Genomic DNA, 115,343 nt, shown 5'->3' on the forward strand with positions numbered 1-115,343 from the left:
GGAGACATTAAATTTTGGGGATATGTAGAAGTTACGATAACTGGAGGTTGGAGTTATCAAAATAATGTTGGAAAATACACCAAAAGATATGAAATCGGTAAAAACCCTGGGAATTTATTATACAGATCTACAAGTGAGGTACCTTCTTCTTTTGGTTTAATATCTTATCAATGGAAATTAGGAGAAGCTTTTTTAGACACTAACAATCATTTAAAAATTCCTATTTACCATTTAGTATCTACAGGTAATGGATTAACTATTAACATTACAGGTCTTTCCAGAGTAGATTTTGACGAATCATTAATTACCATTACTGCACCAACTGTAATTGCTAATAATGAAACAAGAGATTATGTAACTTACAAATCTCAAGTTAACATTATGGATAAAGTAGGTATAGGAACATTAACTACAGGTCCTCATAAGTTAGCTGTAGAAGGTTCTATTGGCGCTAGAGAGATAAAAGTTTTAGCAGCTCCTAACTGGGCTGACTTTGTTTTTGAAAATAATTATAATTTACCAACGCTTTTTGAAGTTGAAAATCACATAAAAGAAAAAGGACATTTAAAAGATATTCCTAGCGCTAAAGATGTTAAAAACAATGGTTTCTTTTTAGCTGAAATGGACGCTAAATTACTTCAAAAAATAGAAGAACTAACATTATACACCATTGCTCAAGAAAAACAATTAAAAATTCAAAGAGAAAAAATCAAAACATTAGAAGCTCAAACTAAAGAAATTAAAGAACTGAAAGAATTAGTAAAAAAACTTTTAGAAAATAAATAAAGAAAAAACTTCATAAAAAAAGCAGTATTGAAACTTCAATACTGCTTTTTTTTATCACCTCTAAAAGTTTATTATTTCTTAAACTCAGAAATTGTTTTCTTTATAATAGAAATACAATCACGTAATTGTTCTTCATTCATTACTAATGGTGGTGCAAAACGGATAATGTTTCCGTGAGTTGGTTTAGCTAATAAACCATTGTCACGTAATTTAATACAAATATCCCAAGCTGTTGAGCTTTCTTCAGTATCGTTAATTAAAATTGCATTTAACAATCCTTTACCTCTTACTGAATTTACTAAATCTGTTTGCTCAGTAAAAGCTCCTATTTCCTCTCTAAAAATCTTTCCTAAACGCTCAGCATTTTCAGCTAAACTTTCTTCTTTAACAACTTCTAAAGCTGCAATAGCAACTGCTGCTGCAACTGGATTTCCTCCAAAAGTAGAACCGTGGTTACCTGGTTTAATAACATTCATAATATTATCATTTGCTAATACTCCAGAAACCGGATAAGCTCCACCACTTAATGCTTTACCTAAGATTAAAATGTCTGGTTTTACATTTTCATGATCTACCGCTAACATTTTTCCTGTACGTGCAATACCAGTTTGAACTTCATCAGCTATAAATAATACATTATGCTTTTCACATAATGCCTTAGCTGCTGCTAAATATCCTTCAGATGGCACATATACTCCAGCTTCTCCTTGAATAGGCTCAACTAAGAAACCAGCTATATTTTTATCACTTTCTAAAGCCTCTTCTAAAGCTTTTAAGTTATTATACTCTATTTTAATAAACCCATTTGTATAAGGCCCAAAGTTCTTACGAGCAACAGGATCATTAGAAAATGAAATAATTGTAGTTGTACGTCCGTGGAAATTATTTTCACAAACTACAATCTGTGCATCATTTTCATTAATTCCTTTTACTTCATAAGCCCATTTTCTACATAACTTTAAAGCAGTTTCAACAGCTTCAGCACCAGTATTCATTGGTAATAATTTGTCAAAACCAAAAAGTTCAGTTGCAAATTTTTCATACCTTCCTAACATGTCATTGTAAAATGCACGAGAAGTTAATGTTAATGTTTGCGCTTGATTCACCATTGCTCCAACAATTTTTGGATGACAATGCCCTTGGTTTACTGCAGAATAAGCAGATAAAAAGTCATAATACTTCTTACCTTCAACATCCCATACGTACACTCCTTCACCTTTACTTAAAACCACTGGTAATGGGTGATAGTTATGTGCTCCGTGTTTGTTTTCTAAATCGATCGCTTGTTGCGAAGTTAATTGGTCTAAAACAGCCATTTTTAATAATTTTAAATTTATAAAATAACCATTCCTTATCTACCTTTATCCTTTCGAAGAAGTTTCGAAAATTCAGCGTGGGAAAGAAATCATCCCTAAAAAGTTCTGCAATTTACTAAATATTCAGGGCATTTAAAATCTTATTCCGATATTTTTCCAGCCAATGAAGAAACCTGCAACTCCAATCTTTTAATCTCTCTTAATAATGCATTTTTATCCATTTGCATCCAAGCAAATATTTTTAACATACTTACTCCTAATAAAAAAATCATAGTCCCTACCCCCCATTTTATTAAATCTTTAGTTGCTTCCGAATTAAAAAACTGAACAATACAGTAAATAAAAAGCCCGAAGAAAACTAAGGTCATTATATTCATTAAAACCATAATCCATTTATTTTTCCCTTGAAATAACCCACCAATCATTTGAAAAACATTCTGTTCATCTAATTCCTCATAAAATCTTGCCTCTTCTTCGGTTAAGGTTTCCTTTATTAATTTGTCAATATCTTCTGATTTCTCCATAATTTTATGTTTTTATTATTTTCTTTAATTTTTCTCTTGCATGAAACAACCTTGATTTTGCTGTTCCAACCGATATATCTAAAAGTTTACTTATTTCTTTAAGTGAATACGATTCAGTATAAAATAACTTAACAACCATCTGTTGTTCTATTGATAATTTCTGAATTGCTTTTAACAAACTACTTTTCAATTTTTCTTCTTCACTAACCTCAATTGAAATAACTTCTTTTCTATGCTCATTGTAATATTTTTGGTACTTATCTAGTACTCTTTTATCTGCTCTTAACCAATCAATCGCCTTTCTATTTACAATACTAATTGCCCAACTTTTAAATCGATCTGGATTTTCAAGTTCTTCTAACTTTCTTATAATTACCTGCCAACTTTCTTGAGCTACATCTTTAGCTATATCACGGTCTTTCACATACCAAAAAGCAAGCTTACAAAATTGAACATGCCATTTTTTCACTAAGGCTGTAAGCGCTTTTTGATCTCCTTCTTTATAGGCTAAAATCAAATCTTTATCAGTAATATTATTCAATTTTTTCATTATCGATTACATCTCATAGACGTATGGAAAGTTAAAAGGTTCAATTTTCTTTTTAAAAATAGAAATTTAAGTTTGAGTTAAAAGTATTTGAAACCATATCTTTTCCTAATTTTGCAAACCATAAATTATAGTTTACAATGCCACGTAGAGAACGAAATAAGTTTGTTAAAAGAAACGAAACAATAGAGATTTTAATTGAAGATTATGCCTTTGGAGGAAAAGGAATTGGAAGAATTCGCTCAGAAGAAGGAGTTTTTGTTGTTTTTGTTCCCAACACTTTACCAGGACAGTTAGTAAAAGCTCGTGTAGTTAAATCAAAAAAGAAATATGCTGAATGTAAACTAGTAGAGGTTATAAAACATTCAGAAGACGAAATAGAAGTTCCATATCAAGATATCCCAGGCGCTCCATATATTCAGTTACCTATTGATCTTCAACATCAATACAAAAAAGAAAGTACACTTTCTTTATTTAAAAGAATTGGTAAGGTTGAAGATATAGAAGATTTATTTGATGAATTTGTTACTTCTCCTAATGTATTTCATTACCGAAACAAAATGGAATATGGATTTTCAGCTATTGGTTACGATAGAATTAATAAGAAAGATGATGATTTTTTTACCCTAGGTTTTAAACGCCGTGGTGTTTGGTGGATGGGAGATAATTTAGATAAAGACTCTGGATTATTTGATGCTCAAGTTGAAGATAACTTAAAAGTAATTAGAGAATACTGTGAAAAAACTGGTTTAGCTCCTTGGCACGGACCAAAAAAAGAAGGATTCTTCAGATATTTTGTTGTTAGAAAGTCTTATAAAACAAATGAGCTATTATTTAATTTGGTAACAACTTCTTATGATTTACCTAAATTTGACTTACAAGCTTTCGCTAATTTATTAAAAGACATTTTTGGAGATTGTTTAGCAGGATTATTACATACTATTAATGATGAAATTGGAGATAGAACTATTGCTACTTCTGGAAGTATTAGTCTTGTTACTGGAAAAGATAAAATTGTAGAAGAATTATTAGGTCTAAATTTCGAAATAAGCATGAAAAGCTTTTTTCAAACCAACCCAAAATCTGCAGAAAAATTATATACCAAAGTTGTTGATTATGCGTTAGAAAACAAAGATGCAATAGACAATACCGTTGTTATGGATTTGTTTTGTGGAACAGGAACTATAGGTCAAATAATTGCTTCAAAAGCCAATAACACCAAAATTGTAGGTGTAGATATTGTAGCCTCAGCCATTGAAGATGCTAAGAAAAACGCTGAGAGAAATAATATAAAAGGTTTAGAGTTTTATGCAGCCGATGTTGGTAAATTCTTAAATGAACATCCACAATTTAAAAACAAAATAAGAACTATTATTTTAGATCCTGCACGTGCTGGTATTGCTCCAAAAACACTTAAAAAAATCATAAATCTAAATGCAGATAGAATGGTTTATGTATCTTGTAACCCAGCAACTCAAGCTAGAGATACAGAAGAGTTAATTAAAAACGGCTATCAACTAAAAAAGATTAGCTTAGTAGATCAATTTCCGCACACAGCGCATATTGAAACAGTAGTATTATTTGAAAAATAATTTTTAATGAAAAAGTATATTTTATTTTTTGTCTTAATAGCAGGATTACTTTCTTGTGAGAGAGATGATTTTTGTGTACAAAGTCCAGTAACACCAAATTTAGTTATACGTTTTTATGACAGAGAGGACGTTAACGAACTTAAAGCAGTGGGACGTTTATCTATCATAGCACAAGGAAAAACAGATAGTTTATTTACAAATCGAACAACTGATAGTATTGCTATCCCATTGAACTCATTGAAATCATTAAACTCATTGACCACAGAGACAGTGTATACACTTAAGATGAATAATGTTGATAATACTATAGCCAACAACCAAATAGCTACACTTACAATAAAATATGTTCCAGAAGAGGATTATGTTTCTCGTTCATGTGGATATAGAGTTATCTACAAAGATGTTAATTTAACACATACTGGTTGGATTGATAATTTATCTACTACATTAATCACTAATATTGACAATCAAGCAAAAGCCCATGTACAAGTATATCATTAGTCTTTGTCTTACACTTAGTTTTTTACAAGGATACGCTCAAAAAACAAAGAATTCTGAAGCAAAAAAAGATACGATAACTTATAAGACAGGTTATGGACTTCGTTTAGGAGTTGATATTAGTAAACCTGGATTATCCATATTTGACAAAAGTTATAGTGGATTGGAAATTGTGGGAGATTATCGTGTTTCAAAAAAATGGTATGTAGCTACAGAATTAGGATACGAAAAAGAAACAACCTTTGAAGATTTTACTACTTCAACTTCTAAAGGAAGTTATATTAGATTAGGAGCTAATTATAATGCATATCAAAACTGGTTAGACATGAATAATGAAATTTATGTTGGAATGCGTTATGGATTTGCTCTTTTTGACCAAACTTTAGATAGTTACAAACCTAATGTTGGAAATATTTATTTTCCTTCAAATACAATTACAACTCCTGTAACAGAAACTGGATTAACCGCACATTGGACTGAATTTCAATTAGGTATAAAAGTTGAGACTTTAAAAAACCTTTTTGTTAGTGCTGGTTTTTCTTACAAAATAATGATCAGTGTAGATGATCAAACAAACTTTAAAACATTATATGCACCAGGATTTAATAGAGTTTTTGAAAGTAATACAGGGTTTGGATTTAACTACACTATATCATACCTAATACCTTTTGTTAATAAGTAATTTTAAATATTACCCTTGTTTTTAATACCTTTACAGTCATTTTTATAAAAGTTATTAACAATGAGTAAAGTCCCAAGCGTAAATTTAGCTGACTTTTTATCGGGTGATGAAAGCAGAAAACAAAAGTTTATAAACGAAATAGGTAATGCTTATGAAACTATTGGTTTTGTTGCATTAAAAGGTCATTTTTTAGACGATGAATTAGTAGACAATCTATATAAAGAAATTAAAAACTTTTTCGACTTACCAACTGAGGTAAAAGAGAAATATGAAATTCCAGGTATTGGAGGACAAAGAGGATATGTTTCTTTCGGAAAAGAATCTGCAAAAGGAAAAAAAGAAGGAGATTTGAAAGAGTTTTGGCATTTTGGTCAGTATGTAGATGCTGATTCTAAATATGCAAAAGAATATCCAGCTAATGTAGAAGTTGAAGAACTTCCAGAATTCAATAGAATAGGAAAACAAACATATCAAATGTTAGAAAAAACAGCTAAATATGTTTTACGTTCATTAGCATTACACTTAGGATTAAAAGAAACTTATTTTGATAATTATATCAAAAACGGAAATAGTATTTTACGCCCAATACACTACCCTCCTATTGAAACTGAACCAAAAGGAGCTGTAAGAGCTGCTGCTCATGGAGACATTAACTTAATTACATTGTTAATGGGAGCTCAAGGAAAGGGATTACAAGTACAAGATCATGATGGAGTTTGGCATGACGCAATTGCTCAACCAGATGAATTAATGATTAACGTTGGTGATATGTTATCTCGTCACAGTAATAATAAATTAAAATCAACTATTCATAGAGTAACAAATCCTCCTAAAGAATTATGGGGAACTTCTCGTTATTCTATTCCATTTTTCATGCACCCAGTTTCAGACATGAAATTAGATGTTTTAGAAAACTGTATTGATGACAATAATCCAAAGCAATTCGAGGATATTACAGCTGGTGAATTCTTAGATGAGCGTTTACGCGAGTTAGGATTGAAAAAGTAATTTAATGGATTTACAAGATCAATTAAAAAACTTATTTCCAGATCATCAATTTGAAGAAAAACCAATTGAAGAAAAATCTGATATTTGGCTTCAAGATGATCCTATTCTTTGCAAATATGAAAAACGCAAAGGAAAACCTGTTACTATTTTAGACGGGTACAATGGTGCTACTCAAGATTTTAAAAAGCTTGCCAAAGAGATTAAAACCAAACTTAGTGTTGGTGGCAGCTTTAAAGACGATACCATTATTATTCAAGGTGATTACCGTAATCAAATAATGGAAATATTGAAAGACAAAGGCTTTAAAGTAAAACGCGTTGGAGGCTAATATTATCAAAGTGTCAAGAATAATATTTCTTGGCACTTTTCCTAAAAAAAACTTTTAAAGTGTTAAAATACAGGTAATTAATAATAACGTAGAAAAATTAACGTTTATTATATACCAATAGAAGAAATCAAAAAAGAATTCCTCAATATTATGACATCCTCATTATTACACATTACCAACGGAGACACTACAACTCTACAGTTAAAAAACTTAAATTTTAAAGGAGATATTATTACATGGAGAGAAATGTTGTGCGAAGGAAAAACATCTGTTGATGTAGGAAGTGAAAACTTTTGGAAAACCCGTTTTGATTTTCTTAAATCGTCATATAAAGTTACAAAAAGGAAGTTTATTGATTACACTTTAAAAGAGTACAGAAACCTTTGTAATCAAAAAAAACAAGACGAAATTGTTCTTTGGTTTGAATATGATTTATTTTGCCAAATAAACATGCTGGCTGTTATTAGCTGGCTTAAACGTTATAGAAAAAATCAAAAAATCTCGTTAGTTTGTAGTGGTAAAATAGCAAACAGTGAAAAATTGTTAGGTCTAGGTGAACTATCTCCCACTCAATTAAAAGAACATTTTAAAAACAGGGCAATACTTACCCAAGACGATATTGAGTATGCTGATTATATATGGCAACTTTATTGCTCAGATAGTCCTTTGCAACTTGAAAATGCTTCAAAATTAAATCCTAAATCACCATTTGTATATTTAGAAGAAGCTATAAAAGCGCATTTACTTCGTTTTCCATCTATAGAAAATGGATTAAATCATATTGAAAACAATATTTTAAAAGCCGCTAAGAGCAATAAATTTGAAACAAAAAATAAGTTTATTGGTCACTTATTATCAAATCAAGAGGTTTATGGATATGGTGATATTCAATATGTTAACAAAACAAATCAATTAAAAAGTTTATTTTCTTCATTTAACCCAGTTAAATTAAATAAAATAGGTAAAAAAGTACTGCATAATCAAACAAACTATTATGCAAAAATGCGTTCCGATTTTTCGTATCTTGGAGGCGCAAAAAAATACAGCTATTTATATGTAAACTCTACAAACAAGCTGTTAAAAATTACATCATAAATGAACATACAACATTCTGAACTCATCTTAAATCCTGATGGAAGTATTTATCATCTAAATTTAAGACCTGAGCATATAGCTACCGATATTATTTTCGTTGGAGATCAATATCGTGTTGATAAAGTAACACAACATTTTGATTCTATTGAATTTACAACTCAAAAAAGAGAATTTAAAACTACTACAGGAACTTATAAAGGAAAAAGATTAACTGTAATTTCTACAGGAATTGGTCCTGATAATATTGATATAGTTTTAAACGAACTTGATGCTTTAGTTAACATTGATTTAGAAACACGTCAAGTAAAAGAAACTCACACACAGTTAAATATTACTAGAATTGGTACTTCTGGTTCTTTACAAGCCGACATTCCAGTAAACAGCTTTTTATTAAGCTCTCATGGATTGGATTTAAACGGTATGCTACAGTCTTATCAAGTAGAAGAAATTGCTAATCCAGAATTAGAACAAGCTTTTATTAAACATACAGATTGGAGTTCTAAAAAATCGTATCCTTTAGTAGTAGCGAACGGAAAAGCATTAGAAGAAAAATTACTTTCAGACAAGGTACATAAAGGTATTACAGCTACTGCAGGCGGTTTCTATGGGCCTCAAGGACGTGTTTTACGTTTAGGACTGCAAGACGCTCAATTAAACGCTAAAATTGATAGTTTTAACCACAATGGTAATAAAATTACAAATTTAGAAATGGAAACTTCTGCTATTTATGGTTTATCAAAATTACTAGGTCATAATGCTGCTTCAATGAATGCTTTAATTGCTAATAGAGCTAATGGAACATTTAGCGAAAATCCTGGTAAAGTTGTTGCTGATTTAATTCAATATACCTTAGACAAATTAGTTGAATAGATGCTAAATTTAAAAGTAGGTGGTGTACCAGAGCACTTTAACTATCCATGGTACATTACCTTAAAAAATAAAGAATACACCAACAACAACATAAATTTACGTTGGCAAGACTTCCCTGGAGGTACTGGTGCTATGTGCAAAGCATTACGTTCAGGAGAAATCGACATTGCAATTGTACTTACTGAAGGAATTATCAAAGATATAATCAATGGAAATCCTTCAAAAATTACACAAACTTTTGTAAAAAGTCCTTTAATTTGGGGAATACATGTTGGAGCTAAATCTTCTTTCAAAAAAATTGAAGATTTAGAACATGCAACTGTAGCTATTAGTCGATTTGGCTCTGGATCTCATTTAATGGCTATTGTAAACGCACATAATAATGGTTGGGATGTTGAGAAACTAAAATTTAAAGTTGTTGGCAATTTACAGGGAGGAATTGATGCCTTAACCAATGGTGAAGCTGACTACTTTATGTGGGAACATTTTACCACCAAACCTTTAGTTGACAACAATACATTTAGACGTTTAGGGGATTGTCCTACACCTTGGCCTTGTTTTGTAGTAGCAGTTCGAAATGAAGTTTTAGAAAATAATTTTGATGAAGTTAAAAAAGTTTTAGACATAATCAATAATTGTACTTCTGACTTTAAGGAAATCAAAAATATCGATAAAACACTAGCTATCAGATACGAACAACAATTAAATGATATTCAAGAATGGCTATCTATTACAGAATGGAATGATGGAGAGCCAGTAACTGAAAATTTAATCACTAGCATACAAAATAAAATGATTGAGTTTAACGTTATTGATGAGAAGAAAGATTCTGGTGAGTTAATCAGAAATATGTATATTTGATTTTTTAAAACCCAAAAAATGAAAAAAATAGTATTTATTGCAATTTGTGTAGTTAGTTTAGTAGGTTTTTCTTCTTGCGGAAGCACAAGCCCATGCGGTTTAGCAAAAACTAATCAAACCAAACAAAACCAACATCAACAAGAAATCATAGTAGCAGATGCTACTGAGATAGCTGAATAAGTTGATGTTTCTTTTATTCAAATTCAATAAATCCGCTTTTTTAGGCGGATTTTTTAGTTCTTCTTTTTTAACATTGGAACAAATTTGAAATCTCCCAATTCATGTTTTTCAAATTCCTTAGGTGATTTTCGAAGAAACAGAGTCATAACTTGCTCTTTATCTCCTACTGGAATTAATAACCTTCCTCCTATTTTTAACTGCCCTAATAAAGCTTTTGGCACATATGGAGCACCTGCTGTTACTATAATTTTATCAAACGGAGCCTCTTCAGGTAAACCTTTGTAACCATCACCAAAAATAAAACGTTTAGGTCTATACCCTAACTTAGGTAAAAACATTGATGTTTTTTTAAATAATTCATGCTGACGCTCTATTGAGTACACCTCAGCATTTAACTCTAACAAAACAGCTGTTTGATATCCAGAACCAGTACCGATTTCTAAAACTTTTTCTCCTGGTTTAACTTCTAATACTTGCGATTGAAATGCGACAGTAAAGGGATGTGAAATTGTTTGATCTGCAGCAATAGGAAATGCCTTATCTTGGTAAGCATGTGATTCAAAACTACTATCAATAAACAAGTGCCTTGGAATTTTTCGTACAGCATTTAACACTTTTATATCATATATCCCTTTAGCTTCTAAAACCTTTGCTAATTGATTTCTAAGCCCTTGATGTTTGGTAGTATCTCTCACAAATAGTAAAATTTCGACGGGCTAAAAGTAGTAATAAATCTCTACAAAAGTGTATCTTTGTTAGCGTTGATTTTTTGTATAAATCATTTCTTTTTATATAAATATTCAAATAACTAATAATCTTTCACTTATGCTAAAAGCCGGAGTTTTAGGCGCAGGACATTTAGGTAAAATACACTTGCGTTTGTTACAACAATCAGAAAAATATGAATTAGTAGGATTTTATGATCCTTTTACCGAAAATGCACAAAAAGTAGCTAAAGAGTTTGGTTACAAATTATTTAACTCTATAGAAGAACTTATAGATGCTGTTGATGTAGTTGATATTGTTACACCAACCTTATCTCATTTTGATTGCGCTAAACAAGCCATTGAAAAAGGAAAACATATTTTTATAGAAAAACCAATTACTAATACTTTGCAAGAAGCGGAAGGTATCAGAACACTTGCAAGCCAAAATCACGTTAGAGGTCAAGTTGGGCATGTTGAACGTTTTAACCCAGCATTTACAGCTGTAAAAGATGTTATTGACACTCCAATGTTTATTGAAACTCATAGATTAGCAGAATTTAACCCTAGAGGAACTGATGTTCCTGTAGTATTAGATTTAATGATTCATGATATTGACATTATTCTATCGGTAGTAAAATCGAAAGTAAAAAATGTTCATGCTAGTGGTGTTTCTGTTATTTCTGAAACTCCTGATATTGCCAACGCTCGTATTGAATTTGAAAATGGATGTGTTGCTAACTTAACATCTAGCAGAATTTCAATGAAAAACATGCGTAAAAGTCGTTTTTTCCAGAAAGATGCATATATCTCTGTAGATTTCTTAGAGAAAAAATCGGAAGTAGTAAAAATGAAAGATGTTCCTGAAAATCCAGATGAATTTGCTATGATTTTGCAAAATGCTGAAGGTGTAAAAAAGCAAATTTATTTTGACAATCCAGAAGTAACACCTAACAATGCAATTCTAGATGAGTTAGAATCTTTTGCTAATGCAATTAATACTGACACAACTCCTGTTGTTTCTTTAACTCAAGGAACAGAAGCTTTAAGAGTTGCACATATGATTATTGATTGTTTCTAATCAAACTTTAAATAAAAAATAAAACTATACATACAACATGGAAAATATCGCAGTAATTGGAGCTGGAACTATGGGTAATGGAATCGCTCATACATTTGCTCAATTTGGATATAACGTTCAACTTATTGATATATCACAAGATGCTTTAGATAGAGGTATTGCAACCATTACTAAGAACTTAGACAGAATGGTAGCTAAAGAAAAAATTAGTTCTGAAAATAAAGACAATACTTTAAATAACATTACCACTTTTACCTCTATAAAAGAAGGTGTACAACAAGCTAGCTTAGTAGTAGAAGCTGCTACAGAAAATGTTGACTTAAAATTAAAGATCTTTAAAGATTTAGATGAAGTTTGCCCTGAAGAAACAATTCTAGCAACTAATACTTCTTCTATTTCAATAACTCAAATTGCTGCGGCAACTAAAAGACCTGAGAAAGTAATTGGAATGCACTTTATGAATCCAGTGCCAATTATGAAGTTAGTTGAAATTATTAGAGGATACAACACTTCTGATGATGTAATGGACTTTACAGTTGATTTAACGAAGAAAATAAACAAAGTTCCTGTAGAGGTTAACGACTACCCTGGTTTTGTTGCAAATCGTATCTTAATGCCTATGATTAATGAATCTATAGAGACATTATACAATGGAGTTGCTGGTGTTGCAGAAATTGACACTGTAATGAAATTAGGTATGGCACATCCAATGGGACCTTTACAATTAGCCGACTTTATTGGTTTAGATGTTTGTTTATCTATTTTAAATGTAATGTATGATGGATTTAAAAACCCTAAGTATGCTCCATGTCCATTATTAGTTAATATGGTTATGGCTGGTAAATTAGGGGTTAAATCTGGCGAAGGTTTTTACGACTATAGCGAAAGTAGAAAAGCCGAAAAAGTGGCTAAAATGTTCTCTTAATCGCTTTATAAGCTTAACAACAATAAAAAAGGAAGTTTCTGATTTGAAACTTCCTTTTTTATTTTAAAATAACGAACCTATAATTTCTTTTATAGTAATTCCTTCTGCTTCCGCTTTATAATTTTTAACAACCCTATGCGATAAAATAGGGATAGCTACAGCTTGAACATCTTCAATATCTGGCGAATATTTTCCTTTAACAGCTGCATGCGCTTTAGCTGCTAATATTAAATTTTGTGAAGCTCTTGGTCCAGCTCCCCAGTCAATGTATTTTTTAACAAAATTAGTAGCTCTATCTGACTTAGGTCTTGTTTTACCAACTAAACCTACTGCATACTCTATCACATTATCTGCTACTGGAATTTTTCTTATTAATTTTTGCACCTCTATAATTTCTTGAGCAGAAAATATTGATTTTACATTTTGATTAATTATTGAAGTCGTATTTTTTACCACTTGCACCTCTTCTTCAAAAGATGGATATTCTAAGTTAATAGAGAACATAAACCTATCTAATTGCGCTTCCGGTAAAGGATAAGTTCCTTCTTGCTCTATTGGGTTTTGAGTTGCTAATACAAAAAATGGTAAATCTAACTTATACTGGTGTCCTGCCACTGTTACAGATTTTTCTTGCATTGCTTCTAACAAAGCAGCTTGTGTTTTAGGAGGTGTACGGTTAATCTCATCGGCCAAAATTATGTTAGAAAATATTGGTCCTTTAATGAACTTAAAATTTCTATTTTCGTCTAATATTTCACTTCCCAAGATATCAGAAGGCATTAAATCTGGAGTAAACTGTATACGGCTAAATTGTAAACCTAATACGTTAGAAATTGTATTTACTAATAATGTTTTTGCTAAACCAGGAACTCCTACTAAAAGAGAATGTCCTCCACATAAAATAGACAATAAAGTATAATCAACGGCTTCTTGTTGTCCTATTATTACTTTTCCTATTTCTTGTTGCAATTGAGAATATTTTTGAACTAAATTGTTTACCGCAGTTACATCAGACATAAATTATCTTTTATTTTAATACAATATTTTTTTGTTACAAACTTTTATAAAATGAGATTCCCGCTTTCGCGGGAATGACAATATAAGTATAATAAAATTATTATTTTTTATTTATTTTCTTTTTTCCAATCTTTTTCAAAAGTACAAGATTTATAATCGTTTCCTAATTTTATATAAGTCTCTTGAATTTTATCTTTAGACCATTTAACAATCTCTTCTTCTTTTTTCTTAGCTAAAGCAAATTGTTGCATTCTCACATAATCTTTTACTAAATCAGCTTTATGTGTTTCTGTTTTATTTTTCAAGAAAATTATTTTATACATTTTCTCTCCTTGACGGGTTTCATCATAAAAAATATCTGATAATTCTCCTTTTTTAAGCTCACTAATTCTACCAAATAAATCTGGTGGCATTCTTGTTAGCTCAAAAGTAGTTTCATTTGTGTAAGGATTTATTATAGCACCTCCATTATTCTTTGTGTCTTCATCTTCAGAATATTTCTTAACTGCTTCTTCAAAAGTTATTTTTCCTTCTTTTAAATCTGCTTTTATTTTTTCTATTTCTTCTTTAGTTTCTTTTAATTTTTCATCAGAAACTTCTGGTTGCATTAATATGTGAGAAACGCCTCTTCCTTTACCTTTAATATTGTTTAACAAAATTATATGATATCCAAAAGGAGACTTAAATGGCTCAGAAATTTCTCCTTCTTCCAATGAAAAAGCAACTTCTTTAAATACTTTTACAAAATTTGTTTCTTTTGTAATAATCCCCATATTACCTCCATTTTGTGCCACAGTAGGATCATCTGAATTAATAATTGCTTTTAATTTAAAACTTGCTCCACCTTCTACCTGCTTTTTTATTTCATTAAGCTTCTTTATAATACGCTCAGATTCTTCTTTAGTTGGCTCTGCTTTTAATACTAATTGAGCTATTTCAACTTCTGATGGAATCTCAGGTAATTCGTTTTTATCTTGTAATCCTTTATAATAAACACGAACTTCCTCAGGAGTAACGTCTATTTTTTCTGTAATTTTCTTCTGTTCTTTTTCTATTAGTAGATTTTCTTTTTCTACTCTACCTAACTCTTTCTTTAAATCTTCAAGATCATTAAACCCATAAGCCTTAACCATCTTTTCTTCACTCCCATACTCATTAATAAAGTATGCTATATTTCTTTGAACCCTAGAATCAACATCAGATTGAGAAACTACAACACTATCAATTACAGCATGGTGTGCTAATAATTTTTGTTGCATTAATTCTTCCAACATTTCGCAATCAGAAATTTTTACTTTTCCTTCACTCCTTAATTCAATCTCTTGTTTAAATTTATCAATGTCAGAATCTAAAACAATATTTTTACCTATTACTACAGCTACTCCATCAATTTTTTTGGTTTGTTGAGCGTTTACAACTCCTAAACTAGCCAAGAAAAAGGTGAATAAAATACTAGTATTCTTTAAAGTTTTTGTTTTGAATTGCATCATTTATCAGCGTTTTTTCTATCTCTCTTATTAATTCTAATTTTCGTTTGTGTAAAATAATTTGCTTAATCCTTGAACTAACAAATGTTAAAGGTGCCGTAGCATTTTTTGGTAACATATTTTTTACAGCGACCAAATATACTCCTAAACTATCTTCTTTTTGTATGAATTTGGATATTTTTAACAAATTTTCCCTCGTTTCTGTCTGAAAAGGTGCGATACTTTTCTTTAGATAATCAATTGTTACCCAAGTTGTGTCTTGCAATCGGTATGATTTAAAGTTTAATAAATAGCTCTCTAAATCTTCTTTATCTTCTTCTTTAGATGATTTAAATTTTTTTATAGTTTCATCCTTATCTAAGAAATCTTTACCAAAATGAATGTATTCAAATTGCAATAATTCTTCATTCAATTTAAAATTTTCTTTATTTTTCTGATAATATGAATCTATTTCTTCTTCAGAAACAATGGTATCTAATTGCTGTTTTATTAAACGTTCTTTATAACCGTTTATATACAAGCTTTTTTTATAATCGTTTACTAAGCTTTCAATTTTTTCGCTATTTACTTCCGATATATTTTCTTCAGCTTTTACTAATAACAATTGTTGTTTTGCCCAAGAATTTATTAATCCTTTAACAATAACCAAACTATCTTTAGCTGTTATTCCTTTTGGCAATAAGTCTTCTATATCTTTTTTGTATAAATTTTTATTATAAACTGTAGCAATAGGTTTGTCTTCCCTAAACTTTTCAGTTTTTAAACTAATTAAGTCACAAGAAACTATAAGTAGTAATACTATAAAAAAGAATCCCCTCTTCATTTTTTATTGATTAAATATTTTTTTAAACTTCTTTAATTCTCTTTCTTTTACTATAACTTTATTATTTTCTCTTAGACTTTTAACCCATTCTTTTTCTAGCTTTTTTTGATAGTCATTCATAATATGACCTCTTACTTCTTCAAATTTTTTGTTTTTATATTTTTCTTTATTCAATTCATACATCTTTTTCAACTCTAAAGTATCTTTTGATGCTCTATTCCAAATCTTTTTTTGCATTAAGTCAAACAACAACAACCCTTCTTTATACTCTAACAGTACATTTCTGTATGCTGGTTCTTTATGAACTAAATCATCTTTAAAATAGGTTATAATTTCGGCTTCTTTAAATTTTTCATACAAATCATTTACATTATGACTATGTCTATGACCAATAAAATTCATAAAATCTTTTTGTAAAATCTTTTTATCCTTATTTATTGTAAATAAAACCTCTTTTAAATCTTGAGTTTCTAACACATGAGTATTAGTATTAACAAAAACTTTTAAAGCATTTTTATTCTCTTTTATTTTATACTCTCTTTTTAACTTATTTAATACAGCTTGTTTTGATAAACCTGCTCTATTAGATTTTTTCATTTTTCTGGTCAATTCACTTTTAATCTCTTCAAATGAACCAACTGGATACTTTTTCAATAATTTTACAATATGCCATCCATATCTAGTTTTGAATGGTTTACTATAACTTCCTTCTTCTTTTAATTTTCTAACCGCTTCTTCAAAACTTTCTACCATCTTTCCTGTACCGAATTTTGGTAATTTTCCTCCCAAAGCTGCTGTTCCTTTATCTTCTGAATACTTTTCTGCTAGCTTCTCAAAAGACTCTCCTGACTTTAATTCTTTATAAATTGAGTTAATTTTCTCCTTGTTTCCTTCAGAAGCTTTTATCAAAATATGAGCAACTTCAAATTCTCCTTTAGACTCTCTCTTCCCTGTAGTTTTTAGAATATGATATCCAAACCTTGTTTTAAACGGTTTAGAAACTTCTCCTACTTTTGTTTTGTACGCAGCTTCTTCAAAAGGATATACCATAGTAAAAGCTTTAAAATATCCCAAATCTCCACCATTAATTTTGGCAGAAGGGTCTTCAGATACTTCCTTTGCTACTTTTTCAAAAGATTCACCAGACAAAATTCTATTTCTTATATCTGATATCTTCTTGTAAAGTACCAGTGAATCCTTTTCTTGCATTTTTTTAGGATACTTAATTAAGATATGACTAGCTCTTACTTCATTCTTAGTTCTATCGTAAGCTTCTTTTATTAATTTTTTTAAATAATCATTATCCTGCAAATAAGGAGCTATTAACTGGTTTTTGTAACCTTCTAATTCTCTTTTATAAGTCTTTAAAGTATCTAATTTTAATTTATAAGCTTCTTTTACTTTTAATTTATAGTTAATATACAGTTCAAGATAGTTATCAATATCTTTTGATGCATCATCTTCTAAAACAGCTAAATTTTTCTCATATACTTGTTTAAATTCCGAAACCATGATTGGTTCATTATTTATTCTAAATAGCTCTTTATCTTTTTGAGCTAAAGACATTGAACTTACAAAACATACAAAAAAATATAAAAACTGTTTTCTCATCTTATAACGATATTATTCCTTTAATAGCTTCGGCTTTTTTATAGTACGATATTACTTCATCAGCTCCTTTTACTTTAATATGTATAGAAACACTAACATACTTTCCTGTTCTTGATTTTTTGGTATCAATAACAGCTCCTCCTGCATCAAATAACTCTTTTACTTCCTCAACTTGGTTGCCATCTGTTGGCACTATAAATTTATATAAATATTTGGCTGGAAACTTAGTAGTATCCTCTAATTGTGCTTTTAACTTAATATAAAACGCTTCTCTATCTGACATATTTTTATTCTTTTAAAAATTTTCCATCATAAATTGTCCTAAAAAATGATGGAGAACAAAATTACACTATTTATTACATTTATAAATTGAAACTTTTATTTTTGCAAAATGCAACAAAAAATAGTAATTATAGGAGGTCCAGGTACTGGAAAGTCTTCAATTTTAAGAGAGCTTATAAAACGTGGTTACGAATGTATGCCAGAAATATCAAGAGAAGTAACCCTAAAAGCTCAAAAAGAAGGTATAGATCAATTATTCTTAGAACAACCTTTATTATTTAGTCAACTATTATTAGAAGGAAGAGAACAACAATATTTAGACGCTCAAAAAAGTGATAGTTCAATTATCTTTTTTGATAGAGGAATTCCTGATGTTCATGCGTATATGAATTACTTAGGTAACGACTACCCTCCTATTTATAAAGAAAAAAGTAATAAATACTTATATAATAAAGTATATATGTGCGCTCCTTGGGAAGCCATATACAAATCTGACAATGAACGCTACGAAACCTACGAGCAATCTGTAAAAATTGATACCTTTTTAAAGGAAGCTTACGAAGAAATAGGTTACGAAATTATCAACGTTCCTTTTGGAACTGTAAATGAACGATGCGATTTTATTTTACACTCGTTAAAAAACGATGTATGATGAAGCTTTAAAAATATTAAAACATTATTGGGGATATTCTTCTTTTAGAACTCCCCAACAAGAAATAATTTCTTCTGTTTTAGAAGGCAAAGATACTATTGCTTTATTACCTACTGGTGGTGGTAAATCTATTTGTTTCCAAGTACCAGCTTTATTAAAAGAAGGTGTTTGTATAGTTATTTCTCCATTGGTTGCTTTAATGCAAGATCAGGTAAGCAACTTAAATGATAAAGGTATAAAAGCTACCATTATTCCTTCTGGAAGTTTACAAGATGATATTATTACTTTGTTTGATAATATTAAATTTGGAAGAACCAAGTTTTTATACCTATCGCCTGAAAGACTTCAATCCCGTTTTATCCAAGAAAAAATTAAGCAACTTCATGTTAACTTAATTGCAATAGATGAAGCTCATTGTATTTCTGAATGGGGACATGATTTTCGGCCTTCATATCAAAACATTAAAATACTAAAAGAACTACAGCCTAAAACTAACATTATAGCCTTAACAGCTACTGCTACCAATAAGGTTATTAACGATATTATAGCTTCTCTAGCAATAGAATCTTCTCAAGTATTTAAAAAATCTTTTTATCGAGAAAATTTAGCATATCAAATTTTTAAAACTGATGATAAGCTTGGAAAGCTTCGTAAAATTTTTACTAAAACAAAAGCACCAGCTATTGTTTATGTAAATTCAAGAGCAAAAACTAAAGAGATTAGTGCTTATTTAAATGCAAATAACTTTAAAAGCTCTTTTTATCATGGAGGTTTAACAGCTCTAGAGAAAAAGATAGCTTTTGATAATTGGATGAGTGAAAAAACTCCAATTATTGTAGCTACAAATGCCTTTGGAATGGGAATAGACAAACCAAATGTACGCGTAGTTATACATTTGAATTTACCTTCTTCTATAGAAAATTATATTCAGGAAGCTGGACGTGGTGGAAGAAACGGAAACAAAGCTTTTTCTGTAGTATTAACTAATGAAAGTGATATAAAACTTAGTAAAGAGTTATTAAAAAAATCTTTACCAACTATAGATGATATTAAAATCGTTCATCAAAAACTATATCAACACTTTCAAATAGCTAAAGGAGAACTTATAGAAACTAGTTTCAACTTTAATCTTTTAGAGTTTTCTAATAAATATAAATTAGCCCCTAACAAAACATACAATGCATTACAAATCCTAAATAGTAATGGGATTATTGAATTAAACAATAATTTTAATCAAAAATCTACTGTTCAATTTATTGTTTCAAGTAACCAAGTATTATTGCATTATAAACAAAACTCTAATTCAAAAAACTTTATACAAACTTTATTGCGATTGTATGGCGGTATTTTTGAAACTCAAATAAAAATTGATGAGTTTTATATTTCTAAAAAAACAGGGGTTACTTCTTGGTTTGTTATTCAAGAATTAGAACGTATGGCTGAGAATGGTTTTATTGAATACAATAAAGCTACCAACGATTCCGAATTATTTTTTCTCCATCCTAGAGAAGATGACAGAACAATTAATAATGTATCAAAAAGCATTAAGGTTTATTTAGCTCAGAAAGAACAAAAAATTAAAGACTTAATTTTCTTTATCAAAAACAATACTATTTGTAGAAGTCAACAATTACTATCTTATTTTGATGAAGACTTTAGTACAGAATGTGGTATTTGTGATGTTTGTTTAAACAAAAACAATAAAATTTCTATAACAGCAAATGAAATTATTTCTTTATTAAAGGAAAGAAAAGAAGCTACAGTTGAAGAAATGAGTGTATTGTTAAATCAAAAAGAAGCAAACATTTTAATACTTTTGCGCGAATTGTTATCGGAAGAAAAAATTAGTAGTTCAAACAATAAATATTTTTTAATATAAAATGAAAGATTTACGCATCGTTTTTATGGGTACGCCAGAGTTTGCTGTTACCATATTAAAGCACTTAGTTGAAAATGATTATAATGTAGTTGGAGTAATTACTGCGGTTGATAAACCAGCTGGTAGAGGTCGTAAACTAAATCAATCGGCAGTAAAAAAGTATGCTCTTTCACAAAACCTACCTATTCTTCAACCTAAAAACCTGAAAAGTGAAGAATTCCAAGAAGAATTAAAAAAGTGGAATGCTAATTTACAAGTTGTAGTAGCTTTTAGAATGCTTCCTAAAGCTGTATGGGCTATGCCAACTTATGGTACGTTTAATTTACATGCTTCATTACTTCCTGAATACCGTGGTGCTGCACCGATTAATTGGGCTATTATGAATGGAGAAACTAAAACAGGTGTTACAACTTTCTTTATAGATGATAAAATAGATACTGGAGAAATCATCTTACAAAAAGAAGTTTCAATTGAAAGTGATGAAATTTTAGGTCAATTACACGATAAACTAATGCATTTAGGAGCTGGTTTGGTAGCAGAAACTGTTGATTTAATTGCTAAAGGTGATGTAAACACCACAAAACAACCAGAATTGGAAGAAAAATCAGCACCAAAACTTTACCCTCATAATTGTAAAATTGATTGGTCTAAATCTTTAGATGAAATATACAATCATATACGTGGATTAAATCCGTATCCTGCTGCTTGGACAACTATATTAAATGGAGAGGATGAAATTTCGGCTAAAATATATGGTGTTTCTAAAGAAGTTGTTGCTCATAAATTAGAATATGGTACAATTGTTACTTCAAAAAAAGAGCTAAAAGTAGCCACGAAAGGTGGTTACCTTATTATAGATCAAATAAAAATTTCAGGTAAAAAATTAATGGATTCTAAGAGTTTATTAAACGGTTTTCAGTTTGAAGAAAATTCAAAAGCGCTGTAGCCCTTTATTTATAGGCTTTTAGCTTTTTCGGTAAAAAACAACTGGGGTTATTAACAATTACCCCCTATTTATTAACAAAACTTTGTTTTTTCGGTATGATTTCTTGCACAATCCCGCATTCCGTCTATATTTGTTGAGCTATTAAGCAATAAAACATTAATTAATTTTTTAAAACTTATTAAAATTATGAACAAATCAGATTTAATCGATGCTATGGCTGCTGACGCAGGAATTTCAAAAGCTGCTGCTAAAGCTGCATTAGATTCTTTAACTTCTAACGTAACTAAGTCTTTAAAGGAAGGAAACAAAGTTGCTTTAGTAGGATGGGGAACTTGGTCTGTTTCTGAGAGAGCTGCTAGAACTGGTAGAAACCCTCAAACTGGAAAAGAAATTCAAATCGCTGCTAAAAATGTAGTTAAGTTTAAAGCTGGAGCTGGTTTAGCTGACTCTGTAAACTAAGACTTATTTCTAAACATATTAAAAACAGCATTTAGGCAACTAAATGCTGTTTTTCTATATAAAAGTGTCACAAAATAGTTTTGTCTCTAGTCTATTAGGTATAAACATAAAAAAACTCTTAAAATGAAAAATATAATTACGTTAATCGCTTTTTTATTTTGCTTAACTACATTTGCTCAAACCAAAGTAAGTGCTTCTGATATTATTAGAGATGTAAAAAACGGTAAAGCAGTTAATATTTCAAGTGCAACTATTACTGGTGTTTTAGACTTTACTTTTATGAATGAAGCGTTACCTAAATTACCTAAAAGAAAACGTTGGTGGAATAACGGTGGTTCTAACACTATTGAAAAACAAATTACTAATAAGATTTCTTTTGTTAACTGTACTTTTACTGATGATGTATTGGCATATATTCCTCACGAAAAAAGCGGATATACTTTTATTGCAAACTTTGAAGATGTTGTTACTTTTAGAGATTGTGTTTTTGAACAAAAAGCAATGTTTAAATATTCTGACTTTGAAAGTAATACTGATTTTTCTAATACAAAATTCAATAACGACTCTACTTTTAAATATGCGAAATTTGATAGAGACATAACTTTCGAAAACACTTTTTTTGACGAACCAGCTACTTTCAAATATGCAGAATTTAAGCAATTTGTGAGCTTTGCTAACTCTACTTTTAATGAAAGTGCTACTTTTAAATACTCTGAATTTAATGATGGTGTTTCTTTTAGAAATGTAAAGTTTCAAGAAGATTTAAATATTAAATATACCAAGGTTCGTGGTCAATTCGATATAACCAATATGGAAGTTGCCTATGAAATTGACTCTAAATACACTAAAATAAATGGAAGAAGCTTTAGTAAGCATCTGTTAAAAAGTAAGAATTAATTAAGAAAACATAAATTAAAAACTCGCAATAATTATTGCGAGTTTTTTTATGATATATTCGTCGTTATTAATTCCATTAACTTGCTCACTAATTCTTTATCTTAAGTTAAAAATGAATACTATAAAAACAATAGTTTTTGATTTATATAATACATTAATTGAAATCAAGAAACCGAATCATTTCTTTTTGAATTTATTTAAAATTTCTAAAAATGGTTTTGGTATAGATCTTTCATCATATCTTAAACTTGTAATGACTAAGGATGTTAATCAATTAAAAAGTGTCTTACCAATAGAATTCAATCAATTATATAATAAAAACATAGCTAGTTTAGAAGAGGAATTAAATTCTGTTATTGTATATGAAGAAGTTTTTGATGTACTTGAAAGTTTAAAACAAAATTTTCGAATTTTCTTAATTTCAAACTTAGCTTCACCATACAAACGTCCTTTTTACGAATATAATTTAGACTCTTATCTTGAAGAAATGTTTTTTTCTTGTGATGTAGGCTATTTAAAACCTAATCGTTTTATCTTTAATGAAATAGAAAAATTAACAAATAATACTCCTAATGAGATATTAATGATTGGAGATTCTTTTAAATCAGATATTCTCGGTGCCAAAAAAATGAATTGGAATTATTTAAAGGTTAATCGTCATAGCTCTAGTTTAAAGGATTATGAAATAGCTAATTTGAAAGAAATAGAACAATACATAAAAATATAAAACATACAAAAAAAGCCGTTGATATGTTCAACGGCTTTTTTTTATTCTTCAATTTGAAATTGTTTTTTCATTTTTTTACTTCCTTCATACAACTCGTATTTTACAAAACGACAATCTAAATCGGCATTTTTAATAGGAATTCTTTTTGAAGTACGTAGTCCAACATGCTTTAATGCTTGAATATCTGAAGTAATTAACCACGCTGTAGAATTAGAATAACTATGCTTTAGAGTATCCCCTATTTTTCTATAAAACTCTTCTACATTAATATTTAAACGCTCTCCATAAGGTGGATTAAACAAAATTGTTGTTTTTCCAAATACTTCTTTTTTAGAGTTAAAGAAATTCACATGGTGAACCCCTATGAATTCTTCTAAATTGGCGTTAACAATATTTTGTTTTGCTTTATTTACCGCCGAAGGAGCCTTATCAAATCCCATTATTTTAAAATGAGAACTTGTAATCTTTTTCAATAAGGAATCTTGAATTACAAAATATAAATCTTCATCATAATCTCTCCAGTTTTCAAAAGCGAAATGCTTACGATTTATATTTGCTGGAATCTTATTAGCTATCATGGCAGCTTCTATTAATATAGTTCCAGAACCACACATAGGATCAATAAAGTTTTCTTCTCCTTTATATCCTGACAATAATACTAAACCTGCAGCTAAAACTTCGTTAATTGGTGCAATATTCGTAGCACTTCTATATCCTCTTTTATGTAACGAGTCTCCTGAAGAATCTAGAGAAATAGTTAACCACTCCTTATGAATGTGAATATGAACCTTAACATCAGGATATTTTAAATCTACATTCGGACGCTTATTATATTTATGCATAAAATAATCTGCAATAGCATCTTTAGATTTTAAACTGATATAGTGTGAATTTGTTGTGAAATTTCTAGAATTAACAACAGCTCCAATAGCGAAAGTTCCTTCTACATCTAAAAAACGTTCCCACTTTACACGTTGAATTGCTTCATATAAATCTTCTTCATCAAAAATTTTACTTCTTTTAATTGGCTTCAAAATACGAATTGCTGTACGCAAAGCAATATTTGCCTTATACATAAACCCTTTATCGCCTCTAAAAGAAACACTACGTATTCCTTCTTTAACATCTTGAGCTCCAAGCTGTCTTAATTCATCTGCTAATACTTCTTCTAAACCAGCCATCGTTATGGCAGTCATTTTAAAATCGTTCTCCATCTAAATGTAAAATTTCACTGCAAAAATACAGTTAATTTTCTCTTAGCGAGAATCTTTTTTTTTTCATCATAAAAAACGTAAGATTTATGTATTTTTGCAGACCTTATAGTTATGAATACAACAGACTGGTTTACTTCTTGGTTCGACACACCATACTATCATATATTATATAAGCATAGAAATGATGCCGATGCTCAATTCTTTATGCGAAATATTACCTCTTTTTTAAACTTACCTAAATCAAGTCATATAGCTGATTTACCTTGTGGAAAAGGACGTCATTCAGTTTATTTAAATTCTTTAGGATATAAAGTTACTGGTGGTGATTTAAGTAGTAATAGTATAAAACACGCCAAGCAATTTGAAAACGACACTCTTCATTTTGAGGTTTGGGATATGCGTACTCCTTTAGAAAACAAGTACGATGCTGTTTTTAACCTATTTACAAGCTTTGGTTATTTTGATGATGATAAAGAAGACATCACTATTTTAAAAAGTTTAAAAAATGGTTTAAAAGAAAATGGTGTAGTAGTTCTTGATTTTTTAAATGTTGAAAAAGTAAAAAATTCTTTAATAAAAGAAGAAACTAAATCTATAGATGGTATTGATTTCAATATAAAGAAAGAAATAAAAGATGGTTTTATATTAAAACATATTTCTTTTTTTGCCGATGACAAACAGCACTCTTATACTGAACAGGTAAAATTTTTAACTTTAGATAAAATGCAATCGTATTTTGAAAATGCTGGATTAAAAATAAAACATGTATTTGGTGATTATAGTTTAAATAAGTTTAACCCTACCACTTCTGATAGATTAATTTTAGTTGCTGAATGAATTCATTTATTCTAATAATATCTGTATTAATAGGAGCTTTAATTGTATTGTATTTAAAGCCAAACACAAAATTTGTTCGTTTACTACTAGCCTTTAGTGGTGCTTATCTATTATCAGTTACAATACTTCATTTAATACCCGAAGTGTATGTAGAAACTTCGGATTCAAAAAAAATTGGAATCCTTATAATAATGGGAATCCTTATACAGTCTATTTTAGAATCTTTTTCTAAAGGAGCAGAACATGGACATGTACATATTCATTCTGAAAAAAATCAATTTCCTTGGCTACTTTTTGTTAGTTTGAGTATTCATGCTTTTACAGAAGGTTTACCAATTCATGATCATGGTGATCATCAACACAATCTTTTATGGGCTATTTTTATACATAAAATCCCCATTGCTATTGTACTTACAACCTTTTTAATTAAAGCTAGATATGATAAGAAAACGGTAGTATTATTTTTAGCTTTTTTCGCTTTGATGAGTCCTTTAGGAATGTATGTTTCAGAAAAGGTTAATTTTTTGCATAAATATCATGCTGAAATTATTGCCGTAACTATTGGTATTTTTCTTCATATCTCTACTATCATACTTTTTGAAAGTTCTGAGAACCATAAATTTAATTTACAAAAGTTTATCGCTATTCTTTTAGGGGTTTTATTAACTGTTTTTACTTTGTAATTGTTTTACCTATATTTAGGTAGTTTAAAATACCTATTTGTAGGTAGTTAGTCTTATACATTTTTTCTGAGATTTGTAACACACTAATCATTAAAATTTTGACAATGTACTTAAAAAAATACTTCTACTTGCTAACTATATGTTTTTATGGAATAATTTTTTCTCAAAATCACCACACAAATGATGAGCCTAAATTAATAGGTAATATTGATTTAGCTAATGATAAAAAAAATGAATATCAAGCTATATATGCAAGTCAAACTAAAGGTGTTTTTTACATGATTTATGCCAAATTTGTATTAGATGACAGTAAGCAATATATTAAAGAAATAGAGTTGTTTGCTAAAAATTATTCTAAGGTTTGGACTCATGTCTTTTCAAAGCAAAACATTGGTTTCTTTTCAAAAAAAATTGATCCTTCTCTTTTTACTTTTGATTCTAGCCAAAAAAAATTAACATTTAAGCTTCCTATAAAAAAAAGGAAAGGCTTTAAAAAAGCTAAAGTAACCTTTACAAATTTAAAATTTAAAGTTAAAGATTTAGAAAGGTTTCATATTCTAAGAAAATATGTTAATCAAAAATCTGATATTAGCAATCTAATACTTTCAAATTCAGACAAACTCATTCAACAAGAAAGTGATGTATGCAACAAAGCATTTGGTACTAATTGTGTAGAGTCAAGTCTTTATTTTATAAAATAAATTTCTATCCTTTTAAAATTAATAGCTACTAATTAATTATTTAAGACAATATTACCGTATTGAATTTTAAAATAACATATTATATTTTATTATCCTTAACAATTCAAGTTTCTTACTCTCAAACCAGTGAGAAACTTGTTATTTATGATAATTTTTTTCATGCAATAAAAACTTTAGATTTCAAAAAATCAGATTTTGAAATTTCTAAAAAACCTTTGAGTAATAATAGGAATTTAAATCTATTTTACAAATTATTTAAAGATAATGGTCAAACCCAATTAAAAAAACTTCATATAAAAATTAATTCAAATGAATCTATAGATAAAACTTTTTATAATTTAACAAAAGCTTATTTTCTTTTACTTTATCAGAATGAAAGAATAAAATCTTACACTTATTTTCAAGAAGCATTTGATCAAGCTATCAAAACCCAATATCCTCCTTTAATAAAACTCTGTTTGCGTTCCATTTTAAAATTTGAATTAAAAAAGAATTTACAAAGTAATAATAGTTTTAAAAAAATTTTAGCTGAGTATAAAGATTATTGCATAGATAAGGAGGATTTTTTCTACTATTTTATGTACTCTTATAAATTTGCTGGTCAAACAGAAATTTATGATGAAAAAAAAGCCCATAATTCCATCTTATATAATAAAATATTTAATTCTTACGATTCTCTAATTAATAAATATGAATTTAAAAACTTATTAATGTATTATCATATAGATAAAGGAAATCAACAAATAAGAACAAATCCTAATTATGCCAAGAAAGAATATTTAAAAAGTCTAAAACTAATTGATTCTTCATCATTTTATAAACCTTATAAATATATTATACTCTCAAATTTATCTAGAGTTTCATCTCTGTTAGAACAACATAGAAATGGTATAAATTATCTAGATCTAGCTAAAAGATATATTAATAAAAACGATTCCATTAAAGATCAATTAGCTTTAGCTATATATAGAGCCAATCATTTTAATAAACTAAACAAATATGATTCTGCTTATTATTTAAGTGAAAAGATACGAAAGTTAGGGTATCTATATAATTTTCAAAAAGAAAACATTGAAATTTCGAGAATCAGAGAAGAATTAAAAACTGAAAAAAAAGAAAAAGAAAACCTACAACTTAAACAAGATAACTTACTTATTGAATCTAAAAGAAAGCAGAGTCAAAACCTACTTTATGGCTCATTAGCTTTTTTATTTTTAAGTGGTACTATTGGGCTTTTAACTTTAAAAAACTCACGCAAAAAAAGACTACTAGCTGAGCAACAAAAAGAATTAGAAAAACAGAAAAGTTTAACTCTTATAAAAGAGCAAGAAATTAATTCTATTAATGCTATGATAGATGGTCAAGAAAAAGAACGCATTCGAATTGCAGAGGATCTTCACGATAATATTGGTAGTGTGTTGGCTACTTTAAAACTACACTTTGAAAATTTAAAATTAAACAGAGAAAAAGAACATTTCGACCAAGACGAACTCTATGCAAAAACCGAAAAACTAATAGATGAAACCTACTTAAAAGTTCGCAGTATTGCTCATGTTAAAAATGCTGGTGTAATTGCTAATAAAGGTTTACTCGTTGCAGTAAAACTAATGGCTGAAAAAATATCTGACGCTAATAAAATAGCCATTCATGTCTTAGATTTTGGTTTAAACAAAAGACTTGAAAACCAATTGGAGATTACTATTTTTAGAATTATTCAAGAACTCATTACCAATATAATTAAACACGCCAATGCTACAGAGGCAACCATCAATATTTCTCTTTTTGATAAAAATTTAAATATCATTATTGAAGATAATGGGCAAGGCTTCGATTATGATAAAATTGATTTAAAAAACAATATGGGAATTAGTTCTATTCAAACTAGAATAAAACATTTAAAAGGAAGCTTTGAAGTGGATTCAACCATAGACAAAGGAACTTCTATTATTCTTAATATCCCAGTATAATACTTAAACATAGGGATAATTTTTCAACATAGCATTTACTATCTTTGATAAAAACACATAGATTATGATAACTATTGCTATGGCTGAAGACCATCAAATGCTAATAGACGGAGTTAAGTCTTTTTTCGAATATGATGAAAACATCCATATTATTGGTACCGTTAATAACGGAGAAGATTTAGTTATGTTAGTTAATTTAAAACAACCAAAATTAGTAATTACAGATATTCGAATGCCTAGAATGGATGGTATTAAAGCCACCAACTTAATTAAACAAAAATTTCCTCACATCAAAGTACTTGCTTTAACTATGTTTGATCAACCTGAAGCTATCAAACAAATGTTAGATGCTGGAGCTTCTGGATACTTGCTTAAAAACTCTGGAATTAAAATGCTTTCCAAAGCTATTGTTACTGTTGCTAACGGTGAAACTTTTTTCGATCCTAATGTAGCTTTCAACTTTATGAACGACTACATTAATGAGAATGTTATTATAGGAAAATCTGAAACAATTGTTTTATCAAATAGAGAAAAGGAAATATTACAACTAATTGCCAACGGAAATACCTCTAAGGAGATCGCTGAAGTATTATTTATAGCTAAAACTACTGTTGACACCCATAGAAAAAATATGATCCGTAAACTCAATTTAAAAGGCGGAAATGAATTAGTAAAATACGCTATTGATAAAAAATATCAATTTTAAATTACCTATCTATGGGTATTACTTCTCTTTAAATAGCAACATAGTTTTGATTTTATTAAACTTTAAAATTAAAATTATGAAAACAATAATGACTTTATGCCTTTTGTTTATAATTTCTACTTCTGTAGCACAAGAAAATAAAGAAGAGAAATTAAAATCAGGGAATTACATTTTTACATCTCCTTTTCAAACTAATGAAGAAACAGATTTTAATGGAAAGGTATTAAACAACACTAGTACGCTTCATAAAATAGGAAATATTATCAACCTTATTTCTATAAAAGGTGATTCTGTTATTTTACAATACTATAGAAGTAAAAAGTTTTCTGATACAACTAAAAAAATAAAAGAAACTACTTTTAATACTACTTATTATAAAAGTGGAAATGTATTGAAATATTATAAAATTAAAATAGATGACTTTAAAAAAGTGACATCTCCCTATTATCCTAGGTATAAAGGAGCTTCTGCAGGTATTTACTCAGTTCCATTTAAACTAAGATTTAATAATTTCGATTTCGAACAAAACTTAAATATTGGTATTAATATAGGGTTGCAATATAGAATTAATAAAAAAATTAACGATAGATGGATTCTTGAACCTAATTTTGGTATTGGTTTAGCTAAAGTAAATTTAAATTCTAAAAATAGTAATGTAACTGAATCAAGAACTGCCAGTGCTTTTTCTGTTTCTACTGGATTAATTCTTCATCTTTCTAAAACAATTAATGCTGGTTGTTTTATTGGATGGGACTTTTTATCTAATTCTGATGCAAATACAAACTGGGTACATAACAAAAAAACTTGGTTAGGACTCGGTATTAATATTGGTTTTAATATTTCCGATAGTAAAGCAACTACTAATGAGAATAATAATAGCAAAAATTAATTTTCTCTATTCACTAAATCAATCGAAAATGCAGGTAAACATATTGCTAAATATTCACAAGCTTCTTCAAAAGGGTTTGAATATTGAATACGTACATTTTTTTCAATTTTAATTGATTCTCCTGTGTTTAATACAATTAATTCACCATCAATATTAAATTGTTTTTTTCCTTTAATTATATAAGTGTACTCTTCAAATTCTGGTGTTTGAAAAGGTTCACTCCATCCTGGAGGTGCAATCATATGTGCTATACTTATTTTTGAATTTTGGTCTGAAGCATTTCCAAAATGCTCTTCTATTAACTTACCATCTGTAGTTGGGACTACAAATGGTTTTTTTTGAATGGTATATTTTTTACTCATTTTATAAAAATAAAAAAACCGAAACTAATTGTTTCGGTTTTTAGTTTCTTTTAATTAAACCAAATTGTAAACGATTTTATTTTCGCTAAATCTGGAATTTGTTCTTTGGTTACTCTTTGTGTACTAAATTCTTTTAGTCCTAATTCTTCTTTGTCAATAGCTATTGTAGCATTTAAATCGTCTATAAACAATGTAGCTGATGAAAATGATGATTCTACTTTATTTACTGTATTATTTGCATCAATCTCTTGAAAAGTAGAACTAATATTTAATCCTGATTTTGTTTTAAATCTATTGTCGAAAAACTCAATACTTTTAATAGTTGATGTTGAATCTAATTGTTCCTGAGGAATAATGGTTAATAAATGCTTTCCTCCTTTTTCATAAATCATATATTTATCATCTTCTTGAAACATATTATTTCCTTTAGCTCCTTCACTCAATACTTTAACTACAGAATCGTTTTTAAAAATTTTCTCAACTTCTTGCATCGTAGTTTTAGTTGTTAACTTACCTACTTTACCTTTTGAAATATCATATTTACTATTTCCACATTGGATAAATAACACTGACATTAAAGCGATAATAAGTGGTTTAATTATGTTCTTCATTTGTTCCTTTTTTATTAAAACGTCTAATTTTATTTTTTGTTTTCTACTTCAATACTTTTTTTAATATTCCAAATACACTTCGTATAAACGTAGCGCTTGTTAACACTTTAACTATTGGATTTTGCCTTGTACTTCTTGCTCCTGTTGATCTAGATCTGTTTCTTGTTTTTTCCTCTTCCTTTCTTCTGGCTTCCTCAGTCTTCTCCTTATTTATCTCTTCAATCTTCTCATTTAGCATTTCATAGGCACTTTCTCTATCAAGTGTCTCATTGTACTTTGGAACTAATTTAGAATTATCAATAACTTGTTTAATTTCTTTCTCTGTAAGCACATCCATTCTACTCATAGGTGCACGTAACATTGTTCTTGCTAAAGGGGTTGGGATTCCTTTTTCATTTAATACTGAAACTAAAGCCTCGCCAATTCCTAATTGAGTTAATACCTCTTTGGTGTCGTAATACTCTGAATCTGGATAGTTTTCTGCCGCTAATTTAATCGCTTTTCTATCTTTAGCAGTAAAAGCTCTTAAAGCATGTTGTACTTTCATTCCTAACTGTGCCAAAACATCTTCTGGTACATCTTTAGGGTTTTGAGTAACGAAATATAATCCTACTCCTTTCGATCTAATTAATTTAACAATACTTTCTATTTGGCTTAATAATGCCTTCGATGCTTCATCAAATACCAAATGTGCTTCATCTATAAAAAATACTAATTCTGGCCTACCGCTATCACCTTGTTCTGGAAATGTTTCATATACTTCGGCAAGTAACTGTAACATAAAAGTTGAAAACAACTTAGGCCTGTCTTGAATATCTGTTAAACGTAAAACAGAAATTACTCCTCTACCATTTTCATCAATTCTAGTTAAATCGTCAATATCAAAAGATTTTTCTCCAAAGAAAAGGTTTCCTCCTTGTTGTTCAATTTCTACTATTTTTCTTAAAATAGCACCGGTACTAGCAGTAGAAATTCGTCCATATTCTTCTTGAATTTCTTTTTTTCCTTCATTAGTTATAAACTGAAGTATTTTCTTAAAGTCTTTTAAATCTAATAAAGGTAATTTGTTATCATCACAATACTTAAAAATAATTGCTACAATACCAGACTGTGTCTCTGTTAAATCTAATATTCTAGATAATAAAACTGGACCAAATTCAGAAACTGTTGCTCTTAATCGTACTCCTTCTTGTTCTGAAATTGATAAAATTTCTATTGGAAATTTAGTTGCATTAAAAGGAATTCCAATTTTTTCGTGACGTTCATCTATTTTTACATGTCCTGGGCTAGGCTGTGCTAATCCACTTAAATCACCTTTAACATCCATTAATAAAACAGGAATACCTTTTTCCGACATGTTTTCTGCCAGTACTTGTAATGTTTTCGTCTTACCTGTACCAGTTGCTCCTGCAATTAATCCGTGACGGTTTAAAGTTTTTAAAGGAATATTAACCAAAGCATTGGTTACTGTTTCTTCTCCCAGCATACCAGCTCCTAATGTAATAAAGTCGCCTTTACATTTATAACCTTCGTTTATGTAATCAAAAAAAGTTTCTTTATTGCCCATTATTCTGTAAAATTTCGATAAAAATACTATTAAAATTAGCATTTCAAAAACTCGTTAACTCTTATTTGTTAAGTATTTTGTTAACTTTACCATAAACCCTAGTTAAACAACTAATTATGAAGCCACATTATTTTATTTATTGTATACTATTTTCATTATTAATTTCTTGTAATAACTCTGAAAAAAAAGCTGATTTAGTCTTTTATAAATCGAAATTAGAACGTAAGAAAAACGCTCCTTTCTCTGATGCTGTTCAAGCCGGTAATACTTTATATTTAGCAGGACAAGTAGGTATTAATCCTGAGTCTAATAAACTCGCTGAAGGTGGTATCTCTGGACAAACAATTCAAACCTTAGAAAATATTAAAAATGTATTGGAACTTCATGGTTCTGACCTTGAACATGTAGTAAAATGCACTGTAATTTTAGCAGATATTAATGATTTTAACGACTTTAATGCAATTTTTCGTAAATATTTTCCTAAAAATAAGCCTGCAAGAACTACCTTTGCAGCCGATTTATTAGTAGGTGCAAAGATTGAAATTGACGTAATAGCTGTAAAAGTAGATGGATTTAAAGACGCAAGAGTTAATTGACAAAGGTGAAATGCTTCCTTTAATGGAAGAATTTTATACAATACAAGGAGAAGGTTCCCATACAGGAACTGCTGCTTATTTTATTAGAATTGGAGGTTGTGATGTAGGTTGTCATTGGTGTGATGTTAAAGAAAGTTGGAATGCTAAACTTCATCCTCCGACAAAAACCGACATTATTGTAGAGAATGCTAAAAAATATGCAAAAACTGTTGTTATTACAGGTGGTGAACCTTTAATGTGGAGTTTAGATTATATTACTAAAGAACTTCAAGATAGAGGAATGAAAACTCATATCGAAACTTCTGGAGCTTATGAATTTTCTGGGCAATGGGATTGGTTTTGCTTATCTCCTAAAAAAACAAAGCTACCTACAAAGAGGTGTTATAAAGAAGCAGATGAATTAAAAATGATTATTCACAATAAAAGTGATTTTAAATTTGCTGAAGAACAAGCTGAAAAAGTAGGTAAGAAATGTCAGCTTTTTTTACAACCTGAATGGAGTAAAAAAGAAAAGATGACACCTCTTATAGTAGATTATGTAATGAATAACCCTAAGTGGCGTGTTTCTTTACAAACTCATAAATATTTAAATATACCTTAATAAAAAGCAACCAAATTGGTTGCTTTTTTATTGAAGATTTTATAAATTATCTTTTCTCAGAAAATAAAAAACTCGCTGCAATAGTATTGAAGCGAGTTTTTTATTCTATATTTTTATAGAAGTTCTATTCTTTATAAACTCCCATATTTGCGTATTTATCCATACGTTGAGCTACTAAATCTACATCATTTAAATCTTTTAACTCAGCAAAAGCTTTTAAGATTTGCTCTTGTACTGCTTTAAATGCTCCTTCTCTATCTGTATGTGCTCCTCCTATTGGTTCTTCAATGATTCCGTCAATTAATTTTAACTTCTTCATATCCTCTCCTGTTAATTTTAAAGCCTCAGCTGCTTGTTCTTTATACTCCCAGCTACGCCATAAAATAGATGAACATGATTCTGGTGAAATTACCGTATACCATGTATTTTCCATCATATATACTTTATCTCCTACTCCAATTCCTAATGCTCCTCCAGAAGCTCCTTCACCAATAACTATGGTAATGATAGGAGTTTTTAAACGAGTCATTTCTAAAATATTACGAGCAATAGCTTCACCTTGTCCACGCTCTTCAGCTTCTAATCCTGGATAAGCTCCTGGTGTATCTAATAAGGTAACTACTGGAATACCAAATTTTTCTGCCATACGCATTAAACGTAAAGCTTTACGGTATCCTTCTGGATTTGCCATACCAAAATTACGGTATTGACGTGTTTTAGTATTATATCCTTTTTGTTGACCTATGAACATAAACGATTGATCGCCTATTTTTCCTAAACCACCAATCATAGCCTTATCATCTTTTACGCTACGATCTCCATGTAATTCCATGAAAGAATCTCCACAAATAGCCTTGATATAATCTAATGTATATGGTCTATTTGGGTGACGTGATAATTGTACACGTTGCCATGGAGTTAAGTTTTTATATATATCTTTTCTTGCTTTTTCTAATTTTTGCTCAATCTTCTTGCAAGTTTCTGTTACGTCTACGTCGCTTTCTTTTCCTATATCAAAACATTTTGCCAATTGATCCTCTAGTTCTTTTATTGGCATTTCAAAATCTAAATATTCCATTGTGTATATAGTTTGATTTTCTATTTTTATAGTTAGTCGTTTGTAAAGGCAAACATACTAAAAAAATGTACAGTTTACCTTGGTACTTTTTTTAAAAATTCTATTTTTTTCTAATTTTCTTTTTTATCGATGCTGAATTCTTAAGAACTCCATTGAGTAATACTACCAGTAACACTATCAATGCTCCATAATAAAACTCTGTTTTCATTTGTTCTTTTTCTCCAAATACAATTAATGCTAATATAATTGCATAAATTGGTTCTAAGTTAATGGTTAACATTACCGTATATGGTGTTAAGTACTTCATTACTTGTACAGAAGCTATAAATGCATATGCAGTACAAATACTACTTAAAATCATTAAATACAACCAATCGTTTGTAGATAAAGTAAAAAACTCCATCGAAAACTTTTGTGTCACTAGTAAATATAAGGTTACTCCTAAAACTCCAAATAATAATTGGTAAAATGATATAACGTTTGCATTATGTTTTTTTATAAACAATCCATTTAAAACAGCAAACAAGGCTGATAAAAAAGCTGATATCAATGCATAAATAATTCCTAAAGTATATTGACTTTCGAAATTAAAAATGATATACAATCCTACTATTACTAATAATCCTAGTAAAATTTCAATTGACTTTATTTTTCTTTTGAAAAAGAATGGTTCTATTAACGAAGCGAAAAAAGCTCCCGTACTCATGGTTACTAGAGCAACTGAAACGTTTGATACTTTTATTGCTTTAAAAAAAGTTATCCAATGTACTGCGATAATAATACCAGAGACAGCAAATTTTAGCAAAGCTTTCGTATCTATTTTAAACGATATCTTTCGTATCAAAAAATATACAGCTATAAAGCCCACAGCTAACAACATTCGATACCAAACCAGTGGAACTGCATCAATAGATATTAATGCCCCTAAAATTGCTGTAAATCCCCATATAAAAACTATAAAATGTAAATGGAGATAATTTTTAAGTTTATTTCCTTGCATTTAAGTATAAATAAATAGCATACAAGCCAAAAACAATATTAGGAATCCATACATTTAATAAGGCATTAGCTCCTGCTACTGCTCCTAAGACCTCTGCTACTTTTAAAAAGAATACGTAAGCAAACATTATTGATATACCTAATGCTAAATTTAGTCCTATACCTCCTCTACGTTTTTTATGTGCTAAAGCTACTGCTATTAAGGATAAAATATAACTTGCTATAGGTAAACTAGTACGTTTATATAGCTCTACTAAATATGCATTTAAGTTTTTAATACCTCTCTTCTTAGAGATCTCTATAAACTTCATTAGTTCTGGAGATCTCATTTCTTGAGCCATTATATTTTTATAATTAAAATCTTTAGGAGTAAAAGCAAACGTAGTATCTAAACTATTTCCAGAAAAAATACTATCTCGATCTTTATAAATCTTTCTTTTTTTCCATCTATATAATTTAAATACACTGTCTTTTTCAATCCAACTAATGTTCTCTGCTGTTAATTTTTCTTTTAATTGAATTCCATCATAAATCTCTGTAGAAAAATAATATCCTGAGTTTCTTTTCAAATCAAAACTTTGAGCAAAAATATAAGTACTATCGTTTAACTGTAAACTAAACTCTCGTACAGAGGTATCTTCATATTTTTTCTTTTTTAAATATGTTCTTTCAAATGCTTTTCTCGTTTTACTACTCGATGGAACAAAAAAATGGTTCATTAATAGCGCAATTATACAAACAATAGTTGCCCCTATAAAATACGGATATAAAAAACGTGTAAACGATATTTGTGCTCCATTAATAGCTACAATTTCTGTATTGTTTGCTAATCTTGAAGTAAATAGAATTACAGCTATAAATAATGCCAAAGGCATAAACGTATTGGCATAATAAATAATAAAGTTTACATAATAATCATTAACTACCTCTAGAAAAGTTAAATTCTCATGTCGTAAAAACTTATCTATCTTCTCTGCAATATCTATGGCTACTGCAATAGGAATTAATATTAGTAACGTAAAAAGGAAAGTTACTAAATATCGTTTTAGTATGTACCAATCAAGTTTTTTCAAAAGCTTTACCTATATTTTATAAACGCTTATCCATTTGTTTTACCATTTTGTCTTTCCATTCAGCAAAGTCTCCTGCTAAAATATGCTTTCTCGCTTCTCTTGTTAACCATAAATAAAAACCTAAATTATGAATAGAAGCTATTTGCTTTCCTAACATTTCTTTTGCTGCAAATAAGTGACGTAAATAAGCCTTTGAATACATTGTATCTACGTAAGTAATCCCCATTTCATCGATAGGCGAAAAATCGTTTTCCCACTTCTTATTCTTTATGTTAATGGTACCATGAGCTGTAAATAACATTCCGTTACGTGCATTACGAGTTGGCATTACACAATCGAACATATCTACTCCTAAAGCGATATTTTCTAAAATATTGATTGGAGTTCCAACTCCCATTAAGTAACGCGGCTTATCTTCTGGTAAGATTTCTGTTACAATCTCTGTCATTGCATATAGTTCTTCTGCTGGCTCTCCTACAGAAAGTCCTCCTATTGCATTTCCATCTGCTTCTACAGAAGCAATAAATTCTGCCGATTGTTTTCTTAAATCTTTATATGTACTTCCTTGAACAATTGGAAAAAGTGTTTGTTCATAACCATACTTATAAGGTAATTTCTCTAAATGATTTACACAACGCTTTAACCATCTATGTGTCATATGCATTGAACGTTTTGCATAGTTATAATCACATGGATAAGGTGTACATTCATCAAATGCCATAATAATATCAGCTCCAATGGTACGTTGAGTTTCCATTACATTTTCTGGAGTAAAAAAGTGCATTGAGCCATCAATATGACTTTTAAATTTAACTCCTTCTTCATTAATTTTTCTTCTTCCTGAAAGTGAATATACTTGATATCCTCCACTATCTGTTAGGATATTACGATCCCAATTCATAAACTTATGTAAACCTCCAGCGGCTTCAAGTGTTTCTAATTTAGGGCGTAAGTATAAGTGATATGTATTCCCTAAAATAATATCAGGGTTAATTTCATTCTTTAATTCTGATTGATGAACTCCTTTTACTGTTCCTACCGTACCTACTGGCATGAATATAGGAGTTTCTATTGTTCCGTGATCTGTTGTAATAACACCTGCGCGGGCTTTACTCTTTGGATCTGTTGTTTTTAAATCAAATTGCATAAGTGGCAAAGATACGCTTATTTAATAATTGAAAAATTAAAAGAATTATAAAGTTTTTACCTTCTCTTTCTTCTATTTGATTGTTTTGAATTTCTTCTTGATGTAGATGATTTTTTTCTAAATGCAGCACTTTTCTTATTGAAGTTTGTCACTTTTACTTCTTCCTTTTTCTTGGCTTGTTTTGGCTTCTTTTTTTCAACATCTATCGAAGCTTCTTCTGTTTTAGATGAAGTCGCTATCATTTTATTGATTTCTTTCATCTCATCTGAAGTTAATTCTCTCCAATCTCCTACTTTCAAATTTCCTAAGGAAACATTCATAATACGTTCTCTTTTCAATTTAGTTACTTCATAATCTAAATATTCACACATTCGACGTATTTGTCTATTCAATCCTTGTGTTAAAATAATTTGAAAAGTAAAATCGCCTAACTTTTTTACTTTACATTTTTGAGTTACAGTTCCTAAAATTGGAATTCCATTACTCATTTTGGTTATAAAATCGTCAGTTATTTTTTTATTTACCGAAACAATATATTCTTTTTCATGATTGTTCCCTGCTCTCAATATTTTATTTACAATATCTCCATCGTTTGTTAAAAAGATTAATCCTTGCGATGGTTTATCTAAACGTCCTATTGGAAATAACCTTTCTGGATGTCCTACAAACTTTACAATATTTTTTTTCTCTTTACTATCGGTAGTACAAACTATTCCCACAGGCTTATTTAAGGCTATATACAGCGTTTTTGGTTTTGCTTGTAGTAATCGTCCATCCACTCTAACTTCATCTCCTTCAAATACTCTATTTCCTAATTGAGCTACCTTTTTATTTATGGTTACTCTACCAGCCACAATAAATTTTTCTGCGTCTCTACGAGAACAAATACCTGTACTACTTATAAACTTATTGAGATTTGTTGAATTTTGATTCCTATTTTCCATTAATGCAAAGAAAAAGAAAATCCTCAAGTTTTAGCTTGAGGATTTCTATTATATTATTAGATTTCTTTAAAATATAATCATTTTTTGAGTACATCTTGCCAAACTTGGCCTTCTGTCATAATCAAAACCTAATGTTATCATATGTGTACCGTAATTAAAATCTTGTGTTTTATTAACGTTTATACTAAATCCATATGACATGTATAAGTTGTTCTTTTTAAGACCAAATAAAGGCGCTATTGCATTTGGTTGAAAGAATTGATCGTTTAAGAAAGTATAACTTAGTCCTGCCCACACATATCCATCTCTAATTCCTTTTCTTGCCTTAACGTTTAAATCTGTTCTAGATCTTTTATCTGCTTCATAATATTCTACAAGAACAGATGGTTCTAGCTCAAATCGATTACTTATTCTAGCCATTACAAAAGATGAATAAATTGTATATCGTCTTAAAGTTTTAGGTTCATCTAATGTAAAATTATCTATTTTCTTATCTAATAGGTTATTCACATTGGCACTAATGCTAAAGCGTTCGTAACGATAAAGTAAACCTACATCAAAGTTTGAATTCGTTATTGATCTATTTGGCAATGTTTGATTCGTATTGTTTTGAGAAGTATCAATACCAAACTGAACAAAATTATAACTCAATGCAAATGATAAAAAGCTATCATGAAAATTACTTAACGTTAAGTGACTTGCAAAAGATAATTTAGCTCCTTGTTGTGTTGTAAAACCATTTTTATCATTAAAAATGGTTAAACCTCCACCAAATCTATCTGCTAATCTTGCTTCAACGGTTATAGACTGTGTATCTGGTGCTCCTTTTACACCAATCCATTGACTAACTCCATTCAATCTAACCTGTAACCCCGCACCAATACCTGCAAAGGTTGGAGATATTAAAAAGGGGTTATCTGCCATATGATTTATGTACTGAGGTAAATTTACCTCCTGAGCAACTAATTTTACACTAGAAATTACGATGCTTGCTATTATTAATATTTTTCTCATTCTTATCTGTATAGTGTAAAGTGACCCATTATTTTCTTCTCTTCACCTGATAACTCATTATAGTAAATAGTATACCAGTAATCTCCAGATGGTAAAGGTTTTCCTTCATATAATCCATCCCATCCTTGCTGAACTCCTTGGAAGTTTTGAATCTTTCTTGCATACCTATCATAAATAAATACTCTTAGGTTATGGTAATCTTCAACTTCTAAAGGATACCAATAATCATTTATTCCATCTCCATCTGGTGTAAATATATTTGGAACTGTTATTGTAACATATACTCCTCTAACTGTTAATGTTAATTCACATCCTCTAGCATCTCTTACTGTAATAGTATAATCTTTAGTTTGTAAGATTGTAAATTCATTATCACTTCCCATATCAACTCCATCTACTGTAAAGTTATATGGCGGTAAACCGAAGTCTACATTAGCAATTAACTTATTCTTTTGAGAATCATCAATAGTCATAGTCAAGGCTTGTATATCTTGAATATCTATTGGGTTACTTGTTGAACTCTCTGAACAAGCTGTTACTGTATGAGTTGCTGTTACTGTATATCCATTACCAGCTGCAACATCAATAAACTCTCCTGTTGTATTTGTTGTTACTGCTGTACCACTTCCATCAAATAACGTATAAGACATCGAATTCTTATATTGATCATCAACAATTGCTTTAATTATATTTCCTGATGGACATGTATATTCAAAATCAACTGTTAACCTTAGATCTACAGGATCTATTGTAGTTAAAGGTGATAATGCTTTTGGCGCACATCCTCCTCCACTATCTCTTACGCTTATTACATAAACTGTATTTGCAGCAATACCTTCTGCACTACCTAATGTAATTTGGTTTTGAGAATATGGTGTTGCTAACTCTACGTTGTTTATACTAATAAAGTAAGGTTGCGTTCCTCCTTGAACATCTACTGTAATTGTAGGTGTAGGATCATTTAAACATGTTTGCTCTGTTACATTAACCAATCCAATATTTAATTCTGTTGGCTCTGTAATGATAACTTGTATTGGAGCTAATGGACATCCTATTACATCTTTAATAGTTATCATATATTCTCCAGCAGATAAGTTTTCAAATACATTATTCTTCACGTACTTATCGGCAGGGAATTCTGGTCTATCTGGTACAGCTGTAATGTTGTACTCGTAATCTCCATTTCCATCAAAAGCATTAACAGTAATAGAACCTGTATTTCCTCCGAAACATGTTACGTGAGTTGGTACTGCGTTACCACTTAATGGTAATGGCTGTGTAATTTGATGCTCTGCAGTTTCTGTTGTACAAACATCTCCTGCAGCATTTGTACTTCTTACAGCTATTCTATAAATACCTACATCGATACCTCCAAATGAGTTAGATTGTTGCCATCCACTAATTACTGCATTTGTATTATCTAATAATTGATATTCGTAATTACCAAATCCTCCTGTAACATTTGCTGATAATACAGCATTACTATCTCCATTACAAGTAATAATTGCCGCACTTGTATCTAAAGTAGCTGTTAAAGCTTCATATGGGTCAATTGTTATTGTAGTTGGATCAGAGATACATAATTGGTTATCTCTTACATAGAACTGATGCTCTCCCGCTCCTACATTAAATATTGGGTTGTTAACGAAGTTAATTCCATCGTTACTATACATGTATGGACCATTACCTCCAGATCCTGTTACTTCAACAGAAGCTTGTGGTCTGTTACAAGTAATATCTGCTGTAATATTAGCTGTTGCTGTTGCTTCAGTTGGGTCAACAATATTAATTGGACCTACTCTTCCATCACAAGAATATCCATCAGATACAATCACTGAATATCCATTACCTGCTGGTAAATTAGTGAATATAGGTGATGCTTGACTTGTTGTTCTTGTTCCATCTGGTAACTCTAATACATAAGTATATGTTAATGGTGCTGCTTGTAATTGACCTCCTGTTACACCTGTAACTTCAATCGTAGCTGTACTTTCTCCAATACAATCGTTTGGCGTTACTGTAAATGCACCTGTAATTGTTGTTCCTGCATCTAATTGGAACGTTATTACTTCTGTACAATTGTTAACATCTCTAACTGTTGCTTGATAATTACCTGCTGTTAAACCTGTAATAGCATCATTATTATTATAAGCTTGAACTGTTGTTCCAGTTGTTAAATTAACTAATTCATATTCGTAAACTCCCCAACCTCCTTGTGCAGTTAATTTAACTTCACCTGAGTCTGCTTGGTTACACTTTAAATATGTCAATGCATGTGCTAATGTTAAATCATTTGCTGGCTGATCTATTGTAAAGTTAGCAGATCTAGCAGAACAGAATGGTGAATTTGGCATAGTTATAACCGCATAGTAATTACCTGCTGGTAAATTATTAATTGTTGTTGTAACATTTCCTGTTCCATTTCCTGTTATTCCAGTTGTTGCTCCACCTACATTAAATATCTCATAAGTATAAATATCTGCATATGGTGTTACTGGGTTGAAACTTAAGTCAACACTTCCATTTCCACCGAAACATGCTCTTTGGATATTATCTACAATTAATTCAAACTCTGGCGCATCTCCAACTATATGAGCTGTTGATAAAATACATCCTGTTACTGGGTGAGTAATAGTTATTGTATAATTATCTGTTGCTAATCCAGTAAATGTCGCTGCATCTGTTGCTACTGGTACTACTTGTGTTGCTGTAAATCCTGTAGCTGCTCCCGTTATCGTATAACTTGCATTTGCTATATCTGGATTTATCTTAACTGTAATATCTTCTCCTGTAGCACAATCAATTGCTTTAGTTACTGTGATTGTTGCATCTATTAATCTTTCGAATGGTTGAATTGCAACTGTTTCTGTATCAATACATCCTTTATCATCGAATATTGTTATAGACACATTTCCTCCTGCTTCATTAGTAACTCCAAAACTAAATGATGTACTGTCTTGAGTAATATCATCAGTTGTATCTCCTGGTGTTCCATTATCATATACAAATATTGCTCTAACATAAGTTCCTGTTCCTCCAGTAATGTTAGCTGGATTTACTGTTACTGTTGCATTATTTGTTGTATTTCCTGTTGTACATCCAAACTCTGTTACTGTTATAGCTGCTGAGGCATCTACTATTGCATTTTCAGAAATAGTTACTACTACATCTGTTGTACAACTGTTTGTTCCTGTTCCTCTTATTGTATAAACTGCTGCTGCTAAATTCGAATACGTCTGTGATGCTGCATCAAATGTAGCTCCTGCCGCTGCTGCTGCTGGTACTGAACTTATTGTATATGCTAATGGTAAGATTCCATTATCAGTTGCTGTTAACTGAATTACTCCTGTTGAATCTCCATTACAAATATCATTCGTCGTTGCTACTGCTGTAAAATCTGGCTGTAACGCTGGTTGAATTTCTATTGTCTTGTTGATTGAACAGTTTGGTGTGGCTCCTACATCTGTAATCGTTACCGTATAAGTATCTGCTACTGTTGGATTAAACACTAATGGATTTGTTGCCATCGCTGTTTGTGCAACTAAAGTTCCACTTACTGCTCCTACTACTTCATACTCATAGTTTCCTGATCCTGATAATACATTTAAGCTTACTGCTGCTGCAGGTGTTCCTGAACAATCTAACTTCTTTGTCTCTGTTAATGAGAAGTCTAAGTTTGGTGAAATTGTAACATTAGTTGGTGTTCCTGCATCACAACTATTAGAATCTCTTACATTAACTACATATAAAGCTCCGCCTAAGTTTGTAAACGTATGCGTAGTGGCTGTTAATGTTTGACTCGCTACTACTGTTCCACCTACTGTTAAGCTATAAACATAAGTTCCTGTTCCTCCTGCTGCTGTTACTGTAATACTTCCTCCTGTACTTGAATCACAAACATTGTCATTCTCTGTTACTGTGAATGTTACTGGTGTTGGTGTTGGTACATTTACTGTAGCTTCACTTGTACATCCATTTGCATCTCTTACTCTAATTCTATAGTCTCCTGATGCTAATCCTGTAAATACATTGTTATTACTATAGGTATAAGTACCTACAACTCCTCCTGCTAAGAACTCTAATTGGTAATCATAACTTCCCCAACCATCTGTTCCGGTTGCTGTGATTGTTCCATCTGAGCCTCCATTACAACTTACTGGTGGATTTACTACTCCACTTACTCCTAATGCTGCTGCTGGTCCTTGAATTTCAAAGTTTGGAGATTGTACTGGACAGAATGGACTATCTGTCATAGTTACTGAAACATAATAATTTCCTGCTCCTAAACCTGTTAATGACTCTACTACATTTCCTACTCCATTTCCTGTTATTCCTGTTGTTACTCCTCCTACATTGAAAATTTCATATGTATAATTTCCTGTATACGGTGTACTTGTACTAAAGATTAACTCTGAACTTCCTGTTGTTGTTCCAAAACATGTTACATTTTGAATATTATCTATATCTAATGTAAATGTTGGTGCTGATTCTACTATATGAGCCGTTGATAAGATACATCCTGTTACTGGGTGAGTAATAGTGATTGTATAGTTATCTGTTGCTAATCCTGTAAATGTCGCTGAATCTGTTGCTACTGGTACTACTTGTGTTGCTGTAAACCCTGTTCCTGCTCCCGTTATCGTATAACTTGCATTTGCTATATCTGGATTTATCTTAACTGTAATATCTTCTCCTGTAGCACAATCAATTGCTTTAGTTACTGTGATTGTTGCATCTATTAATCTTTCGAATGGTTGAATTGCAACTGTTTCTGTATCAATACATCCTTTATCATCGAATATTGTTATAGACACATTTCCTCCTGCTTCATTAGTAACTCCAAAACTAAATGATGTACTGTCTTGAGTAATATCATCAGTTGTATCTCCTGGTGTTCCATTATCATATACAAATATTGCTCTAACATAAGTTCCTGTTCCTCCAGTAATGTTAGCTGGATTTACTGTTACTGTTGCATTATTTGTTGTATTTCCTGTTGTACATCCAAACTCTGTTACTGTTATAGCTGCTGAGGCATCTACTATTGCATTTTCAGAAATAGTTACTACTACATCTGTTGTACAACTGTTTGTTCCTGTTCCTCTTATTGTATAAACTGCTGCTGCTAAATTCGAATACGTCTGTGATGCTGCATCAAATGTAGCTCCTGCCGCTGCTGCTGCTGGTACTGAACTTATTGTATATGCTAATGGTAAGATTCCATTATCAGTTGCTGTTAACTGAATTACTCCTGTTGAATCTCCATTACAAATATCATTCGTCGTTGCTACTGCTGTAAAATCTGGCTGTAACGCTGGTTGAATTTCTATTGTCTTGTTGATTGAACAGTTTGGTGTGGCTCCTACATCTGTAATCGTTACCGTATAAGTATCTGCTACTGTTGGATTAAACACTAATGGATTTGTTGCCATCGCTGTTTGTGCAACTAAAGTTCCACTTACTGCTCCTACTACTTCATACTCATAGTTTCCTGATCCTGATAATACATTTAAGCTTACTGCTGCTGCAGGTGTTCCTGAACAATCTAACTTCTTTGTCTCTGTTAATGAGAAGTCTAAGTTTGGTGAAATTGTAACATTAGTTGGTGTTCCTGCATCACAACTATTAGAATCTCTTACATTAACTACATATAAAGCTCCGCCTAAGTTTGTAAACGTATGCGTAGTGGCTGTTAATGTTTGACTCGCTACTACTGTTCCACCTACTGTTAAGCTATAAACATAAGTTCCTGTTCCTCCTGCTGCTGTTACTGTAATACTTCCTCCTGTACTTGAATCACAAACATTGTCATTCTCTGTTACTGTGAATGTTACTGGTGTTGGTGTTGGTACATTTACTGTAGCTTCACTTGTACATCCATTTGCATCTCTTACTCTAATTCTATAGTCTCCTGATGCTAATCCTGTAAATACATTGTTATTACTATAGGTATAAGTACCTACAACTCCTCCTGCTAAGAACTCTAATTGGTAATCATAACTTCCCCAACCATCTGTTCCGGTTGCTGTGATTGTTCCATCTGAGCCTCCATTACAACTTACTGGTGGATTTACTACTCCACTTACTCCTAATGCTGCTGCTGGTCCTTGAATTTCAAAGTTTGGAGATTGTACTGGACAGAATGGACTATCTGTCATAGTTACTGAAACATAATAATTTCCTGCTCCTAAACCTGTTAATGACTCTACTACATTTCCTACTCCATTTCCTGTTATTCCTGTTGTTACTCCTCCTACATTGAAAATTTCATATGTATAATTTCCTGTATACGGTGTACTTGTACTAAAGATTAACTCTGAACTTCCTGTTGTTGTTCCAAAACATGTTACATTTTGAATATTATCTATATCTAATGTAAATGTTGGTGCTGATTCTACTATATGAGCCGTTGATAAGATACATCCTGTTACTGGGTGAGTAATAGTGATTGTATAGTTATCTGTTGCTAATCCTGTAAATGTCGCTGAATCTGTTGCTACTGGTACTACTTGTGTTGCTGTAAACCCTGTTCCTGCTCCCGTTATCGTATAACTTGCATTTGCTATATCTGGATTTATCTTAACTGTAATATCTTCTCCTGTAGCACAATCAATTGCTTTAGTTACTGTAATTGTTGCATCTATTAATCTTTCAAATGGTTGGATAGTAGCTCCTACTGTTCCTAAACATCCTTTATCATCATATACATTTATTGTATAGTTTCCTCCTGCTTCATTTGTTGATGTATAAACAAAGCTTCCACTATCTTGAAGAACTGTTCCTGTTCCTGAATCAATAAATTCTACTCGTACAAATGTTCCTGTTCCTCCTGTTATACTTGCTGGATCTACAGTTATTGTTGCATTATTTGTTGTATTTCCTGTTGTACATCCAAATTCTGCTACTGTTACTGCTCCTGAAACATCTATCGTTGCATTTTCTGAAATAGTTACTACTACATCTGTTGTACAACTGTTTGTTCCTGTTCCTCTTATTGTATAAACTGCTGCTGCTAAATTCGAATACGTCTGTGTTCCTGCATTAAATACTGCTGCTGTTGCTGCCGCTGCTGGTACTGAACTTATTGTATATGTTAATGGTAATATTCCATTATCAGCTGCTGTTAACTGAATTACTCCTGTTGAATCTCCATTACAAATATCATTCGTCGTTGCTACTGCTGTAAAATCTGGCTGTAACGCTGGCTGAATTTCTATTGTCTTGTTAATTGAACAGTTTGGTGTGGCTCCTACATCTGTAATTGTTACTGTATAAGTATCTGCTACTGTTGGATTAAACACTAATGGATTCGTTGCCATCGCTGTTTGTGCAACTAAAGTTCCACTTACTGCTCCTACTACTTCATACTCATAGTTTCCTGATCCTGATAATACATTTAAGCTTACTGCTGCTGCTGGTGTTCCTGAACAATCTAACTTCTTAGTCTCTGTTAATGAGAAGTCTAAGTTTGGTGAAATTGTAACATTAGTTGGTGTTCCTGCATCACAACTATTAGAATCTCTTACATTAACTACATATAAAGCTCCGCCTAAGTTTGTAAACGTATGCGTAGTGGCTGTTAATGCTTGACTCGCTACTACTGTTCCACCTACTGTTAAACTATAAACATAAGTTCCTGTTCCTCCTGCTGCTGTTACTGTAATACTTCCTCCTGTACTTGAATCACAAACATTGTCGTTCTCAGCTACTGTGAATGTTACTAGTGTTGGGTTTGGTATATTCACTGTCTGTGATCTTGGACATCCATTTGCATCTCTTACTCTAATTCTATAGTCTCCTGGAGCTAATCCTGTAAATACATTATTATTACTATAGGTATAACCTCCAATTACATTATTAGCTAAATCTTCTAATTGATATTGGTAACTTCCCCAACCTCCAGTTGCACTGGCAGTTATTGTTCCGTCTGATCCTCCATTACAACTTACTGGTGGATTTACTACCCCACTAACTAATAATGGATTTGCTGGTTCTTCAATTGTAAAGTTAGCTGACCTCGCTGTACAGAAAGGTGCTCCTGTTGAAGTTAATGTAGCAATTACATAATATTCTCCTGCAGGTAAATTTGCAATTGGTGAATTTCCTGTCTGTCCATTTACGGTTCTGAAAGGTGCATTTGTAGCCGCTATATATACAATATAATCATAGTTTCCTGCATATGGTGTAGCTGGACTGAAATCTAATAATGCACTACCATCATCATTTGTTCTACATGTTTCATTAGTAACATCTGATATTAATATGTCAAATTGTGGAGCTACTCCAACAGTATGGAAAGTTTCTAACTCACATCCTGTCGTTGGATTTTCAATTGTTATTTTATATTCTCCAGTAGGTAAATTATCAAAATCTCCCGTTGTATTTGTTACTGCTGCATACACAGTTCCATTTATTCCTTCAATTGTAAAGTTTGCAGTTACTGCTGCTACCGAAGTATAAGTAACTGTAATATCTTCACCTGTATTACAAGTAATATCGTTATCTACTGTTACTATAGGTGCGCTAATTGCATTAAACTGTGTTATATTGGTATTTACTGTTCCTGAAGAACATCCTTGGTCATCATATACAACAATAGTTACAGGTCCTCCAGAAGTGTTTGTTGTTGTAAAACTTAAACTAGCACTATCTTGAGTTTCTACCGCTCCTGTTGCTGGTGTATATGTAAATACTACTCTAGTATATGTACCTGTTCCACCCGTTGTTCCTGCTGGTAATGTTACAGTAGCACTATTTACTACATTTCCTGTTGTACATTCAAACTCTGTTACATCTGGCGTTGATGGTACAATTGGATTTAAATCTCTAATTTCTACTACTTGTTCTGTAAAACAACTATTTACAGTTGAAGTTCCTCTAATTGTGTAATTACCTGCTGGTAAATTACTAAATACAACTCCCGCTGCTGAAGAAATCGTTCCTGCTGCTGCTGGATCTGGAGTAATAGTATAGTTTAATGGTAAAATTCCATTATCTATAGTAGTTATTGTAATTTCTCCTGTACTTGCTCCATCACAAATATCATTTACTGTAGCCGCTGCTGTAAAGTTAGGCTCTACTCTTGCTGCAATGTCTATTGTTTTTGTTACTGAACAATTTGGTGTTTCAGCTGTATCATAAATAGTTACAGTATATGTTCCTGCTGTTGTTGGATTGAAAGTTAAAGGATTTGTTCCTAAAGCTGTTCTTGCAACTACTGCACTCGGCCCCGCTATTTCATATTCATAATTAGCTAATGCTGAACCTGAAGTAACATTAATTTCTACTGCTGCTTCTGGAGTACCAGAACAATCAATATTTTTAGTCTGAACTAATGTAAAGTCTAATGGAGCTTGTATAGTTGTTGCTACCGTAGGACTTGTACAACCATTCGCATCTCTTACTATTACATTATAACTTGCAGGAGTTAATCCTTCTGCTAAATATGTTGTACTAGTTGTAGGAGTACTATATGTTGTACCTCCATCTGTAGAATATTGGTATGGTGGTGTTCCACTTCCTGCAGTAATTGTAATTGTTTTGTTTGCATCACAACTATTCGGTACCGCTGCTACTGTAGGAGAAGGACTTAAGTTTAATGTAACTGTTCCTAGACTAACTGGCCCACATCCATTAATATCTTGAGCAAATGCTTCTACAGTTATTGGTGCTCCTGTTACTGTAGCGTCGTCAACAGTAATTGTATTACCTGTTAAAACACCAGTAGCATTAGTAACAGTATAGGTATAGGTATAATTACCAAAACCTCCTGTTACATTTTCTATTCTTACCAATCCATCTACATCACAAGTAATATCATTCACTTTTGTTACTGTTCCCGTAATTGGTGTTCCTGCTCGTATTTCTGCATCTAACCCTCCAAAATCACAAGTTCCAGTATCATTTGTTACTTGTAGATAGTAAATTCCTTGAGGTAAACCTGTTACTACTATATCAGCAAAACCAGTTTGTGCTACATTTGTATATGCTGCTGAAAACGGAGAACCAACATTAGTTACTGGATCTCTTTGATATAATGTCCATGTAAAGTCATTAGATAAATCTCCACTTGTATTATCTATTGAAAAAGTTATTTGTCCTGTTGTTCCTCCAAAACATGATTGATTATTTACTACTGAAGTAATTGGGACTGTTGGTGTAAAATCCGCATATACATCTTCATCATTTTGTTCTATACAACCAGAACTAGTATCTCTTACATAAAAAACATAACTTAAACCTGGCACCAAGTTATTATAAGTTCTAGTAGTAGTAGGATCTAGTGCTCCTGGTCCACTGGCATCAGCTGGTTGCCAACCACTTGGTGAATTAATAGCAAACTCAAATGGTCCTACACCATTAATAGCTTGTACTGTTACACTGAATCCTCCCGCACAACCTACTGGGTTTGCTACTGGATCTACAATTAAACCAGTAACTTGGAAAGGTATTGTATATGTATTTAAAACAGTTAAACAACGTACTGTTACTCCATCTGTATCTAAAATTCTAATAGCTGGATACACATCCGTTCCTAAATCTATCCCTGTAAATACAGGAGATGTTTGCCAAGTAACTCCATTATCTTTACTAAACTCTAAAGTATAAGGTGCAACAACTGGTAATGACGCTACATTAAATTCAAATCCAAAAAGTGATTCATTTCCTGTAAACACCGTACCACACGCTGGTACTATAGGATCAATTGTTGCTGTTAATACTGGAGGATCAGTTAATGTTACTGTTTCAGTATCAGTACAACCTAATGCATCAGTTATAGTAATTGTATACGTTTCTGCAACTAAATTGTTGAAACTCGTACTTGTTCCTGTAAAACCATTAACAGTATTATTATAACCTGCTCCATTTGTTACAACTATTGTATGTGGTCCTTGTCCAGTACCTGCATTTATTTGTAAATCAATACTTCCCGTATCTCCATTACATGTAGGTTGATTTCCTGTAACTGTTAAAGCAACATTTGGTATTTGATTTACTACAACATCTTCTATAATAAATTGACAATATGGTGCTGTTCCATTATTATCTCTTACATATACATCATATGTACCGTTTCCAGTTGCTATTGGGTTTGTATTATTGAATGTTCCATCAGCTGGTTGCGCAGCATTTGCCGCTACTAAAGAGAACACATAACTACCTGCTCCTCCTGTTGGATTTACTAATATTTGACCTGTATTACAACTTGCATCTGTAACAGTTGCTGTTGCTAATAATTGAGGATTTATAATATGGTTATTTGTTGTTGTTGTACAACCTAAACCATCCTGTACAGTTACACTATAAGTTCCGTTTGTTAAACCTGTAAATGTATAGGTATTAGTTGCTGATCCTTGTAATGGTCCACCATTTAAACTAAATTGGTAATTACCACCACCTGAAGTAACTGTAACTACTAATTCTCCATTTGTTCCATCATAACATACTTGTGGCACAACATCAAACGCTACCGCTGATGGTGAGTTTACAGTTACTGTTGCCGAAGAAGTACAATTGTTTGCATCTTCTATATTAATAGTATAGGCTGTTCCACTTGCTGCAACTCCTGTAAATACAGGTGATGTTTGCCAAGCTCCTCCATTTATATTATATCTGTATGGTGCTGTTCCTCCAGCAGGTGTAGCTTCAATTGTTGCTCCTGTTGGTGCTGCACAACTCGCTTCTTTTGTTATTGCTGCCGTAACTGATAAAACTGTAGGGTCTGCTAAAATTACAGTACCTATTGTTCTAGTACATGCTGCTGGCGAACTGTTATCTGGTCTTACCATTACAGTTTGACTTCCTGCCGATAAACCTGTTATTGTAAACGGGTTTGAAGTTGTAGTATTCCAGTTAGTCCCTCCATCTGTTGAATAATCAAAATTACCTGTAACATTGATTGCTTCAATTGTAATTGTTCCATCATTTGAAGCATTACAATTATTTCCTGTACTAGCTGTAATTGTAGCATCAAATGCGTTATTAGGTTCAACATTTACTGAAATATCTGTTGTACAACCACTTCCATAACCTACAGTTATTGTATGTGGACCTACTGCAACATTACTGAAAGTTGCTGTTGCTTGAGTAGCCCCTCCATCTAAACTATAAGTATAAACTCCTGCTGGTGCAGTAGTCACAGTAATATTTCCAGTTCCATCACAATTATATGTAATTGTATTTCCTAATGTTGGTGCTGTTGGTAATGCAGCAATAGTAACATCGTTTAAATTTAAAATACAACCATTTGCATCTACTACTCTAGTATTATAAGTACCTGCAGCTAAGTTTGACACCGAAGTTCCAACCACTTGAGTGTAAACTGCATCAGTAGATAATTTATAGAAATATGAATATGCTGTTGTACCACCTGTTGGTGCTGTAAATGTTATTCCTCCTAATATTGTACCTCCTGCAGCGTTACATGCTAAATCTGTAGCTGCTGCTGATCCTCCTGCTAATGCTGTTGGCGCTGCAACTGTTACTGTTGAAGCTGCTGTTGCACATCCGTTAGCATCAGTTATAATAACTTCATAAGTATCTGAAACTAATCCTGTAAACGATACATTATTCGTATTTAAGCCTGCTTGGTTACTTGTAAATGGTCCTGTTGTACTATTAATGGTAGCACTAAATGGTGCCGTACCATCTGATATTACAACATTTACGGTTCCATTATCCCCATTACAGTTTGGTTGAACTACCGAAGTAGTAATTGTTGGATCTGTAATTCGCTGGATTGTTACAGTTTCCGTTACTTGACAGAAATCTGCTCCTCCATTTTTATCTCGTACGTAAACATCCCATGTTCCCGCAGCTACATTTACTGGATTCGTTGTATTGAAATCCCCTGCTGTTACTGCTGTTCCACTGGTAACTACTGCAAATTGATAATTACTATCTCCTCCTGTTGGATTAATTGTTATCGTTCCTGTATTACAGGTCTCATCTACTAACGTTGTTGTTAATCCTAATTGTGGATTTAATACGTGAGTTGTCTGAGTTGATAAACATCCTGATCCATCTCGTACATCTATTGTATACGTATTTGGTGTTAAGCCTGAAAATGTATAAGTTGTTGCTGTTGATGGAGTTGGTGTTTGCCATGGTCCTCCATCTAAACTAAATTGGTAATCTCCGTTTCCTTGTGTTACCGTTACAACTATCTCTCCATTACTTCCATTATAACATTGTGTTACTGTAGCTGTATGAGTTACTGTATCTGGTGCATTTACCGTAATTGTTGCATTACTTGTTGAGGCACAGTTTCTACTATCTCTTGCTGTAATAGTATAAGCTGTTCCACTTGCTGCTACATCTGTAAATACTCCTGAGTTTTGCCATGTTGCTCCACCGTCAATACTATACTCATATGGTGCTGTTCCTCCTGTTGCTACTGCTTCTATTGTTGCTCCTGTTGGTGCAGCACATGTTGCTGGTTTTGTAATCGTTGCTGTTACTCCTACCGCTGCTGGTTCTGATATTGTTACTGTTCCTAAATTTAATGGACACGTTAACAATCCTACTGTAGCTCGTACTCGAACATCGTGTGTAATATTATCTAATCCTGTAATTGTTACTGGATTTACTGTTGTATTTACCCAGTTTGCTCCGCCATCAATACTATAATCATATGACGCTCCTCCATAATTTGAAGCATTTATAGTAATTGTTCCATCATCTGCATTATTACATGTACTATCTGTATTTCCTGTAATACTTGCTGTAAATTCTTGACCTGCTGCTACGTTTACAATAATATCTTCTGTACACGAACTTCCATAATTTACTGTAAATGTGTGTGACCCTACTGATACATTATTAAATACATTGTTCGCTTGTGCTGCTCCACCATCTAAACTATAGGTATACGTTCCTACATTTGGTGTAATCGTTACATTTCCTGTTCCATCACAATTGTATGCTATTGAACTTCCTAATGTCGGTGCTGTTGGTAATGGTGCTATTGTGATACTTGGTAAAGTAAATTCACAATTATTAGCATCTCTTATTACTAATGCATAAGTAGCATCTGTTAAATTTGGTTTTACTGGATTATTTGAAAATACTCCATCAATACCATAAGTATATGGTGCTGTTCCTCCTGTTGGAGTAGCAAATGTTATAACTCCTTGTTGTACACATGTATAAGGTTGTGTTATACTTGCTGTTCCTGTTAATGCGTTTGGCGCTGCAACTGTTACTGTTGAAGCTGCTGTTGCACATCCGTTGGCATCAGTTATGATAACTTCATATGTATCTGAAGCTAATCCTGTAAACGATACGTTATTCGTATTTAAGCCTGCTTGGTTACTTGTAAATGGTCCTGTCGTACTATTAATTGTAGCACTAAATGGTGCCGTACCATCTGATATTACAACATTTACGGTTCCATTATCTCCATTACAGTTTGGTTGAACTACCGAAGTAGTTATCGTTGGATCAGTAATTCGCTGGATCGTTACAGTTTCCATTACTTGACAGAAATCTGTTCCTCCATTTTTATCTCGTACGTAAACATCCCATGTTCCCGCAGCTACATTTACTGGATTCGTTGTATTGAAATCTCCTGCTGTTACTGCTGTTCCACTGGTAACTACTGCAAATTGATAATTACTATCTCCTCCTGTTGGATTAATTGTTATCGTTCCTGTATTACAGGTCTCATCTACTAACGTTGTTGTTAATCCTAATTGTGGATTTAATGTATGCGTAGATTGTGCTGATACACACCCTGATCCATCTCGTACATCTATTGTATACGTATTTGGTGTTAACCCTGAGAATGTATAAGTTGTTGCTGTTGATGGAGTTGGTGTTTGCCATGGTCCTCCATCTAAACTAAATTGGTAATCTCCGTTTCCTTGTGTTACCGTTACAACTATTTCTCCATTACTTCCATTATAACATTGTGTTACTGTAGCTGTATGAGTTACTGTATCTGGTGCATTTACCGTAATTGTTGCATTACTTGTTGATGCACAGTTTCTACTATCTCTTGCTGTAATAGTATAAGCTGTTCCACTTGCTGCTACATCTGTAAATACTCCTGAGTTTTGCCATGTTGCTCCACCATCAATACTATATTCATATGGTGCTGTTCCTCCTGTTGCTACTGCTTCTATTGTTGCTCCTGTTGGTGCAGCACATGTTGCTGGTTTTGTGATCGTTGCTGTTACTCCTACCGCTGCTGGTTCTGATATTGTTACTGTTCCTAAATTTAATGGACACGTTAACAATCCTACTGTAGCTCGTACTCGAACATCGTGCGTAATATTATCTAATCCTGTAATTGTTACTGGATTTACTGTTGTATTTACCCAGTTTGTTCCACCATCAATACTATAATCATAAGATACTCCTCCATAATTTGAAGCATTTATAGTAATTGTTCCATCATCTGCATTATTACATGTACTATCAGTATTTCCTGTTATAGTTGCTGTAAACTCTTGACCTGCTGCTACATTTACAATAATATCTTCTGTACATGAACTTCCATAATCTACTGTAAATGTATGTGATCCTACTGATACATTATTAAATACATTGCTCGCTTGCGCTGCTCCACCATCTAAACTATAGGTATACGTTCCTACATTTGGTGTAATCGTTACATTTCCTGTTCCATCACAATTGTATGCTATTGAACTTCCTAGTGTTGGTGCTGTTGGTAATGGTGCTATTGTGATACTTGGTAAAGTAAATTCACAATTATTAGCATCTCTTATTACTAATGCATAAGTAGCATCTGTTAAATTTGGTTTTACTGGATTATTTGAAAATACTCCATCAATACCATAAGTATATGGTGCTGTTCCTCCTGTTGGGGTTGCAAATGTTATAACTCCCTGTTGCACACATGTGTATGGTTGTGTTATACTTGCTGTTCCTGTTAATGCGTTTGGTGCTGCAACTGTTACTGTTGAAGCTGCTGTTGCACATCCGTTAGCATCAGTTATAATAACTTCATAAGTATCTGAAGCTAATCCTGTAAACGATACATTATTCGTATTTAAGCCTGCTTGGTTACTTGTAAATGGTCCTGTTGTACTATTAATGGTAGCACTAAATGGTGCGGTACCATCTGATATTACAACATTTACGGTTCCATTATCTCCATTACAGTTTGGTTGAACTACCGAAGTAGTTATCGTTGGATCAGTAATTCGCTGGATCGTTACAGTTTCCATTACTTGACAGAAATCTGTTCCTCCATTTTTATCTCGTACGTAAACATCCCAAGTTCCCGCAGCTACATTTACTGGATTCGTTGTATTGAAATCTCCTACTGTTACAGCTGTTCCACTGGTAACTACTGCAAATTGATAATTACTATCTCCTCCTGTTGGATTAATTGTTATCGTTCCTGTATTACAGGTCTCATCTACTAACGTTGTTGTTAATCCTAATTGTGGATTTAATACGTGAGTTGTTTGAGTTGATAAACATCCTGATCCATCTCGTACATCTACTGTATATGTATTTGGTGTTAATCCTGAGAATGTATAAGTTGTTCCTGTTGATGGAGTTGGCGTTTGCCATGGTCCTCCATTTAAACTAAATTGATAATCTCCATTTCCTTGTGTAACATTTACTACAATTTCTCCATTACTTCCATCATAACATTGTGTTACAGTACCTGTATGAGTTACTGTTTGTGGTGGATCTACTGTTACACTTACTGGTACACAACTATTTCTTGCTATTGTAATTTGTACATTATCAATTAAGTTTCCTACACTTAAACTTCCTGTTGCTGTAGATACTGCGTCAAAAGCAATAACTGTTGTAGACTGCCCTACTGGTACAGTATATGTTCCTGAATATACTCCCCAAGCAGAAGTACCATCTGTCATTGTTTCAACAACTGGTGCTGTAGCTAAGTCTCCTCCAATTCTAACAGAAGCCACATCTACTCCACTTCTACCTCTATGTGCTACTGACCAATTAATTACATCTCCTGGCTCTGTACAATATTCTTGATATAATGACCCTGGATTTCTAGCATTTAACTCAGCTAATGCAACTCCATCATGTGGTGTTACTCCTAAGAAATTATTATACCAAATTTCAATTCTATTTGAAGGATCTGTTGTATCCCATCCTGGTACATCATCTTCATTTCTCTGACGGAAACCTGTAGAACCTAATGCTGGTGATTCAAAACTACCATTCTCAAATAAGTTTGCTGTACAACCACACTCATTACAACTTCTACTATCTCGTACCATTACGATATAATCTGTTGCACTTGGTGCTACATTAGTAAACACTGGTGAACTTTGCCAAGTTGCTCCTCCATCAATACTGAATGTATATGGTGGTGTACCTCCTCCATTTGTTACAGCCGTAATTGTTGCTCCTGTACTCGCTCCATTACAAACTGCTGCTTGTGTTACTGATGCAGATAATGTTAATTCTGGCGGTTCAGAAATTGTAACAGTACCTAAATCAACATCACAATTTAATACGCCAGAAGTCTCTCTTACGAATACATGATAGGTTCCTGCTGCTAATCCAACAACTCTATATGGGTTATCTGCAGTAGACGACCAAGTTGTTCCTCCATCTGTAGAATATTCATAACTACCTCCTGTAAAATTATTTGCTGAAATTGTTATTGTTCCATTATCAGAACCATTACACTCACTATCAGTACTTCCAACTACACTTCCTGTGAATGCCTGACCTGAAGCAACATTTACAACGATATCTTCTGTACAAGCACTTCCATAACTAACTGTAAATGTATGTGCTCCTACTGCTACATTATTAAATACATTATTTGATTGAGCCGCTCCTCCATCTAAACTATAGGTATACGTTCCAACATTTGGTGTTATTGTTACATTAGCTGTTCCATCACAATTATAAACAATAGAACTTCCTAAGGTAGGTGCAGCTGGTAATGCCCCTATTGTTACATCATTTAAATCTCTTGAACAACCATTTGCATCTTCTACTCTTGTGTTATATGTTCCTGCTGGTAAATTAGAAACTGTAGTTCCTGCTGCTACACTAAAAGTAGCCGCTCCAGTTAATCTATAATAATATGTATAAGCTCCCGTACCTCCTGTTGGAGCTGTAAATGTTAAAGTACCTAATATTGTAGCTCCAGCTGCATTACATGAAAGATCTGTAGCTGCAACGCTACCACCTGCTAAAGCTGTTGGCTCATTAATAGCAATATTTGTAATTTCATAATTACATTGATAACCTGTTTTTGAAGCTCTTATAGTTACTGTATAATTTGCATTTGCTGCTAAATTATTGAAAACACCTGTTGTATTCCAATTAGTACCTCCATCTAAACTATATTCAATTGGAGCAAAACCTAAGTCACTTCCTACAACATTTACCTCTATTCTACCATCTGTTAAACCACTACATGAAATGTTTGTTGCTGTATGTGTAAATTGTAGTGGTGGTTCTACATTTATTGTTACTGGACCTGATATTGTAGAACAGTTATTACTATCTACTACAAGAAAAGTATAAGTACCTTCCTGTCCGTTTACAACATTAAAAGTTGTACTTGTAAAATAGTCTGTAGAAGGAATAGCTGCAATACTTGCATGTAAATTTACACCGTCTTTAGACCAAACTGCAAAAGAATAACTATCTCCTGTGTTTATGGTACCTCCACTAGCATTTAATGTTATTATTCCATCTGAAGTTCCATTTAAACAAGAAATATCTTTAGTAGCAACAGGATTTAAATTAAGTTCTGCTGGTTCTACAATAGTTACCATTTCTGTAGCTGTACAATCTGGAGTTGAAACTGTTACTGTATAAACTCCTCCATCTGTTACATTAAATGTATGATCATTATTAGCTACAGGTCCAAAAGTAGCAACTGTTGCTCCACCTTGTGTTAAGGTATAGGTATAGTCACCGGGTACATTATTTGCTTGAATTCTTATTTGTGCTTGTTCATTAGCACATTGCATATTTGTTGTAATTACATCTAGGTCTATAGTTTCCTCTTGAATATTAATTGAAGGGAAAGTATATGTACATGCCGCAGCAGCAGAACCTGCTAAACGGATTGATAAATCATAATCACCTGGTTGTGTTACTGTAAATGTATTACCTGTTTGGAAAGGAGCATTGAATCCTCCTGGTCCTGTTAAGCTATACTCATAACCTACAGGAATATTATTTATTGTAATATCTGCTGAGGCTCCACAAAGAATATCTTCTTTTACTATATTAGGATTTAAAGTTGCTTTGTATACATTAAAATAATATTGTTCAGGACATTGTCCATCATATAATACATCTAACCTATATTCTCCTGCATCACTAAACGTTCTTGTTAATTCAGTTCCTAAGCTATTCCAAGTACATGCTGAATTTACATTTGCACATCCTGCAACAGTTTGATCTGGACAAGAAGATTCATCTAATTGAAACCATTGTACTGTTGTTGCAGAACCTGCTGCAAAGGGTAAATTTATTTGTCTTGTACTACCATCTCCACATAAATATATTTCAGCTAAAGCTTCTCCATTACTAGGACATGAGGTTAAAATTTGATCTGCAAAACCTGTTAATGGATTAGGTTGTGTATTAAAAGCAATTACATTAATTGTTTCTGTACTATCAATACAACCCACTGGTGCTGTTTTTGTTACAATATATGTACCTGCTTGGTTAACTGTTAGCGTTTGACTCGTTCCAATAACAGTTCCTGGATTATTTGCATTCACCCATGAATATGATGTAAATCCATTTCCTGCAACTAAATCTGTATCAGAACCACATAATATTTGATCTCTTTCAAATGTACATCCAGAAGTATCAACTAAGAAATTTGAAGTTCCTACAATACCAAAATTACAAGCATCAATTCCTGCAAAACTTGGCTCATTTATAACTCTTGGTGTTCCTCCTTCATCACTATCATAATTAGCAAAAGCTTGGTTTTCAATACGATTAGAACAAACATCTCTTAAATCGTTACAACTAGAAACTACTTGAACTTTTATTTTTATTTCATAAGCTGGATCACCTTCCTCAACCATACTATCAGGTATATTGAAACGTAATTCTCCTCTAAAACCATTTGCTGCAGCTGGTGGTGTGTACGTATAATTCGCAGCAGTTAATCCTGCTGGTAAAATTAAATCTGACTCTATTAAATCAACATTCTTAGGTAATAAGTCTACAATTTCTGTATTTAATGCATTATCCGTACCTACATTCTGAAATCTAACCGTATAAAATAGTTCATTACCTAAACCTACTGGAGCACCAGAAATATCATTTCCTGCTGCATCTTCAATAGTTTTAATCATTTGTATTTTAGGCTCAATAATCTCAACAGACAAAGCATTTAAAAAAGCCCAATAAACATCTCCTGTGGTAGTAAATCGTAAACTAGCGCTAGTTTGATTATTTGCTATAACTCTATTATTGTTATTCCTTAAGTTATATAGATCAACATCAAATCCTAAGGTATTTTCACTATCAGGTGTTCTATCTGTTAAAAATGCATCATTCTCACTTATAGAACCATTAAAGAAGTTATAATCATAATTCCACCCATTCCATGTTCTTGGATTTATATTTGGAGTAAATTGATTTACATAATTACCATTGGTGTTTTGTATCTGAAAACTATCATTAGGAATACTTCTATCTCCTTCTAAAGCTCCTACTAAAACTTTTGCTCTTACTGGTCCTACAGGAATTGTTTGAAAACCAGAATACGATATGGTCGCATTATTAAAACCATCAATAGTTGCAAAACCATCAAAAACAGAAATATTCTTACTTGATAAGTTTTCATTTTCATAAATCACAACCATGGTCCAACCACCAGCACCTCCTAATCCATTTGGATCATCTCCAACAACTGCTTTTATATCTGCAGCAAAATAATCACCATTTGCATTAGTTCCTAACGCTGCTAATAAAGGAGTTACATCACTATAACATACATAAGGCTTTTGTGTGGCTATACCATCATCATAAAGTATAGTACCTGTTATATTTCTATAGTTTACATCTCCAGGTATTTTAAACTTAATTTCATTAAAGTTCGTAACTCTTGGTTCTTGATTTGCCCATGTTTCATACGGATATACTCCCCCCCAATATAATCCTGCATACACAACTTTAGAACAAGCAGGTAAATTTAATCCTGCTCTTGAAGATGAAAACGTAGATGGATCACCATCAATATCAATATAATTCATAAATAGACTTCCATTGGAAGAAAATCCATCATAAGGTACATCTGGTGTATTAGCTCCAGAATCTCTACTTAATATATTGTTGGCTATAAATGTTATATCTCCTCTCAAGTTGATACCTCCAGCTCCTAAACGGTTGGTAAACGCAACGTCTGGTCTCTGACTTATTTCAACTGAAGGTCTATCTTCTTGATAATTTACTTTTTTCTCTTGAGCAAATAGTAAATTTATTTGCCAAAACATTATTATAATTAATAGTAATCTTTTCATCATAATAGGGGGAATTTAATTATTGGGGATAATTAGTGTACCTAAACTTTAACTATTTTACGTTTATTATAGATTTTCTATCATAAAAAGCGCCATCTAAATTGCTTTCATACAATCGTATTGCTTCTTTTCGATCTTGGGTCTTCGCTATATATATATGCATATATCCTGTTGCTGGATTTATAAAATATCCTGCATCTATGTTATCATTTCTTAATTCGTCTACGTTTCTGTCTGCCAACGATTTTTTAGAATTTACGTAAACAACAATATAATAAGCTGGTTCTACTCCTTGCATTTTTGCCATCGTACGTACTCTTGCTGGTGGTTGTTTTTTAGGTTCTTTATAACTATCTCCTTCTTTTCCAATAGTTAACTTCCTAATATATACACCATCCTTACTATTCTTTTTTACCTTAATTGACGACTCGTCGTTCTTATCACTATTTTTTTCAAAGAATCTTGTTCCTCCACCAAATTCTTTTTCTAATTTTTCTTCTGCATCTTCTTTTTTCGCAAATCTATCTAAATAGACCCAATATATTTTTGATTTTGGTTCAAAAATAGATTTGGCTTCGTATCCTAACTTAGCCCATTTATCTATTAGAGGCTGCACTCGTTCTTGATTTTTATACCTATCTGCAATAATGTAATACATTGTTCCACCTCCACCAACGTGGGTTATTGTGCTTTGTCTCCATGGTTTATTAGACCTTCTTCTTAAAGAAGTATCCTTTTCATTCGTTTTATTTTGAACAGGCGTATTAACTTTTATTGGTTCTGGTTGATTCTTTAATAAACGTAAAATTTGATCTACTTTTTTATTTAAGATATCAATAGAATCCTGTGCTTTTTGGATTTCATCTGATAAATCGTTATGTTCAGGATTGTTATATTCTTGTCTTTTTGTTCCTCTAGTAGGTAAAGTAACTTTCACATTACCTCCTCTTCTTGTTGGACGATCTCTAGTAAAGTATTTTTTACCAAAGTTATATATCAACCCAATTTCATTTGTTGCTGCAAAGTCACTCTTCTCATATGTAAATCCAATAGCTAAACTTTCAGAAATATTTACTCCAATTCCTGCTGAGATACCATAAGTTTTATCATAACCTGCTTTAATCCATCCAGCTTTAGGTAAATCTAAAATAGCATTACCTCCTGCACTAAATGTTCCTTCTCCTGGTTTTCTTGCGATTGCTAACACTCTTAAATCTGCTCCTTCGAAAATACCAGAAGCATAGGTAAACTCATGAGAATACATTGCATGTGCTGAGTATGTTTTTTCACCAAAAGAAGTAGCCATCTCGCTACTTTTTAAATTAAAATCCACTAAATTCTCAAAAAACACTCCTACATCAAACTTGCCAAACGATAGAGTTACCGCGGGCTGAAAATTAATAATTGGAATGTCTTGAAAATTTGCTACTTGTGGATCGGGTACTGTTGAATTCACTTTTAAAGCATCAGCACTTCTACGGCTGTATAAAAAGTTAAACCCAAAAGTTAAATCCATATTATCGTTTAACTGTAAACGATGTGCATAATTTGCCAAGGCACCAAAATCTTTAAAAACTCCTACTTCTTGCTGGTAAATAGCCAATCCTGCTCCAACGTTTTCACGCATTTTCCCAGAATAAGTTCCTAAATACAATCTTGGATTATCTTCAAAAGCCACATTACTATTACGTACTATAGCTGTAATTGATGTTTTATTTTCTCTTAAAGCTGAAAAAGTAGGAACTGTTAAAAAACGATTAAACTTCATAAAATTCCTTGAAGTAAAACTATTGTATTGTTGCGCACTATTAGATACCTGCGCTTCTAACGAAAACGTAGTTACTAATAATAACATGTATACTATATATTTTTTAATCATCCCCATATACTTTAATCTAATACCGATATTGTACCTGCTTTAATTAGAACATCATCTCTAATTATTTTATAATAAAAAACGCGCTGATTCCCCAAACTTTCAGTCGGCCAATTATTTTGGTAATCGGTTGTATTTAAAATTTCTTTCCCGTTTGAATTATACAACTGTATGGTAACAGTTGGTTGAAATGCATATCTATTTGATATTTGCCAAGTATCGTTAATTCCATCTTGATTTGGTGTTACAATATTTGGTACTATTATTTGATCATCTTGCTCTACAACTTCAATTGTTTTTACAACTCTACAACTTCCTACACTAACTACTACAGTATAAAATCCTAAGGCATTAACATCTAATGTTTCGTTTGTTGACAATACAGTTCCTGAATCATCTTGTCCTTCATGCCATACATAATTTTCTCCTCCAGATGCTGTTACTGTAACTGTTTGTCCTTGATTTAATACTACTTTTACAGATGGTGTAACTTCCACAACTGATTCATCAAACAATACTACATTTATAGGATCTATAGACCTTTCACAACCAAAACCTGTCATTTTTAACACATATTCTCCTATTTCAGTTACATCAAAATCTACTACATCAGTAGCAACTGCTGTTGTACCTCCATCTTTAAACCACTCATAAGTAAATCCTGGCAATAACCCTCCATCTATACTGTAAGTTATAGTACCTCCAGGACATAAAGAGTTTGAATTTGGCACAGAAGTTATAGTTGGTAAAGGTGCTCCTAATTTTACTGTTATTCTATTAGCATCTGGCAACTTTGTTTTTATAACACCTGGAGCACAAGTACTCAGTTCTAAATCATATTCTCCATTATCTAAATACGAATTCACATCATATTCATTTGCGTTACCTGAAGTAGTAATTGCTACTCCATCTTTATACCATTGATACTGTACTAATTGAGGACCACTTGCATTAAGTTGATCTGTAGTTATATCATATTCATTTGAATTCTCATTCACTAAAGCTTTCACTCCTACAATGACTAATTTTGCTGATGTAGATTCACATTCTGTATAATTAGCATCCTGAATTCTTATTTCTGCTTTAAACTCTTTTAAAGAATAAAAAACATACACCTCAGATTTTACCGTAGCTGGACAAGATGATGATGAAGATGGATCCGTTACAATTGCATAATACTCTCCTGGAGCTGTAACATTCATAGTAAATCCATTTGCTCCTCCTACAGGATTATCATCTTTATACCATTGAATTGTTGCACTAGAAGGTGCATCAGTAATCTCCACCTGTTTTGTTTCACATGGTAACAATACACTTTCACCTGCATTTACTGTATTTATTGTAAAACTTGCTGTTGTTTTTTGTTTCAACTCTACTTCTGTTGAAGTTGTTGTACAGGCACCTGTTCCAGAACCTGTTATAATCTTTAACGTATACTTTCCGAACTGTCCAGCAGCTGGTGTTGTATACTCATTTGAATTCGATGATTGCTTTAAGACTCCATCTAAATACCATTCATAAGTGTATGATGAATTATTAATTTTAGATTTAAAGGTATGTGTTTCATTACTACATATTTCTACCTCAGAAGGCCCATCAATTTGTGCATCAGCTGTACTAATCCCTGAAACTATAAGAAAAATAGAACTTGCCTCTCCACATGCTCCATAATTAATTTTAACAAAATAACTCCCTGGTTCAGTTACTGTAAACTTAGGTTCACTAGTAGTTGCTACTAGAGTTTCAACTGTCCCTACTCTCCTATACCATGAGTAATCACCAATTGTTGTAATACTTAAAAAAACTTCTTTACTTTCACCTGGACACAAAGTAAACTTATCATTTCCATCTCCATCCTTTATCGAAAAACCACTATTTTGTTGCATATCATGATAAGCTTGGAAAGAACCAGACTCAGAAGTCATTACTGGAGAAGTTGTACGAATACGTATTTTATACCCTGTACCAAAAGTACCTGCTGGCAAAGTAAAACCTACTGTTGGCAAATTAAATGCTGTATTTAGTGTCGGATCCGTTAATGTAGTTAATACTGTAGGCGAAGCTCCAAAATTACCATCTGCATCAGATAACTCAACAATAAATTGATTATCGCTATTAAAAACTGTTCCCGAAAAACTTATATCAATAGAAAAATTTGTTGAACCTGTTGCATCACACGCACTTGTTCCAAAATTTAAGACAGGTGGATTTAGGGTTTGTGCAACCGTAGTGTAGTTAATACAAAAGAGAAATACACCTAAAAGTATTTGTATGCTTCTAGTTATTTTGTTCATTTAAAGGGATCCTAAGGGGTGATAAAAATACACTTTTTTTTAAATAAAGGTATTAACACACTATAATATTATTAGGAAATATATAAAAAGTAAGTCAATTTAACAATTTATAAAACAAAAATCATATTATAACCTACTAAAAAACAAGGTATTTCCCCTATATTATTTTTAATAGATTCAATATTAAAAATACAACAAAAAACTGCCGTATATTTGTGATCCATTTTTAAGTATTCATGACACAAAAAATCACCATTGCCATAGACGGTTTTTCATCAACCGGAAAAAGTACCATTGCTAAGCAATTAGCTAAAAAATTAGGATATATATATGTAGATACTGGCGCTATGTACAGAGCTGTTACATTATATGCTATGCAACAAAATTATATCTCTGACACGCATTTTAACCCAGAAGATTTAATTGCTAATCTTGACAAAATTTCACTCTCTTTTTCTTTTAATAAAGATTTAGGTTTTGCTGAAATGATATTAAACAACACTAATGTTGAAAAAGACATTAGAACTATTGAAGTTTCTAGACTAGTAAGTAAAATTGCTACAATTTCTGAGGTTCGTAAAAAATTAGTGAGCGAGCAACAAGAAATGGGCAAAAACAAAGGTATTGTAATGGATGGTAGAGACATTGGTACAGTTGTTTTTCCTGATGCTGAATTAAAATTATTTATGACTGCTTCTGCCGACAAACGTGCAACGAGACGTTATAAAGAATTATTAGATCGTGGTGATGATGTAAATTATGAAGAAATTTTACACAATGTTCAAGAACGTGATAGAATTGATTCAACACGAGAAGACTCTCCTTTAGTAATGGCGGATGACGCTGTAGAATTTGACAATTCTGATATGGGACTTGAAGAACAATTTGAACGTATTATGAGTTTAGTAAATAGAAACTTACAATAACTCACCACTATATAAAATAAAAAACCAGCTCTTAGAGCTGGTTTTTTAGTATTTCAAAAATATTTTTAATTTTCTTCAAATTTTGAATTCTCAGAGTAGGTACGCCATTTTGCTAAACATGCTTCAATATCTGCTGGAACTTCAGAATCAAACTGCATAAACTCTCCTGTTTTAGGATGTGTAAATCCTAATGTCTTGGCATGTAATGCTTGTCTTGGTAATACTTTAAAACAATTATCTACAAACTGTTTATATTTTGTAAATGTTGTTCCTTTTAATATTGCATCTCCTCCATAACGCTCGTCATTAAAAAGTGTATGTCCAATATGTTTAAAGTGCGCTCTAATTTGATGCGTTCTACCTGTTTCTAATTTACATTGTACTAATGTTACATAGGTTAAACGTTCTAAAACTTTAAAATGTGTTACCGCATGCTTTCCATGTTCTCCATCTGGAAAAACATCCATTTGTAAACGATTTTTAAAACTACGTCCAATGTTCCCTTCTATAGTACCTTCATCTTCTTCAATATGTCCCCAAACTAATGCATAATACAAACGCTCTGTAGTTCTATCAAAAAATTGTTTTGATAAATGCGCCATAGCAAATTCTGTTTTCGCAACTACTAATAATCCACTCGTATCTTTATCAATACGATGCACTAAACCTGGACGCTCATTAGAATTTGTTGGTAAATTTTCTACATGATGTATTAATCCATTTACTAAAGTTCCAGAATAATTCCCATGACCTGGATGCACCACCATTCCTGCTGGTTTGTTTACAACAATAACTTCATCATCTTCATAAACAATATCAATAGGAATATCTTCAGCTACTAATAAATTTTCTGCTGGCGGGTATGACAAAACGATACGAACTACATCTTTAGGCTTAACCTTATAATTTGGTTTTACCACTACATCGTTCACCAAAACATTTCCTGCTTTAGCTGCTTGTTGAATTTTATTTCGAGTAGCGTTTTCAATAAAATTCATTAAAAACTTATCTACTCTTAGAGGCTCCTGTCCATCTGTTGCTACAAATCTATGGTGTTCGTATAAATCGTCACTTTCCATTCCTGGAGTTGTATCTTCCTGCATAAATCAATAATAAAAATTAGTTACCGTTACCGTCTCCTAAAATAAGTTCTATAGTAGATTTCTTTGGTAATTTTGTTCCTGGTTCAATTTTATTTCCTTTATATATTAAACCTCTTACTACATTCTTTCCTATATCTCTTACCCAAGTAATATCTTTTCCTACATTAAATCCTATAGAACGTAAATGTGTTGATGCTTGCCTTTGAGTTCTTCCATTTAAATCTGGAATTTCAACATCTCTATATTTTGATGGGTTTAACGTCAAATAAATTTTACGTTTTTCTTTTACAAAATCACCAGTTTCAGGATTTTGCTCTATAACCGATTTTTTTGGGTAGTCTGGATTATAACTAGCACTGTCTATTACTATAAACTCTAAATTAAGTTCATCTAATTTTTTCTCAACAGCGTCTAAAGACATTTTATGCAAGTTAGGTACTTGTATTTTCTGATTATGATTTGTTGTTACTCCCAACCACCATTGTAACACAAAAACAAATACTAAAATAGAAACCACAGCTATTCCTATTTGTATAAAGAAACTTTTGCTCTTTATAAACTGAAACGAATTTTTAAAATTTTCTGAAAATTTACTCATATCGATTTTTTGTAAAGTGGCACAAATTTACAGTAAAAATATTACTATTTTTAATTCATTAACTCTTAAACGAGTTTTTTTGGTAAGTTTGTATAATTATGCTGTAATCTATTTTACAAATAAGCAATCAAAAAATAATTCAAATACAAAAAAGTGAAAAAAAATATAGCTGTAATTATGGGAGGTTATTCCTCTGAAGTAGAAATTTCTATAAAAAGTGGAAACGTAGTTTACAAGCATCTTAACAAGGAAAAATACAATCCTTATAAAGTTCATATTTTAAAAGACAAATGGGTTTTAGTTGATGATAACGATATTGAATACCCTATTAATAAACATGATTTTTCAGCTGTAATAAACAATGAAAAAATTTCATTCGATTGTGTTTTCAATGCTATTCATGGAACTCCAGGCGAAAACGGAATTATTTTGGCTTATTTTGATTTAATTGGATTAAAGCATACCTCTGCTCCTTTTTACCAAATGGCTTTAACTTTTAACAAAAGAGACACTTTGAGTGTTGTTAAAGAATATGGAATTCCAGCAGCTACATCAGTATATCTGAATCAAGGAGATGAGATAAACACAACGCAAATTATTGAAAAAGTAGGCTTGCCTTGTTTTGTAAAGCCAAACAATGCTGGCTCTAGTTTTGGTATTTCTAAAGTACATACTGAAGAAGAATTAATTCCTGCTTTAGACAAGGCATATGAAGAAGATTCTGAAATATTAATAGAAAGTTTTCTTGACGGAACTGAGGTTTCTGTTGGGGTTATTGAATATAAAGGAGAAGTTACAGTATTACCTATTACTGAAATAGTATCTGAAAATGACTTTTTTGATTATGAAGCTAAATATGAAGGGAAATCACAAGAAATTACACCAGCTCGTTTAACTAAAGAACAAGAAAAAAGAGTTTCAGAAGTTGCCAAACGTGTATACCAAATTTTAAATATGAGTGGTTTTTCCCGTTCTGAATATATATTTGTGGATAACGAACCTCATTTCTTAGAAATGAATACTGTACCTGGTATTACTGAAGCAAGTATTTTACCACAGCAAGCAAATTGTGCGGGTATTTCGTTAACTGAATTATGTGGAAACGCTATTGAAATGGCACTTAATAATTAATACAATGAAAAAAGCAATATTTCCAGGATCTTTCGATCCTATTACCCTAGGCCATTTAGATATTATTGAACGTGGTGTTACTTTATTTGACGAATTAGTAATTGCTATTGGTATTAATTCCGATAAAAAATATATGTTTTCTTTAGAAGAACGTAAACGATTTATTGAAGAAACATTTAAGCACGAACCTAAAATAAAAGTAGTTACTTACAGCGGTTTAACTGTAAATTTCTGTAAAGAACAGAACGCTCAATTTATTCTTAGAGGTTTGAGAAATCCTGCCGACTTTGAATTTGAAAAAGCAATTGCACACACTAACCGAAAACTTTCAGAAATTGAAACTGTATTCTTATTAACATCTTCTGGAAAAAGTTATATCTCATCTTCAATAGTTCGTGATGTTATTAGAAATAATGGAGATTATACTGGTTTAGTTCCAGATGCTGTAAGAATTTAATAAAATGAAAAAATTATACTTTATATTCCTGCTTAGCTTTCTAGCTTGCAAACAAAATTCTACAAAAGCAGCAAAAGATTTTACAACTCTTTTCGAAAAATCAAACGGAACAGAAACTCCTGAATATAAAGAGGTAATTTCTTTTTACGAAGATTTAGCCAATACATATAATGAAATATCATTATTTGAAATTGGTGAAACAGATTCTGGTAACCCTTTACATTTGGCTGTTTTTAATACTAATGGAAAAACAGACTTAACTAAAATTAAAGATTCTTCAAAAAATAGAATTTTAATCAACAATGGAATTCATCCAGGAGAATCTGACGGTATTGATGCTTCCATGCTACTTTTACGTGATATTGTTCAAAATGATTCATTAAAAAAAGCTTATGCAAACTCATTAATATGCGTTATTCCTGTTTATAATATTGGAGGTGCTTTAAATAGAAATTCTCATACAAGAGCAAATCAAAACGGCCCTAAAGAATACGGTTTTAGAGGTAATGCTCGTAATTATGACTTAAATCGTGATTTCATAAAACAGGACACCAAAAATGCTGCTGCTTTTGCTGAAATTTTTCATATCGTTAGTCCAGACATTTTTATTGACAATCATGTAAGCAACGGAGCTGACTACCAATATGCTATCACACACTTATTCACACAACATAATAAGTTAGGTGGTAAGTTGGGACACTTTTTAGAAAATGAAATGCGTCCATATATAGAAAAGTCTTTAGCTCAAAAAGAAGTTGCTATTACACCTTATGTAAATGTTTGGGGAAGTACTCCAGATAAAGGATGGTCACAATTTTTTGATTCTCCAAGATATTCTACAGGTTACACTACCCTATTCAACACACTTGGATTAATGGTAGAAACTCATATGCTTAAGCCATATAAAATTAGAGTAAATCAAACTTATGACTTGTTATTTTCTAGTTTAGATTTTTCAGAAAAATATTCTTCAGAAATTAAAGATTTACGAAATAAAGCTTTTGAAGAAATAATATCCCAAAAAACATATCCAATTTCATTTAAGGTTGACAAAACAAATCCAAGTGACTTTAAATTTATGGGATACGAAGGAACTTATATCGATAGCGAAGTTACCAACGGTAAGCGTTTATTTTACGACAGAACTAAACCTTACACTAAAAACATTCCTTATTACAATAATTTCCTTGTTACTAAAGAAGTTAAAATACCAGAAGCCTATATTTTACAACAAGGTTGGCATAAAATAATAGATAGACTAACAACTAATAAAATTGAGTTTACTCGTTTTAAGAACGATACAACTTTAATCGCAGAAATACAGCATATAACTGACTTCGAATCCAGAAAACAACCATACGAAGGACATTACTTACATTACAACACGCAAACTAAAAAGACTTTAAAGCCAGTAATGTTTAAAAAAGGTGATTTATATATTCCTACAAAACAAAAAGGTATTCGTTATTTAATTGAAACTTTAGAAGCCGAAGCAACTGATTCTTTCTTTAATTGGAATTTCTTTGACACTATTTTACAGCAAAAAGAAGGGTTTTCTGCCTATGTTTTTGAGGATATTGCTACTGAATATTTGAAAAACAACCCTGATTTTAAACAAAAATTTGAGGAAAAAATTAAAACAGATGAAGAGTTTGCTAAAAGCGCGTATGCCCAGTTATTATATATATACAAGGCAACTCCTCATTATGAAAAATCGCACATGATGCTTCCTATTTTCAAAAAATATTAAACTAATGTTAAATTTTTTATAGAATTCTTAGTTTCATTTTCATATTTTTGGAAAATTAGAAGAAACTAATGGATAATGCACCCTTAAAATCAGTTTGTGAACAGAAAAATTTCGAGAAAATTTTCAATCAACATTCACAATCTTTACGAAACTACATTTACTATAAATGTGGAGATACTCAGCAAGCCGAAGATATCGTTCAAGAGGCATATATAAAGCTTTGGGATAATTGTGCTAAAGTTGTTTTTGAAAAAGCTAAGTCTTTTTTATACACAGTTGCCAATAATAAATTTTTAAATGAAGTTGCCCATAAAAAAGTAGTACTTGAGCATCAAAGAAAAAATATTTCTCCTGACAGAACTAATGAAACCCCTGAATTTCTGATAGAAGAGGAAGAATTTCATATTAAATTAAAAAGAGTAATTGCTAACTTACCAGAAAAACAACGGGAAGTTTTTTTATTAAGCAGAATAGACAAAAAGAAGTACACAGAAATAGCCGAAATCGTAGGTGTTTCTGTAAAAGCTGTTGAAAAAAGAATGAGTAAAGCTTTACTAACATTAAAGGAACAAATTGGTAAAGTTTAAAAAACTATATTTATAGTAGGGTAAATAATATTTTAAATGTTCTAATACAAATAGCAAGAATACACAGGAAATGGAACAAGGATATAAAGATGAAACTTTTTTAGCTCGTTGGGTAGCCAATGAACTTACTCCAGAAGAGCTAAAACAATTTCAAAGCTCTGAAGACTATCATCATTTTAAAGCTATAAATGATGCTTCACAGCAATTGAAAGCACCAGCTTATGATAAAACTGCTGCTTTAAATAATCTAATAGGGGAAACATTAGAGAAAAAGAAAGAAACTAATAAGGTAAGAAGATTAACTCCTGCATGGTTATATGGTGCGGTAGCTTCTATAGCTTTAATAGTTAGCTTTTTTTACTTTAACACTAATAACACTACCAATATTTCTACAAGTTTTGGGGAACAAATAACTATTTCGTTACCTGATAACTCTAAAGTTCACCTTTCTCCAAATTCTACATTAGAATATGTAGAGAAAGATTGGAATACTAATAGAAATTTATCGTTAGCAGGTGAAGCTTATTTTGAAGTTGAAAAAGGTAAAACTTTTACTGTTAACACAACAGAAGGTAATGTTACTGTTTTAGGAACTAAGTTTACTGTTAACTCTTCAAATAACTTTTTTGAAACTCAATGTTTTGAAGGAAAAGTTAAGGTTACTCCAAAAAATAATAATGAGGTTATCTTAACTAAAGGTAAAGCTCATAGAATATTTAATAATGATAGTGAAAGTTGGGATTTTAACCAAGAATCTCCTTCATGGATACATGGTGAAAGTAGCTTCACTAACACACCTATTAGTCAAGTAATTACAGCTTTAGAAAAACAATATAAAATTAAGTTTGACACAAGTAATATTGATGTAAATAAACGATTTACAGGTACATTTACACACAAAAATATGAATGTTGCTTTGAAAACAGTTTTTGCTCCAATGAAAATTTCTTTTACATTAGCAAAAAATAGTCCGATTGTATTGAGATATAATTAATGAAGCAAAAAATAAGTATACTTTTGATGTGCTTGACAATGTCTATTTTTTCTCAAGAAAAAATAGACATTGCTTTTTTAAACGCGCCTATATTAGATGTTTTAAAACATGCAGAATCTAATTATAAGGTGAAGTTTTCTTTTGATTCAAACATAATCAAAGAAGTATATTTTACTTTTAACAGAAAAAATTGTCAATTAGAGGAATTACTTACAGAAATAGAAACCCAAGTATCCTTAAAATTTAACCGAATTGATGATCGATATTACTATATATCTATAGTTAAACAGACTACTTTTAGTAACTATAACTTATTAAAAGAGGTACAAATAAGCAATTATGTAACCTTAGGTATTAATAAAAATAAAAACGGATCTATTTCTGTTTTACCTCAACAATTAGGAGTTTTACCTGGTTTAACAGAACCTGATGTTTTAGAAAGCTTAAAAATTATACCAGGTGTTCAAAGTCCTAATGAAACAGCTTCCGGTATTTATATTAGAGGAGGAACTCCTGATCAAAATTTAATTTTTTGGGACGGAATAAAAATGTACTATTCTGGACATTTTTTCGGTACACTTTCTGCCTTCAACCCGTATACAACAAAAAAAATAACTTTATCTAAAAGTGGAACTCAGGCTCGATATGGAAATAAAATTTCTGGAGTTATAGACATCAAAACTCAAGAAAACATTCCTTCTAAAGTTACTGGTGGTTTTGGTTTTAACATGACCCACTTTGACGCTTATTTAAAAATTCCTTTTTCAAAAAAAGTAGCTTTAACTACCTCTTTTAGACGTTCTTTTACTGATGTAGTAAACACTTTTACTTTTGATAAGTTATCTAAGCGTGTATTTCAAACATTTGATGCCAATCATGAAAGAAGAATAATTAACAAAAGTGTGCCTTTTGAAAGAGATAATCGTTTTTATTTTGCTGATTTCACAACTAAACTGGCTATTAAACCTTCAGAAAACGAAGCTTTATCTATTAATTTTTTATACACCCAAAATAAACTAGTAAATAACTTTAAAATCCCATTGTATCAAGATAATTATCAGGATGATTTAAATATAACCAATAGAGGATTGAGCTTTCTTTGGAATAAAAAACTATCATCTAAGCTAACTCATGATTTTAAAGCTTATTATTCGAATTTTAGACTGAATTACGTTGGTGATTATAATTACATTAATAATTATTTAATACGTCGATCTATAAAAGCAAATTCCGTAAGAGATTTAGGTGTTTCCTACAATATAAACTACGAAGTTAACAATAAGACTAATCTTCTTTTTGGTTATGATTTCTTATCTAATGAAACATCGTATAAATTAAATTACAGAGCTGATGTTAATTTTAATAATATAGTAAGCACTCTACAAGAAGATACTGGTACTAATAATACTCATTCGTTTTTTACTGAATATTTATATGATAATGATAATTGGAGAATCAATTCAGGAATAAGAATAAATCATTTTGATAAAATTAATAAAACTGTAGTTGAGCCTAGAATATATATAGAAAAGAAAATTAATGAAGGATTAAGTTTTAAAACTTCTTTAGAACAAAAACACCAAACACTAAGTCAGATTATTGAATTTCAAACTTCTAGTCTTGGATTTGATTTAGAGAACCAAGTTTGGGCACAAGTTAACGACAGTAATATACCTCTTCAAAAAAGTTTTCAATTTTCTACTGGTGCAGTTTACAACAAAAATAGATGGAAAATTGATATTGAACCATATCTTAAATATCTTAGTGGTATGACCTCTCAAACTAGAGGATATAACGATCAAACTACAGATTTTTCAAACGGAAAAGGAGAAGTTTTTGGTATTGATATACTTATCAATAAAAAAATTGGAAATTATAGAACGTGGATTAATTATTCCTACACTAAAAATAAGTTTAAATTTATTGATTTAGAAAATAAATTTTTCCCTGCTAACCATGATATTACTAACTATTTTTCATGGTCTCACGCCTTTACATTTAACAACTATGAGTTTTCTTTTGGATGGAAACATAGAACAGGAAACCCTTTTACTGATGTTCGTGAATTCAGAATTAATCCAAGTACTGGATCACCTACCATTATACTAGATACTGATAATATAAATGCTAAACGTTTACCAAAATATCATCGATTAGACGCTTCTGTTACTTATTCATTTAATTTTTCTGATAGATGGAAGGCTAAACTAGGTTTTTCTATTTTGAATATATACAATCAAAAAAATATTTTAAGAAGAACTTTTACTGCTGTACCTGTTGTTAACAGTAATAACCAAGTAGTTTATCAGTTAGGTAAAATTGATAAACTGTCGTTAGGAACTACTCCTAATTTAGTTCTTAGAATAAGTTTCTAACAAAAAAACCTCACTTAATAGCGAGGTTTATGTTTTAATAATTTCTATATTTTTTGGTTTCTTCAAAAACATGCTCTAGAATTTTTTTCTCTTTATCATCAAATTCTATATTACGTCTTTTCATTACCACATCTGCTACCTCAAATACTTTATTTGTTTTATACTCTGTAAATCCAGAAGCTCCTCCCCAACTAAACGATGGCACAAAGTTTCTTGGAAATCCACTTCCAAAAATATTTGCAGAAACTCCTATAACAGTCCCTGTATTAAACATTGTATTGATTCCACACTTAGAGTGATCTCCCATCATTAAACCACAAAATTGTAAACCTGTTTTTGCAAACCTACCAGTTTCATAGTTCCATAATTTTACCTCTGCATAATTATTTTTAAGGTTTGAATTGTTAGTATCTGCTCCTAAATTACACCATTCTCCTAAAACCGAATTCCCTAAGAATCCATCATGACCTTTATTTGAATACCCCATTAAAACAGAATTATTCACCTCTCCTCCTACTTTACAATAAGGCCCTAATGTAGTAGCTCCATAAATCTTTGCTCCTAATTTTAAAACTGATTTTTCACACATAGCTAAAGCTCCTCTTACCACAACTCCTTCCATTACTTCCGCATCTTTACCAATATAAATTGGCCCTGTAGAAGCGTTTAAAACTGCATAAGTTAACTTAGCTCCTTTCTCCACAAAGATATCAGCTCTATTAATGCAATTAACCGTTTCTGGGATTGGTTCTGATTGTCTTCCTTCAGTAATTAAATCGAAATCAGCACGAATTGCTGCATCGTTTAAAGAAAAAATATCCCACGTGTTTTTGATTTGTACAATATCATCTTCAAACTCTATTTGTTCATACTTAGAAAAGTCTACTTCTTCTTGGGTATCTGCTGTATAAAAAGCAATAACATCATCTCCTCTAAAAACCGCTTGATTCTCTTTTAATCCTTTTACAACCTCAACCAATGATTTATTTGGTAAAAAAGATGCATTTAACAATACATTCTGCTCCATTTCTACCATTGGATATTTTTCTTCTAAATATTCTTCAGTAATAGTTGTTGTAGTTAAACCAAGGAACTTCTCCCACTTTTCTCTAATTGTTAAAATACCTACTCTTAAATCGGCAACTGGTTTTGTATATGTAAATGGTAATAATGCTGTACGCACATCGCCATCAAATAAAATATAATTCATTTGTGTTTCTTTTTGTAGATACACAAACTTACTACTTTCCTTTGATTTTTTAAGTCTAAAATTTTAATATTACTTTTGTTCTAACAAAACCTAATTGGTTTTTAATTTTTAAAGAATGAAAAAGATTTTAGCCCTTATCATTGGTGTTATTTTATTAATAGCAGGTATTTATTACGCATTTATCTACTACGTTCCTTATAGTGAAGGGGTTCGATCTGGCGAACTAATTAAAATTAGTCACAAGGGTGTATTTGTTAAAACTTGGGAAGGAGAAATTAGTCAAGGAATTTCTGGAGCTCAAATATTTTCTTTTTCAGTAGAAGATAAAGAAACTACTGTTATTGATAATTTAAAAAAATACCAAGGTAGATATGTGAAAGTTACTTATAAAGAACGTTTTGGAACTTTCTTTTGGTTAGGAGACACTAAATATTTTATTACTAAAGTGGAAGAAGAAGCTTCTCCACATTTTAGAGGAGTTACGAAAGAAAATGAACAATAATTATAAAAAAATAGAAGATACTTGCATTACGATTTCTGAACTAATGCTTCCTTCACATGCAAATTTTAGTGGTAAAATTCATGGTGGTTATATTTTAAATCTAATGGATCAGATTGCCTTTGCTTGTGCTTCAAAACATTCTGGAACTTATTGTGTGACTGCCTCTGTAGATACTGTTAATTTTATTAACCCTATTGAGGTTGGTGAATTAGTTACCATGAGAGCTTCTATTAATTATGTTGGAAACACCTCTATGGTAGTGGGAATTCGTGTAGAATCTCAAAACATCCAAACAGGTAATGTAAAACACTGTAACTCTTCTTATTTTACTATGGTTGCTAAAAATGAACAAGGAAACAACTCTAAAGTACCTGGTATTATAATTAGTAACGATAATGAAATGCGTAGATTTTTAGAAGCCATTCATAGAAATGAAACTAGAAAAAATAGGCTCGAAGAATTTGATAGTGAAAATTTTTCTATACATAAACACTCAAAAGATTTAGAAAAATATAATATCAAAATAGAATTATAAAAAAACCGAAGCTTTAGGCTTCGGTTTTTTTATCTATAGATAAAATTTAAAAATTCTTGTTATCTAATAACATTCCTGCTAACTGTAACAACTGTAGTTCTGCATTTTTAGCAGTATACTTTGCCCTACTTACACTTAACTCTGCGTTAATTAAATTAATTTGAGCCTGACGGAAATCTATTGAGGTAATTTGTCCTAATTTATATCGTTCATTAGTTCGTTCAAAATTATGCTTATTCGTTGTTACATTTTTTTCTTGAGCTTGTAATGAAAACAATGCATTTTGATAAGTCTCCCAAGCATTATTTACATCTCTCTCTAATTGTTCCTCTTGCTGTTGTTTTTGAATTTCTTGGGTTTCTAAAGCTATTTTTGCATTCGCAACATTAGTTTTAGTTCTTCCTCCATCAAAAATATTCCAAGACAAGCTTAAACCTGCATTTACACCTGTTTGCGTATTTGATATTGGACTAAACGCATTGGTAGCATCGTTATTACTTTTATTCCAAGCATACGAACTTGTTAAACTTACGTTAGGCATCCATCCTGCTCTATTAATTTTTACATCTAATTGTCTTAACTCAATGTTCTTTTTTGCCTGTAAAATAGTTGCATTGTTTGTTTTAGCTTTTTGTAAAATATCTATCAAGTTTAAATCAATTGCATAAGTTACATCTGTATCTACTTTTACTGGAGTATTTACACTCCTTCCCAATACCACGTTTAGATCTCTTTTCGCGTTCGATAATTGACGTTTTAAATCTATATATGTAATACTATCATTATTAACATCAACTTCTGCATTCAGTACCTCTAACTTAGTATTTTGACCATAATCAAAATTATACTTAGCTCTTTCTAACCTCTTTTTTGAAATTTCTAATGTTTCTTTTTGAGTCTTTTCATTTTCCGTTAACCTTCCTACTTCATAATATGCTAAAAACAATATGGTTAACGTATTCTCCATTACCTGACGTGCTTGTAATTCTGTTAAATTATAATTTTCTTTCAATCGTTTAAAGGTATTTTGCCTATTAAATCCATTGAAAATAGTATAATTCAATCCTACTGACGCATTATAAGACTTTGATTCAGCTCCTGTAACTGAATTCGTAGTTCCGTTTTGAAACTCAAGATCTGTATCATTTTTACTATAATTTGCCCCAGCATTTCCTGTAACCGTTGGTAAATACCCGCTGTTATAAATACTTTTATTGTTTTTTGCGGTTTCTACATTATTCTTTGTTACTCTAATATCGTAATTATTCGCTAGTGTTATTTCTACTGCTTTCTCTTTACTTAACACTTCTTGTCCGTAAAAAGAAATACTTGTGAATAAACATCCTATGATTAAATGTATTTTTTTCATTTCTGTTTTCTTTTACTCTTCTAATTCTTCGTTTTCTGCTTCTAATTCTTTAATAGCCCTTTCTACTTCTTCTCTATTTGGTCTTTTTCCTGTCCATAACCACTTTGTATATACTTTTGAGTAATTGGATATAGATAATAATATTGGTAAAGTTAAAAGTGTTAAAAATGTCGCTATCATAATTCCATAAGCAATAGATATTGCCATTGGAATTAGGAACTGAGCTTGCCTACTTGTTTCAAAAATTAAAGGTGCTAATCCTGCTACTGTAGTTATTGTTGTTAAAAATATTGCTCTAAATCTCGATTTACCTGCTGCAAATAAGGCTTCTTCATATTCCATCCCTTCTTTTAGATAGCTATTGAATTTACTAATAAGGACTAGTCCATCATTAACCATAATTCCTATTAAAGCAATAATTCCTAAAAGTGATAAAATATTTACAGCAAATCCATGAATCCAGTGTCCCCAAGCAACTCCTATTAAACTGAATGGTACCATGATTAACAGCATAAATGGTTGTCCATACGATCTAAACGTAAATACAATAACAATATAGATAAGTAATAAAATGACTGGCCCTACTATTGCTGCTGAACTAGATACTTTTGAAGCTTCTCTATTTTGTCCTTCATATAAAGCTGTTACTGATGGATACTTTGCTGAAATCTCTGGCATTATTCTCTCTTGGATATCTGTAAGGATATCAGTTGCACTTCCCTGAGCATTTTTCAAATCTGCTTCTACCTTTATTTCTCTTTGTCCATCTAAGTGACTAATTGATATTTCACCTCTTTCAATTTGATAACTTGCTATTTCTGAAAGTGGAATTCTACTTCCTGTAGGAGTTACAATTCGCATGTCGTCTAAATTTTTAATTGACGATCGCTCTTTTTTATTATATCTAACCCATACTTTTATTTCGTCTTGTCCTCTTTGAAAACGCTGTGCTTGCCTACCAAAAAAACCACTTCTTATTTGCGACATTACCTCGTTCAAATTCAATCCTAATAAATAGGCATTCTCTTTTAATTGAATTTTAATTTCTTTAATCCCTTGTGGATCATTATCGGTAACATCTTTTAAATCTTGGTTCTTTTTTAACTCTTCTTTTAACTCTGTCTTAGCCGCTTTTAGCTCAGCTATATTATTACTTAACAAAGAAACTGACACTGGACTTCCTCCAAAATTACCTCCCGAACCAAAGGTTAGCGTTTCTACTCCATATACTTCTCCTACCTTTTCTCTAATTGCATTGGTAATTTCTCTTGAACTAAAAGAACGCGTTTCTCCAGGTAATAAATTAATTCGTAAAGATGCTTTAGCTGAACCTGGCCCAATTTGTTTTAAAATATTTTCTACTACTGGCTCTCCTTCTACTCCATACTTTTTAGTAAATTCTTTTTCTACCTCCCAAGTTTTTGCTTCTATTACTGATATAATACTATCTGTAATTTTCTCATTAGTCCCTTGCGGCATTGTTAAGTTAACTGAAACTCTATCACTTGCTATAGATGGAAAAAAAGTTCCTTTAATAATTCCTCCTTCAAAAGCTCCCATAGTTAACATTAATAAAGCAACTGGAATTGTCAAGCCAAAAAACTTATTTTCTAACACAAATTTTAATGCAGGAGCATATAACTTATCACGCATAAAATCCATTAAATCTTCTGCGTATTTATTAAACTTGTATAACTTTTGATTTCTATCTAGTGCTTTTGAATGAGCCACGTGAGCTGGTAAAATAATTAACGCTTCTACTAATGAAAGAATTAATGTTAATGCTACCACTGTTGCTACTTCTCCAAAGAACTCCCCTATATTCCCATCTAAAAAGAAAAATAATGAGAATGCTAAAACGGTAGTACTTATGGCTGATATAATTGGTGGTACTACTTCCATTGTACCATCTATTGCTGCTCTAATTGGATTTTTCCCTTTCTCATAATGATGGTAAATATTTTCTGATATTACAATTCCATCATCTACCAGAATACCTATTACGATAATCATTCCAAATAGCGATAATACATTTATTGTAATATTAAAATATCCAGCCAACATAAACATTCCGAAAAATGCTACTGGTAATCCAGCTGCCACCCAAAAAGCTAATCGTGGACGTAGAAATAATGATAAAAAAAGCATTACCAATAACATTCCTTGCCATGCATTTTTGAATAATAATTCAGTACGCTGATTTAATGTTATTGAAGAGTCTCTTGTTACCTCTATTTTTACATTATCATGCTCTGCATTAAACTTTTCAATGTATTCGTTTATTTTTTCTGCTGATGTAAGTAAATCTTCACTATTTGTATTACTCACCTGCATTCTTACCGCTAAATTTCCATTGTAAAAATTTCTATTAGGTGTTTCATTCCAAATATCTCTTACTGTTGCAACATCTTTTAATCTAATTATTCTTCCTGAAGCGTCTGCTTTTACTACTAAATTATCTAGTTCATCTCCGTAGTACGACCTGTTATTAGCACGTATTAAATACTCTTCTGCATCTGTTTTAACAGATCCTCCTGTTGTTAAAATATTTGCTGTAGAAACTGCATTAGCTACTTGATTAAATGTTAATTCATATGCTAATAAATCATTTTCTCTTACGGCTATTTCTATTTCTTCTTCTGGATATCCTGAAATTGAAATTTGTGAAATTCCATCTATTCTTCTGATATCGTTTTCTATTTCTCTCGCTATATTTTTTAATGATTTTAGCGAAATATCATCCCCTGTAACTACAAAACTTATGGTTTCTGCTATGTTTTCTATTTTAGCAACTACCGCTGGTTCCATTCCTGTTGGAAAGTTTGGAACTTTATCTACTGCATTTTTAACATCTGCTAAAACAACATTTATATCATAACCCTTTAAAGTTTCTACTGAAATAGTTGCTGCATTTTCTGAGGATGTAGATGTTACTCTATCTACTCCTACTAATCCTTTTAAGTTGTCTTCTATTTTTAAAACAACTCCTTCTTCAATTTCTTGAGGTGATGCCCCAGGGTATGCAACATTAATATTAATAAATTTCGCATTTGTTAATGGAAAGAAGGATGATTTTAGTGTTGAATACCCAAAAAATCCTAATATCACAAAAGCTATAATAATAATGTTTACTGCTACAGGATACTTTATAAAATATGCTATTACTTTTTTCATATCTTATTTTTTTGCTGTGCTTTTATTTTCTGAAAATATTTTAACTGGCATTCCTGCATAAGCTCCTGCAACTGGTTTATTCACTAATTCTTCTCCATTTGCTAACCCTTTTATCACTACTGTATTTTCATTAAAGTGCACTGGGTTAATTTCAACTAAGTCTAAAACATTATTCCTTACCACATACACTGCTTTATTTTCAACTAATAGTTTTCTATTTACCTCTATGGCTTCTTTTTCTGATTTAACAGGTACATTTGCTTCTAAATACATCCCTTCTCTTAAATCCTTTCCTTTTACTTCTATAAAAACTTGAACTGTTTGCGAAGCTTGGTCTATTTTTCCATTAATTCTAGAAACTTTTCCTTTCCAAACCTTTGTATTTTCTAAGTTATGTAACATTACTAGCTTACCTACTTCTAAAACATCTACCAATCCTCCATTTACCGATAATGCTAATTCAAACACAGAATTATCAATGAATTCTCCCATTTTTTGTCCTGATCTTACCAGAGTTCCGTTGGTTACCAAAGCCTCCGTTAAAACCCCATTAAAAGGAGCTCTAATGTTGTACTTTCCTAATCTTGCTTCTAGATTTTTGATAGTATAAAATGTGGTATAAATATTTCTTCCTGTTATAAAATATTTCTCTTTATCTGACTTTGGTGTTGGAAGTGGTTGTACTGTTTTATTAATATCAAAGTTTTTCAAGTAAGCATTCCAGCTTTCAAATGAATCTGGGTAATCCAAACGCATATCTGGCATTATTGAAGCTATTAAATTTTGTAACGAACTTCTTTGTGATTGAATAGACGCATAAAACTCTTGATTATTAATTTTTAAAAGTGTTTGTCCTTTTTTATAAGATACTCCTACTCTAAAATCTTTCCCAGTATTTTGTAAAACCCCTTGTACTTCAGAGTAAATATCTACTTTATTTTTAGCTACTAAATTTCCATTTGCTGAAATATTAATCTCTACATCTCCATTTTTTACCTCTTTTACAAAAACAGTTTTTTCTACTTTTGTTACTTTTTGTTCTGGTACTTTTTTACTGTTTTTTAAATAGTTTGATATTAAAAATGCTAATCCTAACACCACTATTCCTGCCACTACAATAATTACTTTTCTCATGTTCTATATTTTAGTTGCTACCACAACCTTTAGTTGATTTTTGTATTAAATTTCCTTGTACTTTCTTAATTACATTAATTGTATCTTTTATTTCTTTTTCTGAAATATTTTCTTGTAATGATGTTACAAAACTGTCCATTATTGGCATGGTTTCTTTAAGCAATTCTTCTCCTTTTTTTGTCAAATGAATATGATTTATTCTTCTATCTGATTTCGAAGGAATTCTTGCTACTAAACTTTTCTTTTCCATAGTATTTATCAGCCTAGTCAAAGAGGTCTTATCTCTACCTGTTAAAAAAGCTAGCTCCTGTTGTGGCACTCCATTCTTTTCTTCTAACTTTTTTAAAAGAACCCATTGTATTTTAGTCAAGTTTATATTTTTCTCATAAAATAAATCCTGAATATGATTATCTATCATTTTCATTGTCCTTCCTAACCAGGGCGCTAATGTTTTCTCTAAATCCATATTCCCGTTCCTTTATTAGACGCAAAGTTAGATTAAAAGATTAATTTAGTTGCATATGCAACTAGTTAACTTTCTGTTAAAATTGTTAACTTAAAAAAAACTACTCTTTATTCCATTCCTCCATCCAATTACTCATTGCTTCTTTCAATTCTTTTTTAACTTTTGAATTATATTTTTTTAATTGAGTTTCGGATAAAACTTCCTCTAACTTTAAATACTCTTCCTTCCCTACAACTTTCATTTTTTTTCGAATACTGAACATTGATGAATTCTCTACAACTTCCTTCCTTGCTTTAAAAGCATCTAAATTGATTCTAAAAATTTCTTTTGCTTGTTCTTCCGAAAGACCTAATTTTTCCTTCATTAAATCTGTTTTCTTTTTAGCCATTTCTTCTGCTGGAATTGCTTTAAACTTTTCCAATTTTGACTGACTAAAACCTATAGTTGAAATCATCAATACAATCACAACCGTTATTTTCTTTAATACATTCATCTTGTTTGTTATTTAATTATCAAGCAAAAGTATTTTAGAGGTATAAATAAAGAAGAATCTGTTATACCAACTCTTAAAATGTATAGACAAACTGGTTTTAGACTCCTAATCTTTTTAAAATAGCAGCTTTGTATGTTTCACCTATTGGTAGACGCTCATTATTTACAATAAGCTTATTTTTTTGATGTGAAGACACGTAATCTATATTTACAATGTATGAACGGTGAATACGAAAAAATTTTACTGAAGATAGTTTTTCTAAAATAGCTTTAAAACTCATTAAGGTAAGTATGGATGAGCTTGAATCCATTGTTTTTATCTTTATATAATCTTTTAAACCCTCGATATAAATAATATTTTTAGTTTCTATTTTTACATTTTCATATTCAGATTTTACAAAAATGAAATCGTTTTGAGTTTCATTCGTAATATCTTTTCTTTGCTTTAACTCATAAAGCTCCCTTGCTTTGGTTATAGCTTTTATAAATCTTGGAAACGGTATTGGTTTTACTAAATAATCGGTAGCATTCAATTCAAAACCATCTAAAGCATACTGAGGGTAGGCTGTAGTAAAAATAAACTGAGGCAAATTAGATATAGATTTCACTAATTCTAAACCTGTTAAATTTGGCATTTCAATATCTAAAAAAACCAAGTCTAAATCGTGTTGTTGCAGTAAAGATAAAACCTCTAAAGAATTATTGGTTTTGGCTACAATTTCAATATTTCCAACACGTTGAACATAGGTTTCAATAATATCTACTGCTAAAGGTTCGTCATCAACTATAATACATCTCATCTATTTTACTTCTTTTAAGTTTTACACAAACTTTAAATTTTTCTTAATTAACTTATACGCAACTGCAAACTTACTTTGTATAAATTATCCCTATCTGAAATTTCTAATTTATGCTTATTTGGATACAACAATTTTAAACGTTCTTTTGTATTCTTTAAGCCTATACCTGAATTTATATCATCTATTTGTTTTCTATTCTTTACGTTTACGCACTCAAATTTAAAATGAGTATCATCTACATCAATGGTTACAATTATTTTTGAGTTTTTTATTGGATCAATACCATACTTAAAAGCATTTTCAATAAATGAAATTAACAATAATGGTGGTATTTTTTGATTGGTAATTTCTCCTGAAACATTTAGAGAAATTCCATCTTTATCTATTAATCGTAACTTTTGTAAGTTAACATAATTTTCTATGTAGCTAATTTCCTTTTCTAACAATACAAAATCATCATTTGCTTGATACAACATATATCGCATTAACTCTGATAACATAATAACTGCTTCTGGAGCTTCGTCTGCTTTTTTTACTGTTAAGGAATAAATACTATTTAATGAATTAAATAAAAAATGTGGATTTATTTGAGATTTTAAAACCTCTAACTCTGTTATTCTTTTTTGACTCTCTATATCTTTTTTATCTGTTTCATTTTTAGTCCAAGCCAAATATGTTTTAATTACTGCTCCAAGAATTACCAGAATAATATTAAACATTACACTTATTGAAAAACTCTTATAAGCTTTTAAATTTATTTTCTGTGGTAAGGATTCAAAATAACTTGAAAAATTAAAAGACCTGTATATGAGAGCACCAAGATAAACTACCAACAATACTGCTATTACATATAAAAAAACTTTCTTTTTAAATAATAACTTTGGAACTAGCACTAAATAATTAATGTAGAAAAATACAATTCCTAATGATATTCTTACCAAAAACGGCAATGGAACTTTACCTTTATCTAAATAAAGTTGAGTTCCTACAAACAAAATAAATGTTAGCCATATAGAACTATGTATTAATAAGCGTTTGTTTGCTTTATCCATTTCTTTTAAAAATTATCCAGATAAATTTAACCTATTTATTTTTACTTCGTCTCTTTTTTATCAACTCTGATAAATCATAGGCAACTCCTATTGAAAAGAAAGGTCTGTTATCTATATCAAAATCGTACAATTCATCTTTATTTACATCTAATAAAGAATACGTATTACTAAACGAATAACCTGCATTAGCAATAGCTCTCCATCCTTTTGCAAACTTATAGCTATAACTAATATTTGCTAAGAAATTTCTAAACTGAATTTTTTGAGCTTCTTCTCCATTAAAAATTGGACTGTTACTTCCCGATAAATTCGAATAAAAACCTTGCTGTCTTGCTTCTATCCTAAAACTATTTTTCTTATTTAAATTATAATTGAAAAAAGTACTCGGAAAACCAATTCCATATGAAAATCTTTCATTTAATGTTTGTCTAAAACTTACAAAAGGAATCACACCTGGTTTTCCTGATAAAGTAGCATAGGCCACCCCAAAAATCATAACACTTCCTTTCTTAAAATTCCCCCATCGCTTTGTTGCTAATAAAGCTCCATTTAGTAATAAATCTTCTGAACTTAAACTTCCTTTAAGATTTGAAGAAATAGTTGGATTTACTCTTGCTGTTAAAAGCCATTGTTTTTTCAATGGGTAACTATAAGACAATGCATATGATAGATTATAAAAAGTTTCTATCTCTTTTGTATCAAATGGATAACTCTTGTTATAATTCAATACCGAATGATCAAGTCCAATAGAATTGGTTATAAATCCCTTTCCTACTTTTACTGGAATATTAGCACGAATTTCTGTACTATTAAAATCGAAATCTTTACTACTTGGCGAGTATTTATGCTCAATACTAAATAAATCTGGTTGCTGCTGACTATAACAAGATCCTATTACACTTAGAAAAAACACAGCGTTTATTACTTTTCTCATTGATGGCTACTTTAAAATTAAGTTCCAAACCTATAATTACTATACAGCATAATGAAAAAAATTATACTGGCTTAATTTTTCAATAGATGAACCATTATTTTTTATCTACAAAAAACCCGAAGAACTTAATCTTCGGGTTTATTTTATCATTTTTTAATTAATTGTATAGACATCATTGACAGTTTCACTCAATCTGAAATATCCAAACACCTCTTCATTACTATCATTTATATTAATACAATTCCCTTTTACACGTGCTGGTGTGGTTTGAAACGGTCCTCCTTGCCCAAGTTGTTCTATTAATAAATCTATGTAGTTATAATATCGTCTTGAAATTCCTTGAAGGCTTAAAGTAACTGTTCCTCCTTTAACTAAATCCTCATCTTCATATTCGATAAAATTCTGATTACCATCTGTAAATTCATCTTTTAAAGTTTCTAAATCAGGGATTGCTAAATTTGATGCTTGAAATACTCCAAGATAATAGTTAGCGACATCTTTAGGATCGTCAAAATATACTTTTAATTTAATTTCATCATCTCCTCCTATCGATGGAACTGCCTCTTGCTCTATATTCTTAATACCTACAACTGAAATTAATGTTTCCGTGGCTCTATAAGTTTTCCCATCATAAAGTACTTCTAATTCGTATTCGTCATTCAATACTGGATTAAATGTTCCTATGGTATAATTTCCATTATTTTGATTTGCAAATGTAAAAACCTCTCCAGTATTAGTATTCGTTACTTGAACCTGAGCATTTAAAACTGGCTTATTGGGTTCGTTTGAAAAATATTCAGTTGATGTACTCAATTTTATAGTCTGATTTACTCCCGATGTTCCTTTTTCCCATAAAATAGAAGCTTCTATTACCAAACGCTCTCCTCCATTTGGGACACTTACATTTACTACTTCTGTACAAGCATAAAACAAATTAATAATAAGAATGATTACAACTGATTTTATAATTAACTTTTTCATTTTCTTAAAATTTAAAATTATAACTCACTGAAGGAATAATACCAAAAATGGTAGTCTGCGTAGCTTCATTAGCTCCTGTTGTAGCATTTTGTCCAAAACTTATGGAAGCCGCATTATTACGATTGTAAATATTATAAATACTAAATACCCATTCTCCTTTCCATTTTCTATTCTTGTTTTTTCTTGGAGTTAATGTTGCAGAAACATCTAATCGATGATAAGCAGGCAATCTACTTGCATTTCTTTCGCTATACGTAGGTATGGATAATCCTTGATAATTAAATTGACCATTAGGATATGTTACTGGTCTACCCGTTTGAAAAATAAAATTAGATCCAAAACTCCATTTTTCATTCAATTTATAGTTTCCTGTAAACGAAACATCATGAGTTCTATCGTAAGCTGTGTTATACCAGTTACCATTATTAATTCCTAATCCACCAGAAGCATTCCCAGGTGCTCTTTGCTGTGCTTTTGACAAGGTATATGATAGCCATCCTGTAAAATTTCCTTGGTTTTTTCTCAATAACACTTCCAATCCATAAGAACGCATTTCACCAATTAAAATCTCACGTTCTATATTGTTTTGCGCTATTAAATCAGCTCCATCAATATAATCTACTCGGTTATCTACTGTTTTATAATACACCTCTGTTTCTATAGAGTACATATTATTTTTAAAATTCCTGAAATACCCCAAAGCATATTGATCTGCTAACTGTGGTTTTAAAAATTTACCACTTGGTGCCCATACATCTAAAGGTGTTGCCGAAGTTGTATTGGATATTAAATGTAAATATTGTGCTGTACGGTTATAACTTGCCTTTAACGAAGATTTATTATTTAATTGATACGATAAGGCAAAGCGTGGTTCAAAATTACCAAATGAGGCTATTGTTTTTCCACTTGAATAATTAGTTTCTCCAATAGCTTCTGCTCGCTCATAAATACCTAATTCAGAATTATACACTACTGGTAAATCATTTTGATACTCATTTAATGTTTGGGCTCCTAAACGATAAAAAGTACTATAACGTAATCCATACATAGTGGTTAGCTTATCTGTAATTTTATGCTCTAAACTTGCATAAACCCCACCTTCAAAAGCGCTCTTATCATCTAATTTTCTAGAATTTATACCAGAAGCTTCGTTTAATGGATTTAACTCTCCAGGATTAAATTGGTAATAAATTCCGCTAAGTCCAAAATTGAACTTCATTTTATCGCTCGCATAATAGCCAACATCATATTTCAAATTATAGTTATTAATATTCGACTTCCAATCTAAGCCTTGCATATCAAGCTTCAAAGCATAATTATATCTACTGTAGATTACTGATAAATTTGAAAATAACTTGTCATTAAAAATATGGTTCCATCTTAAGTTTCCTGAAATGTTTCCATATGAATTAGAAAACCTCTTAACTAGACTAAAATCGTCTTGCCCTAAATATCCTGACAAAAACATTCTATTCTTGCTATCAATCTTATAGTTTGTTTTAAAATTAAGATCGTAAAAACTAGCACTGTTACTATTATTTGCCAGTTTTAAAAATAAATGTGCGTATGATGCTCTACCTGATAACAAAAACGAACCTTTATCTTTAAATGTAGGACCCTCTGCTGTTAACCTACTCGATATTGCTCCAATACCTCCTGTAAGCGCAAATCGCTTGCTATTCCCTTCTTTTTGACGGATATCTAACACCGAAGAAACACGGCCTCCAAACTGCGCTGGAATCCCACCTTTGTATAGTTTTATATCCTTAATAGCATCACTATTAAACACCGAAAAGAATCCAAATAAATGCGATGAATTGTAAATAATTGCTTCATCTAACAGCACTAAATTTTGGTCTTCTGCACCACCACGCACATTAAATCCTGAAGCTCCTTCTCCTGAATTTGTTACTCCTGGTAAAAGCTGAATTGATTTAATAATATCTACTTCTCCCATTACAGCGGGGATCTGCTTAATTGTTTTAGTAGATAATTTTGTAACGCTCATTTGAGGTGTTCGTATATTCGTTTTCTTTAACCCTTCCGAATTAATCACAACCTCGTCTAACTGTGAAGTATCTTCTTGTAGTTCAAAATTGAGTTTTAAATTACTATTTAGTGATACTTCTTTTTCAACCGTCGTAAATCCTAAATAAGAAATTATCAAAGTATAATTTCCTTTGGGAACCGTTAACGAATAAAAACCATATTCGTTTGTTGAAACCCCTAAATTGGTTCCTTTTAAAAGAACAGTAGCTCCTGTTAATGTTTCTCCGTTTGTTTCAGATTTTAACGTTCCGCTGATTGTTATTTTTTCTTGAGCAAAGCTTAAAAAAGATGTAAAAAATATTACACAAAAAATGAATTTCTTCATAAAAGTTTAAATGTTTTTATTGGTTTAAAATCATCAAACATAACGAGAAGAAATTGTTTGTATTTGCCCGTACAACTGGCTTTGGAGCGAAATACTGGTTTTAGGAGTGAAAAGATTTAGATTAACTTTTCTTTAAGAATACTAGAATTACTAAACCTCTTTTTAATACAATGAAATTTTTGTTTTTATATCCTTTAAATAAGTTTTTGAAACTGGTATTTTAATCATTTCTGGACTCCCCAATATCAAATTTGGTTTTTGATTTAAGTATTTTAAACTTTCTATATTCATCAAATTTACCGCGTAAGATCGATGACACTTTATTAGAGATGGAAAATCTTTTAATTCATTTAAAACTTTAGAAAAACGTGTTCTTACACTTTGCTCAATCAATCTTCCATTTTTCAAATACTTTATTAAAATATATTGGTTTTGAGATTCTATTGCATAAATAGTATTAATGGCTACTGTTAATTTACAAACATCATTTTCATCTAATACCTTTATTAAGTCTTCATTTCCAGAAGCTATTTTATAGTGCTCCTTAATAACTGTCAAATCTTTTTCTAAAGTAACCTTATCACTTAACAACTGCTTTAAATACGTGTATACTAGTATTCCCATTACAGGATACAATAGCACTATACATAAACTAAAATATGTTAAAAACGAGTAAAAAAACATTTCTCTCATAATATTATCAATAGTAATAACATCTTCTTCGAAAATAAAATAATCAATAATTGTAGTAACACACACTATTAATAATACATCAATAAAAAACCACTTCAAGAAATATTTGATAGTATAATTTTTAACCAAAAACTGTTTTCGTAAAACAAATTGACTGAATGCTAAAACTAAAAATATAACACATGAAAAGAATAACAACAACAACAAAAGCTCTACAATATTATAACGACTATTTTTCAATACTTCATAAATTCCAAAAGGTTGATAAATCAACACAAAAAGCATTAAAAATATAGAGCTGCTTGATACATAAAACCACTTTTCTTTATTAGTATTAAAAAACTGGAAAGGTATATTTAGAAACTGTCGTATTTTCATTTCTGTATTTTAAAAGTTTGATCATACTTAAAACAGTTTCTATTCAAAAATAGTATACAAGCTTTTCTTTTTTATATGAAAGCCTAAACATATTTTTTCAATTGATTACAATCAAAAAAGAGGTGATTTTCATTATAAAAATCACCTCTTTTTAATATATTGTATTTGTATAGTCTATTTACTTAAATACATCTTACGTCTTGAATATAAATCATAGAAAGTATCATCTCTTAATGAATCTATGAATAAAATACTTTCTCCTGTAGACTTCATTTCTGGTCCTAATTTCTTATTTACATTCGGGAATTTGTTAAACGAGAATACTGGCTGTTTAATTGCAAATCCTTCTAATTGTGGATTGAATTTAAAATCAGTTACTTTCTTCTCTCCTAACATCACCTTTGTTGCATAGTTTACATAAGGCTCTTTATACGCTTTCGCTATAAATGGTACCGTACGAGAAGCTCTTGGGTTTGCCTCAATTATATATACTTTATCATCTTTAATTGCAAACTGAATATTGATTAATCCTTTTGTTTTTAAAGCTAAAGCAATTGTTTTGGTATACTCTCTAATTTGCTCTAATACTAACTCTCCTAAGTTAAATGCTGGTAAGGTTGCATTAGAATCTCCAGAGTGTACTCCACAAGGCTCAATATGCTCCATGATTCCGATGATATATACATTTTCACCATCACAAATAGCATCTGCCTCTGCTTCTATTGCCCCTTCTAAATAATGATCTAATAATAATTTGTTATTAGGAATTTTACGTAATAAATCTACTACGTGCTCTAATAACTCCTCTTTATTAATTACAATCTTCATTCCTTGTCCTCCTAATACATAAGATGGACGCACTAAAATTGGGAAATCTAATTCATCAGCTAAAGCTAAAGCTTCATCAGCAGTTTCAGCTACACCAAATTCTGGATAAGGAATTTTATTATCTTTCAATAACTCTGAGAAACTTCCTCTATCTTCTGCTAAATCTAAAGCTTCAAAACTAGTTCCTAATATTTTGATTCCATACTTCGTAAGTTTCTCTGCTAATTTTAATGCAGTTTGACCTCCTAACTGTACGATAACTCCTTCTGGCTTTTCGTGTTTAATGATATCGTATATGTGCTCCCAGAAAACTGGTTCGAAATATAATTTATCTGCCGTGTCAAAGTCTGTAGAAACTGTTTCTGGATTACAGTTAATCATAATTGTTTCGTACCCACATTCAGCAGCAGCTAAAACTCCGTGTACACAACAATAATCAAACTCAATTCCTTGTCCAATTCTGTTTGGTCCAGATCCTAAAACAATTACTTTTTTCTTATTTGAAACTACACTTTCGTTTGCTGGCAACTTCTCACCATCAGCCGTTTCAACCTCATTCTCAAAAGTTGAATAATAATATGGAGTTTGTGCTTTAAACTCAGCAGCACAAGTATCTACTAACTTATAAACACGTTTAATTTTTAATTCCTCACGTAATTTATAAACCTGACTTTCTAAACATCCTAACATATGTGCAATCTGACGATCTCCATATCCTTTTTGTTTAGCTTCTAATAATAACTCTCTATCTAAAGTGTCAACTGTATATGTAGAAATTTCTTTTTCTAAGTGGTATAACTCCTCATATTGTTTTAAATACCACATATCTATTTTAGTGATATCATAAATCTTACTTAGAGGAATTCCCATTGCTATTGCATCATAAATAGCAAAAACTCTATCCCAACTTGCGTTGGTTAATTTATCTATTATCTGATTATAATCTTTATATCCTTTACCGTCAGCTCCTAAACCATTACGTTTAATTTCTAACGACTGTGTTGCTTTGTGTAATGCTTCTTGGAAAGAACGTCCAATTCCCATTACCTCTCCAACAGCTTTCATTTGTAAACCTAAAGTTCTGTCTGAACCTTCAAATTTATCAAAGTTCCAACGTGGAATTTTTACAATTACATAGTCTAATGTTGGCTCAAATAATGCCGATGTAGATTTTGTAATTTGATTATCTAACTCATCTAAGCTATAACCAATTGCTAATTTTGTAGCTATTTTTGCAATAGGATATCCTGTTGCCTTACTTGCTAAAGCAGAAGAACGAGATACACGTGGATTAATTTCAATGGCAATAATTTCTTCTTTTTCATCTGGAGAAACTGCAAACTGTACATTACATCCACCTTCAAAATCACCAATAGAACGCATCATTTTAATAGCCATGTCACGCATTTTCTGGAATGTCTTATCAGAAAGTGTCATTGCTGGAGCTACTGTAATTGAATCTCCTGTATGAATTCCCATTGGGTCCATATTTTCGATAGAACAAATAATAACTACGTTATCATTTTTATCACGTAATAACTCTAACTCATACTCTTTCCATCCCATCATTGCTTTATCAATCATTACCTCATGAATTGGAGATGCTTCCAATCCTCTACGTAATAATTTATCAAAGTCATTTGGATCATATACAATAGAAGCTCCTGCTCCACCTAATGTATAAGAAGATCTAATTACTAATGGAAAACCAAATTCTTGTGCTATTTCTTTACCTTTTAAAAATGATGTTGCTGTAGCTTGTGGCGCCATTGGTACATCAATTTGTAGCATCAATTCTCTAAACTTCTCTCTATCTTCAGTAATATTAATAGCATCAATGTCTACACCTATTAATTTTACACCAAAATCTTCCCAAATTCCTTTATCATCAGCTTCAATACATAAATTTAATGCTGTTTGACCTCCCATTGTTGGTAAAACTGCATCAATTTGCGGATGCTCTTTTAAAATTTGAATTATTGATTTTGTTGTTAAAGGCAACAAGTACACATGATCAGCCATTGAAGGATCTGTCATAATTGTTGCAGGGTTAGAGTTGATTAAAATTGTTTCAATTCCATCCTCTCTTAAAGATCTTAAGGATTGAGAACCTGAGTAGTCAAATTCACAGGCTTGTCCAATAACGATCGGTCCAGAACCGATGATTAAAATAGATTTAAGGTCTTGTCTTTTAGGCATTTTGTTGTTTATTGTGTTGTATTGGTAAAAGTAAAAATTGTTTAGGTATAAAAAAAGGTGTTACTAACAAATAGTAACACCTTATTTAATTAACATTAGTTAATCATTATTTCTTTGGTCTTGGAGCTGAAGATACAGTCAAACTCTTTCTTCCTTTAGCCCTTCTTCTAGCTAATACTTTACGTCCATTAGCAGATGCCATTCTTTCTCTGAAACCGTGTTTGTTTCTTCTTTTTCTCTTCGATGGTTGGTACGTTCTTTTTGGCATTATTTATATTTTTAAAAATCTTCTTTAAATTATATTTTGCTTTTTGAAATTCCGTCTGCTAAAAGCGTGGGCAAATATACAACAGTTTTTTTGACTGGCAAACCCTATTATTATTTTTTTAAAAAATATTTTCAATTTGCTAAATTAAGTAATTTTTATAGATGTTTTTTACCTTTTTTATTTGTTCGAATTGTTAGACTTCTTACTTTTGCCCAAACCTAACAATACCATGAACAACACTAAATACGTTTTTGTAACAGGAGGCGTAACTTCATCACTAGGAAAAGGAATTATAGCTGCTTCTTTAGCTAAACTACTACAAGAAAGAGGCTATTCTGTAACTATCCAAAAGCTTGATCCATATATAAATATTGACCCAGGAACATTAAATCCATACGAACATGGTGAATGCTATGTTACTGACGACGGAGCTGAAACCGACTTAGATTTGGGGCATTATGAGCGTTTTTTAAACATTCCTACATCACAGGCTAATAATGTAACTACTGGACGAATTTACCAATCGGTAATAAACAAAGAACGTAAAGGAGAATTTTTAGGAAAAACAGTTCAAGTTATTCCTCATATTACTGATGAAATTAAACACAGAATTCAAATTTTAGGGAATACTGGCGATTATGACATTGTTATTACTGAAATTGGAGGTACGGTAGGTGATATTGAATCACTTCCATATGTAGAGGCTGTACGTCAATTACAATGGGAATTAGGTGAAGACAATGCTATTGTTATTCACTTAACTTTAGTTCCATATTTGGCTGCTGCTGGTGAGTTGAAAACAAAACCTACGCAACACTCTGTAAAAATGTTAATGCAAAGTGGTGTTAGTCCTAACATATTAGTTTGTCGTTCTGAGCATGAAATTAATGACAACATTAAACGTAAATTAGCACTATTCTGTAATGTTAAAAAGCAAGATGTAATTCAATCTTTAGATGCAGAAACTATTTACGATGTTCCAAACTTAATGTTTAAAGAAGGTTTAGATTATGTTGTATTAGACAAATTAAACCTATCTACTCGTAAACAACCGAAATTAAAAGCTTGGAATCAGTTTGTTGAGCGTCATAAAAATCCAACTGCAACTCTTGAGATTGGTTTAGTTGGTAAATATGTTGAATTACACGATTCTTATAAATCAATTACAGAAGCTTTTATTCACGCTGGTGCTGCTAACAAAGCTAAGATTAAAGTTCGTTGGATTCACTCTGAAGAGTTAACTCCTGAAAATGCTGCCAGTAAACTGGAAGGTTTAAACGGAGTTTTAGTTGCTCCTGGTTTTGGTGATAGAGGTATTGAAGGTAAAATTGCTGCTGTACAATATGTTCGTGAAAACAACATTCCTTTTTTAGGTATTTGTTTAGGTATGCAAATGGCTGTTATTGAATATTCTCGTAATATCTTAGGATTACAAGATGCCAACTCAACAGAAATGAACGAAAAAGTAGCGCATCCAGTTATTAATTTAATGGAAGCGCAAAAAGACGTTACTGAAAAAGGTGGTACAATGCGTTTAGGTGCTTGGGACTGTGAAATTACAAAGGACTCTAAAGTATTTGAAGCTTATAAATCTGAATTAATAAGTGAGCGTCACCGTCACAGATATGAGTATAATAATGATTATAAAGAACAATTAGAAGCAGCTGGTATGAAAGCTACGGGTATAAATCCAAAAACTGGATTAGTAGAGATTGTAGAAATTCCTACACATCCTTGGTTTGTTGGTGTACAATACCACCCTGAATATAAGAGTACGGTTTTAAACCCACATCCTTTATTCGTAAGCTTTATTAAAGCTTCTTTACAACAATCGAAAAAATAAATTTTAAATCCTGTAATTTTTAATTGCAGGATTTTTTTTGAAATAAATTGGAACACTGTTTGAACTATAACGTATATCAAAATTAATCACAGTAAAACATCATAAAATCTGTAGGGTTTTACTACATTTGTCGGGTTTTTCAATTATCAGAAAAACAAAAAATGACAAGTTGACATTATAACACATAATCAATGGAACAAAAAAAATTTGATTTTAATTCCTTTATAGGAATGCTTTTATTAGGAGGAATCATGCTTTGGTGGATGAATAGCCGTAAGCCTGAAGTTACTCCTGAAACAACTGCTCAAACCGAACAAACTACGCAAGTATCTTCAGCTCAAAATAATGTAGCTGATACTGCTATCTTAAACGATTCGTTAAGACAAATTGCTTTAAAAAATAAATTAGGAGCTTTTGCCTATGGTGCTTCTACAACTAAAGAAGGTGTTACCTCTATAGAAAACAAGCTTGTTAAATTAACGATTGATAATAAAGGTGGACAAATTACAGAAGCTTTAATTAAAAACTTCAAAACATACGATTCTCTTCCTTTATACTTAGTAAAAGACAAGAATGCTTCATTCAATATTAATTTTGGTACTACTGACAATCGTATTTTAAACACAAAAGACTTATTATTTACTCCTACTTTAACTAAAAACGGAGACACTCAAGTTCTTTCTATGAAATTAAAGGTTTCTGAAACTCAGTTTTTAGAATACCGTTATGAAATGAAAGAAGGTGATTATCGTGTTGGTTTTGCTGTACGTTCTCAAGGATTGAGTAATGTAATTAATAGTTCACAAGCCATTAATTTAGATTGGAACTTAAAAGGTTTTAGACATGAAAAAAGTTTAAAAACCGAAAACATGTATTCATACTATTATTACAAAGCTGATGATGAAGTTGAGTACTTACAAATGAACGATGATGAAACTGTAAGTGATATTGATTGGGTAGCTTACAAGCAACACTTTTTCTCTTCTATATTATCTTCAAAAACTCCTTTCAACAGCGCTAGCTTAAAATCTGTTGATTTTGCAGGAGAGGAAAAAGATAGTGTATTTACAAAAACATATAGTTTAAAAACTCCTTTAGTATTAACTAACGGAGAGTTAAACTATGACATGCAGTGGTTTTACGGACCTACTGACTATAACCTATTAAGTACATATAAAGGTACTAGCTTAGATGAAATTACAGATTTAGGCTGGGGAATTTTTGGTTTCTTAAACCGTACTATATTCTATCCTGTATTTAATATGCTAAAAGGGTTTATTGGTAACTTCGGATTAATTATCATTTTAATGACAATTGTAGTTCGTATTATCATGTCTCCTGTACTTTATAAATCATATTTATCAAGTGCTAAGATGAAAGTGATTCGTCCAGAGATGGAGGAAATCAATAAAAAATATCCAGGAAAAGAAAATGCAATGAAGCGTCAACAAGAAATTATGGCGATTCAACGAAAAGCTGGAGTAAGTATGATGTCAGGCTGTATCCCTGCATTACTGCAAATGCCTGTTTTCTTTGCTTTATTTAGGTTTTTCCCTACGAATATAGATTTCAGACAAAAAAGTTTCTTATGGGCTAATGACTTATCTTCTTACGATATTGTTTTCCAATTACCATTTAGTATTCCTTTTTATGGAGATCACGTAAGTTTATTCCCAATATTAGCTTCTGTTGCTATTTTCTTTTACATGAGAATGAACCAAAGTCAACAAGCAAATATGCAAGCTCCACCACAAGAAGGTATGCCTGATATGAGTAAGATGATGAAGTATATGATTTACTTCTCTCCTATTATGATGTTATTCTTCTTTAATAACTATGCAAGTGGATTAAGTTTATATTACTTTATCTCTAACTTGTTAACCATTGCAATTATGTTAGTAATTAAAAACTACGTAATTGACGAAAAGAAGATTCACGCTCAGATTGAAGAAAACAAAAAGAGACCTGAGAAAGCTAAAAGTAAATTTAGACAACGTTTAGATGATGCTATGAAGCAAGCACAAGAGCAACAAGCAGCTCAACAACGTGCTAAAGGTAAAAAATAAACCACCTTATTAAGTTTTATAAAAACCCCGTTTAAATTGAATTTAAACGGGGTTTATTTATTTAACAAACTAGGCAAATGAAACATAATATTAATTTCATGTATAACCTAGTTGATCAATTTTTATACTACATTCCGTAATCATACTGAGTAAAGCCAAAATCTATTTGATATCATCAGCCAGCCTCGCTGACGCAATAAAAACTTTGCAGAACATTCAGCGAGCTTCACTGAAAGAAAAAACTACCTTAATCAATTAAAATTAAGGTAGCTTTATATTTAATACTAATTAATTGTTTTCTTATAAAGATTAAAAACTTATTCTTATTCCAACTAATATAAGCTAACGAGAACTAAGCTTAAACTATTACTAAATATTTATTAAAATTAAACACAGATTACAAATCTTTATTATCAGCTATTTTTACTTTATAAAAATCAATACTATCAATATTTACTTTATAGTATTCTCCAAAAGAATCTTGTAAAAGAACATACTCAAAAGGAGGAACATCTATATCTAGGTTTTTATTCAATGATATAATTTGAAAAAATTCTAAATGTTCAATTAAAATTTTCTTCTTTGAAATAAAATCAAAAACTTTTTCTTCAAATTTACCCACACATTTTATTGTATGAGTTGCATTTTTATTAGGAAACCTTACTCGCTCACTATCAATGTTACAATCTGCACCTATACCATAACCTGTCAAAAACTCAAAATCTTTACAAATAGATGATTCTACAAAAATTTCCCAATTAAATTGCAACCAATCATTAATAAGTTCTTTTTTTTGCCACTCATCTCTATTTTCTAAACTTCCTACTTTTTTTATAAACTCACTCCAATGTAAGTTTAAAAAGTTTACGTAAAATAAAATTTCTTTTGTAATCTTTACTTCCATAATAATATTTTAATTCAATCTACCATATAAATAATCAAGTTCAAGTTTCGTTGGTGTTCTTTTATGTCCTTTTCCTGCTCCTTTTATTATAGATGACCCCTCTGGTACTCCATACTTTTTAAAGTTCACAGCATCTCCATATCGTGCCCTAGGATTTCTATGATTCTTTACATACATTTTTACTCTATCTGCAGTAATATCTAAAGTGTATTTTCCTCTTTGCAATACAACTCTACGTCCTCCTGCTTGAGTTGCTCCTCTTTTTATTATTTTAAATCCTGTGCCTACTTTACTACCTAACCCTAACATTCCAAATATAGCTCCTTCTATTGGGATTACGGAAGTAACATAATTAACCATTGTTTCCCTAGCATTCTTAGTTCTGAACTCGTCAGATGTCCAAAAATCAATAGTGGCTGTTTTAAATTTGGCAAATCTGCCACCTCCTTTCCATGAATAATCTATTTGATCTAATTTAATACCATCTTGAAACATCTTATACATAGCTCCATTAAGACTATTTTCATGATGATAAATAGCTTGAACTTCATTAGACCCTTTTTTTATAACATGTATATAGACATCTTTTTTTCCATCATCAATATGCCTTTTAAATCGTAAAACCTGTTTTCCGTTATGATCTGTTTTTAACTCATAAATATCAGTAGGAGGACTTTCAGTACTTCCCCCATCAGGATCAATTTTGTTTATTGGATTATTTGCCATTCCTAAATAAGGCGAACTAAACTCACCTTTAGGATCCGTAATTAACCATCTACCAATTCTAGCATCCCATAAACGTAATTGAAAGGCTTCTTTTCCTGTTTCTTCATCTTTTTCCTGTCCTTGGTATTTATAACGATATTGATTCGATCCAACATCTCTATTTGGCATTGGCATTCCAAACGGATAATAATCTGTTTTTGAAATAGCAATAGCTTTATCTCCATCTTTTACAATGACAGCACGCACATTTCCTAAATGATCTGTTAATTGATAAACATTTGCACCTGAAGCTTTATTGTGTACTCCTAATCTACTTGCTCCATAAATAGGCAGCTCTTTTTGTTGCTTATTTTCATAAATTGCAATCGTACTACCCGAAGCATCCAATACATAGTTTGTTTCCTTTACAACTGTAGTTCCACTCGAATCATAACTCAACTTTTGAGTTCGATAGCCTTTATCGTTATACTTAAAAGCTACTCTTATTTTATTTTCATATAATACCTTTGTTACTAAACTGTTTGCATTGTACTCATACTTAACATTTTCACTTTTGTTTTCTGTTAACTCTCCTATAATATTATATTCATAATTATCTCCATCTTGATCTTTAATATCATTTGAATTTGTAATTCCAGTAACTAAGTCATCTACTCTTAACAATTGGTTTCCTAATAATTTTTCGTTGACATCTTTTTTATATTCATACCTAAGCTTATCCATTTCATTTTTATCTATTCCACCTATCTTTTCAGTACTCTTATTTCTATCTAAACTTAATAAATTCCCATTCGCATCATAAGTAATATTACTAACGTTATAATCATTTAATCCATAAGTACCAGTAGAACTTGAACTTACTGTTTTTGCAGAAAACACTAATGAAGCAGATGCTTTAACTTCAAAACCTGGTTTGAAAATAATAGAATCCATTGCTGTTTTATGTTGTGTACTCGTTACTTTATAATCCAATACTAAGTACGGAAGAGCTGAACTTTGTTGACTTCCAAACCCATCAAATACAGCTTCTTTTAACCAATTATTTCTATTATACTTATAATTATATTGTAATGGACTACTGGTATCATCCTTCTCACTTCTTACATTCCATTTCATCGATTTTATATTCCCATTATACTGATCTTCAAATTCAGGCATATGACTTGTTTTAAATCGAATATCTTTTGTATAATCTCCTACATGATAATCTAACTTTAATCCAAATAAATCATTTCCTTTTGGGTTTAATGTTGGATCTTCTGCTAAAGATGGATGATTTATTCCTTTTAACTGTCCATTTAAATTGTACACATAATCAATATCTTGGATTCCTTCAGCTAATATTACTTTTTTTAAAGAACCATCTTTATAATATACATATGTTGCATGTATTGTAAAGGTATTATTATCTTTTGATGTTTCTACCATTACTAAAGACTGTGTATCTGGATCATAGGTATATTTATGAACAAAACGTTCTGTCGGATTGTCTTTTTCAAAATCTACTCTTAGAACTTGGCTTGTTACAGGGTCATATTCATAATCTATTGTTTTAGCATCATCTAATCCTATATTTTTTTGTACTATCCATTTTACACGTCCATGAACATCGTAACTATAATAGGTTTCTGATACATCATTAAAAGTCCTTGCTACATTTCCTGATAAAAAAGTTGGGTTTTTATAATCAGCTCCTGCATTATTTTCTAACCATGCTTTTTGTACATCATTAATAAAATCATATTGCGTATAGTTTTGTTCTCTTCTACTATTTCCTAAAACTATAGGATTTTCTGGATCTGCACCAGCAAAAAATCCATCTACAGAGACACCACTTTCTATAGGACGTCCTAACTCATCATAGTTTGTATATGAATACTCATTTACTAACTTTTGTTTACTATTTTGAGAAAAACGTATTTGTCCATCATTACGATATTTAAACCATGCTTCTCCTTCATCTGGACTTGTCGCTCTTTTTAATTGTCCTAATGAAGTATATTCGAATGTACTTTTTAAATTATTATTATGGTCTATAGAAGCTTTTTCTTTTAAACCAGTTAAACAGTCTGCATTAAAACCTAAGGGTTGTAAACTTGCTGTTAACTGCCCTACAGTATTGTAATAATTTAAACTATAATCGTAATAATTTACTTTATAACGTACTCCTACTGCATCGGATAGAACCGGTTGGATTGCTTTAGTTGTTTTATCTATATAAGTTAACCCATGACTTTTGGTAAGCTCTTTATTCCCTATATATTCTATTCTGTAAAAACCTGGTGATAGATTTGTCTTAAAAGGTATATTCTCTTCTGTTTTTAAATTGTATATTTTATAAAATCTATGGGGATCTGGTCCTAAAAAACTTATAGGATCATCACATCCTACAGGAATATGTATATCAACAAACTTTTGTTCTCCAATTAAAGATAATATCTCATATTTTTTGGTTCCTCCAGAACGTGCTGCTCCTAGCGTCTTTCCATCGGCATCTGTAAATACTACTGATTCATTTCCATGTACATCTTGTACTACTGTCTTTCCTGCCTTTAACCAAACTATATGATTATTGGTATTATTTAATATTCCTGTAATATTTGTATAAATACTTGCTTCTGATGGATTACTTGGAAAAGCATCATAGCCATATACATAATACATTTCTTGTCCTGCTGGCATTGAAAAACTATAGCCTCTTTTCCATTTATCATCATTCTCGTCTATAGTACCATTCCCATTAGTATCGTGCTTATTTCCTCCAATAACTTGTTTTACACTTCCTGGATTTAATTCACTATAAATCGTTTTTGAATAAGGTCTTGTTGTATTCTCTTGTAAACCTTCTCTATTCGCATAATATTCTCCCAATGGATTACCATTTGGACTAATCTTTACTGAATTTATTACATCTTCTGATTCAATATCAGTAGTTGTTAAAGCTGTTCCTGAACTATTTTTTACCAAATCATTTTTATAGCCAAATGTTACAATACTTCCCTCTGGTGTAATTGGCGCATTTAAAGTTTGTAAAGCTGGACGTCCTTGTGCATCATAAAATGTTTGATTTGACCAAGTTCTCTTATTTTTTATATCATAGCTTTGTGCTTGCTCTAACTTCCCTAAATTATCATAATAGGTTTTACTTGCTCCTACTAATTTTTTTCTAATATCATAAGTTTTGGTTCTTAGCCAATTTCGATCTTGATCATCTGGAGAATCTTCACATCCATTGTTTATAGAGCTTGGTTCTAAAGGACATTTATCTAAATTATTAGCTACAAATTTCACAGACTTCCCTCCTATAATTATTGGAGAAGGGGTAGTAAGAGCATATACAACCTTTGATGTATAATCACCATATGTATCATCATCTGTGTCTATATAATACGAATTTAAATTTGGATCTCCTTGTTGTTCTATATATATACTTCCTCCCAACAACAAACCATATAAACCATCTCCATTATCTTCTACTATTGTAATTCTAGCATTTCTAGCTATAGGAGTATTATTAGCGGGTATGCTAATATTTAAAATTCCTCCATCAAAAAAAGTTATAGAAGGCAATCCCACCCAACTCTCTGTAGACATTACTTTTAATGCTTTATAACAATATTGAGTGGTTACATTAAAACTCAATGAATGTGATGTTTTACTCAAAGGAATTGCTCCTAAAGGTAAAGGTTGTGAATTATACAATATAGATACCCTACAATTATTATCTCCTCCTTTTATTGGAATACCTTTTTCTAATTCTTGTTGTGAAAAAATGTTAATGCTATTTATAAATAATAATAACAAAAACGTTGTTAATAATTTTATCTTTTTCATAGCTTATTGGTTCTTTTTATAATTATAAGAGTTGGTTGATACTTTTACAAACCCACCATCTATATTTGGTGTTACATCTGTATTCGTTACTACTTCTACTCTTGTTTCTTTTAAACGACCTGCTGCATCATAAATATAATGTGTCGATAACCCATTAGCTCCAGTAATAAAACTAACTTCATCCCATTCATTATACACATAAGTCATCATTGTAGAAGTAGCTGGATGTAGTCTAAAATCATCTAACTGTACAGTCCCATTAATACTTTCTATACTTATGGTAGTAGCCCCTGAAGGAATAGTAACATACCCTTGCTTCATAACCCAATTACCTGCTTGGACATCTTCTGAGTCATTGAAACTCCCTGTAGAACTTCCAACATTAATTTTTAAATTATTCTCTTGTCCCTTCTTAACCCATACAGACACTTTAAAACGCTGTCTTAATATAGTATTTCGCTCTGATCTAGCTGGTACTGTTACTTCAAAAGCTTTTGCACCTTGCGGAGCTTCTACAATTCTCATTCCTGTATGAGCATCCTCTTTATTTGTTACTATTCTATAATTTGTTGACTTTATACCTCCATCAAAGTAATTTACATTATCAAAAGCCAAATGTTCTGCTCCGGAATAATACATTTCATCATAAGCTGCACTACTTGTTGCAATTACCTTAGAATAATTATCTCCATACTTTGTTGAAACATAATTTCCATTAATATCTTTAACTTCTAGCGGTTGTGAAAACTGATTATATCTTGTTACATGACTTGTTTCTTGCCAGTTTGAACTTTGATTTGCATCTACAGTCCATACAAAATCATCTGTAAAATTATAGGTTCCATCTGAATTAAAAGCTCCTTTCCATAAATATGTTTTATGCTTACGCCAAATATCTGTTGAAGACTTTTCTGTTCTATCATTCAACTGATAAGTCCAATTATTTTTCCATGTAGTGATACCAACATTAGCTACTTTCCAGTCATTATCTTTATAAATATAATTATATTCAGCAGCGACTTGACTTAACATATTTTTATTGGTAATATCATCTACTTTAGAACCCATTTTTTGATATTTAGTATAAGCTGGAATCATTTTAGATTTAAATGCTTTACCATCACTTGCATAGGTTCTTGTTTCTAATACTTGACCTGTTAAGAAATCATATTTATCGAAATATTTAGTCTTTGTTAACCCTCCAGATGTCTCTTCTACACTCTCTAAAACACTTGGGTAATCAATTTTACTTGTTGAACTTACATAAAACCTATCTACTTCAGAAGAAAGAATTTTATATCTATATCTTTTATAACTAGTATGAGTCTCTTGATGTACTCCTATCTCTCCATCATTATCTAAATCTCCTTTATAATTATTTTTTATTTTACTTAATAATTGACCAAAAGAATTATACTTAATAACACTATTTATACGACCAATATCACCTAACTTGCTTTCAATCGTATATTTATTAGTATTAACTTTTTTTCCTGAATATCCTTGATTTATATAACCAACTTTTTCTTCTTTTACCCTAAAACACTCACCTAAACTGAAAATATATCCCTCTTCAATCCCTCTTTCTTTCAATGTTTCAAAATTATATACCGTCTTTCCTAGATATTTATCATTTCCATCTTTATTATGCATTTCTACCTTTCCATATAATACCATAGGGGCTGGTAATTCTGACATATAAGGAACACCTTTTTGTTCCTTACTTGGAGCATAAGATGTAATACCATCTTCATAGAAGTAGCTTGTCTCAACTATATCTTTTATTCCGTCATTAACAACAATGCTTTTAGTTCTTAGTCCACCACCAACATCTTTATTTTTATAAGCATATGCTTTAAGATTAATAATTGAATAACTAGACCCACCACAAGATGTATTATTATAATAATTAGTATTAATATTATTATCAAAACTAACTTTAAAGTTTCTATCATCTATAATTTGTGTTACTGTTCCTGTACTATTGTACTGAGACTCTGTAATCGTATTAAAAGAACAAATAGAACTACGATACTTAATGTCAATTTTACTTCCTAACTCAATATTAAGAGTATTTGGTATTTCTTTACCTGAATCTATTGATAATGTAATACTACTTTTTCCATTACTCTCTGTTGTGGGTAGTGTAGATTTATAAAAACTCCCATTATATTGAAAAACTGTAAAATCATCTATCGCGGCTCTAAATTCATCATTTTCATAATTCATTTTTATTTCTCCTCCAGTAGGTGTCTTTATCTTATTTAAACTCCATGCTGCTGCTACATTTTTATGATATCCCCAAGAATCTATGTCATTTTTATTATAAAAATAATTACTCCCATAAAAGAATTCATATGGAGGTATTACTCCTATCCCTTCTTTTCCTTTAAAATGTAATTTTTTTAATGATAATTTTCCATTAGTTGTGTTTGGTGCACCTTGAACTAATCCTTTATCATAATATTCAAATTCAATAACTTGAGATGCTTTCTTGTCTAGTTCTAACCCCTTAATATCTTCAGAATCTAGAATCTTATCTGATAAATGACTATATACTATACTTTTCTTTATTTTTTCTACAGGTTTTTCATGAAAAAGATGATGATCTTGTATATATCCACCATAGTTTAAATCTGACAAACCATCTATTTTTAAACTGTATCCCTTAACTTTCTCTTCAATTTTTTTAACTCCTATTTTATTAATGTTATCACTAATTTTTTTATTATCTACTAAAATTATTTTTTCCAATTTCAGTGATTTTACTTTAGGATAATTAGTATACTCAAAAGTCGCAACACTTGCTGCTCCAGTTCTTGGATATGGAGGAGTTGGGTAGTCCTCTGAATGATAATTATCTTTAATTGTATATTGATTAGAAAAATTCCATACCTTTCTTTCTTTCTTTTGGAACTTTTTCAAACTTTTACCTAAAACTTCTGGAGTATGAATATCAGGATCATAACTTGCTTCAGAGCTTGAAACCAACTTACCTGAAGATATATTATCTTCTCTTTTTCCTTTTATAAATAAGGCTGTATGAGTTCTTGTTTTAACAGCATCTAAATAATAAATTTGTTTACGTCCCCATGCATATGAATAAGTCTTATCCTCTGGATTTAATTTATTTACATTTTCCTCCACTCTTCCACTTGGGGTTCTCCATATATAACCATCACTCCATTTTCCATAATCAAATTCTACCCAATATCCATAGTCTTCCTTGTCTAATTTATTATTATTATTAGTATCTATATAATCAGGTCCAGTTATTCCTGTTAATAACCAGTGAGTTGCATAGGGAGTATTTTTACGTATTTCAAAAAAATTATCATTTTCACTATATACATCATCACCTCTACCGTTTACTTTTTTAAAGTTTTTATATACATTTTCAAATTGATATACTGGTAATGAGTAATGATATGTTTTTCCATCTAAAGAGGTTACTTGAAAAGCTCCAATTCCCTTATCTAAAAAGACATTAATATCTTGACGATTAAGAGTATTAACACCTTCTTTTGCTTCAATAAAACCAGGTAAATTTCCTTGTCGTATTTCTCTATTAGTATAAGTTATAATTGTATTTCCTTCTCTTTTCTTTCGATTATTAAGAATACTATTATAATTATTAGAATCTTGGTAAATTAATTCATTTAATAAAACTCTACCATTTAACTCATTTATATTTACATTATTTAATAAATCTGCTGATAAATTTTCTTTTTCTGTTCTTAAAAATGAATTATATGTATTAGAAAAAGTAAAATAATTTTTATCTATTTCTCGTGGAGTTTGACCAACGACACTCTCTATCCCTTTATATTCATCAAAATCTTTATTCAGATAATCTACGTAAGTATAACCATTCTGATTAGTATTATGAGTACCTCTGCCTGATAAATTAAAACTTTTTTCTATATACGGTGTTAAATTACCTGATATTCCTTGAGCATTTACACTAAAGTTATCATAATTAGGTAATATTAAATTATTAGCTTTATGCGTATTTGAATTATCTAATAATTTATCATATGTATCTCCTTCTTTAAATGGAAATAATACATTTACATCCATAAAATTGTTATTCAATAATTCTCTTGAATAATAAGAATTCTCATCTTTAAGTTTAGTTCCTTCATATGGATATAAAATACCTGATGTATTAATAAAGTCTTTTTTAAATAATGAATATCTGACATTTGTATGATTATATCCTATATAAAATATTATTAAAGGAATAGTAAAACCTGAAGAAGCAGTGGTAACGTCATAGTCTCCCATGGAAATACTACTACCTGAAGAAGAAATCCCTGCTCCAAGCCCATTTACTTTTGCATTTAAAGAAGCACCTTTTGAACTAAAAGAAAATCCTAATCCAGTACTCTCCCCTGCTACAATATTATTTTTTGCATCTCTTTTCTTTTTTGTTATATCAATACCTCCCGATAATCCCGAACTATAACTATAATTCAAATTCACACCTAGACTAGCATCTCCCTTCGTTCCATAACCTACTCCAATTCCATCTGTTCCTGCACTAACATTAAATTGCCCTATACCTCCAGTAATTCCAACTCCATTTGTTCCTATATATCCTCCAATACTACCTCCTTCAACTCCAATACTTGCCGAAACATATCCTCCTAAAGATTGATTAGACCCCCAAGATAAACCCAAACCAACTGATATAGAGTTTTTTATAGTAACCCCAGCACTAAAACTATAATAATCATCACTCCATCCTTTATCATAAAAAAACTCACTTATACTAGCTCTTCCCCAATCATCTGGATATCCGTTAACACCTCTATTAATTGCTCCTGGATTTAAATTCCATCCTAAACCTACCCAAGAAGCTTCTTGATCTACAGCTATTCCTGAATGGTAGCTTAACGAAAGTGGATAACCTCCTTCTGGGCTAGGCACGTTCAATAAAGGTAATACATAACTTAAGTTACCAGTTACTAAATTTACCATATCTGTAGCATCTACTGGTTCAAATGCTGCCGCCTCTGGTGCATTAGGTCCGTTATTATTTGCATACAATGCAGTGTACGGAAATAGCGTACTCAAAAAGTTTAACAAGAAAAATATAGCTATTGTTTTTCTTGTATGTTTGTTCTTTATCATAATTGTATTGGTTTTCTTTTTTATATTTTTATAACTTATTACTAATTAGCAATGAAGCCTTTTATTTAAAATTTAGTTTGGGTTCTTTCTTTATTAATTTTGTTCGTATTTTAAACTTTACTTCTCCTGTATAAGTTCCTAAATCACCTATTGTTAAGTTTAAATACTCTTCCTTTAAATATTTTTTGTCTCTAGGGTACACAAATAACATTGTTGTTGCTCTACTCATCCCATACATTCTAGGATAAACATAATCCAACAAGCCTAATGTATCTTTCTTTGGTGTAAAAACATGTACTTTTTTATCCATTCCAAAGGCTAGCTCATTCACCATTCGTCCAAACTCTTCTCTATTTCGTGGTGTAGTACTCAATAACTCTTTGTTGTTTCTAGACATCGATAAAGTGAAATACAAATACTGACTGTATTTATCTCGAAGTTTTTTTATTTTTTCTTTATCCTTTACATCGCCTAATTCTTGTAGTACCAATAAATCTGTAGGTTTATATAACAACGAAAAATCATAGTTATTTACATTTTTCTCTTGTAAATAACCATGATCTGTATCTTGTAAGTAGCTCCACATTTCATCTTTTGTATCAAAAGACTTTGTTCCGCAACTACTTAATAATAGTATACCTATAAGTAATACATAATAACGATTCATAGCTTAATCGTGTTTGATTCTTTTATTTATAGCAATATTTAAATTCTATTTTACTTTCCTTGAAACTCTTTATTTAAGCCTTCTAATACTACAGCTGTTAAATCTGAGCTTTCATCTGCATACATTACATTACCAGATCCACTTGCTCCAAAGATAATTTTATAACCATTCTCTTTTCCATATTCTTTTACATAGTCGTTAATATCATTCACAACAGTCTGAGTAGCTTTTTTATCGGCCTCTTGAATTTGTTTCTGAATTGCTTGCTGATAATTATTTATTTGCTGTTGCTTGTTTCCTAACAACTCTTGTTTTAATTTCAACTCTTTCTTCGAATATCCTGAACGCTCCTTTTCATATAACTTTAATTCCTTTTGCCAGTCTACTACCAAACTATCTACATTCGATTTTAGCACTTTGGCTTTTTTCTCAAACTCTGCACGTACTACTTTAGTTCTCTTATAACCATCTAATAGTTTATTCACATCTACATACACCAACTCTGATGAATTCTGTGATAAAAAAAAGGTTAGTATTGAAAATATTAGAGCTAAAGCTGCTAAAGGGAAAGCTAGTTTTTTCATACTTATTTTTTAATTATTTATTGGTTGATTTTGCAATTTTTTGAAAAACAAATGTAATTCTTTTAATTTTATTAAAAAAAGCATTGTTAAATTAGTTTAACATTCCTTTAACTAAATCCCTTTAAACCATTAAAGAACTTCGCAGTCTAATAGGTCTTAATTAAATACAAACATGAAATATTTCACTTACTTATTCTTATTATTTTCAATAAGTTTATTTGCCCAAGCTCCCAAAAAGAAAAGACCAAAAGTTTCTTTATCCGGAACTGTTATAGAAACACAATCAAAGCAAGCTTTAGAATACGCTACTGTTGTACTTACCCATGTAAAAAGCAAACGAGTAACTGGAGGGATTACAGACCCTAAAGGAAATTTTGACATTCAAGTTCCAAAGGGTGAATATGCTATAAAAATTGAATTCATTGGATTTAAAACTAAAACACTTCCAAACCAAAAACTATCTCAAAACACCAATCTAGGAACTATAACTTTATCTGAAGATACTGAGACTTTAGAAGAAGTAGAAGTTATTGCAGAAAAATCTACAGTAGAAATTCGTTTAGATAAGAAGATTTATAACGTAGGTAAAGACATGACTGTTAAAGGAGGAAATGCCTCTGATGTTTTAGATAATGTTCCTTCTGTAAATGTAGATGCTGAAGGAGCTGTTAGCTTAAGAGGAAATGAAAATGTTCGTATTCTTATTGATGGAAAACCATCTGCTTTAGTGGGTTTAACAGGAACCGATGCTTTAAGAAATTTACCTGCTGAAGCTATTGAAAAAGTAGAAGTAATTACAGCTCCATCTGCTCGTTATGATGCTGAAGGAACTGCGGGAATTTTAAATATTATTCTTAGAAAAGGAAAAATTACAGGGTTTAATGGTTCTGTGAATCTTACCGTTGGTAACCCAGATCAATTCAGGCTTTCTCCTAATCTTAACTATCGTACTAAAAAGATTAATTTATTCTCTAACATTGGATATTCTTATCGTAAAGGTCCAGGGAATTCTTATTCTAAATTTTCTTATTTAGGTGACGATAACATCATAGATAGTATACAAATTGAAGACAGAACTTTTGATAGAAAGAATAAAAATTTCAATGCTTCATTAGGTTTAGAATATTACCTAACCAAAAACAGCTCTATTACTGGTTCTTTCTTCTATAGAGACTCAAAAGGTGATGATATAGCTACAAACAATATTGAACAGATAATGTTTAAAAATCCTGGAAAAATTTTACGTATTGAAGACGAAGATGAAAAAGGAACAGACAAACAATATTCTATAAATTACACCAACAATTTTGATGGTAAAGGACAAAAGTTAACAATCGATTTGCAATATGGTGAAAGCGATGAAACTGAGCTATCTCCTATTACATCGAATGGAATATTAATTGAAGACAACTCTCAAATAACCACTTCAAAAGACAAACTTTTACAAATTGATTATGTTTTACCTATGGGAGAAAACAGTCAGTTTGAATTTGGACATAAGACAACGTTACAAGATTTAAATTCTGATTTTAAAGTAAATATTTTAGATCCTACTAATAATTTTGATCCATCTAATGCTATTAACTTCAAACAAAACATTTATGCTTTTTATACTCAGTTTGGTAGTAAAATAAACAAGTTTTCATACTTATTAGGTTTAAGAACTGAAATTACTGATATTGATTTGGATGTTATTACTACCAATCAAACATCTGATAAAAATTTTACTGAATGGTTTCCTACTGTAAACTTAGGATATGAGCTTAACGATAATGAAAATATTACATTAGGCTATAGTAGAAGACTAAGAAGGCCACGTCACTGGTTTTTAAACCCTTTTGAAAGTAGAAGTTCTCCTACTAATATATTTAGAGGAAATCCAGATTTAACTCCAACTTTTACCAGTTCTTATGATTTAGGTTATAACACAAAAATTAGCAAGTTTAATTTAGGTGCTTCTATTTACTATCAAAATTCAACAGATTTAATTAGACCTGTGTCTATTGTAGAAGTAAGAAATGGTACAAATGTATTTGTTAGGCAGCCAGTAAATTTAAATGATGAGCAGCGTTATGGTTTTGAGTTTACTACCAATTATTCTCCAGCCAAATGGGCTCGCTTCTCTGCTTCATTTAATTATTTTAAATTTAATACAGATGCTTTTACATATGTTTACACAGCTTCCAACGGACAACAAGTAACAACCATTTTAGATGAAGTAAATGAAAGTAGTTGGTTTACACGTTTTAATTCGAGAATAACTTTACCTGGTAAAATTCAATGGCAAACTCGTATAATGTATCGTGGACCAAGAGCTACTGCACAAACCGATAGAGATGGTGTATTTGTTACCAATTTATCTTTTAGTAAAGACATTTTTAAAGACAAAGCTTCTTTAGTTTTAAATGTAAGCGATTTATTCAATTCTCGTAAACGTCAAAGCACTACGTATTTTGGAAGTAGAGAAAACCCTAGTACTATTTCTGAAGGAGATTTTCAATGGAGAGAACGTCAAATATCATTGAGTTTTACATATAGATTCAATCAAAAGAAAAAAAGAGAACGACCACAAAGAAATTTTGATGGTGGTGGTGAAGAATTTGGTGGATAAAAAAGAGGAAACAATTAGTTTCCTCTTTTTTTAACAACACTTTATCATTCATTAAATAACCCCATAGCTATTCCAAAGGTCTAATTAAAAACTAAAGATTTATTTATGAAGAAAATCATTTTAACTGGCCTATTTGTTTTCTTAGCTCTTGCTAATGTTTTTTCACAACAACAAGAAAACCTAACAAAAAGAATTGACCTACAACTCGAAAAAGTTCAAGAGAAATTAAAACTAGATAATATTCAACTTTTAATGGTTAAAGAAGTGGTAGTAAAATACAGTCAACAAAAAAGAGCTTTGCACAACCAAGAAATGCCTAAAGAAGAAAAAAAGGTTCAAATTAGAGAGCTTAATTTAAAACAAGAAAAGGAACTAAGTCAATTTTTAAATGAAGAACAAATAATTGAATTCAGAAAAATTATGAAGGAACAATTAAAGAAAAAGAGAAAAGAGCGACCTAGAGGAAAAAGAAACGGAAATAGAAGAAATCAATTTTAAAACAAAAAGGTTCGCGTATTGCGAACCTTTTTGTTTATAGTATTTAGAAAGCTTACTTACCTTCAGCAGCCTTCTTAGCTTCTCTCTTTAATTTTAAATTCTCCCAGATAGTTCCACCAATCCAGTAAGGAACTACGAATGTTAATAAGAAAATTAACAACCAAAATCCAGTTGTAAAAATAAACATGAATAATACTAATCCTGAAAATTCTGAAAAATCTAACATTTGTTCCTATTAATAATTTGTTACGCGACAAAATTAAAACTATTTTTCTTTTCATCCAATAAAATCTGATAAAAATCATTACTAAAAACTATAAGAATTTGTAATTTTGGATTTCGTTAATTTAAAGCCTTTTAAATCATTTTATAATGACAAAATATAGAATCGAAAAAGATACCATGGGACAAGTAGAGGTTCCTGCTGATAAATATTGGGGAGCACAAACAGAACGTTCTCGTAATAATTTTAAAATTGGTCCTGCTGGATCTATGCCTTTAGAAGTTGTATACGGATTTGCATATCTTAAAAAAGCTGCTGCTTATACCAATGCTGAATTAGGTGTTTTAGCAGAAGAAAAACGTGATTTAATTGCGCAAGTTTGTGATGAAATTTTAGAAGGTAAGCATGATGATCAGTTTCCTTTAGTCATTTGGCAAACTGGTTCGGGTACTCAATCAAACATGAACTGTAACGAAGTTATTGCTAATAGAGCACACGAGATTGCAGGAAAAGTAATTGGTGAAGGTGAAAA

General features: G+C 30.9%; 84 protein-coding genes (2 of these 84 only partly in view). 40 read left to right on the plus strand and 44 right to left on the minus strand.

Annotated features, from left to right (window positions below):
* On the plus strand, nt 1-786 hold the 3' portion of the coding sequence (locus ACOQN8_RS17310) for a hypothetical protein (RefSeq protein WP_420553649.1). Its footprint begins 144 nt before the window's first position; the window shows 786 of its 930 coding nt (coding positions 145-930); its start codon lies off the left edge, out of view; its stop codon occupies nt 784-786.
* Nucleotides 787-857: 71 nt separating this feature from the next.
* Here ACOQN8_RS17310 and rocD read toward each other — a convergent pair whose 3' ends face one another.
* The 3 genes from rocD to ACOQN8_RS17325 all read right to left on the minus strand — a co-directional run bounded on the left by rocD (nt 858) and on the right by ACOQN8_RS17325 (nt 3,176).
* Nucleotides 858-2,102: an ornithine--oxo-acid transaminase gene (gene rocD, locus ACOQN8_RS17315; protein ID WP_420553650.1), complete on the minus strand. Its 1,245-nt coding sequence runs from the start codon at nt 2,100-2,102 to the stop codon at nt 858-860.
* A gap of 140 nt (nt 2,103-2,242) precedes the next feature.
* A complete protein-coding gene (locus ACOQN8_RS17320; protein ID WP_150901169.1) occupies nt 2,243-2,626 on the minus strand; it encodes a DUF6768 family protein in 384 nt (127 codons plus the stop codon).
* Nucleotides 2,627-2,630: 4 nt separating this feature from the next.
* Nucleotides 2,631-3,176, minus strand: coding sequence for an RNA polymerase sigma factor (locus ACOQN8_RS17325; RefSeq protein WP_420553651.1), 546 nt, complete (start codon nt 3,174-3,176; stop codon nt 2,631-2,633).
* A gap of 137 nt (nt 3,177-3,313) precedes the next feature.
* Between ACOQN8_RS17325 and rlmD the strand changes: the two genes are divergently transcribed.
* The 9 genes from rlmD to ACOQN8_RS17370 all read left to right on the plus strand — a co-directional run bounded on the left by rlmD (nt 3,314) and on the right by ACOQN8_RS17370 (nt 10,287).
* Nucleotides 3,314-4,765 (plus strand): 23S rRNA (uracil(1939)-C(5))-methyltransferase RlmD, encoded by a 1,452-nt coding sequence (rlmD, locus tag ACOQN8_RS17330; RefSeq protein ID WP_420553652.1) that lies wholly within the window; start codon nt 3,314-3,316, stop codon nt 4,763-4,765.
* Between the two features lie 6 nt (nt 4,766-4,771).
* Nucleotides 4,772-5,266, plus strand: a complete 495-nt coding sequence (locus tag ACOQN8_RS17335) for a DUF6452 family protein (protein ID WP_420553653.1) — start codon at nt 4,772-4,774, stop codon at nt 5,264-5,266.
* Nucleotides 5,247-5,945, plus strand: a complete 699-nt coding sequence (locus ACOQN8_RS17340) for a DUF6048 family protein (protein WP_420553654.1) — start codon at nt 5,247-5,249, stop codon at nt 5,943-5,945. Before ACOQN8_RS17335 ends, ACOQN8_RS17340 begins: the two co-directional genes overlap by 20 nt.
* Before the next feature lie 60 nt (nt 5,946-6,005).
* On the plus strand, nt 6,006-6,953 hold the full coding sequence (locus ACOQN8_RS17345; RefSeq protein WP_420553655.1) for an isopenicillin N synthase family dioxygenase: 948 nt from the start codon (nt 6,006-6,008) through the stop codon (nt 6,951-6,953).
* Nucleotides 6,954-6,957: 4 nt separating this feature from the next.
* Nucleotides 6,958-7,281, plus strand: a complete 324-nt coding sequence (locus tag ACOQN8_RS17350) for a translation initiation factor (RefSeq protein ID WP_420553656.1) — start codon at nt 6,958-6,960, stop codon at nt 7,279-7,281.
* 150 nt (nt 7,282-7,431) lie between these two features.
* Nucleotides 7,432-8,376 (plus strand): DUF1835 domain-containing protein, encoded by a 945-nt coding sequence (locus ACOQN8_RS17355; protein WP_420553657.1) that lies wholly within the window; start codon nt 7,432-7,434, stop codon nt 8,374-8,376.
* Entirely contained in the window at nt 8,377-9,246 is an 870-nt protein-coding gene (locus ACOQN8_RS17360) for a nucleoside phosphorylase (RefSeq protein ID WP_420553658.1), read from the plus strand.
* Nucleotides 9,247-10,107, plus strand: coding sequence for a substrate-binding domain-containing protein (locus ACOQN8_RS17365; RefSeq protein WP_420553659.1), 861 nt, complete (start codon nt 9,247-9,249; stop codon nt 10,105-10,107).
* A gap of 18 nt (nt 10,108-10,125) precedes the next feature.
* On the plus strand, nt 10,126-10,287 hold the full coding sequence (locus tag ACOQN8_RS17370; RefSeq protein ID WP_175578764.1) for a hypothetical protein: 162 nt from the start codon (nt 10,126-10,128) through the stop codon (nt 10,285-10,287).
* Between the two features lie 53 nt (nt 10,288-10,340).
* Here ACOQN8_RS17370 and ACOQN8_RS17375 read toward each other — a convergent pair whose 3' ends face one another.
* Nucleotides 10,341-10,982 carry a protein-L-isoaspartate(D-aspartate) O-methyltransferase gene (locus tag ACOQN8_RS17375; RefSeq protein WP_235274643.1) on the minus strand — a complete coding sequence of 214 codons (642 nt, stop codon included), beginning with the start codon at nt 10,980-10,982 and terminating at the stop codon, nt 10,341-10,343.
* A gap of 130 nt (nt 10,983-11,112) precedes the next feature.
* Here ACOQN8_RS17375 and ACOQN8_RS17380 point away from each other — a divergent pair, with 130 nt between their 5' ends.
* Nucleotides 11,113-12,072, plus strand: a complete 960-nt coding sequence (locus tag ACOQN8_RS17380; RefSeq protein WP_420553660.1) for a Gfo/Idh/MocA family protein — start codon at nt 11,113-11,115, stop codon at nt 12,070-12,072.
* 37 nt (nt 12,073-12,109) lie between these two features.
* Nucleotides 12,110-12,997 (plus strand): 3-hydroxyacyl-CoA dehydrogenase family protein, encoded by an 888-nt coding sequence (locus tag ACOQN8_RS17385; RefSeq protein ID WP_420553661.1) that lies wholly within the window; start codon nt 12,110-12,112, stop codon nt 12,995-12,997.
* Between the two features lie 63 nt (nt 12,998-13,060).
* Here the strand turns inward: ACOQN8_RS17385 and ACOQN8_RS17390 are convergent, their stop codons facing one another.
* The 5 genes from ACOQN8_RS17390 to ACOQN8_RS17410 all read right to left on the minus strand — a co-directional run bounded on the left by ACOQN8_RS17390 (nt 13,061) and on the right by ACOQN8_RS17410 (nt 18,218).
* Nucleotides 13,061-14,014, minus strand: coding sequence for an AAA family ATPase (locus tag ACOQN8_RS17390; RefSeq protein ID WP_420553662.1), 954 nt, complete (start codon nt 14,012-14,014; stop codon nt 13,061-13,063).
* A 107-nt stretch (nt 14,015-14,121) separates the two neighbouring features.
* A complete protein-coding gene (locus tag ACOQN8_RS17395) occupies nt 14,122-15,504 on the minus strand; it encodes a peptidylprolyl isomerase (protein WP_420553663.1) in 1,383 nt (460 codons plus the stop codon).
* The gene (locus tag ACOQN8_RS17400; protein WP_420553664.1) at nt 15,467-16,324 is read right to left on the minus strand and encodes a hypothetical protein; all 858 of its coding nucleotides are present in this window, start codon (nt 16,322-16,324) and stop codon (nt 15,467-15,469) included. Before ACOQN8_RS17400 ends, ACOQN8_RS17395 begins: the two co-directional genes overlap by 38 nt.
* 3 nt (nt 16,325-16,327) lie before the next feature.
* The gene (locus ACOQN8_RS17405; RefSeq protein WP_420553665.1) at nt 16,328-17,935 is read right to left on the minus strand and encodes a peptidylprolyl isomerase; all 1,608 of its coding nucleotides are present in this window, start codon (nt 17,933-17,935) and stop codon (nt 16,328-16,330) included.
* A gap of 1 nt (nt 17,936) precedes the next feature.
* A complete protein-coding gene (locus ACOQN8_RS17410) occupies nt 17,937-18,218 on the minus strand; it encodes a DUF493 family protein (protein WP_420553666.1) in 282 nt (93 codons plus the stop codon).
* 108 nt (nt 18,219-18,326) lie between these two features.
* Here ACOQN8_RS17410 and ACOQN8_RS17415 point away from each other — a divergent pair, with 108 nt between their 5' ends.
* The 6 genes from ACOQN8_RS17415 (at nt 18,327) to ACOQN8_RS17440 (ending at nt 23,777) form a co-directional block, all read left to right on the plus strand.
* Nucleotides 18,327-18,869: an AAA family ATPase gene (locus ACOQN8_RS17415; RefSeq protein ID WP_235274636.1), complete on the plus strand. Its 543-nt coding sequence runs from the start codon at nt 18,327-18,329 to the stop codon at nt 18,867-18,869.
* Entirely contained in the window at nt 18,862-20,748 is a 1,887-nt protein-coding gene (locus ACOQN8_RS17420) for a RecQ family ATP-dependent DNA helicase (RefSeq protein WP_420553667.1), read from the plus strand. Before ACOQN8_RS17415 ends, ACOQN8_RS17420 begins: the two co-directional genes overlap by 8 nt.
* Nucleotide 20,749: 1 nt before the next feature.
* On the plus strand, nt 20,750-21,694 hold the full coding sequence (gene fmt, locus ACOQN8_RS17425; protein WP_420553668.1) for a methionyl-tRNA formyltransferase: 945 nt from the start codon (nt 20,750-20,752) through the stop codon (nt 21,692-21,694).
* 186 nt (nt 21,695-21,880) lie between these two features.
* On the plus strand, nt 21,881-22,153 hold the full coding sequence (locus ACOQN8_RS17430) for an HU family DNA-binding protein (RefSeq protein ID WP_150901150.1): 273 nt from the start codon (nt 21,881-21,883) through the stop codon (nt 22,151-22,153).
* A gap of 123 nt (nt 22,154-22,276) precedes the next feature.
* Nucleotides 22,277-23,050 carry a pentapeptide repeat-containing protein gene (locus ACOQN8_RS17435; RefSeq protein ID WP_420553669.1) on the plus strand — a complete coding sequence of 258 codons (774 nt, stop codon included), beginning with the start codon at nt 22,277-22,279 and terminating at the stop codon, nt 23,048-23,050.
* 112 nt (nt 23,051-23,162) lie between these two features.
* Nucleotides 23,163-23,777, plus strand: a complete 615-nt coding sequence (locus tag ACOQN8_RS17440; RefSeq protein ID WP_420553670.1) for an HAD family hydrolase — start codon at nt 23,163-23,165, stop codon at nt 23,775-23,777.
* A 41-nt stretch (nt 23,778-23,818) separates the two neighbouring features.
* Here ACOQN8_RS17440 and ACOQN8_RS17445 read toward each other — a convergent pair whose 3' ends face one another.
* A complete protein-coding gene (locus tag ACOQN8_RS17445) occupies nt 23,819-24,991 on the minus strand; it encodes a THUMP domain-containing class I SAM-dependent RNA methyltransferase (RefSeq protein WP_272149435.1) in 1,173 nt (390 codons plus the stop codon).
* Nucleotides 24,992-25,102: 111 nt separating this feature from the next.
* Here ACOQN8_RS17445 and ACOQN8_RS17450 point away from each other — a divergent pair, with 111 nt between their 5' ends.
* The 6 genes from ACOQN8_RS17450 (at nt 25,103) to ACOQN8_RS17475 (ending at nt 30,774) form a co-directional block, all read left to right on the plus strand.
* Nucleotides 25,103-25,828: a class I SAM-dependent methyltransferase gene (locus ACOQN8_RS17450; protein ID WP_420553671.1), complete on the plus strand. Its 726-nt coding sequence runs from the start codon at nt 25,103-25,105 to the stop codon at nt 25,826-25,828.
* Nucleotides 25,825-26,511: a ZIP family metal transporter gene (locus ACOQN8_RS17455; protein ID WP_420553672.1), complete on the plus strand. Its 687-nt coding sequence runs from the start codon at nt 25,825-25,827 to the stop codon at nt 26,509-26,511. Before ACOQN8_RS17450 ends, ACOQN8_RS17455 begins: the two co-directional genes overlap by 4 nt.
* Before the next feature lie 104 nt (nt 26,512-26,615).
* Nucleotides 26,616-27,212, plus strand: a complete 597-nt coding sequence (locus ACOQN8_RS17460) for a hypothetical protein (protein ID WP_420553673.1) — start codon at nt 26,616-26,618, stop codon at nt 27,210-27,212.
* Nucleotides 27,213-27,271: 59 nt separating this feature from the next.
* The gene (locus tag ACOQN8_RS17465; protein ID WP_420553674.1) at nt 27,272-29,179 is read left to right on the plus strand and encodes a sensor histidine kinase; all 1,908 of its coding nucleotides are present in this window, start codon (nt 27,272-27,274) and stop codon (nt 29,177-29,179) included.
* 64 nt (nt 29,180-29,243) lie between these two features.
* Nucleotides 29,244-29,885, plus strand: a complete 642-nt coding sequence (locus ACOQN8_RS17470) for a response regulator (RefSeq protein ID WP_420553675.1) — start codon at nt 29,244-29,246, stop codon at nt 29,883-29,885.
* Between the two features lie 76 nt (nt 29,886-29,961).
* A complete protein-coding gene (locus tag ACOQN8_RS17475; protein WP_420553676.1) occupies nt 29,962-30,774 on the plus strand; it encodes a hypothetical protein in 813 nt (270 codons plus the stop codon).
* Here ACOQN8_RS17475 and ACOQN8_RS17480 read toward each other — a convergent pair.
* The 3 genes from ACOQN8_RS17480 to ACOQN8_RS17490 are packed head-to-tail and all read right to left on the minus strand — an operon-like array spanning nt 30,771 to nt 33,314.
* Nucleotides 30,771-31,136 carry a cupin domain-containing protein gene (locus ACOQN8_RS17480; protein ID WP_420553677.1) on the minus strand — a complete coding sequence of 122 codons (366 nt, stop codon included), beginning with the start codon at nt 31,134-31,136 and terminating at the stop codon, nt 30,771-30,773. The two genes, ACOQN8_RS17475 and ACOQN8_RS17480, sit on opposite strands and share 4 nt — an antisense overlap.
* Before the next feature lie 50 nt (nt 31,137-31,186).
* Nucleotides 31,187-31,747 (minus strand): hypothetical protein, encoded by a 561-nt coding sequence (locus ACOQN8_RS17485; protein WP_272149423.1) that lies wholly within the window; start codon nt 31,745-31,747, stop codon nt 31,187-31,189.
* Nucleotides 31,748-31,790: 43 nt separating this feature from the next.
* A complete protein-coding gene (locus ACOQN8_RS17490) occupies nt 31,791-33,314 on the minus strand; it encodes a helicase HerA-like domain-containing protein (RefSeq protein WP_420553678.1) in 1,524 nt (507 codons plus the stop codon).
* A gap of 116 nt (nt 33,315-33,430) precedes the next feature.
* On the opposite strand from ACOQN8_RS17490, the gene ACOQN8_RS17495 reads away from it, so the two are divergent.
* Nucleotides 33,431-33,910 carry a RidA family protein gene (locus tag ACOQN8_RS17495; RefSeq protein ID WP_420553679.1) on the plus strand — a complete coding sequence of 160 codons (480 nt, stop codon included), beginning with the start codon at nt 33,431-33,433 and terminating at the stop codon, nt 33,908-33,910.
* Entirely contained in the window at nt 33,882-34,511 is a 630-nt protein-coding gene (locus ACOQN8_RS17500; protein ID WP_420553680.1) for a 7-carboxy-7-deazaguanine synthase QueE, read from the plus strand. Before ACOQN8_RS17495 ends, ACOQN8_RS17500 begins: the two co-directional genes overlap by 29 nt.
* Before the next feature lie 124 nt (nt 34,512-34,635).
* Here the strand turns inward: ACOQN8_RS17500 and ACOQN8_RS17505 are convergent, their stop codons facing one another.
* From ACOQN8_RS17505 to ACOQN8_RS17545, 9 genes are all read right to left on the minus strand, one after another.
* The gene (locus tag ACOQN8_RS17505; protein ID WP_150901136.1) at nt 34,636-35,589 is read right to left on the minus strand and encodes an acetyl-CoA carboxylase carboxyltransferase subunit alpha; all 954 of its coding nucleotides are present in this window, start codon (nt 35,587-35,589) and stop codon (nt 34,636-34,638) included.
* Nucleotides 35,590-35,689: 100 nt separating this feature from the next.
* A complete protein-coding gene (locus ACOQN8_RS17510) occupies nt 35,690-36,589 on the minus strand; it encodes a DMT family transporter (RefSeq protein WP_272149418.1) in 900 nt (299 codons plus the stop codon).
* Entirely contained in the window at nt 36,576-37,661 is a 1,086-nt protein-coding gene (locus ACOQN8_RS17515; RefSeq protein WP_272149417.1) for an LptF/LptG family permease, read from the minus strand. Before ACOQN8_RS17515 ends, ACOQN8_RS17510 begins: the two co-directional genes overlap by 14 nt.
* Before the next feature lie 16 nt (nt 37,662-37,677).
* A complete protein-coding gene (tgt, locus tag ACOQN8_RS17520) occupies nt 37,678-38,808 on the minus strand; it encodes a tRNA guanosine(34) transglycosylase Tgt (protein ID WP_420553681.1) in 1,131 nt (376 codons plus the stop codon).
* A gap of 56 nt (nt 38,809-38,864) precedes the next feature.
* Nucleotides 38,865-39,752, minus strand: coding sequence for a 23S rRNA pseudouridine(2604) synthase RluF (gene rluF, locus ACOQN8_RS17525; RefSeq protein ID WP_420553784.1), 888 nt, complete (start codon nt 39,750-39,752; stop codon nt 38,865-38,867).
* Nucleotides 39,753-39,818: 66 nt separating this feature from the next.
* Nucleotides 39,819-40,766: a PorP/SprF family type IX secretion system membrane protein gene (locus tag ACOQN8_RS17530; RefSeq protein WP_272149412.1), complete on the minus strand. Its 948-nt coding sequence runs from the start codon at nt 40,764-40,766 to the stop codon at nt 39,819-39,821.
* A gap of 2 nt (nt 40,767-40,768) precedes the next feature.
* The gene (locus ACOQN8_RS17535) at nt 40,769-62,242 is read right to left on the minus strand and encodes a T9SS type B sorting domain-containing protein (RefSeq protein ID WP_420553682.1); all 21,474 of its coding nucleotides are present in this window, start codon (nt 62,240-62,242) and stop codon (nt 40,769-40,771) included.
* Nucleotides 62,243-62,291: 49 nt separating this feature from the next.
* A complete protein-coding gene (locus ACOQN8_RS17540; protein ID WP_420553683.1) occupies nt 62,292-64,118 on the minus strand; it encodes a PorP/SprF family type IX secretion system membrane protein in 1,827 nt (608 codons plus the stop codon).
* Nucleotides 64,119-64,129: 11 nt separating this feature from the next.
* A complete protein-coding gene (locus ACOQN8_RS17545; RefSeq protein WP_420553684.1) occupies nt 64,130-66,409 on the minus strand; it encodes a T9SS type B sorting domain-containing protein in 2,280 nt (759 codons plus the stop codon).
* Between the two features lie 236 nt (nt 66,410-66,645).
* Here ACOQN8_RS17545 and cmk point away from each other — a divergent pair, with 236 nt between their 5' ends.
* Nucleotides 66,646-67,335 (plus strand): (d)CMP kinase, encoded by a 690-nt coding sequence (cmk, locus tag ACOQN8_RS17550; protein ID WP_420553685.1) that lies wholly within the window; start codon nt 66,646-66,648, stop codon nt 67,333-67,335.
* A 65-nt stretch (nt 67,336-67,400) separates the two neighbouring features.
* Here cmk and ACOQN8_RS17555 read toward each other — a convergent pair whose 3' ends face one another.
* Together ACOQN8_RS17555 and ACOQN8_RS17560 are read right to left on the minus strand one after the other, a co-directional pair.
* Nucleotides 67,401-68,438, minus strand: a complete 1,038-nt coding sequence (locus ACOQN8_RS17555; protein ID WP_150901399.1) for an RluA family pseudouridine synthase — start codon at nt 68,436-68,438, stop codon at nt 67,401-67,403.
* Between the two features lie 16 nt (nt 68,439-68,454).
* Nucleotides 68,455-69,036, minus strand: a complete 582-nt coding sequence (locus tag ACOQN8_RS17560; protein WP_420553686.1) for a PASTA domain-containing protein — start codon at nt 69,034-69,036, stop codon at nt 68,455-68,457.
* Between the two features lie 153 nt (nt 69,037-69,189).
* Between ACOQN8_RS17560 and ACOQN8_RS17565 the strand changes: the two genes are divergently transcribed.
* The 6 genes from ACOQN8_RS17565 (at nt 69,190) to ACOQN8_RS17590 (ending at nt 76,330) form a co-directional block, all read left to right on the plus strand.
* Entirely contained in the window at nt 69,190-70,167 is a 978-nt protein-coding gene (locus ACOQN8_RS17565; protein ID WP_420553687.1) for a D-alanine--D-alanine ligase, read from the plus strand.
* A gap of 4 nt (nt 70,168-70,171) precedes the next feature.
* Nucleotides 70,172-70,624 (plus strand): pantetheine-phosphate adenylyltransferase, encoded by a 453-nt coding sequence (gene coaD / locus ACOQN8_RS17570; RefSeq protein ID WP_150901402.1) that lies wholly within the window; start codon nt 70,172-70,174, stop codon nt 70,622-70,624.
* Between the two features lie 4 nt (nt 70,625-70,628).
* Nucleotides 70,629-72,374 carry a M14 family metallopeptidase gene (locus ACOQN8_RS17575; RefSeq protein ID WP_420553688.1) on the plus strand — a complete coding sequence of 582 codons (1,746 nt, stop codon included), beginning with the start codon at nt 70,629-70,631 and terminating at the stop codon, nt 72,372-72,374.
* A gap of 68 nt (nt 72,375-72,442) precedes the next feature.
* A complete protein-coding gene (locus tag ACOQN8_RS17580; protein ID WP_420553689.1) occupies nt 72,443-72,961 on the plus strand; it encodes an RNA polymerase sigma factor in 519 nt (172 codons plus the stop codon).
* Nucleotides 72,962-73,031: 70 nt separating this feature from the next.
* Nucleotides 73,032-73,955: a FecR family protein gene (locus tag ACOQN8_RS17585; protein ID WP_420553690.1), complete on the plus strand. Its 924-nt coding sequence runs from the start codon at nt 73,032-73,034 to the stop codon at nt 73,953-73,955.
* A 38-nt stretch (nt 73,956-73,993) separates the two neighbouring features.
* Nucleotides 73,994-76,330, plus strand: coding sequence for a TonB-dependent receptor plug domain-containing protein (locus tag ACOQN8_RS17590; protein WP_420553691.1), 2,337 nt, complete (start codon nt 73,994-73,996; stop codon nt 76,328-76,330).
* Between the two features lie 34 nt (nt 76,331-76,364).
* Here ACOQN8_RS17590 and ACOQN8_RS17595 read toward each other — a convergent pair whose 3' ends face one another.
* Complete coding sequence (locus ACOQN8_RS17595) at nt 76,365-77,540, minus strand: GlmU family protein (protein ID WP_420553692.1); 1,176 nt, start codon at nt 77,538-77,540, stop codon at nt 76,365-76,367.
* Nucleotides 77,541-77,655: 115 nt separating this feature from the next.
* Here ACOQN8_RS17595 and ACOQN8_RS17600 point away from each other — a divergent pair, with 115 nt between their 5' ends.
* Nucleotides 77,656-78,042, plus strand: coding sequence for a 6-phosphogluconate dehydrogenase (locus tag ACOQN8_RS17600; protein ID WP_235275865.1), 387 nt, complete (start codon nt 77,656-77,658; stop codon nt 78,040-78,042).
* Nucleotides 78,032-78,577: an acyl-CoA thioesterase gene (locus tag ACOQN8_RS17605; protein WP_420553693.1), complete on the plus strand. Its 546-nt coding sequence runs from the start codon at nt 78,032-78,034 to the stop codon at nt 78,575-78,577. The genes ACOQN8_RS17600 and ACOQN8_RS17605 overlap by 11 nt, the downstream gene beginning before the upstream one ends.
* Before the next feature lie 46 nt (nt 78,578-78,623).
* On the opposite strand, the gene ACOQN8_RS17610 is transcribed toward ACOQN8_RS17605, so the two are convergent.
* The 13 genes from ACOQN8_RS17610 to rpmH all read right to left on the minus strand — a co-directional run bounded on the left by ACOQN8_RS17610 (nt 78,624) and on the right by rpmH (nt 95,719).
* Complete coding sequence (locus ACOQN8_RS17610; protein WP_420553694.1) at nt 78,624-79,946, minus strand: TolC family protein; 1,323 nt, start codon at nt 79,944-79,946, stop codon at nt 78,624-78,626.
* Nucleotides 79,947-79,958: 12 nt separating this feature from the next.
* A complete protein-coding gene (locus tag ACOQN8_RS17615; RefSeq protein WP_420553695.1) occupies nt 79,959-83,120 on the minus strand; it encodes an efflux RND transporter permease subunit in 3,162 nt (1,053 codons plus the stop codon).
* 3 nt (nt 83,121-83,123) lie between these two features.
* On the minus strand, nt 83,124-84,254 hold the full coding sequence (locus tag ACOQN8_RS17620; RefSeq protein WP_420553696.1) for an efflux RND transporter periplasmic adaptor subunit: 1,131 nt from the start codon (nt 84,252-84,254) through the stop codon (nt 83,124-83,126).
* Nucleotides 84,255-84,264: 10 nt separating this feature from the next.
* On the minus strand, nt 84,265-84,720 hold the full coding sequence (locus tag ACOQN8_RS17625) for a MarR family winged helix-turn-helix transcriptional regulator (protein ID WP_299122640.1): 456 nt from the start codon (nt 84,718-84,720) through the stop codon (nt 84,265-84,267).
* Nucleotides 84,721-84,820: 100 nt separating this feature from the next.
* Nucleotides 84,821-85,213: an SPFH domain-containing protein gene (locus tag ACOQN8_RS17630; protein ID WP_420553697.1), complete on the minus strand. Its 393-nt coding sequence runs from the start codon at nt 85,211-85,213 to the stop codon at nt 84,821-84,823.
* A gap of 97 nt (nt 85,214-85,310) precedes the next feature.
* The gene (locus ACOQN8_RS17635; RefSeq protein ID WP_420553698.1) at nt 85,311-86,012 is read right to left on the minus strand and encodes a LytR/AlgR family response regulator transcription factor; all 702 of its coding nucleotides are present in this window, start codon (nt 86,010-86,012) and stop codon (nt 85,311-85,313) included.
* Between the two features lie 47 nt (nt 86,013-86,059).
* Nucleotides 86,060-87,064, minus strand: coding sequence for a sensor histidine kinase (locus ACOQN8_RS17640; protein ID WP_420553699.1), 1,005 nt, complete (start codon nt 87,062-87,064; stop codon nt 86,060-86,062).
* Nucleotides 87,065-87,095: 31 nt separating this feature from the next.
* Entirely contained in the window at nt 87,096-87,998 is a 903-nt protein-coding gene (locus tag ACOQN8_RS17645) for a DUF6268 family outer membrane beta-barrel protein (RefSeq protein ID WP_420553700.1), read from the minus strand.
* Between the two features lie 153 nt (nt 87,999-88,151).
* Nucleotides 88,152-88,979, minus strand: coding sequence for a DUF4249 family protein (locus tag ACOQN8_RS17650; RefSeq protein WP_420553701.1), 828 nt, complete (start codon nt 88,977-88,979; stop codon nt 88,152-88,154).
* Between the two features lie 4 nt (nt 88,980-88,983).
* A complete protein-coding gene (locus tag ACOQN8_RS17655) occupies nt 88,984-91,353 on the minus strand; it encodes a TonB-dependent receptor (protein ID WP_420553702.1) in 2,370 nt (789 codons plus the stop codon).
* A 162-nt stretch (nt 91,354-91,515) separates the two neighbouring features.
* Complete coding sequence (locus ACOQN8_RS17660) at nt 91,516-92,424, minus strand: LytTR family DNA-binding domain-containing protein (RefSeq protein WP_150901420.1); 909 nt, start codon at nt 92,422-92,424, stop codon at nt 91,516-91,518.
* Nucleotides 92,425-92,598: 174 nt separating this feature from the next.
* Nucleotides 92,599-95,451, minus strand: coding sequence for a carbamoyl-phosphate synthase large subunit (gene carB / locus ACOQN8_RS17665; protein ID WP_420553703.1), 2,853 nt, complete (start codon nt 95,449-95,451; stop codon nt 92,599-92,601).
* Nucleotides 95,452-95,557: 106 nt separating this feature from the next.
* Entirely contained in the window at nt 95,558-95,719 is a 162-nt protein-coding gene (gene rpmH, locus ACOQN8_RS17670; RefSeq protein WP_093871631.1) for a 50S ribosomal protein L34, read from the minus strand.
* Nucleotides 95,720-95,948: 229 nt separating this feature from the next.
* Here rpmH and ACOQN8_RS17675 point away from each other — a divergent pair, with 229 nt between their 5' ends.
* Both ACOQN8_RS17675 and yidC read left to right on the plus strand, forming a co-directional pair.
* Nucleotides 95,949-97,562: a CTP synthase gene (locus ACOQN8_RS17675; protein ID WP_420553704.1), complete on the plus strand. Its 1,614-nt coding sequence runs from the start codon at nt 95,949-95,951 to the stop codon at nt 97,560-97,562.
* A 191-nt stretch (nt 97,563-97,753) separates the two neighbouring features.
* On the plus strand, nt 97,754-99,628 hold the full coding sequence (gene yidC, locus ACOQN8_RS17680) for a membrane protein insertase YidC (protein WP_420553705.1): 1,875 nt from the start codon (nt 97,754-97,756) through the stop codon (nt 99,626-99,628).
* A 397-nt stretch (nt 99,629-100,025) separates the two neighbouring features.
* Here yidC and ACOQN8_RS17685 read toward each other — a convergent pair whose 3' ends face one another.
* The 5 genes from ACOQN8_RS17685 to ACOQN8_RS17705 form a co-directional block, all read right to left on the minus strand.
* Nucleotides 100,026-100,532: a hypothetical protein gene (locus ACOQN8_RS17685; RefSeq protein WP_420553706.1), complete on the minus strand. Its 507-nt coding sequence runs from the start codon at nt 100,530-100,532 to the stop codon at nt 100,026-100,028.
* 9 nt (nt 100,533-100,541) lie between these two features.
* Entirely contained in the window at nt 100,542-105,092 is a 4,551-nt protein-coding gene (locus ACOQN8_RS17690) for an RHS repeat domain-containing protein (RefSeq protein WP_420553707.1), read from the minus strand.
* A gap of 3 nt (nt 105,093-105,095) precedes the next feature.
* Entirely contained in the window at nt 105,096-110,228 is a 5,133-nt protein-coding gene (locus ACOQN8_RS17695) for a hypothetical protein (RefSeq protein ID WP_420553708.1), read from the minus strand.
* Between the two features lie 61 nt (nt 110,229-110,289).
* Nucleotides 110,290-110,895, minus strand: a complete 606-nt coding sequence (locus ACOQN8_RS17700; RefSeq protein ID WP_420553709.1) for a hypothetical protein — start codon at nt 110,893-110,895, stop codon at nt 110,290-110,292.
* A 50-nt stretch (nt 110,896-110,945) separates the two neighbouring features.
* Entirely contained in the window at nt 110,946-111,479 is a 534-nt protein-coding gene (locus ACOQN8_RS17705) for an OmpH/Skp family outer membrane protein (protein ID WP_235274803.1), read from the minus strand.
* Nucleotides 111,480-111,651: 172 nt separating this feature from the next.
* Between ACOQN8_RS17705 and ACOQN8_RS17710 the strand changes: the two genes are divergently transcribed.
* A complete protein-coding gene (locus ACOQN8_RS17710; protein ID WP_420553710.1) occupies nt 111,652-114,090 on the plus strand; it encodes a TonB-dependent receptor in 2,439 nt (812 codons plus the stop codon).
* Nucleotides 114,091-114,195: 105 nt separating this feature from the next.
* Nucleotides 114,196-114,588, plus strand: a complete 393-nt coding sequence (locus ACOQN8_RS17715) for a hypothetical protein (RefSeq protein WP_420553711.1) — start codon at nt 114,196-114,198, stop codon at nt 114,586-114,588.
* A 52-nt stretch (nt 114,589-114,640) separates the two neighbouring features.
* On the opposite strand, the gene ACOQN8_RS17720 is transcribed toward ACOQN8_RS17715, so the two are convergent.
* The gene (locus tag ACOQN8_RS17720) at nt 114,641-114,814 is read right to left on the minus strand and encodes a hypothetical protein (RefSeq protein ID WP_167850394.1); all 174 of its coding nucleotides are present in this window, start codon (nt 114,812-114,814) and stop codon (nt 114,641-114,643) included.
* A gap of 146 nt (nt 114,815-114,960) precedes the next feature.
* On the opposite strand from ACOQN8_RS17720, the gene fumC reads away from it, so the two are divergent.
* A protein-coding gene (fumC, locus tag ACOQN8_RS17725) for a class II fumarate hydratase (protein WP_420553712.1) crosses the window boundary here: on the plus strand, nt 114,961-115,343 show its 5' portion. Its footprint extends 1,018 nt past the window's final position; 383 of the gene's 1,401 nt are visible here — the first part of the coding sequence; it begins with the start codon at nt 114,961-114,963; its stop codon lies beyond the right edge, outside the window.

The organism is Tenacibaculum aiptasiae (assembly GCF_965221665.1).
In the GTDB taxonomy this organism is placed as follows: Bacteria; Bacteroidota; Bacteroidia; order Flavobacteriales; family Flavobacteriaceae; genus Polaribacter; species Polaribacter aiptasiae.

What these genes read in the sequence shown, in the direction of transcription:
- ACOQN8_RS17645 (WP_420553700.1), bottom strand. Translation starts at nt 87,998, where the DNA reads ATGAGAAAAGTAATAAACGCTGTGTTTTTTCTAAGTGTAATAGGATCT.
- ACOQN8_RS17475 (WP_420553676.1), top strand. Translation starts at nt 29,962, where the DNA reads ATGAAAACAATAATGACTTTATGCCTTTTGTTTATAATTTCTACTTCT.
- ACOQN8_RS17585 (WP_420553690.1), top strand. Translation starts at nt 73,032, where the DNA reads ATGGAACAAGGATATAAAGATGAAACTTTTTTAGCTCGTTGGGTAGCC.
- ACOQN8_RS17505 (WP_150901136.1), bottom strand. Translation starts at nt 35,589, where the DNA reads ATGGAATATTTAGATTTTGAAATGCCAATAAAAGAACTAGAGGATCAA.
- ACOQN8_RS17445 (WP_272149435.1), bottom strand. Translation starts at nt 24,991, where the DNA reads ATGGAGAACGATTTTAAAATGACTGCCATAACGATGGCTGGTTTAGAA.
- ACOQN8_RS17560 (WP_420553686.1), bottom strand. Translation starts at nt 69,036, where the DNA reads ATGAGTAAATTTTCAGAAAATTTTAAAAATTCGTTTCAGTTTATAAAG.
- tgt (WP_420553681.1), bottom strand. Translation starts at nt 38,808, where the DNA reads ATGCAATTTGATTTAAAAACAACAGATCCAAAGAGTAAAGCCCGCGCA.
- ACOQN8_RS17470 (WP_420553675.1), top strand. Translation starts at nt 29,244, where the DNA reads ATGATAACTATTGCTATGGCTGAAGACCATCAAATGCTAATAGACGGA.
- ACOQN8_RS17640 (WP_420553699.1), bottom strand. Translation starts at nt 87,064, where the DNA reads ATGGATAAAGCAAACAAACGCTTATTAATACATAGTTCTATATGGCTA.
- rocD (WP_420553650.1), bottom strand. Translation starts at nt 2,102, where the DNA reads ATGGCTGTTTTAGACCAATTAACTTCGCAACAAGCGATCGATTTAGAA.
- ACOQN8_RS17390 (WP_420553662.1), bottom strand. Translation starts at nt 14,014, where the DNA reads ATGTCTGATGTAACTGCGGTAAACAATTTAGTTCAAAAATATTCTCAA.
- rluF (WP_420553784.1), bottom strand. Translation starts at nt 39,752, where the DNA reads ATGGAAAATAGGAATCAAAATTCAACAAATCTCAATAAGTTTATAAGT.
- ACOQN8_RS17430 (WP_150901150.1), top strand. Translation starts at nt 21,881, where the DNA reads ATGAACAAATCAGATTTAATCGATGCTATGGCTGCTGACGCAGGAATT.
- ACOQN8_RS17355 (WP_420553657.1), top strand. Translation starts at nt 7,432, where the DNA reads ATGACATCCTCATTATTACACATTACCAACGGAGACACTACAACTCTA.
- ACOQN8_RS17695 (WP_420553708.1), bottom strand. Translation starts at nt 110,228, where the DNA reads ATGATAAAGAACAAACATACAAGAAAAACAATAGCTATATTTTTCTTG.
- fmt (WP_420553668.1), top strand. Translation starts at nt 20,750, where the DNA reads ATGAAAGATTTACGCATCGTTTTTATGGGTACGCCAGAGTTTGCTGTT.
- ACOQN8_RS17540 (WP_420553683.1), bottom strand. Translation starts at nt 64,118, where the DNA reads ATGATTAAAAAATATATAGTATACATGTTATTATTAGTAACTACGTTT.
- ACOQN8_RS17420 (WP_420553667.1), top strand. Translation starts at nt 18,862, where the DNA reads ATGTATGATGAAGCTTTAAAAATATTAAAACATTATTGGGGATATTCT.
- ACOQN8_RS17685 (WP_420553706.1), bottom strand. Translation starts at nt 100,532, where the DNA reads ATGGAAGTAAAGATTACAAAAGAAATTTTATTTTACGTAAACTTTTTA.
- ACOQN8_RS17320 (WP_150901169.1), bottom strand. Translation starts at nt 2,626, where the DNA reads ATGGAGAAATCAGAAGATATTGACAAATTAATAAAGGAAACCTTAACC.
- ACOQN8_RS17460 (WP_420553673.1), top strand. Translation starts at nt 26,616, where the DNA reads ATGTACTTAAAAAAATACTTCTACTTGCTAACTATATGTTTTTATGGA.
- ACOQN8_RS17335 (WP_420553653.1), top strand. Translation starts at nt 4,772, where the DNA reads ATGAAAAAGTATATTTTATTTTTTGTCTTAATAGCAGGATTACTTTCT.
- ACOQN8_RS17710 (WP_420553710.1), top strand. Translation starts at nt 111,652, where the DNA reads ATGAAATATTTCACTTACTTATTCTTATTATTTTCAATAAGTTTATTT.
- ACOQN8_RS17350 (WP_420553656.1), top strand. Translation starts at nt 6,958, where the DNA reads ATGGATTTACAAGATCAATTAAAAAACTTATTTCCAGATCATCAATTT.
- ACOQN8_RS17690 (WP_420553707.1), bottom strand. Translation starts at nt 105,092, where the DNA reads ATGAAAAAGATAAAATTATTAACAACGTTTTTGTTATTATTATTTATA.
- ACOQN8_RS17325 (WP_420553651.1), bottom strand. Translation starts at nt 3,176, where the DNA reads ATGAAAAAATTGAATAATATTACTGATAAAGATTTGATTTTAGCCTAT.
- ACOQN8_RS17600 (WP_235275865.1), top strand. Translation starts at nt 77,656, where the DNA reads ATGAAAAAGATTTTAGCCCTTATCATTGGTGTTATTTTATTAATAGCA.
- ACOQN8_RS17545 (WP_420553684.1), bottom strand. Translation starts at nt 66,409, where the DNA reads ATGAACAAAATAACTAGAAGCATACAAATACTTTTAGGTGTATTTCTC.
- ACOQN8_RS17410 (WP_420553666.1), bottom strand. Translation starts at nt 18,218, where the DNA reads ATGTCAGATAGAGAAGCGTTTTATATTAAGTTAAAAGCACAATTAGAG.
- ACOQN8_RS17625 (WP_299122640.1), bottom strand. Translation starts at nt 84,720, where the DNA reads ATGGATTTAGAGAAAACATTAGCGCCCTGGTTAGGAAGGACAATGAAA.
- ACOQN8_RS17630 (WP_420553697.1), bottom strand. Translation starts at nt 85,213, where the DNA reads ATGAATGTATTAAAGAAAATAACGGTTGTGATTGTATTGATGATTTCA.
- ACOQN8_RS17395 (WP_420553663.1), bottom strand. Translation starts at nt 15,504, where the DNA reads ATGATGCAATTCAAAACAAAAACTTTAAAGAATACTAGTATTTTATTC.
- ACOQN8_RS17615 (WP_420553695.1), bottom strand. Translation starts at nt 83,120, where the DNA reads ATGAAAAAAGTAATAGCATATTTTATAAAGTATCCTGTAGCAGTAAAC.
- ACOQN8_RS17635 (WP_420553698.1), bottom strand. Translation starts at nt 86,012, where the DNA reads ATGAGATGTATTATAGTTGATGACGAACCTTTAGCAGTAGATATTATT.
- ACOQN8_RS17580 (WP_420553689.1), top strand. Translation starts at nt 72,443, where the DNA reads ATGGATAATGCACCCTTAAAATCAGTTTGTGAACAGAAAAATTTCGAG.
- coaD (WP_150901402.1), top strand. Translation starts at nt 70,172, where the DNA reads ATGAAAAAAGCAATATTTCCAGGATCTTTCGATCCTATTACCCTAGGC.
- ACOQN8_RS17360 (WP_420553658.1), top strand. Translation starts at nt 8,377, where the DNA reads ATGAACATACAACATTCTGAACTCATCTTAAATCCTGATGGAAGTATT.
- ACOQN8_RS17605 (WP_420553693.1), top strand. Translation starts at nt 78,032, where the DNA reads ATGAACAATAATTATAAAAAAATAGAAGATACTTGCATTACGATTTCT.
- ACOQN8_RS17370 (WP_175578764.1), top strand. Translation starts at nt 10,126, where the DNA reads ATGAAAAAAATAGTATTTATTGCAATTTGTGTAGTTAGTTTAGTAGGT.
- ACOQN8_RS17490 (WP_420553678.1), bottom strand. Translation starts at nt 33,314, where the DNA reads ATGGGCAATAAAGAAACTTTTTTTGATTACATAAACGAAGGTTATAAA.
- ACOQN8_RS17340 (WP_420553654.1), top strand. Translation starts at nt 5,247, where the DNA reads ATGTACAAGTATATCATTAGTCTTTGTCTTACACTTAGTTTTTTACAA.
- ACOQN8_RS17365 (WP_420553659.1), top strand. Translation starts at nt 9,247, where the DNA reads ATGCTAAATTTAAAAGTAGGTGGTGTACCAGAGCACTTTAACTATCCA.
- ACOQN8_RS17715 (WP_420553711.1), top strand. Translation starts at nt 114,196, where the DNA reads ATGAAGAAAATCATTTTAACTGGCCTATTTGTTTTCTTAGCTCTTGCT.
- rlmD (WP_420553652.1), top strand. Translation starts at nt 3,314, where the DNA reads ATGCCACGTAGAGAACGAAATAAGTTTGTTAAAAGAAACGAAACAATA.
- ACOQN8_RS17485 (WP_272149423.1), bottom strand. Translation starts at nt 31,747, where the DNA reads ATGAAGAACATAATTAAACCACTTATTATCGCTTTAATGTCAGTGTTA.
- carB (WP_420553703.1), bottom strand. Translation starts at nt 95,451, where the DNA reads ATGCCTAAAAGACAAGACCTTAAATCTATTTTAATCATCGGTTCTGGA.
- ACOQN8_RS17405 (WP_420553665.1), bottom strand. Translation starts at nt 17,935, where the DNA reads ATGAGAAAACAGTTTTTATATTTTTTTGTATGTTTTGTAAGTTCAATG.
- ACOQN8_RS17590 (WP_420553691.1), top strand. Translation starts at nt 73,994, where the DNA reads ATGTCTATTTTTTCTCAAGAAAAAATAGACATTGCTTTTTTAAACGCG.
- ACOQN8_RS17610 (WP_420553694.1), bottom strand. Translation starts at nt 79,946, where the DNA reads ATGAAAAAAATACATTTAATCATAGGATGTTTATTCACAAGTATTTCT.
- ACOQN8_RS17400 (WP_420553664.1), bottom strand. Translation starts at nt 16,324, where the DNA reads ATGAAGAGGGGATTCTTTTTTATAGTATTACTACTTATAGTTTCTTGT.
- ACOQN8_RS17345 (WP_420553655.1), top strand. Translation starts at nt 6,006, where the DNA reads ATGAGTAAAGTCCCAAGCGTAAATTTAGCTGACTTTTTATCGGGTGAT.
- ACOQN8_RS17535 (WP_420553682.1), bottom strand. Translation starts at nt 62,242, where the DNA reads ATGATGAAAAGATTACTATTAATTATAATAATGTTTTGGCAAATAAAT.
- ACOQN8_RS17700 (WP_420553709.1), bottom strand. Translation starts at nt 110,895, where the DNA reads ATGAATCGTTATTATGTATTACTTATAGGTATACTATTATTAAGTAGT.
- ACOQN8_RS17455 (WP_420553672.1), top strand. Translation starts at nt 25,825, where the DNA reads ATGAATTCATTTATTCTAATAATATCTGTATTAATAGGAGCTTTAATT.
- ACOQN8_RS17675 (WP_420553704.1), top strand. Translation starts at nt 95,949, where the DNA reads ATGAACAACACTAAATACGTTTTTGTAACAGGAGGCGTAACTTCATCA.
- ACOQN8_RS17500 (WP_420553680.1), top strand. Translation starts at nt 33,882, where the DNA reads ATGGATTTAAAGACGCAAGAGTTAATTGACAAAGGTGAAATGCTTCCT.
- ACOQN8_RS17575 (WP_420553688.1), top strand. Translation starts at nt 70,629, where the DNA reads ATGAAAAAATTATACTTTATATTCCTGCTTAGCTTTCTAGCTTGCAAA.
- rpmH (WP_093871631.1), bottom strand. Translation starts at nt 95,719, where the DNA reads ATGCCAAAAAGAACGTACCAACCATCGAAGAGAAAAAGAAGAAACAAA.
- ACOQN8_RS17435 (WP_420553669.1), top strand. Translation starts at nt 22,277, where the DNA reads ATGAAAAATATAATTACGTTAATCGCTTTTTTATTTTGCTTAACTACA.
- ACOQN8_RS17555 (WP_150901399.1), bottom strand. Translation starts at nt 68,438, where the DNA reads ATGCAGGAAGATACAACTCCAGGAATGGAAAGTGACGATTTATACGAA.
- ACOQN8_RS17415 (WP_235274636.1), top strand. Translation starts at nt 18,327, where the DNA reads ATGCAACAAAAAATAGTAATTATAGGAGGTCCAGGTACTGGAAAGTCT.
- ACOQN8_RS17495 (WP_420553679.1), top strand. Translation starts at nt 33,431, where the DNA reads ATGAAGCCACATTATTTTATTTATTGTATACTATTTTCATTATTAATT.
- ACOQN8_RS17720 (WP_167850394.1), bottom strand. Translation starts at nt 114,814, where the DNA reads ATGTTAGATTTTTCAGAATTTTCAGGATTAGTATTATTCATGTTTATT.
- ACOQN8_RS17650 (WP_420553701.1), bottom strand. Translation starts at nt 88,979, where the DNA reads ATGAAAAAGTTAATTATAAAATCAGTTGTAATCATTCTTATTATTAAT.
- ACOQN8_RS17655 (WP_420553702.1), bottom strand. Translation starts at nt 91,353, where the DNA reads ATGAAGAAATTCATTTTTTGTGTAATATTTTTTACATCTTTTTTAAGC.
- ACOQN8_RS17480 (WP_420553677.1), bottom strand. Translation starts at nt 31,136, where the DNA reads ATGAGTAAAAAATATACCATTCAAAAAAAACCATTTGTAGTCCCAACT.
- ACOQN8_RS17530 (WP_272149412.1), bottom strand. Translation starts at nt 40,766, where the DNA reads ATGAGAAAAATATTAATAATAGCAAGCATCGTAATTTCTAGTGTAAAA.
- ACOQN8_RS17620 (WP_420553696.1), bottom strand. Translation starts at nt 84,254, where the DNA reads ATGAGAAAAGTAATTATTGTAGTGGCAGGAATAGTGGTGTTAGGATTA.
- yidC (WP_420553705.1), top strand. Translation starts at nt 97,754, where the DNA reads ATGGAACAAAAAAAATTTGATTTTAATTCCTTTATAGGAATGCTTTTA.
- ACOQN8_RS17440 (WP_420553670.1), top strand. Translation starts at nt 23,163, where the DNA reads ATGAATACTATAAAAACAATAGTTTTTGATTTATATAATACATTAATT.
- ACOQN8_RS17660 (WP_150901420.1), bottom strand. Translation starts at nt 92,424, where the DNA reads ATGAAAATACGACAGTTTCTAAATATACCTTTCCAGTTTTTTAATACT.
- ACOQN8_RS17595 (WP_420553692.1), bottom strand. Translation starts at nt 77,540, where the DNA reads ATGAATTATATTTTATTTGATGGCGATGTGCGTACAGCATTATTACCA.
- ACOQN8_RS17510 (WP_272149418.1), bottom strand. Translation starts at nt 36,589, where the DNA reads ATGCAAGGAAATAAACTTAAAAATTATCTCCATTTACATTTTATAGTT.
- ACOQN8_RS17705 (WP_235274803.1), bottom strand. Translation starts at nt 111,479, where the DNA reads ATGAAAAAACTAGCTTTCCCTTTAGCAGCTTTAGCTCTAATATTTTCA.
- ACOQN8_RS17450 (WP_420553671.1), top strand. Translation starts at nt 25,103, where the DNA reads ATGAATACAACAGACTGGTTTACTTCTTGGTTCGACACACCATACTAT.
- ACOQN8_RS17385 (WP_420553661.1), top strand. Translation starts at nt 12,110, where the DNA reads ATGGAAAATATCGCAGTAATTGGAGCTGGAACTATGGGTAATGGAATC.
- ACOQN8_RS17380 (WP_420553660.1), top strand. Translation starts at nt 11,113, where the DNA reads ATGCTAAAAGCCGGAGTTTTAGGCGCAGGACATTTAGGTAAAATACAC.
- cmk (WP_420553685.1), top strand. Translation starts at nt 66,646, where the DNA reads ATGACACAAAAAATCACCATTGCCATAGACGGTTTTTCATCAACCGGA.